Consider the following 112856-nt stretch of genomic DNA (forward strand, 5'->3'; position numbering starts at 1 on the left):
CCCCGCGCTGGGCGGCGTGCTGGTGGCCTGGGGCGGCAAGGGGGTGGCCTACGGCGTGGCGGTCGGCGTGTCGCTGATCGCGCTGGGCTGCCTGGCGGCGCTGCGTGTCTCCGAGCCGGTGCATACGGGCCCGGCGGCGCCGATCTTCAAGAGCATCGCCGAGGGCGGCCGCTTCGTGCTGGGCAACCGGATCATGGTCGGGGCGATGGCGCTGGACATGTTCTCGGTGCTGCTCGGCGGGGTGGTGGCGATGCTGCCGGCGTTCCTGCACGAGATTCTCCACCACGGCCCGGAAGGCCTGGGCGTGCTGCGCGCGGCGCCGGCGCTGGGCTCGGTGTGCGTGGGCCTGTGGCTGGCGCGTCGCCCGTTGCAGCGCAATGCAGGGCGCGTGCTGTTGTTCGCGGTGGCCGGTTTCGGGCTGTGCGTGATCGGGTTCGGGTTGTCGTCGAATTTCTGGTTGTCGGCGGCGATCCTGCTGTTCTACGGTGCCTTCGATGGTGTCTCGGTGGTCGTGCGTTCGACGATTCTGCAGTTGGCGACGCCGGAGGAGATGCGCGGGCGGGTGTCGTCGATCAATGGCATTTTCATCAGTTCGTCCAATGAGCTGGGCGCGTTCTATGCGGGCACGATGGCGAAGCTGCTGGGGCTGGTCCCGGCGGTGGTGCTGGGGGCTTTGCGGTGTTGAGCGTGGCCGGCATCACGGCGTGGAAGAATCCGACGCTGCGGCGGTTGAATCTGCGCGATCTGCATTGAGGATTTGGCCAAAAAAAACCCGGCCGAAGCCGGGTTTTTCGTAGAACAGCACAATCAACAGCGCGATCAGTCGCCCTGCTGCTTCTGCAGGTGCTCCCAACGCTCCTGCGCATCGATCGTGCGCTCAGCGGTCAAACGGGCTTCCAGACGATCCAGACCGATCTCTTCGCCGGTATCCACGCAGAAACCGTAGTCACCGTCTTCCAGACGCTTCAGCGTGCTGTTGATCTTGCCGATCAGCTTGCGGTAACGATCACGGGTACGCAGTTCCAGCGAGTTCTCGGTCTCACGGGTGGCGCGCTCGGCCTCATCGCCGATATCACGCACTTCTTCCTGCAGATTCGCGATGGTCTGCTTGGATTCCTCGACCAGATCATTGCGCCAGTGCTGCAGGCGCTGGCGGAAGTACTCCAGCTGCAGCGGGCTCATGTATTCCTCTTCCGCGCTCGGCTTGTAACCGTCGGGCAGGATCGGACGACCGGTGGCTTCGTCAGTCTTGTATTCCACCACCTTCACCTTGGTGCGCGGGGCCGGGGCGGCCGAACGCGCTGCCACGGCAACGGCGACCTTGCCGACCGGGCGGGACACGGGCTTGGGGGCGGACTCGGACTTGGCGGGGGTTTTTGCAGGCGATTTCGAAACGGGCACGGGATTCTTGTTTTGCGGGGCCTTGGAGGCGGGGGTGGCTGCGACCGGCGCCGGCGCGGAGGCCGGAGGGGTGACAGGTTTGGCCGCGCTCTTGGCCGGGACAGACTTGGCCGGGGCCGGCGATGCCGGCTTCGGTGCGGACTTCACTACGGGTGCTGCAACCGGCTTGGCGGCCGGCTTGGATGCCACGGGCTTGCTGGCGGTCTTGCTGGCCTTCACCGGCGTGGCCGGTGCCTGCTTGACCGCGGTCTTCTTCGCCGGTGCCGGCTTGGATGCCGGTTTGGCGGCAGCAGGCGTCACGGTCTTCTCGGCCGCCGTCTTGCTGGCAGCGGTTTTCTTGATGGGCGCCTTGCTTACCGGCTTGCCCGCCGCGCGCTTGGCGGGCGTGGCAACCGGCTTGGCGACCGTCGACTTCTTGGCAACGACCTTCTTGGCGACGGTCTTCCTGGCCACCACCGTCTTGGCAGCAGGCTTCTTGGCGACCGCCTTCTTGACGGCTTTGGCGGGCGACTTGCTGGCCGCCTTCTTGACGGGTGCCGTCCTGGCAGCCGGTTGTTTGGATGCAGGCTTGCCCGCCGGCTTGGCGGCCGGCTTCTTGGCAACGGACTTGGCCGCCAACTTCTTTACAACAGGCTTGGCGGTTTTCTTGGCGGCCTTGACGGCCTTCTTTGCAGTTTTTTTAGCAGCCACGAAACGCTCTTCCTTGGATTCCCCGGGGCCCGGGAAAGCGGGCCTTTATAGCCTACCCGACCAGCAGCAGCAACCACACCGCCTACTCCGTTCAGCCCCGGAGTCGCAAGGCGTGCGACCGGTCCACCTGGCTGGCGGGCCGACGTGCGCAGTTCGGTACCTGACCCGGCGACACCGCCGGGGCGGCCCGTCGCGCGCGTGGGTGCGGACGGGTCCAACGCCCCATCCTGCGACAAATGCGGCCTTCATGCCAACTGGAATAAGATTGGGGGGTGATCTCACGCCTGCTCATCGCCCTGCTGCGCTTCTACAAGCGCTTCATCAGCCCGCTGCTGGGGCCGCGTTGCCGCTTCATGCCCAGCTGTTCTGAATACGCCATGCAAGCCATCGCCACCCATGGCCCCGCGCGCGGCAGCTGGCTGGCCGCGCGCCGGCTGGGCCGCTGCAATCCCTTCCACCCCGGCGGTATCGACGAGGTGCCGCCGCGCGCCGCGCACGACGCCGCCTGCCGCTGCACAGGAAAACACTGAATGTCCTCCACGCTCATCGTCAACGCCCGCCTGGTCAACGAAGGCACCATCACCCAGGGCGACCTGCGCATCGAAGATGGCCGCATCGCGCAGATCGGCCCCGGCCTGGACGCCCGTCCGGGCGAAACCGTGGTCGATGCCGCCGGCCGCTGGCTGCTGCCCGGCATGATCGACGACCAGGTCCATTTCCGTGAGCCCGGCCTGACCCACAAGGGCGACATCGCGACCGAATCGGCCGCGGCCGTCGCCGGGGGCCTGACCAGCTTCATGGACATGCCCAACACCAACCCGCCCACGCTCAATGCCGAGATCCTGCAGGCCAAGTACGATGCCGCCGCCGGCCGTGCACGCGCCAACTACGGGTTCTACATGGGCGCCAGCAACGACAACCTGGCCCACATCCAGGCGCTGGACCCCAAGACGGCGCCGGGCATCAAGGTCTTCATGGGTGCCTCCACCGGCAACATGCTGGTGGACAACCCGGAAACGCTCGATGCGATCTTCCGCGATGCGCCCACGCCGATCATCACGCACTGCGAAGACACGCCGATGATCGACGCCAAGGCCAAGGAGTACGCCGAGAAGTACGGTGATGCCCTCAGTGCCGAGCAGCACCCGGACATCCGCTCGCGCGAGGCCTGCCTGAAGTCCTCCGAGCTGGCCGTGTCGTTGGCGAAGAAGCACGGCACCCGCCTGCACGTGCTGCACATCTCCACCGCCGATGAGCTGGCCCTGTTCGAACGTGGCCCGCTGATCCGCGCCGATGGCAGCCGCAAGCAGATCACCGCCGAAACCTGCATCCATTTCCTGCGCTTTGACCGCAGCGATTACGCGCGCCTGGGCAACCTGATCAAGTGCAACCCGGCGATCAAGGAAGCCAGCGACCGCGAGGCGCTGACCCGCGCCGTGGCCGATGACGTGATCGACGTGCTCGCCACCGATCATGCGCCGCACACCTGGGAAGAGAAGCAGAAGCCCTACGCACAGGCGCCGTCCGGCCTGCCGCTGGTGCAGTACGCGCTCGTGGCCGCGCTGGAGCTGGTGCACGAAGGCAAGCTGGAGATCACCCAGGTCGTGCAGAAGTTCGCGCATGCCCCGGCGCAGCTGTTCGACGTCAGCCAGCGCGGTTACCTGCGCGAGGGCTACTTCGCCGATCTGGTGCTGGTCGAAGACGTGCCCTTCACCGTCAAGCGTGAAGACGTGCTCTCCAAGTGCGGCTGGTCGCCCTTCGAGGGCACCACCTTCCGCTCGCGCATCGCCTCGACCTGGGTCAACGGGCAGTTGGCATGGGATGGCGAGAAGCTGGTGGGCTCGCCGAATGGCCAGCGCATGAGCTTCGACCGCTGATGCGGGCACGGTTGCTGAGTGCGGCCCTGGCGGCCGCCGGCGTCGCGGCGATCGGCAGTCTGCTGCCCTCGCCCGTCATGGCCCAGGCCGAGGCGCGCGTGGTGTTCCCGGCCAGTGCCTCGCAGGGCGCGATGGTGATCGGCAAGGTGCCGGCCGGCAGCGTCGTGCAGTACGGCGGCCGCACCCTGCGCGTGAGCGGGTACGGCAGCGTGGTGTTCGGCATCGGCCGCGATGAGAAGGGCCCGCTGCAGGTGCAGGTGAAGCGCCCGGACGGCGGCAGCGAGACGGTCAGCATTGCGGTCACCCCGCGTGACTGGCCGACCGAGCGGGTCAACGGCGTGCCGCCGAAAACGGTCAATCCACCCCCGGCGATCGCCGAGCGGATCAAGCGTGAGCAGGCCCAGGTCACCGCCGCGCGTGCCCGCGATGACAACCGCGCCGACTTCGCGCAGGCCTTCATCTGGCCGGTCCAGGGCCGGATCAGCGGCCGCTTCGGCAATGCGCGCGTCTACAACGGGCAACCCGGCTCAGGCCATTCGGGCATGGACATCGCGGTGCCGACCGGCACCCCGGTGAAGGCACCGGCGGCGGGGGTGGTCACCTTCGCCGGTCCCGACCTGTATCTGACCGGTGGCACGCTGCTGCTCGATCACGGCTTCGGGATCAGCTCGAACTTCCTGCACCTGTCGCGTATCGACGTGAAGGTCGGCGACCGCGTTGAACAGGGTCAGGTGATTGCCGCCGTGGGCGCGACCGGCCGCGCGACCGGGCCGCACCTGCATTGGGGCATGAACTGGTTCGATACCCGCATCGATCCGCTGCTGGTGCTGGAACGGAAGTAACGCTGTGGTAGGTGCCGATCCTGGTCGGCACGGTCGCACAGAGCGTGCGGACCAAGGTCCGCACCCACCAGAAACAGTCAGCCGCGCGCCCCCCACCAGGCCAGCCACAGCGTACGCATCGGCGTGGCCTGGTACTGGCGGTCCTGCGCCCAGGTCTTCTGCCGGGCGCGCGCCAGGGCGGCGTACAGACGGCGCGGGCGCGGGCCTGCGACCCGGGCTGGCCACTTCGCCAGCAGCTGCTGCGCCCACCGGCGTGGCGCGGCGCTGTCGTCCTCGGCCAGCAGCGAACGCGGAATGGCAGCGACGCCACTCTCGTGCAGGCGCTGGGCCAGGGTCTGCACCAGCACCGGCGTGGCGACATCGCCACGCGCCGGCGTCTGGAACATCACCGCTTCCACCGCGGCCACTGCGGCCGCATAGGCCTGCAACGACCGCAGCGCCTGGGCCGGATCAACCGGTACCGCGCGCGCTTCGATCAGGTCCGGCAGGGTATCTGCCAGCTGCGCCCACGGCGCGCGGACCGGCTCGAGCACCCGGCCCAGCGGATGGCGCGAGCGCTGCACGGACCAGCTGCGCAGTTCCTCGCCCCACCACGCCAGCTTGGCGTCGGAGGGCATCGGGTCGCCGGCGGTATTGAGGATGTCGTCGAACTCCTGCAGCAGCGAGAACCACGCCACCACCAGGGTGCGCTGGCGCTCGGGAACGAAGCGTTCGGCCACCTGCCACTCGGGCCAGCGGGTCCGCCACTTGTCCAGGAAACTGTCCAGGGCGCTGGAAGTACTCACGATGTATTCCTTGAAAGGCTAGAGCGTGCGCGGAAGCGGCCACGCCTTGGCATGTTGCAGGTGTTCGGGCAGTGCGACGAGGGTGTCGGCACCCCACGCCAGCGGATCGTCGGCGTCCAGCCGGTAGCCCCACAACGCGGCGACCGAGGCCATGCCGGCGGCGTTGGCGGCGACGATGTCGCGCTCGTCATCGCCCACATAGACACAGGTGCCCGGGGCGATGCCCATGCGTTCGGCGGCGACCAGCAGCGGCAGCGGATGCGGCTTGCGCTGGGCCAGGGTATCGCCGCCGATCAGCACCTTGCAGCGCTGTTCCCAGCCCAGCTGCGGCACGATCAGCCGGGCCAGGTATTCGGGCTTGTTGGTGACGATGCCCCAGGCACAGCCGGCCGCATCAAGCGCCTCGAGCATGCCGGCGATGCCGTCGAACAACACGGCGTGCTGGCCGATCAGGCCTTCGTAGCGCTCCAGGAACTCCGGCACCAGCGCATCGCGCTCGACCTGCCCCAGCGCGGGGAACGCCACCGAGACCATCGCACGCGAGCCTTTGGAGACCACCGGGCGCAGCGCGTCCAGGGTGATCGGCGCGCGCCCGCGGGCGGCCAGCATCGCATTGGCGGTGGCCAGCATGTCCGGCGCGCTGTCCAGCAGGGTGCCGTCCAGATCGAACAGCACCGCCGGCGGGAAACCGGCCTCAGACACGTGCGACGTCGTCCGGCTTGACCGCGTGGGCCAGGTAATTGATGTCGGTGCGCGTGCTCAGGCGGGCACGGTTGCGCCACGGCTCATAGGCCATGCCGCTGACATCGCGCAGGTTGAAATCGGCCTCGCGCAGCCACTTGCCCAGCTCGGCCGGCTTGATGAAATCCTGGTAGTGGTGCGTGCCCTTGGGCAGCAACCGCGCCACGTACTCGGCGCCGACAATCGCCACGGCGAACGCGGCCGGGGTGCGGTTGACGGTGGAGAGGAACAGCTGGCCGCCGGGCTTGAGCAGGCGGTGGCAGGCGGCGATGATCGCGCCCGGGTCCGGCACGTGCTCGAGCATTTCCATACAGGTGACCACGTCGAAGCTGCCCGGCTGTTCGGCGGCCAGGTCTTCAGCGGCCTGCACGCGGTAGTCGACGGTAACGCCGGTCTCCAACCCGTGCAGGCGTGCGACCTTGACCAGCTCCGGGGCCAGGTCGATCGCGGTCACGTCCGCGCCTTCCTTGGCCAGCGCTTCGCTGAGCAGGCCGCCGCCGCAGCCGATATCGAGCACGCGGGCGCCGCGCAGGGTCACGCGCCGGGCGACGTACTGCAGGCGCACCGGGTTCAGGGCATGCAGCGGCTTCTGCGGGCCGTCGACGTCCCACCAGCGGTTGGCGAGGGCGGCGAACTTGTCCAGTTCGGCCTGATCGAAATTGGTGGACGCATGGGGGGTGTTCATGGGGATCCTTGGTGCATCAAGCACGGATGTGTCGGATACGCTCGCGCCACTGGCGCGCGTTGGCGACGATCGCCGCGGTGTCCATGCCGACCAGTTCGCGCTGGACCAGCTTGGGCTGGCCGGCGATCCAGACATCGCTGACCTGATGGCGGCCGGCGGCATACACAAGCTGCGAGAGCACATGGTGCAGCGGTTGGGTTTCCAGTGCGGACAGGTCCACGCAGACCAGATCGGCCTGCTTGCCGACTTCGATCGAGCCGATGCGGTCACCGAAGCCCAGCGCGCGGGCGCCGCCAAGCGTGGCCGCACGCAGCGTGGTGGCCGCGTCCAGCGCGGTCGCGTCATTGGCGACGGCCTTGGCCAGGATCGCCGCAGTGCGGTTCTCGCTGAACATGTCCAGGTCGTTGTTGCTGGCGCAGCCGTCGGTGCCGATCGCCAGGTTCACGCCAGCACGCTGCAGCGCGCAGGCCGGGCAGAAGCCGGAGGCCAGCTTGAGATTGGATTCCGGGCAGTGCACCACGCTCACGCCGCGCTCGGCGCACAGGTGGATTTCGGCCTCTGTCAGCTGGGTCATGTGCACGGCGATCAGGCGGTCGTTGACCAGGCCCAGCCGGTCCAGGCGCGCCAGCGGGCGCTGGCCGTGCAGCTTGAGCGAGTCGCTGATTTCCTGCGCGGTTTCATGCGTGTGCAGGTGCACCTGCATGTCCAGTTGGTCGGACAGCATGCGCACGCGTTCGAAATTGGCGTCGTTGACGGTATACGGCGCGTGCGGCGCGAACGAGGTGCCGATCAGCGGATCGTTGCGCCACTGGTCGTGCAGCTCGCCGGCCTTGGCGAAGTACTCGTCGTCGGTCTTGGCCCAAGCGGTCGGGAAATCGATGATCACCGCACCGACCAGCGCACGGAACCCGTGCTGCTTGTAGACGGCGGCCTGGACGTCGGAGAAGAAGTAGTTTTCGTTGGCGCAGGTGGTACCGCCGCGCAGCATCTCGGCGATCGCCAGGGTAGTGCCGTCGGCCACGAACTCCGGCCCGATCACCGCCGCTTCGACCGGCCAGATGTGCTGCTGCAGCCAGACCATCAGCGGCAGGTCGTCGGCAACGCCCCGCAGCAGGGTCATGGGATTGTGGGTGTGTGCGTTGACCAGACCCGGCATCAGCGCCGCCTCCGGGCGCGAGACGGTCTGCTTCGGCGCAAAGCGCTCGCGTGCTTCGGCACGCGGCAGGATCGCGATGATCTCGCTGCCACGCACGGCCACGGCATGGTCTTCCAGCACCACCGCATGCGGTTCGATCGGGACCACGTAACCGGCTTCGATCAGCAGGTCACAGGTTTCGGGAATGCGGGCGGTGTCGGTCATGCGGACTCACTTTGCTGGAGAAACAGGTCAGCCTGCGGCAGGGCCTACCTCGAACCTTCAGAAGACCGGCCCCTACTGGACGGCTACCGCGATGCTTCTGGAGGACTGGCCCCTGAGTCAGGGGCGGCCGCGAAGCGGCGGGGTATGGGTGCTGGTGAGTCGGGGCCCACGATCCGCAGCGCGGATCGTGGGAGCGCCAGCGCGAATGCGCTGCCGCGTACCCGGATTACTTGCCTGCGCGTGCGGAGTATTCGCCCGAACGGGTGTCGACCTTGATGATTTCATCCTGGTTGACGAACAGCGGCACGCGGACCACCGCGCCGGTTTCCAGGGTGGCCGGCTTGCCGCCGCCGCCCGAGGTGTCGCCGCGGACGCCCGGATCGGTCTCGGTGATCTTCAGCTCGACGAAGTTCGGCGGCTGGACGAAGATCGGCTCGCCGTTCCACAGGGTGACGATGCAGGACTCTTCGCCCTTCAGCCACTTCTCCGCGCCGCCCATGCCGGCCTTGGTGGCCTGGACCTGCTCGAAGGATTCCGGGTCCATGAAGTGCCAGAACTCGCCGTCGCTGTACATGAAGTCCATGTTGGTATCCACGACGTCGGCCTTCTCCACGTCATCGGTCGCCTTCATGGTCATTTCCACCACGCGGCCGGACTTGATGAAGCGGTACTTCATGCGGGTGAAGGCCTGGCCCTTGCCCGGCTTGACGTATTCGGTCTCGGTGATGACCGCTGGTTCATTGTTGACCAGGATCTTCATCCCGTTCTTGACGTCGTTCATGCCAACAGTGGCCATGCTGAAACTCCTGAATGGGCAAACGCCGCGCAGGCGCGGCGAGCCGGATAGAATGGGAAATCCCACCGACACCGGTGGGGTGACTCGATATTTCTGACCCACATGATAACCGCAGGCCCCCATTCCATGCAGCTTTCCGCCACGCCCCTGGCCGCCCCCGTCCGCTGGCAGCAACGGTGGCGCGAGGCGATCCGCGACCCGCGCGAGCTGCTGCGGCAGCTGGGGCTGGATCCGGTGGCGCTGGGGGTCTCGGATGAGGCGGCCGGCCAGTTCGCGGTGCGCGTACCGCAGGGCTTCGCGGCCCGGATGCGCCACGGCGACCGCCATGACCCCCTGCTGCGCCAGGTTCTGCCGATCACCGACGAGCTGAAGGTCGTGCCCGGCTTCAGCCTGGATGCGGTCGGCGACGGTGCGGCCAAGAAGGCCACCGGGGTCATCCAGAAGTACCGCGGCCGTGCCCTGCTGGTCACCACCGGCAGCTGCGCGATCAACTGCCGCTACTGCTTCCGCCGCCATTTCGACTACGGCACCGAAAACGCCGCCCGCGAGGGCTGGCGCGATGCGGTGGACGCGATCGCCCAGGACCCGGACATCGATGAGGTCATCCTGTCCGGGGGCGATCCGCTGTCGCTGGCCACGCACAAGCTGGTCGAGCTGACCGCGGCGCTGAAGCAGATTCCGCACCTGCGCCGGCTGCGCATCCACAGCCGCCTGCCGGTGGTCCTGCCCGAACGCGTGGATGACGAACTGGTGCAGTGGATCGCCTCGCTGCCGTGGCCGGTGGCGTTCGTGATCCATGCCAACCATGCCAACGAGTTCGATGCGTCGGTGGATGCCGCGATGGCGCGCCTGCGCGCGGCCGGTGCCACCCTGCTCAACCAGGCGGTGCTGTTGCGCGGGGTGAACGATTCGATCCAGGCGCTGCAGGCACTGAGCGAGCGCAGCTTCGCCGCCGGCGTGCTGCCCTATTACCTCTACCAGGTGGACCGGGTCGAGGGCGTGGCCCATTTCGAAGTGGCCGACGACACCGCCAAGGACCTGCATGCGCAACTCACCGCGCGCCTGTCCGGCTACCTGGTGCCCAAGCTGGTCCGCGAGATCTCCGGCGACAGCAGCAAGCGCCCGGTCTGATCAGCTGCCCGATTCGAGCAGCTGCACCACATCGGTCGCGCTGACCGGATGGCTGAGCCAGTAACCCTGGGCCAGGTCGCAACCGCGCTGGGCCAGCAGGTCGAACTGCACTTCCTGCTCGATGCCCTCGGCCACCACGGTGATCCCCAGGGCATGGGCCATGGCGATGATGGCCGTGGTCAGGGCCAGGTCGTCCGCATCGCGCTGCATGTCGGCCACGAAACTCTTGTCGATCTTGACCCCGTCCACCGGCACCTGGCGCAGGTGGCTCAGGCCGGAGAAACCGGTCCCGAAATCGTCCAGCCACACCTTCACGCCGGTCCGGTGCAGCTTGTCCAGCAGGGCGGCGGCCAGCATTTCATCGCCGATCACCGCCGTTTCGGTCAGCTCCAGGTGCAGCCGCGAGGCCGGCAGGCCGGTGTCGCGCAGGCAGTCGGCGACCAGCGTGGGCAGTTCGCCGCCGCGCAACTGCCGCGGGGAGACGTTGACCGAAACGAACAGCCCTTCCCCATCGCCCCCGACCGGCCACTGCACCGCCTCGGTGCAGGCCGCGCGCAGCACCTTGGGGCCGATCACTTCGATCAGCCCGCTCTGCTCGGCCACTTCGATGAAGACCGACGGCGGGATCGTGCCCAGGGTCGGGTGCTGCCAGCGCAGCAGCACTTCCACGCCGACCATGCGGCGGTCGCGGGTGCGGAAGATCGGCTGGTAGGCCAGCCGCAGCTCGCCCCGTTCCCAGGCACCGCGCAGCTCCTGCTCCATGTGCACGCGGCGCTCGACCGCATGGTCCATTGCCCGGCTGTAGTAGCGGTAGCAGTTCTTGCCGGCCATCTTGGCCTGGTACATCGCGATGTCGCCGTTCTTGAGCAGCGTGGTGGCGTCGGCAGCGTCATCGGGGAACAGGGTCACGCCGATCGAGGAGCCCAGGAACAGCTCCCGGCCCTGCACCACCAGCGGCTTGCCCAGTTCGCGCACCAGGATCTCGGCCAGTTCGCGGGCGCCGGCGGCGACATCGCCCTCGCCGATCAGGATCACGAATTCATCGCCGCCAAAGCGCGCCAACAGCGCCTCGTCCCCACCGGCCTGGGCCACCGCCGCGCTGATGCGCTGGGCGAACTGCAGCAGCGCCTCGTCGCCGGCCTCGTGGCCGAGCGTATCGTTGACGCGCTTGAAGTCGTCCATGTCCGCGAACAGCAGGCCCAGCCGGTGGCCGGAGGCCCGCGCGGCCATCAACCGGTGGTCCAGCGCCTCGCGGAATGCCAGCCGGTTGGTCAGCCCGGTCAGGGCATCGGTATAGGCCATGTGCCGCACTTCGCGGTCGTGCCGGGCGATCGCCTGGCTCATCCGACCGAATGCACGCATCAGCTCACCGACTTCATCCTGGCGCCGGATCTCCGGCATCTGCAGGGTGTAGTCACCGGCCTCGATCTGGCGCGCCGCCCCGGCCAGCCAGCGGATCGGCGTCACCAGGGTGCGCTGCACGTAGATGATCACTACCGCACCAATCCCGACCAGCAGCCCGAGCATCAGCAGCAGCCAGCCCAGGTGGCGCTTGCCGACCTGCTGCAGGCGGTCGCCCAGGGTCTGGTTGGCCTGCTGCTCCATGGCCTGCACATCGTCCAGCGCCATGCCCACGCGCACTCCGCCGATCCGCTGGTTGCCGATCATGATCGGCATCGCGTTGTCGAGCACCTTGGGCGACTGCTGGACCACCAGCTCGCGCGCGCCGGCGGCACCGGCGGCGAGCGGGTCGGTCATCGGCTGGCCGAACTCCAGCACGTCCACCGTGCCGTCGTGGATCAGCCGGCCGTTCTCGTCGAACACCAGCACATAGCGCACCACCTGCTGCCGGGAGGTGTTGCGCACCAGCGCCCCGACCTGCTCCAGGTCGTTGTAGTACAGCGGGTTGGCCAGCGCATCGGACAACTCGCGGGCCAGTGCTTCACCACGGCTGCGCACACTGCGGTCGAACAGGTCATGGATGACCGTGCCGCTGAGATGCTGCACCTCGTCCTGCATCGTCGCCTGGCGCCCCAGCACCACGGCCACGATCGCCACCACGACCAGCATCGCGCCGCCCATCGCCAGCACGAAGCGGGCCTGCATTCCCGAACCCAAGCGACTCATTCCACTTCCATCCGCACGCGCGTCAAGCCTTGTTTCAATTCATCCAGCCGGTGCTGCATCTGCGCATCCACCCGGTGGAACCCGGAAGTACCAAAAAATGTCTTCAATGCCGGCTGCGCCTGGGGATCGGATGCGGCATCCAGCAGCACCTGCTGCAGCCGGTCGCGCACCTTCGGATCCAGCCCTTCGCGCACCATCTCCACCGCACGCGGATACGGTTCGGTGCGATGGATGACCCGGAAATCACGCAGGAAGTTGGCCGGAATGCGCTTGCCATCAGACCAGTCCACGCTGCTCACCGCACCGGCATCCACCAGGCCCTTGTGCACGAAGGTGGCGATGTTCGCTTCCGACCGTGCGAAGACGTAACCGACGGTGTCCGGGGCGGCGACATCGCCCAGCGAGGAGAGAATCTCCGGTGTCTCGCCGTGCTGCAACAGGGTCATCACCGGCACCAGATAGGCGCTGGTGGAGGCCGTGTTCTGCAGGGCCAGGGTGTGCCCGCGTAGTGCTTCCAGCGTCTGGATGGGGCTGTCGCGGCGCACGAAGAACACGGTGCGGTACTCGCGCACGCCGCTGCGTTCGGTCAGCAGCAAGGGCCTGGCACCGCTGCGCAGCCCCAATGCGACGGCGGTGCCGGAGGTCTCGGTCACCCAGTCCACGCGGCCGCGGCGCAGGTAGCTGCCCATCTGCTGGGTATCGCGCGCCATCAGGATCCGGCCTTCGGTGATGCCGACGTCGTGCAGGCGCGGAATCACGTAATCAAGCAGGGGCTGCAGCTGCGCATAGTGTGACCTGGGGTCGTCGCTGATCCGTCCCAGCACCAGGACATGGGCGGGTCCGGCAAACGCCGGACCGGTCATCGCGGCGATGGCCAGACACAGCAGCACGCTCTGCAGCAGCCTTCGCAGTCCCGACAAGCCCATCACTCCCCCCAAGGAATCGAGACAGACTACCCGAAAAAATGAGAACTGCGTCAGCTTACAGAGGCTTGTTGGTCGCCAATCGCGCCATGCGCTGTGCGTCGGACAGGATGCCGCGCAGCAGGCGCACTTCCTGTTCACTCAGCTCGGTGCGCAGGAACAGGCGGCGCAGCTTGCGCATCGCCGATTCAGGCGCACGGCCCTTGTGGAAGTCGATCTCATCCAGGGTGTCGCCAAGCTGGCCGAACAGGCCTTCGACCTGCGCATGGCTGGCCGGGGCTTCGCCGAAGCCGGGCTCGGCCGGCGCGGCGACCGGCGCATCGGCTGCGCCCAGGATCGCCATGCGCACTTCGTAGGCCAGGACCTGGACGGCGGCCGCCAGGTTCAAGGAGCTGAACTCAGGGTTGGACGGGATATGGACGGCGGCATGGCACAGCTGCAGCTCTTCGTTGGTCAGGCCGGTGCGCTCGCGGCCGAACACGAAGGCCACTTCGGCCGGTTCGACAGCCTTGGCCAACACGCGCTGGGCGGCCACGGCCGGCAGCAGTTCTTCCAGCTGGACCCGGCGCGAGCGGGCGGTACAGCCCAGCACGAAGCGGCAGTCGGCCACGGCCTCGGCCAGGGTCGCCACCACCGGGGCATCGCCCAGGACATCCTCGGCCCCGGCCGAGCGGCGGAAGGCCTCTTCATCCAGCGGTTTCTCGGGCGCGACCAGGACCAGGCGGCCCAGCCCCATGGTTTTCATGGCCCGTGCGGCCGCCCCCATGTTTCCGGGGTGCTGGGTGCCGACCAGGACGAAGCGGATGCGGGCGGGAGCGGTTTCTACGGACATGAACGGGCCAAATGCGAGCAGGACAGCGACAAATGGTAAACTGTGCGACCGGCCTCTGCGCCGGGACCGCTCTTTTCCCCCGCCAAACCCCTACTCTGCCTTTACGGGAGCTTTTCGCCATGCAGAAACCCGCCGTCACCGTCATGGTCAAGGCCGCCCGCCTCGCCGGCAACGTCCTGTTGCGCAACATCAACAAGCTCGAGGCGTTGAACGTCGTGCAGAAGGGCCGCATGGACTATGCCAGTGAAGTCGATGCAGATGCGGAAAAGGTCATCGTCAAGGAACTCAAGCGCGCCTATCCCGAGTACGGGATCATGGGTGAGGAAGGTGGCGTGCAGTCGGTCAACCGTTACATGTGGGTCATCGATCCGCTGGACGGCACCAGCAACTACCTGCGCGGCTTCCCGCATTACTGCGTCTCCATCGCCCTGGTCGAGAACGGTGAGCCGATCGACGCGGTGATCTTCGATCCCCTCCGCAATGAGCTGTTCACCGCCAGCCGGGGTGCCGGCGCGGTGTTCAATGACCGCCGTATCCGCATTGCCGAACGCAAGGATCTGGGCGGCGCGATGATCCATACCGGTTTTGCGCCGCGTGAGCGCCAGCGCACGAGTGCACAGCTGAAGGCCGTCGATGCGCTGCTGGTGCAGGCAGAAGATGTGCGCCGCACAGGTTCGGCGGCGCTGGATCTGGCCTATGTCGCCTGTGGCCGTGCCGATGCGTATTTCGAGGCCGGCGTGAAGGCGTGGGATATCGCCGCCGGTGTGCTGCTGGTCCGCGAAGCCGGTGGCCGCGTATGCGACTTCAAGGGCGCCACGCCGGCCCGCATGGACAGCCGTGGTCCGGAAACCCAGCAGATCGTTGCCGGCAATGTGAAGATCAGCGATGCGCTGCAGAAGGTGCTGGTCAATACGGGCTACGCGGCGGAGTTCGACGCGAAGTTCTGATCGGGCTGGTTCTGGTCTGCATGACGACGGCGCCTTCGGGCGCCGTTGTTGTGTGTGGGAACAAAAACGCCCGGCGAAAGCCGGGCGTTCTGGTCAGCGCATCGCGGTGCGGATCACACCACGGTGTTGTTGGCAGCGCGCAGGGCGGCGATGCGCTCGTCCAGCGGGGGGTGGCTCATGAACAGCTTCCTGGCGGCGCCGCCAGCGATGCCGAAGGCGGCGATCTGGGTCGGCAGGGTGCTCTGGCCGTGGTTGACCTTGAGGCGCTCCAGGGCGGCGATCATCTTCTGGCGGCCGGCCAGGTGCGCGCCACCGGCGTCGGCGCGGAACTCGCGGTGACGGGAGAACCACATGGAGATCATGGTGGCGAACAGGCCGAACACCATTTCCAGGACGAACACGATGATGTAGTAGGCGAAGCCGCGGCCGCCGCCTTCGCGGTTGCCGGACAGGGCGCTGTCGATGAAGCCACCGACGATGCGGGCCAGGACGATCACGAAGGTATTGAGCACGCCCTGCAGCAAGGCCATGGTGACCATGTCGCCGTTGGCGACGTGGGCGATTTCATGGCCGAGCACGGCTTCGGCTTCGTCTTCGCTCATGTTGTGCAGCAGGCCGGTGGAAACCGCGACCAGCGCCTTGTTGCGGTTGGCGCCGGTGGCGAAGGCGTTGATCTCCGGACCGTCGTAAACGGCCACTTCGGGCATGCCGATGCCGGCTTCACGGGCCTGGCGCTCGACCGTGGCCAGCAGCCAGCGTTCGGTCTGGTTGCGCGGCTCGGTGATCACCACCGCGCCGGTGGAGCGCTTGGCCATGAACTTGGAGAGCAGCAGGGAAATGAACGAGCCACCGAAGCCGAAGATCGCTGCAAAGATCAGCAGGCCGCTCATCTGGTTGGGATTGACGCCCGCCACCGACATCACGATGCCGGCCAGGATCAGCACCGCAAAGTTGGTCAGAAGGAAGAGAGCAATGCGACTGAACATGGGAAAAGGACGCTCGTTGGAGGTTGATGACTGCAAATCTGCGGGGACTTCAGCTTGAATTCAAGTCGCAAACTGACCGACGATTCATAGTCCATGTCCGATTCCTCCTATTGCGGGCGCTTCGCGCCCTCGCCCACCGGCCCGCTGCACCCCGGCTCGTTGCTGGCGGCGCTGGGCAGCTGGCTGCTCGCGCGCCATGCCGGCGGCCGCTGGCTGGTGCGGGTGGAGGATGTCGATCCTCCTCGAACGGTGCCCGGTGCAGTGAACGGCCAACTGGCCGTGCTGGCCGCCTTCGGGCTGTGCAGTGACGGGCCGATCGTCCACCAGAGCCAGCGCGGCGCGCTGTACCGGGCGGCGCTGGACCGGCTGCTGCGCGAGGGCAAGGCGTTCGCCTGCCATTGCAGCCGCAGCGAGCTGGCCGCGCAGGGCGGCATCCATCACCACTGCGTGGCCCGCGCCGCGCGCGCGCAGCCGGCGGTGAGGCTGCGGGTACCGCCCGGCAGCGTGGTGGGGTTCGAGGACGGCCTGCAGGGCCGGATCGTGCAGGACGTGCACGCCGAGGTCGGCGACTTCGTGCTGCGCCGGGCCGACGGTTACTGGGCGTATCAGCTGGCGGTGGTGGTCGACGATGGCGCGCAGCACGTGACCGACGTGGTCCGGGGAGCGGACCTGCTCGATTCCACCCCACGCCAGATCCTGTTGCAGCAGGCGCTGGGCTTGCCGACCCCGCGCTACCTGCACCTGCCGCTGCTGCTGGGTCCCGATGGCCGCAAGCTCTCCAAGTCCGAGGCCGCTCTGCCGATCGACCCTGCCGACCCGCTGCCGGCCCTGCGCCGGGCCTGGGCGCAGCTCGGCCAGGACCCGGCGATCGGCGCGGGTGTCGAGGACGTTTCCAGTTGGCTGCACCAGGCGGCGGCCTGCTTCGATCCGGTGCGATTGCCACCGGGCGACATCCCCATGCGGCAAGCGGCTGACGGGGCTGCCCCTTTTGCTCGCTGATGTTGCAGAATCCTGTTCCCCCTTGTTGGCCCTGCCTTTCGGAGTAGCTGCTCATGACATCTCGCGTCGCACTGGTCACCGGTGGTACCGGCGGTATCGGCACTGCCATCTGCCAACGCCTGGCCGACCAGGGCCATCGGGTCGCCACCAACTACCGTGACGAAGCCAAGGCCAAGGCCTGGCGCGAGAAGATGCTGGCCCGCGGCTGCGATGTGGCGATCTTTCCGGGCGATGTATCCGAGCCGGACACGGCCGAAAGCATGGTGCAGGCCGTCGAAGCGGCGCTGGGCCCGGTCGAGATCCTGATCAACAACGCCGGCATCACCCGCGACACCACGTTCCATCGCATGCGTGCGGACCAGTGGCACGACGTCATCAACACCAACCTCAACTCGGTGTTCAACGTCACCCGCCCGGTGATCGAGGGGATGCGCCGCCGCGGCTGGGGCCGGGTCATCCAGATCAGCTCGATCAACGGCCTGAAGGGCCAGTACGGCCAGGCCAACTACGCGGCGGCCAAGGCCGGCATGCACGGTTTCACCATTTCCCTGGCCCGTGAGAACGCGGGTTTCGGGATCACCGTGAACACCATCTCTCCGGGCTACGTGGCAACGGACATGGTGATGGCCGTGCCGGACGAAGTGCGCGCCAAGATCATCGCCGACATTCCCACCGGCCGCCTCGGCAAGCCGGAGGAAATCGCTTACGCGGTGGCGTTCCTGGTCAACGAGGAGGCCTCCTGGATCACCGGCTCCAACCTGGACATCAACGGTGGCCACCACATGGGGTGGTAAGGGCGGCGATGCACCGAGGGCGCGCGGACCGGGCGGGATGTGCGGGCCAACGGCGGGCGAAGGGCCAAATTGCTGCACCCTATGCTGCGCAACATAAATGCGGGCCCTTGCTACTTATGGCGGTTGCATAGGCTGCTGCACTGCGCCATGCTGCGCGCCTACTGTGATGAGTGACTGCTTCATGGCTGCGACCCGCATTATCAAGAAGTATCCGAACCGCCGGCTCTACGACACGGAAATCTCCAGCTACATCACCATAGAGGATGTGCGCCAGCTGATCCTGGATGGTGAGGACTTCGAGGTGCGCGATGCCAAGAGCGGTGATGACCTGACCCGCTCGGTGCTGCTGCAGATCATCGCCGACCAGGAACAGGACGGCGAACCGATGCTGTCCACCCAGCTGCTCAGCCAGCTGATCCGCTTCTATGGCGATTCGCTGCAGGGCTTCATGGGCAATTACCTGGAGCGCAGCATGCAGGTCTTCCTGGACCAGCAGCAGCAGTTCCGCCAGCAGATGGGCAATCTGCTGGGCCAGACCCCGTGGGCGATGATGAACCAGCTGACCGAGCGCAACATGGAGATGTGGCAGGACTTCCAGCGCAACATGGGCACCGGCTTCGGCGGCCGCCCGGGCGGCACCGGAACCGGTACCGGTACCGGCACGGGAACCGGCAAGAAGCCGGAAACCCCGGCGCCCGGCGCAGGCAAGACCCGCCGCTGAGACCGGTTCCGCTGCAGAAAAGAAAAAGGCGCAGCCTCCGGGCCGCGCCTTTTCTCGTTCCGGGGCCAGGCGTCACTGTCGACGCCCCTGTGCCCGATGCCCTCAGCGCTTGGGCTTGGCGCAACCGGTGCAGACGCGCTCGACCTTGTAGCCCTTGGCGCGCAGCTTCTCCACGACCCCATCGCTGCCCAGCAGATGCAGCGTGCCGACCACCACCAGCGTGCCCCCCTGCCCGGCCTGCAGGTGCTGCTGCAGCTTCGGCACCCAGGCATCATTGCGGTCGGTGTTGATGCGCTTGTACAGCTGCGGGTACTGGCCGCGCATCTCGGTGGCCATCGAGGTCCACAGCAGCTTGTCGTCGCCGCGGCGCCAGGCATCGTGCAGCTTGCGCCCCATTTCATCGCCCTTGCCGGCCTGCTCCAGGGCTTCGGCCACCATCTGCTGCTGTTCCTTGGCCGACATGCCCGACAGCACCGCGATCTGCGTGTCGATATCCTCCAGCCCGGCAGTCGCCTTGCCCGCGCTGGCGGCCCGTGTCATGAAATGCCGGTCCAGCCCCAGCGCCGGGTCCAGGCCCATCTTGGTGAACTGGCTCAGGGTGATGGTCAGGCCGACGAACCACGGTTTCATGCCCTGCAACTGGGCCAGCGGCAGCTTGTTTTCCTGCGCATAGGCCTGCAGCCGGGTCCAGGTGGCCGCATCGAGGTCGCGTTTGAGTTCCGAGCCATCGGTGCGCATCGCCGCCTGCACCATCTTCTGCGCCAGTTCGGGCGACTCCATGTCCTGCGGCGAGAGTTCGAACACCACCCGCTGCGAGGCGGCGAAGGCCTGGTCGACATCCGCCGACAGCGGGTAGTCCGTGGGCTGCAGCAGATGGAACGAACCCAGCAGGTACACGCGGCTGTCGCCCGGACCGGTGACCTTCCACAGCAGTGGAACCGGCGGGCTGGCCTTGGCGGTTGCGGGTGCACGCGGCGCGACCGGGCGCGCGTCGGCGCTGACCGTGCCGGCCAACAGGCCCGCAGCAATCAGCAACGGGGACAACAGACGCGACAACATCGACATGTTCAAGCCTCTCCTTCGGGGGCGTGGTACGCCTGCTCACCGGCGTCCACGCGCAGGTCCAGGCGGTTTTCAGGGGGCGTCAGCGGACAGGTGGCAAAGGCCGTGAACGCGCACGGCGGGTTGTAGGCCTGGTTGAAATCGATCACCACGCGGCCCTGGTCATCCGGCGCAGGCAGATCCAGATAACGGCCGGCCGGATAACTGCCGTGACCACTGGTACGGTCACCGAAGATCACGAACAGCGCGCGGCCCGGCTCGCCTATGGCTTCCAGCCGCCAGGTGCGGCCGTCGCGCTCGAACTCCAGGGCGCCCGCATTGGGCATGTTCGTGGTCAGGCCGGTGATGTCCACCATCGGCAGCGTCTTGCCGGCCGGGTGCGGTACGAAGCGCGCCGTGACGCGCCACGACGCGCCGCCCGGCCAGTACGTCAAGCCGGTGAAGTTCATCCGCGAAGGCGCCTCGGCATGCTTGACCCGCAGCGCGAACCGCTCGCCGCGATGGATCAGGCTGAGTCGGCCCTTGCCGTCGTCGAAGGCGATGACGGTCGGGGTCGGATCGCGATCGCTGAAGAAGCGGATGCGGCCAGTGACCGGCTTGCCATCCACCTGCATCGCCACCCCACGCTCGGGCGTGAACCAGACGGCGTCACCCTCGCGCGCGACCATGCCCAGCTTGTCCGGGCCGACCGCCAGGCGGATGCCGCTGCCCGGGCCGCGACCGATGTAATGCGCTTTGTATTCCAGCCAATGCAGGCCGACCAGGCTGGTCCAGCCGTCGGCGGCATGCAGTTCCTCGTAGCGCTGTTGGCGCCACTGCTGCTGTTCGGCCTCGAAGGCCGGATCGATCGCCACCTTCGCAGGGGCATCCACCGCTTTCTCGCCACACCCCGCCACGCTCACTGCCAGCAGCACTACGGCCGCCCACACTCCCCAGTGCTTGTTCATGACCGTCCTCTCAACGTCCGCGCAGGAACCAGCGGTCGATTTCCGCCAGCGAAAAACGGGCCCAGGTCGGCCGGCCGTGATTGCACTGACCCGAGCGTTCGGTGATTTCCATGTCGCGAAGCAGGCCGTTCATTTCCGGCACGGTCAGGCGCCGGTTCGCGCGCACCGCGCCATGGCAGGCCATGGTCGACAGCAGTTCGTCGCGGGCGCTGGCGATGCGACGGCTCTGGCCATGCTCGCGCAGGTCGGTCAGCACATCGCGCAGCAGCGCCTCCGGCTCGGCATTGGCCAGCAGGGCGGGAATGCTGCGCACGTGCAGCGAGCCGGGGCCGGCGCGGGTGATTTCAAAGCCCAGCGAGGTCAAGGTCTCCGCTTCGCGTTCGGCGGTATCGGCGTCGCGCTCGCCGACCGCCAGAGTGATCGGCACCAACAGCGGCTGCGCATGCAGGCCCATGCCGTCGTGTGCGGTTTTCAGGCGCTCGTAGCCGATGCGTTCGTGCGCGGCATGCATGTCCACCACGATCAGGCCTTCGGCGTTCTCGGCGAGAATGTAGATGCCATGCAGCTGCGCGATCGCATAGCCCAGCGGGGGTACGCCACTGTCGGCCGCCGTGACCGGCAAACCACTTTCGGTTGGCATCGGCGGCAGGCTGCCGCCGGCGGCGTTGCCACCGGGCGCGCCATACAGCGCCGCATAGGCGGAAGGGGCATCGGCCACGCGCAGGCCCAGTGGCGATTGCTGCGGGCGCCAGTCGCCGCCCATGCCACCCCCACCGCCACCACCGGCTGCACTGCCGGCGAGTGCATAGCCACCACTGCCTGATGACGGCAGACCGTAGGCCGGCGCCGCGGTCGCGGCACTCTCCGTGGCGTGCACCTGCGTGCCGGCGGCGGTCATGCCGGCGCGCGTTTCCGCCAGCGCTTCCTTGAGCGTGCGGTACACAAAATCGTGGATCAGGCGCGAATCGCGGAAGCGCACTTCATGCTTGGCCGGATGCACGTTGACGTCGACACGGGTCGGGTCCAGCTCCAGGAACAGCACATACGCCGGCTGGCGACCATGGAACAGCACGTCGCCGTAGGCCATCTTCACCGCGTGGGCGACGCTGCGGTCACGCACCGAGCGGCCGTTGACGTACAGGTACTGCTGATCGGTGCTGGCCCGCGAGTAATGGGGCTGCGCGATCCAGCCGTGCAAGCGCAGGCCGGCACCGCTGTGGTCCACGCGCAGCGCCTGGTTGGCGAAGTCTTCGCCGAGTGTTTCGCCCAGGCGCGCGTCCGAGTACAGATCGCCGGGCTTGTAGCGGCGCGAAGGTTTCCCGTTGTGCGACACGCGCAACTCGACATCCGGCCGCGCCAGCGCGAGCGAGCGCAGCCACTCTTCGATATGGCCCAGCTCGGTGCGCTCGGCGCGCAGGAACTTGCGGCGGGCCGGCACGTTGTAGAACAGCTCGCGCACTTCCACGGTGGTGCCCGGCGCATGCGCGCGCGGGGTCACCTCGCCAAGCCGGCCGCCTTCGATCTGCAACGCCGAGCCGTGCTCGTCGATGGCACGGCGCGAGCTCAGGGTGAAGCGGCTGACCGAGGCGATCGACGGCAACGCTTCGCCGCGGAAGCCGAGCGTGGCCACCGACTCCAGATCATCCAGGCTGGCGATCTTGCTGGTCGCATGGCGCGACACCGCCAGCGGCAGCTCTTCCGGCGCAATGCCACCGCCGTCATCGCGGATGCGGATCAGCCGCACGCCGCCCTCTTCCAGGTCGATATCAACCCGCGTGGCGCCGGCATCCAGCGCGTTCTCGACCAGTTCCTTGACCACGGACGCGGGCCGCTCGACCACTTCGCCAGCGGCGATCTGGTTGATCAGGATCTCGGGAAGCTGGCGGATGCTCATGCGCACCTCCGGCTGACGGAGGTGAGGGGCGCAGCGGCGAGGGGGATTCGGGAAACAGACGTCATCCCGTGATGATAGCGTGCGCCGGGCGGTGGCTGGCGGGCTTACTTGCTGCCGCCCGCCACGGTACCGGCGGCGTCGATCTCGGCCTGGGCGCGCGCAGCGTACAGGGTGCCCGGCGGCGGCTGGCGGCTGAAGAAGGTATGCACGCCATCAAGCACGGCCCCGGCGATCTGGCGCTGGTAGGCCGGATCGATCAGGCGGCGCTCTTCATCCGGGTTGGAGATGAACGCGGTTTCGACCAGCATCGCCGGCATGTCCGAGGTGCGCAGCACTGCGAAGTTCGCCCGTTCGATGTTGGGCTTGTGGTTCTTGCCGATCCGCTTCAGGCCGCCCAGCACATGCCCGGCAGCGTCTTCGGAGGCCTTCATGTAACCGCTCTGGGCCAGATCCAGCAGCACGTTGGCCAGGGTGCCTTCGGTCTGCTGCAGGCGTACGCCACCGACCAGATCGGCGGCGTTTTCCTTGTCGGCCAGCCAGCGCGCACGCTGCGAGGACGCGCCCTTGGTCGAGAGCACGTAGACCGACGAACCAGTGGCCGCGCGGTTCTCGGCGGCATCGGCGTGGATCGAGATGAACATGTCGGCCTTGGCGGCGCGCGCCTTCTGCGCGCGCATCGGCAGCGGGATGAACACGTCGCTGTCGCGGGTCAGGTAAGCCTTCAGGCCGGGCGTTGCGTTGACCTGGCGGGCCAGTTCACGCGCCACTGCCAGGGTGATGTCTTTTTCGCGCTTGCCGGTCGGGCCGACCGCGCCGGGATCCTGGCCGCCGTGGCCCGGGTCGATCGCGATCACCAGCGGGCGCATGCCGGCACGCATCTTCACCCGCGAGGCGTCGCTGGGCATGGCCGGACGCGGGTTCTCCTGCGGCGTCACCGGGGTCGGCGTCGGCGCCGGGGTGGGCACCGGCGCACTGGCGACCACGGCCGTGGTCGACTGACCGGCGAGGATGGCGGCCGGTGAAGCGCTGTTGCTGGCGGCATTGGCGGTGCCGGCAGCGGCCACGTTGACGGTGGTGGCGGTGGTCGCCGCCGGGCCCGGCGCCGGTGCCGAGGTGGCGACGGTGGCGCTGGCCTGCTGACGTACCGAGGCGGTCAGCAAGGCGGTGGCGCGCGCGGCGTCGCTGCGCGCCTGTGCGGATTGGGCAGCGGCCTGCGCGGGGGTCGGAGCGGCTGCGGCCGGCGTGGAAGCCGCTGGCGCAGGCGTCGGCGTCGGCGTCGGCGCAGCAGCAGGTGTCGGGGTCGGGCTCGACGCGCTGGCCACGCGGGTGGACGTCGGCGCATCGCCCGGCCACTCGATCACCAGCCGCGATTGATCCCCCTGCTTGATCATCTGCGGGCGGAACGGCGCGACCGATTCGGCCAGGTCGAACACCACGCGGAACGTGCCCGGCACCGGCTGCCCGGTTCGGACCGCCGTGACCACACCCTTGGGCGCCGGCAGTTTGAGGTTGCGGATCGCGCTGGAGTCCGGGAAATCGACCACCAGGCGGTTCGGACCGGCCAGGGACAGGGTCTTGTAACCCCCGCTGCCGGCCAGCGAAATCTCCGCACGGGTACCGGTCGCACCGGTCTCCACGGCCACCTGGCGGACTTCGCCCGCCCACGACAGCGCGCTCGCCAGACAGAGTCCGACGGCAGTGCAGATGGCGGTGAGTGATTTCCCCATTGGCATGGGTCTGGATTCAATCACCGCGCTGAATGAAATGCAACTCCTTTTCCCTTAATAATCCGTAACCTGCCGGTGGTTCCTAGTGTCAGCCGACAGAAAGGGCCTGCAAGTCGCCCCCCTGGGGGAGCCGTTCGAGCCATTCGCGACCGGCAGGACTGGTCGCCGTGAGCCGGGCGCGCCGCCCCTGGCCATGGATCTCCAGTGCGACTTCCAGATCGGTCGGCGGCAGCGCACCGGCGCCGCGCTCGGGCCATTCGACCAGCCACAGCGAGGCGCTGCCCTCGTCCAGCCCCAGGAAATCCAGCTCCTGCGCATTGCCGATCCGGTACAGGTCCAGATGCCAGGCCTCGTGCCCGTCGGCCAGCGGGTAGCGTTCCACCAGGGTGTAGGTCGGGCTGCGGATCGCGCCCTGCACGCCCAGCGCGCGCAGCAGGGCGCGGGCCAGGGTCGACTTGCCGGCCCCCAGGTCGCCCTGCAGCTGCATCACCGCCTGCGACGGCCGGGTCGCGGCCAGCCATTGCCCGAGCAGGTCGGTGTCCTGGGTCTGCGCGAGGAAAAACTCGATCATGTTCAAACGTCCGGATTGACCAGCCGGCGCAGCGGCGCCAGCAGATCGGTGGGAAGCAGGCCCCGCTGGCCGTCACTGGCGGCGGCATCGCCGGCCAGGCTGTGCAGCAATGCGCCGGTACTGGCCGCATCGAACGCGCCCAGGCCCTGCGCACGCAGGGCGGCAATGATGCCGGTGAGCAGGTCGCCCATGCCACCCACGGCCATGCCGGGGTTGCCGGCGGCGATCACCCGCGGCACCGAGTCGGGCGCGGCGACCACGCTGCCGGCGCCCTTGAGCACCACCACCGCGTGGAACCGGTCGGCCAGCGCTCTGGCGGCAGTGAAGCGGTCCGCCTGCACCTGCGCCGTGCTCAACCCAAGCAGGCGCGCGGCCTCGCCCGGGTGCGGGGTCAGGATCGCATCACCGGGCGGCTGCGGTGCCTTGGCCAACAGGTTCAGGGCATCGGCATCGATCACCAGCGGCTTGCCGCTGGCCAGCACCTGCCGCCAGAGTTCGTGGGCCCAGTCGTCCTGGCCCAGGCCCGGGCCGATCGCGATCACCCCGGCGCGTGGCAGCAACGCCTGCAGGTCCTGCGCGTCCTGGACGGCATGCACCATGGCTTCGGGCAGCCGCGCCAGCAGCGGTGCGACATGCGCTGCCCGGGTCGCTACGCTCACCAGCCCTGCGCCCGCGCGCAATGCCGATTCACTGGCCAGCATCACCGCGCCGCCGCTGCCGAGATTGCCGCCCACGCACAGCACGTGGCCGGATTCGCCCTTGTGGGTGTTGGCGCGGCGCGCCGGCAGTTGCGCGCGCAGGCGTGGTTGCTGCCAGCACTCGGCGCTGTGCTGCACGCCCTGGTCGGCGCCGGCGGGCAGTTCCAGCGCGGCCAGCCGGCGCCCGCCGACATGCTCCAGCGCCGCGCCGGTATACAGCCCCTGGTGACGCACGATGAACTGCAGCGTGACCGTGGCGCGGATGGCGACGCCCGGTATGTTACCGGTCTGCGCATCCACGCCGCTGGGCACGTCCAGCGACAGTACCGGCAGGCCCGAGGCAGTGATCGCGTTGATCAGATCGGCCGCCCCACCGGCTGGCGCGCGGTTCAGGCCGATGCCGAACAGCGCGTCCACGAGCAGGTCCACCGGCGGCAGGCCGCCATCGAAATGCGCTACCGCACCGCCGGCGGCGATGAACGCCTGCTCGGCCTGCTGCGACAACGTCGTGGCCGGGGCATCGGTCGCCAGCCGCAGCACCGTCACCTGGCGGCCGGCTGCACGGGCAAGACCGGCCAGCACATAGCCATCGCCGCCGTTGTTGCCGGCCCCCACCACCACGCCGATGCGCTGCGCCTGTGGCCAGCGCTCCAGCAGGCAGTGCCAGGCCGCCAAGCCGGCCTGTTGCATCAGCGAGGCTCCCCCATCGCCCAGCAGGGCGCTGGCCTGCGCATCCAGGCGGCGCGCGGCGGTGATATCGAACAGTTCAGCAAGCTCGGGCATGCCGGGATTCTATACTTGTCGCCCAGGCGCAGCCTTGCCGCGCCCTTCCCAGGCTCCGTTTCCGCCCAGGCCATGTCCGCCGTCCCCCTCCCCGCCCCCGTCCACCTGGCCCGCGCCGCCGACCGCATCCGTGCGATCGCGCGCGTGCATGGCTTCCAGCGCTGCGGCGTGTCCGGGATCGATCTGCGCGAGGACGAAGCCCACCTGGCCGACTGGCTGGGCAAGGGCCTGTACGGCACGATGGAGTGGATGGCGCGGCACGGCACCCTGCGCGCGCGGCCGGATGAACTGCTGCCGGGCACGGTGCGGGTGATCTCGGTCGGCATGGATTACGGCCACAAGGATGACGCCGAAGCCTGGAACACCCTGCATGATGGCGACCGCGCCTACGTAGCGCGCTACGCCTTGGGCCGCGATTACCACAAGCTGATGCGCAACCGGCTGCAGAAGTTCGCCGACAGCATCGCCGCCGAGATCGGTCCCTTCGGCTACCGCGTGTTCGTCGATTCGGCCCCGGTGCTGGAGCGCGCCCTCGCGCGCAATGCCGGGCTGGGCTGGATTGGCAAGCACACCTGCCTGATCGACAAGCAGGGCGGTTCGTGGTTCTTCATCGGTGAGATCTACATCGACCTGCCGCTGCCGGTGGATACACCCGCGAGCGCGCACTGCGGCACCTGCACGCGCTGCATCGATGTCTGCCCGACCCAGGCGATCATCGCCCCGCACCGCCTGGATGCACGCCGCTGCATTTCCTATCTCACCATCGAACATGACGGTGCGATTCCCGAGGAGATGCGCACCGCAATGGGCAACCGCATCTACGGCTGCGACGACTGCCAGCTGGTCTGCCCCTGGAACAAGTTCGCCAAGCGCACCGACGAGCCGGATTTCCGCGCGCGCAATGACCTGGACACCGCCTCGCTTGCCCAGCTGTTCGCCTGGGAAGAAGACGAGTTCCTGCGCCGCACCGAAGGCAGCCCGATCCGCCGCAGCGGGCATGAACGCTGGCTGCGCAACATCGCCGTGGCGCTGGGCAATGCGCCGACCCATGCCGAGACCCTGGCCGCGCTGCAGGCACGGCGCGAGCACCCTTCGGCGATCGTGCGCGAGCATGTGGCCTGGGCCCTGCAGCAGCACGCCGACCGCGCCACCGCGGGATGAAGCATCGCCGCCGACGTGCGACCATGGCCCCCCGTTCGTACCGTTTGGCCTGATGCCCCCCATGGACCGCAGCGCGCAGATTCTCACGCCCAGCCAGCTCAACATCCTGGCCCGCGACCTGCTGGAAGGCGCGTTCCCGCTGATCTGGGTGGAAGCCGAACTGGGCAGCGTTACCCGCCCGGCCTCAGGCCATATGTATTTCACGCTGAAGGACGCGCGCTCGCAGATCCGCGCGGCGTTGTTCAAGCCCAAGAGCCAGTGGCTGAAGTTCGTGCCGCGCGAAGGCATGCGCGTGCTCGCGCGGGGCCGGTTGACCCTGTACGAAGCCCGCGGCGAGTACCAGATGGTGCTCGACCACATGGAAGAAGCCGGCGAAGGCGCCCTGCGCCGCGCCTTCGAGCAGCTCAAGGCGCGGCTGGAGGCCGAGGGCCTGTTCGCGCCCGAGCGCAAGCGGCCGATGCCGGCCCATGTGCGCCGCCTGGCGGTGATCACCTCGCCCACCGGCGCGGCGGTGCGTGACGTGCTGAGCGTGCTGGAACGGCGTTTCCCGATGCTTGAGGTCGACCTGCTGCCCAGCCTCGTGCAGGGCGACAGCGCCGCCGCGCAGTTGACCTCGCTGCTGCGTTCGGCCGATGCCAGCGGCCGTTACGATGTGATCCTGCTGACCCGCGGCGGCGGCTCGATGGAGGATCTGTGGGCGTTCAACGACGAGCAGCTGACCCGCGCGATTGCCGCCAGCCAGACACCGGTGGTCTCTGCGGTGGGTCACGAAACCGACTTCAGCCTCGCCGATTTCGCCGCCGACCTGCGTGCGCCCACGCCCTCGGTCGCGGCCGAACTACTGGTACCCGACCAGCGCGACCTGCTGCTGCGCGTGCGCCGCCTGGATGCGCGCCTGGCACAGCTGCAGCGGCACAGCCTCGGGCAAGCGATGCAGCGCGCGGACCGCGCCCTGCTGCGCCTCAACGCACAGAGCCCTCAATCACGCCTGCAGCTGTTGCAGCGCCGCCAGCAGGATGTCGCGCGCCGCCTGCACGCAGCGTGGACGACACAGCATCAGGGCCGCCTGGCCCATCTGCGCCACGCCGCGGCTGTACTGCGCAGCGGTCACCCGCAGCGCCGGCTGGATGCCCTGCGTGAGCGCCTGCAACGGCTGCTGCCGCGTGCGGACAGTGCAATCGGCCGCCAGCTGCAGCGCGACAACCTGCGCCTGCGCGCGCTCGCCCGTTCGATGGAAGCGGTCAGCCCGCTGGCCACGGTCGCGCGGGGTTACGCCATCCTGACCCGCGAGGACGATGGCAGCCTGGTGCGTTCGCCGCTACAGGTGCGCCCCGGCGATACGCTCAAGGCACGCGTGCAGGACGGCGTGATCGAGGTAACGGTCAACGAACCGGCGCGCTGACCCAGCGCGCCCACGCCACGCCGTTCGCCTTCAACGCCCCGCGCTTTCGCAGAACTTCTGCCGGTATTGCATCGCCTTGGGCATCAACGCCTGCAGGTTCTGAATGCGCGTGCCCGGGTTGGGATGCGTGGACGCGAATTCCGAGGTCGACTGCCCGCCACTGGCCTGCCCCATCCGCTCCCACAGCGGAATCGCTTCCTGCGGGTCGAAGCACGCTGCGGCGGCCAGCATCAGGCCCACTTCATCGGCCTGGGTTTCATGGCTGCGCGCATAGGGCAACAGGTAGCCGTAGCCCATCGCCGACATCATCATCTGCTGCTGTTGCGGGTCCATGCCGCTGGCGGCGCCAGCCATCTGCCCGATCTGGGTCATCTTCTGCTGGGCCATGCGCTGGGCCCCATGGCGCAGCAAGGCATGCGCGATCTCATGCCCCATCACCACCGCCATCGCATCCACCGTACGCGCGACCGGAATCAACCCCGTATAGACCGCCATCTTGCCGCCCGGCAGGCAGAACGCATTGGCCTGGTCGGACGGAATCACGTTGACCTCCCATTCGAAGTCACGCGCGAAGTGCGCAGGCTTCAGCCCATGTTCCTCGGCGAGCGCGGTTTCCACCACGTCGACCTTGGCGATCAAGCGCTGGGCGATCGCCTGGATCTCGCGCGACTGTGGCGCATTGGGATCCAACGGCCGCTCCTGGGCCAGGATTTCCTGGTAGGCCTGCAGGCCGAGCGCCTTCTCTTGGCTTGCATCGAGCGAGCTGTCGATCAACACGCTTTCGCCGGTGTACGGATCCACCGCACGGTTGGAGAACCAGTAGAACGCGGCATAGCCGGCGAAGGCCAGCAGTACCCACCAGCGGATGTTGCCGAACAGGCCCGGCCGCCGGGCGCGGCCCTGCTGCTGACCGCCGAATGGATCGTTGCGCATGCGCTTGCTTCCTGAGATGGCCGCGGCACCCTGCCCGACACTGCGCCAATCCTAGAACGCGCGGTGGGTGGCAGGGTGAAAATCCGGCCCGGCGCGCCGCTGGTCAGATGCCGCGGACCAGGCGGAAGCCGATCCGGGCGCTGGTGGTGTCCGAGTCCTGCGACTGCCGCCACGCCGCGCGGGTCTGTACCGGTGCGTTGGCCCAGTTGCCGCCACGGATCACGCGCTGCCGGCAGCCGGGGTTGAACCAGGCCACGCCATCGGCAGGTGCCCGCCGGTAACTGGCATGCCAGCAGTCGGCCACCCACTCGCTCAGGTTGCCGGCGATGTCGTGCAGGCCCCAGGGGTTGGGATCGAAGCTGCCCACCGGCGCCGGGCCCCAGTATCCATCGCCGTAGCCGACGAAGGCGTTGTACCAGTGCCGGCCGGAGGGTGAGACATCCTCGGCGCCGGTGAAATTGCCGGCACGCGCGGGCGGCGTGCCCGCATCGCCCCACGGGTAGCGGCCACTGCTGCCGGCGCGCAGCGCGTATTCGAATTCGGCCTCGCTGGGCAGCCGGTACGAGCGTCCGGTCTGTTCGGACAGCCAGGTCGCGTAATTCTCGGCATCGCGCACGCTGACGTGCATCACCGGCAGGTTGGCGATCGCCTCGGCGCCGTTGTAATCGGACTGCCAGTCCACGCCGCTGCGGCGGACGAAGTTGCCGCTGCGCTCGTCGTACACGATCGAATGCCCGCGCCGCGTGGCACGTGGGCGGGCCTTGGTGGCCTGCACGTAGCGGCGGAAATCGGCGACCGTCACTTCGGTGATCGACATCGCAAAGCCGCGCTCGAACCGCACGTAATGCGAGGGTTTCTCGGCATCGGTCGCGCCCAGTTCGTTCTCGGCGGCGCCCATCTGGAATCCGCCATGCGGCACCACGATCATCTGGGGCCCGCGGCCACCATCGCGCAGAGCATCGCTGAACACCTGCCGCGGCCGGAAGCTGCCGTAATGGGTGACCAGTTCGATGCGCTCGCGCAGCTGGCCCACGACCGGATCGCCGGGCAATGCGATGCGCAGGGCGTCTTCCAGTTTCTGCCGCGCCGGCTTGAGACCCTGCGGCGTGGCCAGATCACGCAGGCCCTCGTTGCGCAGCCGCGCCAGCGTGTCAGAGCGGATGTTCTCGATGCGCTCGAAGGCATCGGCGATGGTGATCGAAGAGTCGCGCACCTTGGCCGCTTCGGCCAGCCACGTTCCCGCGGTCGCAAAGTCAGCGGCCCGCGCGGCCGTTTCCGCACGCCGGATCAGTGCGCTCTCTGCGGCCGCCAGCCCCTGCCGGGCACGCGGATTGTCCGCATCCAGCGCCAGCGCCTCGCGGAAATTGGGGATGGCGCCATCGCCGTCTTCGCCGATGCGATCGGCACGCAGATCCTCTTCACCGGCGCGGTTGTAGGCCACCACGCGCTGGGCGATCTCCACCCGCGACTGCAGCTCACGTACCTTGGCATCGTCGGGCGCCAGGGTCAGCAGGACCAGGGCCATCTCGCTGGCCTGGGCCAGCGCCTCACGCTGCTTGAGCGGGCGGTCCAACAAGGCGGACGCTTCCTGCAGCAGACGCTGACGGGCGCGTTTCAGGCCGGCCTGGGCCACCCTGTCCTTGGGATCGCGCTGCAGCAGCGCCAGCCAGATCGGAATCGCATCCTCGGCGCTGCGGTACAGCCGGTCTTCCTCGAAGGCGCGCGCGGCGTCACGGCGTGCCTGCGCGACTTCGCCGTCGACGAGGGTGACCGCAGGTGGCTGCCAGCGCTCCACCGTCTCGGCCGCATCCTCGCCACCGATGGTGACCTGCGCCACCGGTGCGCTGGGCGTGGGCCGCGGCGCAGCGGGCGTGGCCGCTGGGGTTGCCGGGGCGGGCGCAGGCGCGGGCGAACAGGCGGCCAGCACCCCCAGCAGTGCGGTGAACAGCAGCGGCAATGTGCCTGGCGGTCGCAAATGGGGGTCCTTGGGGCATGGCATCGTCTTGCAGTGCCTGCACCCTGCCGCACGCCGTGTGCCCCGGGTGCAGTCGCGTTCCAGGCGGCATGCCGCAGGTGCGGACAGGCGATCATCATAATCGCCACCGTCGCAGGCGGCGACCGCTGGCGGCCCGGGCGTTCATCGCACTGCGCAGGCATGCCGGCCGTGGCACGGGGTTAGGCTATCCTCCCCGACCTGAGCACCCCTTTGCAGTACATGGAATCCCACGTGGCTTACTGGATCAAAACCCCGGCGGAACTGGACGAGCGCTTCCGCCAGCGCCCCACCCGCATCGGCCTGGACACGGAGTTCATCCGCGAGCGCACCTACTGGCCGCAACTGGCCCTGGTACAGATGGCGGTCGGCGATGAAATCCTGCTGATCGACCCGCTGATCCCCGGCATGAACGAGGCCCTGGCCCCGTGGCTGACGGATACCTCGATCCTCAAGATCATGCACAGCGCCAGCGAAGACCTGGTCACCTTCAAGGTCGCCTGCGGCGTGCTGCCACGCCCGCTCTTCGACACCCAGATCGGCGCTGCGCTGGCCGGCATCGGCGGCGGCATGGGGTACCAGAAGCTGGTCACCGCGGTCACCGGCGTCACCCTGGCCAAGGGCGAGACCCGTTCGGACTGGATGCGCCGCCCGCTCTCGGAGGCACAGCTGGAGTACGCCGCCGACGACGTGGAGTACCTGTTCCAGATCCACGACACCATCGACGCACGCCTGGAAGAACTCGGCCGCCGCCAGTGGCTGCAGGACGATGCCGAGCGCCTGCTCGCCAGTGTGGAACACGATGAAGAGCGCTGGCCGCATGTGGCGATGCGCTCGGCGCAGTTCATGGATACCCCGGCACAGCTGCGCCTGCTGCGCCTGCTGCGCTGGCGCGACGTGCAGGCCCGTGCCAGCGACAAGCCGCGCAGCTGGGTGCTCGACAACGAACTGGCTGCCGTGCTGGCACGCACGCCGCCGGCCGATGTGGATGCGCTGTCCAAACTGATGGAAGGCTTCCCCAAGGCCCCGCGCAAACTCGCCGCGCAGGTCTGGCAGGCGCTGATCACCCCGCTTGCCGATGAAGCCGAAGCCCCGCTGGCGCTGCCGGCCACCGATGCCAACAAGCAGGCCCTCAAGCGGCTGCAGGATGCGGTCAGCGCGCGCAGCGCCGAACTCGGCCTGCCCGACGGCGTACTGGCCTCGCGCAAGCACCTGGAAAGCTACATTGAACGCCGCCAATGGCCCACGGCGCTGGCCGGCTGGCGCCAGGCGCAGCTGGAGCCGATCCTGGCCCCCCTGCTGCCACCTGCCTGAAACGACAACGCCCCGCATCTGCGGGGCGTTGTCTCTTGGATCCGACGCACCGGTGCCGCAGCAGCGCAGCACCGGCGACGTGGGTCTTACCAGTTCATGTTGAGCGACACACCCACGGTGCGCGGTTCGTTGTAGACCGCGGCCATGTAGTTCTCGATCACACCCTTGAGGTTCTTCTCATTGGTGATGTTGCGCGCGAACAGCGCCACTTCCCAGGCACCGTAGTTGGCCGAGTAGCCCAGCTTCAGGCCGCCTTCGAAGCTGCCCTTGGAGTTGAACTCGGCCGAGTCGTACAGCACGAAGCTGGTGTAACCCTGCTTGTTCCAGTCGGTGGAGACGAAGAACACATCGGCGTCATTGACCGGCATGTCGTAACGCGCGGCCAGGTTGATGTTGTACTTCGGTGCATTCGGCAGCGGGTTGCCGTTGATCTGCGCGAAGGTGTTGGCACCAACCTTGATGGTCGGGTCATTCACGGTGCACACCACGGCGCCGTTCAGGGCGCAGACCTGCGCGTACACGCGGTCGTCCTGGATCTTGCTGTGCAGCAGGCTGACGCCGGCGCTCAGGGCCAGGTTCGGGATCGGGCGCAGCTCCATGTCCGCTTCCAGACCGTAGGCCTTGGCCTTGTCGGCATTGAACAGCACGCCGTTGCCGTCCGAATCGTTGCCGTTGAGCTGGATGTCGTTGACCACATAGGTGAACGCAGCCGCGTTCACGCGCAGGCGGTTGTCCCACAGGCTGCTCTTGATGCCCGCTTCCCAGGACAGGATGGTTTCCGAGTTCGCCGTGGTGAAGTCGGCATTGAACACGGCCGAACGGCCCTGGATGGTCGGGCCGCGGAAGCCGCGGGCCACGCGCGCGTACACGCTCAGCTGCGGGTTGAACGCATACATCGCGCTCAAGTCCCAGCTCGGCGTGGTGTCGGACATCTCCACGTAGGTGCGGCCCTTGTAGGTCACGGCACCGGCGGCGGTATCGGCGGTCTTGAGCAGGCGGGTCTTCTTCTCGTCCTTGGTCTGGCGCAGGCCGGCGGTCAGGGTGAACTTGTCGGTCACGTCATAGCTGACCTGGCCGAAGCCGGCCCAGGAGGTGTTGACGTTGCGCAGGCGCACCCAGTTGTTCGGGTTGCGCGCGTTGCCCTGCAGGAACCAGGCGCGCTGGTAGAAATCGGTGGTGTCGCGACCGTCGAAGTAGAACGCGCCGACCTGCCACTTCAGGCGGTTGTCGTCGGCGTTGGCCAGGCGGAACTCCTGGGTCCACTGGTCCAGATCGCGGATCTGGCCCATCGACTGGCCGTAACCGTTCGGCACGCCGTTGACCGGGTAGTTCACGGCCGCGCCGCCGTCGGTGTCACCGCGGCTGTAGCCGGAGGTGGTTTCGTAGGCGGTGATCGAGGTCAGCGAGACGTTGCCGAAATCGTAGATGGCCTTCACCGAGCCGCCGTAGGTCTTGTAGGCCTGCGGGTTGTTGTCGGCTTCGTCGTAGGCGACCTGGTCGCGCGGCACGTCGGTCTTGTTGGAGCCCTTGGTCAGCGCGCTGCGCAGGAACAGGGTCGAGGTGCCGTCATAGTCGCGTGCGTGGGCCGAGGCCAGCAGCGAGAAGTTCTCGGTCGGCTGCAGCAGCAGCTGCGCGCGCACGTTGCGGTCGTCGAAGCCGCCCATGGCGTTCTTCTTCGGCGAGACCGTGCCATCGGCGCTGGGGCCGCGGTAGGTGTTGTCGACGTAATCATCGCGGTGCTGGTACAGCGCCGACACGCGGAACGAGGCGATATCGTTGATCGGGCCACCGAAGCCGCCGTCGATCGCCACGCTGCCGTAGGTACCGTAGCTGGCCTGCACGCGGCCGCTGTAGTCCTGGCTCGGCTTGATGGTGTCGAACTTGACGATGCCGGCGGTGGTGTTGCGGCCGAACAGCGTGCCCTGCGGGCCGCGCAGCACTTCGATCTGGTCCACGTCATAGACCGGGTTGGACTTCAGCACCACGTGCTCGAGCACCACGTCGTCCTGGATGATCGAGACCGGCTGCGACGCACCCAGGTAGAAGTCGATGTTGCCCAGGCCGCGGATGTAGAAGCGCGGGAAGATGCGGCCGGTGGTGGTTTCAGCGTAGAAGCTGGGCACCTTGCCCGACAGCGCCAGCAGGGTGTCGTCGCCGCCGGCGGTGTAGTCGCGGATCTTCTCGCCCTGCACCACACCGACCGAGACCGGCACTTCCTGCAGGTTGCGCTCGCGGTGGTCGGCGGTGACGGTGATGGTGTCCAGCGAGGTCGCGCTGGCCGACTGCGCGTCCTGCGCCGAGGCGGCAGCGGACAGCATCAGCGCAGCCGAGGCGCAGGCCAGCGCCAGGGCGTGGCGGCGCGGCAGCAGGGCGGCCGGCAGGGAACGGGAAAGAAGACGCGTCGACACAGGGGCGTGGCGTAGAGCGGGCATGCAGAGGTCTCTGGTAGTACAGATCGGGGCAGCCGGCGAGATGGCCGGGCACCATAGGAAATCGACACCGCTGTGGAGACAGCGATGCGGCACGGTATTGGCTGGATGTTGCAGATTGGTGTCAGGGCGTTCTGGGCGACGGCTGTCCGGCCCCCCTGGTCCACTGGCTATGCGGCCGCGTTTTCTGGCGCGGATTATGCCCGGCCCACGCGCGCGCCGGAAGGGCAGCGTTCGGGTTTGGACGCCTACCGGGCCATCGGCCACATGTCGCCCGGCACTTGTCGCCCTGGCGGCGGCGAACACTGAACCGGTCATCCATGAGCAGACCACTCGCTGGAGGATGCCCTGCACGCGGCCACCGCCGGGATGGCGCAGTGGCTGGAGCAGGACGACCGGTTGAGCCTGTCCGAGACAGCGCAGGTGCTGGGTAGTTCGGTCAGCTTCGTGGTGGCCAACCTGGCCGGGCGCAGCGTCGGCGTGGCGGCCAAGCTGGACAAAGCGCTGCTGCGGCAGGTCGAACGGGCACCTGGCAGGACACACGGCGCCGGCCCGTGACCCGGACCAGGCACCCCTTGGCAGGCAACGCCGGTCGGCGCTAGACTAGGCCCATCGCGAGGTACGGCCGAGGTCGGGTACGCCACGCAGTTGCACCACCCGTGGGGCCATAGCTCAGCTGGGAGAGCGCGTCGTTCGCATCGACGAGGTCAGGAGTTCGATCCTCCTTGGCTCCACCACTATTCAAGACAACGCCCCGGAAACCAGGTTTCCGGGGCGTTGTTGTTTCTGCAGGTTGCGCGGGTTGCTTACGCGCCCTCGGGATTGTCCTTGCGCTCCGGCCGGCGCGTGCCTGCATCGTGGATCGCCTGATCGGTCTGCGCCGGCCGCTGCTTGGCGGTTTCGTCCTGCTTGCGGTCCTGCTGGCTCTCTTCGATGCCTTCCTGCTTGCCTTGTTCGCTGGGCTTGGTGTCTGCCATGGTTCTACTCACTGATGCGGGCACCGGGACGGCGCCTTCAAGGGCAGACTAACCAGCCGATCGTGATGCACGAATCACGATCGACACGGCCTCGCACACGTCGCGCTCACGCGCGATACGCCGGTCAATCCAGCTTGACCACCAGCTTGCCGAAGTTGCGCCCCTTGAGCAGCCCGAAGAATGCCTCCGGCGCGTTCTCCAGGCCCTCCACGATGTCTTCGCGATACTGCACGCGGCCGTCCTTCAACCACTGTCCCATCTCGCGCAGGAACGCCGGGAAGAAGGCGTGCAGGTCGGACTGGATGAAGCCGCGCACGGTCAGGCGCTGGCGCAGCACCTGGCTCATGAAACCCGGCAGCCGGTCCGGCCCGGGCAGCACCGCGCCGCGTGCGTTGTAGGTGGCGATGGTGCCGCACACGGGAATGCGCGCGAAATCGTTGAGCAGCGGCGCGACCGCATCGAACACATGCCCGCCGACGTTCTCGAAGTAGACATCGATGCCGTCGGGCACCGCCGCGCGCAACTGCGCGGCGAAATCGTCGGCGCGGTGATCCAGCGCCACATCAAAGCCCAGTGTTTCCAGGTACGCGCGCTTCTGCTCGCCACCGGCAATGCCGACCGTGCGCGCCCCCTGCAGCTTGGCGATCTGCCCCACGGTTGCGCCCACCGGGCCACTGGCAGCCGCCACCACGAGCGTTTCGCCCGGCTGCGGCTTGCCGATTTCCTGCAGGCCCACGTACGCCGTGAATCCGGGCATGCCGTACACACCCAGTGCAGTGCTGATCGGCAGGTCGTTGTCCTCGAGCTTGCGGCTGAGCTGATCGCCATGGATGACCGCGTGCGTCTGCCAGTTGCCCGGGGCCAACACATGCTCGCCGATGGCGAAACCGGGATGGCTGGAGGCGAGCACTTCAGCAACGGTGCGCCCTTCCATCACCGCATCCAGCGCAACCGGTGCGGCGTAGGACGGCCCCTCCTCCATGCGACCACGCATGTAGGGATCCAGCGACAGATAGCGATTGCGCAGCAGCACCTCCCCCGGGCCAGGCGCGGGCACCGGCACGTGCTCGATACGGAAGTTGGATGAGACGGGAGCACCGTTCGGGCGAGAGGCGAGCACGATGCGGGTGTTGGTAAGTGCGTTCATCAGCGGATCGCTCCAGGGAGACGGAAAAGGAAACCCGACAGTACGCCGTCCGGGCACGTGCGAGCGGGGGGTAAAACAGCGTTCCATCGGTGCAGGACGATGCGGCTGTGCAATCACCTTGTGCGACAGGGACCGACCATCCCGATGGCGCCACAGCATTCCATCCGTACGCTGCACCGCGCATGCGTTGCCCGCGCCGCCGGCCAGGGCGCATGATCGCGTCATGAACGTTCCCGCTTCCCGCCGACGCCGCTACCTGCTGCCGGGGTTGATGTCCGCCACCACTGTGTTCGGCCTGGCATGCTGGGCAATCCTGGCGACCGAGCCCGGTTGCCTGGCCGCGCAAGGCCACTGGTCGTCCGGTGCAGGCAAGTGCCACACGCGCCTGTGCCTGCTGCAGGGCGACTGCGGCGAGATGGCTTCACCCATCGTGGCATGCAACAAGGTGCAGGTCGGCGACAGCCGTGGCCGCGTGTACTTCCACCTGGGCAATCCCCTGCCCGGTGCAGGGGCCAACGCGGAGTGGCCCGCAGGCAAAGCCGACAACGGCATGATCCGCGCACGCTTCGAGGATGACCGCCTGGTCAGCCTGGCCTGCCCGGTCACGCCGTAGGGCGTGCGCGCCTCCATTGCAGCGGGCTCATGCCCATCTCGATCCGGAACATGTAGTTGAACGCCGACGCCGAGGCATAGCCCAGCTCGTGCGCGATTACCGTGGGCGAACGCCCCTGCGCCAGCCACTCGATGGCGCGCAGCAGGCGCAGCCGCAACCGCCACTCACGCAGGCGCATGCCGGTCTCGCGTTCAAAGTGGCGCGCCAGGGTACGCGGCGATGCACCCAGCAAGGGCGCCCAGTCCTCCACGCTGCGGGTGTCGGCAGGTTGCTCGTACAGCGCCTGGCACCAGCGCTGCAGGCGCGCATCCTGCGGCCAGGGCAGGTGCCGGGTGTGCTGCCGCTGGCGCGGCAACTGCGCAGTGATCAGGGTACACAACGTGGCGTAGTAGGTGCGGTCGTGATCGGGCACGGTGCGATCGAGTTCAATGATCAGTTCGCGCAGCAGCGGTGACACATCGAGTACCGCGCAATGCGTGGGCATACCCAGTTCCGGCCCATCGGCCACGTAAAGATTGCGGAACGCCGAGGTGTTCAACGCGCCCGTGTGATGGAGCGTGCCGGTCGGCACCCACAGCGCCTGCTGCGGGGTGATCACGTGACGTGCCTGCCCGGCGCTGGCCTGCAGCACACCCGTGCTGGCATGGACCAGCTGGTTCCAGCCGTGCACGTGCGGCGGGAAGCGCTCGCCGGCCTCCAGTCGCTGGCTGCGCGCCACCACCGGCCAGGGCAGACGCCGCAGCGGCGGCACCGCGACTTCGCGCCAACCCGCCGCAGTGGGTTCAGCCATGGCCATGTGACGTCTCATCGACAGGATGGGTCATTCTATCGAAAGACGCGATCACCTCCGTCCACGACGATGGGCCCTCCCCGCTGCCCTCCCTACCCATGTCCCTCACGATCCCGCCTCCTCGCCACGCCTGGCAGGTCATCACGGCCGGCATCTGCGCGCTGGTACTCACGGTTGGCCTGGCGCGCTTTGCCTACACCCCGCTGCTGCCGGTGATGCGGCTCGACGCCGGGCTCACGGCCGCCGGCGGCGGCTGGCTGGCCACGTTCAACTATCTGGGCTACCTGGCCGGCACCGTGCTGGTCGCCCGGGTCGGCGACATGCAACTGAAATTCCGCTTCTACCGCATCGGACTGGTCCTGGCAGTGGTATCCACCGGCCTGATGGGCACCACCACGGACATGGCCATCTGGGGCGTGCTGCGCTTCGTGGCCGGCCTGTCCAGCACCGCCGGCCTGCTGCTCGCCTCCGGGCTGGTGCTCAACTGGCTGCTTGCCCATCAGCGCCGCCCACAGCTCGGCCTGCACTTCGCCGGCCTCGGGGTGGGGATCGCGGTCTCGGGCCTGGCGGCTGCAGCGATGGCCGATCAACTGGCGTCCTCCCGGCAGTGGATCGCCTTGGGCGCCCTGGCGGTGGTGTTCCTGATCCCGGCCTGGGCATGGATGCCGCCGCCGGCAGCGATCTCCAGCGCGACGGGTGCCAACGCTCCCCCGCCACCCGGGCGGCGCTGGCGCTGGCTGCTGATCGCCTCGTACTTCTGCGCGGGGGTCGGCTTCGTGGTCAGCGCGACCTTCATCGTCGCCATCCTGGTGCAGACCCCTGCCTTCGCCGGCCGCGGCAGTTGGGTGTGGGTGCTGGTCGGCCTCACCGCCATCCCCTCGACGTTTGCCTGGGACCGGCTGTCTAACCGGCTCGGCCTGATCCGCGCATTGATGCTCGCGTATGCGTTGCAGGCCACGTCCTTCGTATTGCCCTTGCTGGATGGCGGGCTGTGGGCCGGCGCGGCCAGCGCGGTGCTGTTCGGCCTGACCTTCGCCGGCATCGTCAGCCTGACCCTGACCGTGGTCGGTCGCCACTACCCGCACAATCCTGCCAAGGCGATGGCGACGTTGACGCTGAGTTACGGCGTCGCCCAGATCATCGCCCCCGCGATCGCCGGCACGCTGGCGCGCGACAGCGGCAGCTACCAGGGCGCATTGGTGCTGGCAGCGATCATGATGGTGATCGGCATCGTGCTGTTGTGGTGCATGCCCAACAACGCACGATCCGCCCCGGGCTGATCAACTGCACCGGCGCAACGCATCCGCCTGAACCGACGTTCATGCGCTTCGGTGATGTGCTCGAGCCCGCTGGATCAAGCACTTGGATGTGGGCGGACAAGGGTTTGGAAACAAATGTGAAATTTTTTTCGCGAAACGCTTGCCGAACCCCTCATACCTCCGTATTATTCGCGTCCTCGCCAGCGGCAACGCAGCGATGAAGTGGCCGGGTAGCTCAGTTGGTAGAGCAGGGGATTGAAAATCCCCGTGTCGGCGGTTCGATTCCGTCCCCGGCCACCACAATTTCAGATGACCTGCAGAAATGCAGGTCATTTTTTTTGTCTGGCGTTCGACCAGGCCACATCGCGCATCGTTCAATGAAGGCGCGTCTGCACATGGTTCGTGCGCATTGCAGAGCGGGCAAAGCGACCAGGGATGATGTCCTGCGTGACGCAATGGCATGCCTTGCCGTTCTTCGCCACGCGCTGGCATGCTCACCTGGCGGACAGGGTCGTCTGCGGCCACGCTTGTTCGCACCTCATGGCCGCGCACACAGGGAGAAGTGAATGTCGAACGGCATCGACGTGCTGCAGGCGCAGGTCGCGCAGCTGAAACGCAGTCAACGAAGACTCACGCTGGGCTACGCGGGGTTCGGCTTACTGGCCGGGGCGGCGTTGATGATGGGGGCGACGTCGCAGCGCAGCGCCAGCTTCGACGTCATCGATGCCCAGCGCATCAACATCAAGGAACCTGATGGGACGTTGCGACTGGCGATCTCCAATCGCACGCTCTTTCCCGGGGTGCTCATCCACAACAAAGAGCAACCGCATCCGCGCCCGATGGCAGGCATGCTGTTCTTCAACGATGAAGGCACGGAAAACGGCGGGCTGATCTACAACGGCTCGCTCGACAAGAACGGCAAGCCCTCCAGCGGCATGAGCCTGACCTTTGATCGCTATCAGCAGGACCAGCAGATGCAGTTGCTGGGCGTGGACGAAGCAGGGACACATTCGGCAGGGCTGACCTTCAATGACGTTGCCGACGGCCTGGACCGTCCGTTCTTCTCCAAGCGGGACGAAGCACTTCATCGGAATGGCGTTCCTGCGATCACCGAGCGCGTGTTCCTTGGCAAATCAGATGCGCGCGATGCCATGCTGACCCTGCGCGATGGTCAAGGAAAGCCGCGGCTCGAGCTGGTGGTCACGCCCGCGGGAGACGCCAAGGTGCGCTTCCTGGACGAGAACGGCAACGCCACGCGGGAACTCTCCGCTGACAGTCGGTAGCGCGGGTGCCGCACGCTGCCACGCGCACGCCAGCGACGTGAGACGGCCACTGCATGACGGAATATTCACAATTTCCGTCCTGCCTGTGCCTAAGCTCGCTGCGTCTTGTGTGGAGTGTCGACAATGCGCAGCCGCTATCTGATCAGTGCCCTGCTCGCCCTCGCCGCCACCGGGTCGGCCTGGGCGGCCGCGCCGGTGACCTCGGTGGAGGCGCTGGACATGGACCGCTACGCCGGCCAGTGGCATGAGATCGCGCACCTGCCGGTATCGTTCCAGAAGAAGTGCGTCGGCGATATCACCGCCACCTACAGCCTGCGCGCGGATGGCCGGATCAGTGTGCACAACGCATGCCGCCAGGCCGATGGCGATCGCGTCGCCGCCGATGGCGTGGCACGGCCCGTCGAGGGTCACCCTGGCAGGCTGCAGGTGCGCTTCGTGCCGGACTGGCTCTCCTGGGTCCCGCTGGTCTGGGCCGACTACTGGGTGATCGCCCTGGATCCGGGCTACCAGTGGGCGGTGGTCGGCGAGCCGGACCGCAGATACCTGTGGATCCTCTCGCGTTCGCCGAGCATGGACACCGCCCTGTTCGAGCAGCTCAAGGCGCGCGCCGAGGCGATGGGCTATGACCTGGCCCCGTTGCGGGTGATGGCGCCGCTGGACTGACCTGGCGCGCCGGCCACGCGCCGCGCCGCCGCCCGGCCGTGCTCCCCAGACTAAAAGCACGTGGCCCGGTCATCCCGGTGCCCTACCCTTGCCCCCTGCTCCCCTGGAGCAGCACGGACACCATACGCCGTAGTATGCTCATACCCATGCAGTATCCGCCCGAGGATTGCGCCATGTCCCACCGCTTCCGTTCCGCCCTGCCCATCGGCCTGATCGCCGTCGCCTGCCTGGCCCTTGCCGCCTGCAACAAGACGGTCAAACGCGTCTCCGAGCCGGCCGCCAGCGTGCAGGAACTGACGGTGCGTGCCGATGGCAGCTGGACGGTCGCGCTGCGCCTGCAGAACTTCAGCTCCATGCCCATGACCTTCGACAACGTGTCCCTGCAGCTCAGGGTGAGCGATCAGGACGCCGGTGCGCTGCAGCTGCAGCCGGCGCTGTCGATTGGTGGCGTGTCGGCCGACGTGGTCAACGTCGACCTCAAGCCGAGCTCGGGCGCGCGCCTGGTGATGGCCGACGCGCTGGCCGGCAACCGTACCCTGGCCTATTCGCTGAAGGGCTCGGTAAGCGCGACCCCGCAGGAAAAGAAGCAACGCACCTTCGAGATTGACAGCCGCAGCACGCTCAACCAGGCCCCTGGCCTGCCCGGCGTCCTGCGCTGACCGGCGGGCTGTCCGCCACCCTTCGCCACTGATCGAGACCGTCCCCGATGAGCAGCTACACCGCCCCGCTTTCCGATATCCGTTTCGCCCTGCATGACGTGCTCAAGGTCGAGCCGCTGTTCGCGCGCCTCGGCCTGGCCGATGCCACCGCCGATGTGGTGGATGCCGTACTGGAAGAAGCCGGCCGTTTCAGTGCCAGCGTGCTGGCGCCGTTGAACAGCGTGGGCGATGAGATCGGCTGTGTACTGGACCAGAGCACCGGCGAGGTCACCACCCCGCCTGGCTTCAAGCAGGCGTACACGCAGTTTGTCGAGGGCGGCTGGACCGGCCTGACCGCTGCGCCGGAGCTGGGTGGCCAGGGTCTGCCGCACACGCTGGGCGTGCCGCTCAACGAAATGATCAATGCCGCCAACCTGGCGTGGGGCAACTTCCCGCTGCTCTCCCATGGCGCCATCGAGGCGCTCAAGCAGCACGGTGAGGCGTGGCAGCAGGAGGCCTTCCTCAAGCCGCTGATCGAAGGCCGCTGGACCGGCACCATGTGCCTGACCGAACCGCATTGCGGCACCGACCTGGGCCTGCTCAAGACCAAGGCCGAACCCAACGCGGACGGCAGCTACGCCATCACCGGCACCAAGATCTTCATCACCGCCGGCGAGCACGACCTGACCGACAACATCGTCCACCTGGTGCTGGCCAAGCTGCCGGATGCACCGGCCGGCGCCAAGGGCATCTCGCTGTTCGTCACCCCGAAGTTCAAGGTGGACCGCGAGGGCAAGATGGGCGAGCGCAATGCGCTGCGCTGCGGCTCGATCGAGCACAAGATGGGCATCAAGGGTTCGGTCACGTGCGTGATGAATTTCGACGGCGCCGAAGGGTATCTGGTGGGCCAGCCGCACAAGGGCCTGCAGGCGATGTTCACCATGATGAACACCGCACGCCTGGGCGTTGGCCTGCAGGGCATCGGCCTGTCCGAACGCGCCTACCAGAACGCCCTGACGTACGCCCGCGAGCGCCTGCAGTCACGTTCGCTGAGCGGCCCGAAAAACCCGGAAAAGCCGGCCGACCCGATCCTGGTCCACCCGGATGTGCGGCGCATGCTGCTGACCATCAAATCGCTGGTGGAAGGCAGCCGCCTGCTGGCCCTGCACGCGGCCACCCTGATCGACGTCGCCCACCATGCGCAGGATGCCGGCGAACGCGAACGCGCCGACACCCTGGTGAGCTTCCTCACCCCGATCTCCAAGGCCTGCCAGACCGAATGGGGCATCGAGAACACCTACAACGCGCTGCAGTGCTTCGGTGGCCACGGCTATATCCGCGAGCACGGCATGGAGCAGCTGGCACGCGATGCCCGCATCACCACGCTGTATGAAGGCACCACCGGCATCCAGGCACTGGACCTGATCGGTCGCAAGACCGCCTCCAGCCAGGGCGCCGGCCTGAAACTGATGCTGGCTGAGATCGAGGCCTTCGCCAAGGCCAATGAAGGCAACCCGGCGCTGGCCGAGTTCATCGCCCCGCTGCGCGCCAAGGCGGACGAATGGGGCAAGCTGACCCTGGCGACGCTGCAGCGCGCGGCCACCAACCCGGACGAACTGGGCGCGGCCAGCTTCGATTACCTGTTCTATTCGGGCTATGTGGTGCTGGCCTACTGGTGGGCACGCAGCGTCGCTGCCGCCGATGCCTCCGCGCAGAGCGCTGCGTTCAAGCAGGCCAAGCGCGAGACCGCCCGCTTCTACTTCGCCCGCGTGCTGCCGCGCACGCTCAGCCACGCCGCCGCGATCCAGGCCGGCGCCGAACCGCTGATGGCGATGACCGACGCGCATTTCGGCGAAGGTTGATCGGTCGCCAGACCACCGACGCCTGATCGTCGGTAGGTGCCGACCGCCAGTCGGAGCACCGATACCTGATCGTCGGTAGGTGCCGACCGTTGGTCGGCACCCCGATACACGTTCTGGAGAAAAGCCCCCTTGATGTTCAAGGGGGCGCGCCAACGGCGCGGGGATAAGGTGGAATGCCCGGGGCCGAATCGTTACCAAATTGGTAGGCGCTTGCCGCCTATACCCATTTGGTAACGATTCGGGTATAAGCTGTTTTCCCGATGGAGACAGACACTACACGCTTGGGTCTGATCGATACCGGAGCCTCGTCCGCCCCGGTCGCCGAGGTATCGCCGATCGTTACGCTGCATCGGCCCGGCTCGGTACGGTTATTGGCCCTGGACGCCCACGGGCGCGTGCTCGACTGGATCAATTGGCAGGACGCGTCCTGCCTCTACGCACGCGGTGCGGTCGCCTGGACCCTCGGTGACCCCTGCCTGCACATCCGTGGCGGCATCTGCCGCACCACCGGCCTGCAGAGCGGCCTGGACCTGCACCCGATCATCGCCGCCCGCGGGCATGCCCGTTCCCGTGCGATCGACCCCACCCCGAATCTCTCCAATCCGGCCCTGTTCGCGCGCGATGCGCATCTGTGCCTGTACTGCGGGCAACAGTTCAACCGCCCGCAACTGACCCGCGACCACGTCATGCCGATCTCCAAGGGCGGCCTGGACGTGTGGGAGAACGTGGTCAGTGCGTGCTTCCACTGCAACTCGCGCAAGAGCAACCGGACCCCGCAGCAGGCCGGCATGCCGCTGCTGGCCGTGCCTTACCGGCCGAGCTGGATCGAACACATGATCCTGTCCAACCGCAACATCCTGGCCGACCAGATGGCGTTCCTGAAGGCGCAGCTGCCCAAGCGGTCCAAGCTCTGCGCCTGAGTGCGCTGCGACGTTCTGTCGCAGCTGCCGTCACCGTTTACTCACTGAAAAGGCGGTTTGCTTGCCCCACCCCCATTTGGGGGGGAAAATAGGCGCTCAGAAGAAGCGCGATAAACATGATCGACTCCGCCCGCTATCCCCGCCTTGCGCGCATCCAGTCACCGGATGACCTGCGCAGGTTCGATGAATCAGAACTGCCCGCGATCGCGGATGAACTGCGTGCCTACCTGATTGAGTCGGTAGGCAAGAGCGGCGGCCATTTCGGCGCCGGCCTGGGCGTGATCGAACTGACCGTCGCCCTGCACTACCTCTATCAGACGCCCGTGGATCAGCTGGTCTGGGACGTGGGCCACCAGACCTACCCGCACAAGATCCTGACCGGCCGCCGCGACGAGATCCACACGGTCAAGCAGAAGGACGGCGTCGCGCCGTTCCCCAAGCGCGAGGAAAGCGAGTACGACACCTTCGGCGTCGGCCATTCCTCGACCTCGATCTCCGCGGCGCTGGGCATGGCGATCGCACGCCAGGCCGAAGGCGATGACCGCAAGGTCGTGGCCGTGATCGGCGATGGCGCGATGACCGCCGGCATGGCTTACGAGGCCCTCAACCACGCCGGCGGCATGGAGCAGGAACCGAACCTGCTGGTGATCCTCAACGACAACAACATGTCGATCTCCGAGGCCGTCGGCGGGCTGACCAAGATGCTCGGCCGGGCCACCGGCAGCCGCACGCTCAACGCGCTGCGCGAAGGCGGCAAGAAGATCCTCGGCGACAAGAAGCACAACCCGACCGCGCGCTTCGTCAAGCGCTGGGAAGAACACTGGAAGGGCATGTTCGTGCCGTCCACGTTCTTCGAGGAAATGGGCTTCCATTACACCGGGCCGATCGACGGCCACGACGTGCCGGCGCTGGTCGCCACGCTGAAAACGCTCAAGAGCCTGAAAGGCCTGAAGCTGCTGCACGTGATGACCACCAAGGGCAAGGGTTACGAGCGCGCCGAAGGTGACCAGATCGGTTACCACGCGGTTGGCCCGTTCGATCCGGACAAGGGCCTGGTCGCCAAGGGCGGGGCCAAGAAGCCCACCTATACCGACGTCTTCAGCGACTGGCTGTGCGATGCCGCCGCAGCCGAACCGAAGCTGATGGGCATCACCCCGGCGATGCGCGAGGGCTCTGGCCTGGTGCGTTTCAGCAAGGAATACCCGGACCGCTACTTCGATGTGGCCATCGCCGAACAGCACGCCGTGACCCTGGCGGCGGGCATGGCCACCCAGGGCGCCAAGCCGGTGGTGGCGATCTACTCGACCTTCCTGCAGCGCGCCTACGACCAGCTGGTCCACGACGTGGCCGTGCAGGAGCTGGATGTGCTGTTCGCGATCGACCGCGCCGGTGTGGTCGGCCCGGATGGCGCGACCCATGCCGGCAACCTGGACCTGAGCTTCCTGCGCTGCGTTCCGCACATGGTGGTCATGGCCCCCTCCGATGAGGCCGAGTGCCGCCAGATGCTGACCACCGGCCTGCGTCATGTCGGCCCGGCAGCGGTGCGCTACCCGCGCGGCAGCGGCACCGGCGTTGCGGCCGGCACCGACCTGTCCACGCTGGAAATCGGCAAGGCCGAGTTGCGCCTGCCGGGCAGCCGCATCGCCCTGCTCGCCTTCGGCAGCACCGTGACCGCCGCCGAACAGGTGGGCCGCGAGCTGGGCCTGACCGTGGTCAACATGCGCTTCATCAAACCGCTGGACCGTGCCCTGCTGCTGGACCTTGCGCAGCGCCACGAAGGCTTCGTCACCATCGAAGACAACGTGGTCGCCGGCGGTGCCGGCTCCGGCGTGGCCGAGCTGCTCAACGCCGAGAACGTGCTCAAGCCGTTCCTGCACCTGGGCCTGCCGGACAGCTTCCAGCACCATGCCAGCCGCGAAGACCTGCTGGCCGAAGCCGGCATCGATGCCGCCGGCATCCGCCAGGCCGTGCTCAAGCGCTGGCCAATGCTGGTCAACAGCGGCCAGGCGCTAAGCGCAGCGGGCTGACGCACTGTCGGCCACCGTCGGGTGGGCTCGCCGCAGAAACACCGAGGCCGCGTCTGATCGACGCGGCCTCGTTCGTTTCAGCCTGCATCACGCACCCTGGGGCTGTGCAGCGGCCCTCAGTAAATCTGGAACTGCGCCCGGCAGCCGCCGTCCACCCAGACCCCGGTACGGTCCCAACCCCAGGTACGGCCTTCGATACAGGCGTTGCGCGAGGTCTGGCGGATCAGCCGCGCCTCGCGGCGCACATTGGCCACGCAGCGCTGACGGCGATGGTCATTGGAATCGCAGGTCAGGATCTGGCCCCGGCCACTGTTGCCGCCGCCGTTGTGCCCCCAGCCACCGCCGCCATTCCAGCGGCCGCCGCGGCCACCTTCGGCGATGAACTCGGCCCGGCAACCCTGCGTCACCCATACGCCGTTGCGGGCCTGGCCCCAGGTCTGCCCTTCCACGCAGGGCGAGCCGGAGATCTGCCGCACCAGACGGGCACGGCCCGGCAAGGCGCATTGCTGCGTGCGGTTCTTGATCGACTCGCAACGCACCGGGCCGCCGCTGTAACCATCGTCGTAGTAGCGGTCGTAGTTTTGCGCCTGGGCGGCACCGGCCAGCGCCATCAGGGCCGGCACCACGGCCCAGCGCAATCGTCTGGCTGCCTGGGAAGGGCGGTTGTTGGACATGGGGGACCTCGATGCTGTGTGGGGAGGCGCACAGGATCGGTGATCGTCCGGCCGGGCGACATAGGCCAGAAGTCGCTGATTTCATGCCCTATTTAGGTACCCGACGCGAGGCTGACTGGGCCGACCGAAGCCGGTCACATCCGTTCTGGTGGCTGCTTCACGGCCGCTCAGCCGTAGCGCACGGCGTCCACGTAGGTTTCCAGCACCTGCACCCGGACGGCGCTGCTGTTGCCGGTTTCGGCAAAATGCTCGCGCGCCAAGGCATCGGCGAAGTCAAAGGCGGTGGCACCGTTGCGGAATGCGATCGGTGCGGATTTGGCCGGATGCACGACGTGCCAGCGGCGTTCGATATGTTGCAGTTTGATCACCATGCGGATCGTTCCTTTGCGGCATGCCTGGGCGAGAAGCTCACGACGGGAGGGATCCATCCCTCAGCAGGAACGATAGAGCAGGCCGCAGCCTACGGGTATCGGATTAGTCTGATTTTGCTCAACTATCGGTACCAAGGAACCGGAAAGGTTCGGCCGGCTGGAATCGGGGCAGCGCGTCGCCGGCGAACACATTGCGCTGGTCCGGCCCCAGGTCGAGTTTCAGCACCGGCGCACCGCGCGAGAAATCGGCCTTGTTGAGATCCACCCAGAAGGTATTGGGGGTCATCGCCGATTCGAAGAAATACAGCTTGCGCTTGTGATCGGCGACGGTTCGCCAGCGGGTGGAAGAAATGTTCGGCTCCCCCGGCGTGGTGATTCCATAGGGCACGGACACATTGCGGATCACACTGAACACGCTCGCCAGTGCCACCACCGGATCTTCGCTTTTCGGAATGGCGTTGATGTAGAACTTCGCGCGTGCGAACCGATCGGCCGAGCGGTTGGTGCCGGGCAGCATCACGGTGCCGCCAATTTCCTGCCAATACGCGTTCAGCGCCAACTGCTGGTCGAACACGGGCGAGTTGGTCATCACCTGGTAAGCGCGATCGTGATGGATCACCTGCCTGCCGTTGATGTATTCGACGATGGCGCTGTCGCCGCTGGCGTCGGACAAGGACAGGTGCAGCGTGGCCAGTCGCGGTTCGCCCGGCACCTTGTCGGTCACGATGGAAAACGGCTCGCGTTCCAGCGCGGCAACGGCCTCGGCAACGGTGGCGAAATTGTCGAGCGCGTACTGCGCCCACAACGAAATCGCCAACCCGGGCTTGCTGCCACGCTGCTGTGGGTACTCCGATTCGGCCAACCACAGCAGATTGGCTGACAGTCCCGCTTCGTTGAGGCCGTCGGTGGTGGAGATGTCGTAGCCGGTGGCGACGACGCTGCCGTAGCGCGACGTCCAGCGGATCGAGCGCGGCCCGGCCTGGCCATCGCGGCTGATGCCTTTGGGCAACACCCATAGATTGGTGGCGACATCGCTTTTCCAATCCATCGAGCGGGCGGTGATCACGTCCTGGTTGTCGCCCAGGTACACCACGCGCGTGCAGGCATCGGCCTGGGCGCAGACACAGGTGAGTGCCGCAGCAAGCGCAATGTGACGCATCGAAAACAGCAGTTTCATGGGGTGCCTCCTGGCCGTGGCGCTGACAAGCTGGCGTCGAACCTGATACAGGCGATACCCACGCAGACTCGTCGCAAGCATCCTGCTTCAACGCATCATCGCTTCCACGGCGCTGGTCATGCACTACAAAGCAGCATCGGCGGAACCGTTCTGCGTCATATCAGCCCACGCCAAGTGATGGAGGAGTGAACCCGGCATCCTGCACGTGGCATCGACGGACCCAGCGCGAGACTGCCGGCGACCTCAAGCGCCCATGGAGGGTCCATGTCCATTCGAGCCGCCCTGCTTGCCCTGCTCGCCGCCCTCACCGCCTGCGCCCATCCTGCACCGCCACCCTCACCCACTGCGGGCGTACCGGGCGCAGACCGCGATGCGCACGGGTGCATCGGCTCGGCAGGCTACCGCTGGTGCGAACGCACACAGCAGTGTGAGCGTCCCTGGGAGCTGGCGAAGGCCAAGGGGCTGGAGAATACCGCCGAGGTCATCACCGCCTACTGCGCTGAGCCGCCGGCCGGGCCGGCGAAACGCTGATCCCACACGGGATCAGCCGTCCTTGTTCTTGCCGCCGAAATCGAGCGGCTTGTTGTCGCCGCCGCCTCCGTCATTGAACCGGATGTTCAACTCATTGCAGCGGCTTTCACGGCGGGCGACCTGCGCCGGCAGGTCCTTCACCTGCGGCGAATCCTCGCACTGCGGGCGCGAGGCGACATCGTCATAGGTGGCGCACCCGGACAGGCCAGACAGGGCCAGGCCGGACGTCACCATCACACCGAACAGCGAATGTACGCGCATCGAACCGGCACCTGAAAGGGGGACCTGTCCGTTGTCCCACGACGCCTCTGCCCGATCACCTGCCATTGGTCATGCCGGGGTCGCTGCCAGCACCGGCCGCGGATCCACCGGCAGCACCACCAGGAACCGCGCGCCACCACCGGGGGCGCTGTCCACGGCGATGGTGCCGGCATGCCGCAGCACGATCTCACGCGCGAGATGCAGGCCCAGCCCACTGCCGCTGCCGCTGGGCCGCAACCGATGGAACGGCTCGAACACGGACAGCCGCTCGGCCTCGGGCACACCAGGGCCTTCATCGCTGACCGACAGGCTGCCGTCATCGTGCAGCGCCACCGCGATCATGCCGCGGCCACCGCCGTGCGCGATGGCGTTCTGCAGGAGGCTGGCGATGACACGGTGCAGTGCATGTGGATCGCCGCGGACCCAGATCGGCTGGTCGGGGGCGTCCACCGAGAAGCCGTAACCGGCATCCACGACCAGCGGCGCCACGTCGGCGGCTACCTCGCGGGTCAGTGCGGAGAGGTCGATGCGCTGCGACTGGCTGCCGTGGCGGTCCAGCCGCTGCAGATCCAGCAGCTGCTCGGCGATGTTGCTCAGGCGGCTCAGGTCCAGCTGCAGGCGCGAGCGTGCCTCGCCGGGCGGCAGATCGGCCAGCCGCGTGGCCAGGATCGCGATCGGCATGCGCAGCTCATGCGCTGCGCCGGCGAGGAAGCGGTCCTGGGCGTCGTAGCTTTCACCGATGCGGCGCACGGCCGCGTTGAACGCATCCACCAGCGGGTAGATCTCCAGCGGTACCGCACGCGTATCCAGGCCGCTGCCACGCTCGTTGACCTGGATCGCGGCCGCCTGCGCTGCCACGCGGTTGACCCCGCGCAGCGCGCGGTGGATCACCCACGGCGCCACCACCAGCGTGATCACCAGCACCGGCAATGCGATCCAGCCCCCCAGATAGCGGAAGATCAACAGCAGCTGCCGCACGATGCTGCGTTCGGGAATGCCGCCCACCGCCACGTGCAATCGCCCTTCGGGCCGATCCACGACGACCACGCGCACGGCAAGCGCATCGGCATTGATGCGGGTGCGGATATCGGTCTGCTCGATGTGATCCAGCCGCGCGACCAACGGGCGGTACTGCACGGGCACCTCGCCATGCACCAGCCGCCGGCCGCGTTCGTCGGCGGCGGCGAACCAGAACGTGGCCGGCGGGCGCGGCACGGCCAGGGCGACCTTGGGTGGATCCGCCTCCAGCCCCTGAGCGCCAACGGAGATCGCCGATGCGATCTGGTCACTGGTCTTCCAGTCGATGTAGGCCGAGCGACGGTCGCCGTAGGTCAACACCATCGCACTCAACGCCAGCGCGATGGTCGCCGCCTGGATCAGGCACACCTTCCAGACCAGGTTGAAGACCAGGGAATCGGGTTTGAGCAGTCTCACGGCGTGTCCTTGAGCAGGTATCCGATGCCGCGCATGACATGGATCTCCACGCCGGCATCGGCTTCCAGCAGCGCCTTGCGCAGCTTGGAGACATGCGCATCCAGCGCGTTGGACTGGATCGCATCGTCAAAGCCGTACACGGCCTCCAGCAACGAAGCGCGGCCCACCGTGCGCCCCTGGCGCAGCGCCAGCGCTTCGAGCACCAGCAGCTGCCGCCGCGGCAATGCCAGCAGCACATCGCAAACGCGTGCCTCGCGCGCCACGAAATCGAACTGCAGCCGGCCCAGTGACAACACCGGCAGGGTGATCTGCGAGGGGCGCCGGGAGATCGCGCGGATCCGTGCGAGCAGTTCTTCCACGGCGAAGGGCTTGGTCAGGTAATCATCGGCACCGACATCCAGCCCGGTGACCCGGTCGGCCACCGAAGCGCGCGCGGTCAGCATGATCACCGGCAGGTTCGGCACCCGCTCACGGGCGACCTGGACGAAACTGGCGCCATCGCCATCGGGGAGCTGGCGGTCCAGCAGGAGGATCTGATGTACGCCGGCCTTGAGCGCTTCATCGGCCTGGGCCATCGAGCCGACCATGTCGACCACCATGCCATGGCGCGCCAGGCTGACCTGGATCGCGCTGGCCATTTCCGGATCATCTTCCAGGAGAAGAAGGCGCATGGGAGCGGTGCCTGCGGGGTACGAAGGAGGCGATGGTACCGCGCACGCCGACGTAACGTTCCGACAATGTAGGGCGCCCACCATGAGGCTCCGGTTGTTCCCCTTCGGCAGGTCCATGCACGTCCGTTTCCGCTTTTCGCGTCCTTCTTCCGCTCTGCTTGGCCTGGCCCTGGGCACTGCGTTGACCGCCACCGGCGCCCAGGCCGCCGATGCCCCCGAAGCGGGCAGGAAAGGAAGCGTCGGCATCGCCGTTGTCGCCCTCAAGGCCCCGTACGCCGGCTATGACACCGATCGTCTGGCCGCCCCGATCGTCAGCTGGGAAGGCCGCTCGTTCTTCTTCCGCGGTGGCAGCGTGGGCTATCGCCTCCACCAGACCGCGCAGTCCGAACTGGCACTCACCGCCTCGCCGTACGTGATGCGATTCAAACGCCGCGACAGTCATGACCCGCAACTGCGCCAGCTGGACAACCGCAGCCTGTCCGGGATGCTGGGCGTGTCCTGGCGCCACCAGGCCGACTGGGGCGTGCTGCAGGCCAACGCGCAGGCCGAAGTGACCGGGCACGGGGGCGGCTTCTCCGCCGATGCCCGATACGCCTACCCGGTTCCCGCCGGCCGCGTGACCTTCATGCCTGCGGTGGGGGTGACCTACACCAGCGCCGATCTCAACGACTACTACTTCGGCGTGAGCCAACGCGAAGCGGCCCGCAGTGGCCTGGCGCATTACTCGGCCGGCAGCGGCGTGTCGCCGTACATGGACATCGCCGCGGTGATGCCGTTGGGACCGCGCTGGACCGCGACCGCATCGATCCGTCGCACGTCGCTGGCCGATGCCGTGCGCGACAGCCCGATGACCCGTGGCGATCACATGGACACCGCCGCCCTCTCCCTCAGTTACGGATTCTGATCATGCGTCAGGGAATCGTACGTCGTGTCGCGGATCTGGCCTTGCAGATCGAACCGGACCGCGCTGCCGTTCTTGAATGGATTCTGCATTCCCCCCTGCCCGCGCTCGACGGGCAGACCACGTTCGAACTGGCCTGCCAAGGCCAGGGCGAACGCGTCGTCACGCTGCTGGACACCCTGCTGCGGCAGGGCGGTCCGGCGCTGCCACGCGGCTGAACCCACGTTTTTCCCCCACCGGTGTCCTGGAGGCGCGAATGCACAACGCAACCGATACCCTGCTGCTGCGAGCAGCCAATGACGACCTGGCCGCGCATGCGATCGTGGCCAATCTCCACCGCGCGATCCAGCAGCGCATGGACCGTGACAGCCAGGGCCATGGCCGGTTCTCGCGTGCCTACATCGCCGAGCTGTTCGATATCGGGCGCACCATCAGTGCGCAGTGCCGGCCGCACCACGTCGACAGCGACTGGATCACCGCACGGCGTGCGTGGCTCGATGCGGTCCTGCGCGACCATCCGCTGGACCGTGGTGATGCGCAGCTGACCGCCGCACGGCATGCCGCCGATGGCTTCCTGCTCCGCGCCTGCGTGCTCGGCTGTGACGCCACGCCGGACGCGGCGACCGAGCGCGTGCGTGATGCCCTCATCGCCATGACCCGGCCGGCGCGCTGAGCGACATCGCACACCGCCCTGCGGGCGGGTGTCGCCGACACCTGCACATGACCGCCGAAATCACCGTGCTACATTCCGGCCAAGGGGCAGGCTGACTGCGCCTGATGCCGGTATCGGCCGGCCTGGAGCGTGCGCATGCGGTGTTCGGCCCTGCTGGTTTCCCTGCTGTTCTCCGGTGCGGTGCACGCGCAGCAGGACGCGCCGCCGGACCTGGCCTTCGATCGCCCCGGCATCGGCTTTGCCGCTTCGACCCTGCCACGCGGTGGCGTGGCGCTCGAGGCGGGGCTGCCCGGTTTCAGCCGCGACCGCGACGACGCGGGCGTGCTGAGCACGCAGTACAGTGCCGACATCAACCTTCGTATCGGATTGGCCAGCCATGTGGAACTGCAGGCCTTCACCTCGCCCTGGAACCAGCTGCGCGTGGCACCGCGCAATGCCCCCGCCGAGCGCAGCAGCGGTGCCGGTGATGTGGGCGTCGGCCTGAAGTTCGCCCTGCCCCTGCCCTCGGACACGCACGCCGTGGCGCTGTTGGCCAGCACCACCTTCGCCACCGGCTCGCGCGACTTCAGCGAAGGCGCCACGCAGTACGCGCTGGGTGCGAGCTACGAGTACGCGTTCAACGATCACTGGACCGGCGCGCTGTACGCCAATGTCACCCGCGGTGGCAGCGAGGACAGCGTGACCTGGGCACCCAGCCTGAGCTTTGCCGCCACCGATACCATCAGCACCTATCTGGAGGCCGGCTTCACCGATACCGACGGTGAGCCTTCGACCGGAATAGCGGGGGCTGGCATCACCTGGATGGTGACCCCGACAGTCCAGCTGGATGCCTCGTTCGACGTGGGCCTGGATGAGGACAGCCCGGACACGCAGGCCGGGCTGGGGGTATCGGTGTATTTCCAGTGAGCTGCGTGTGCTGGAACGAGAGCCACCAATGAAAAGGCCTGCGCGAAACCGCGCAGGCCTTCGTTCCTGACCGTTGGCGCAGGCGCGCGCCGGGTCAGGTGACCTTCTTGGCGACGGTCATGCCCAGTACGAACAGCACGACGGCGATGATGATGCCCGCCCAGAAGAGGAACTTGGCAATGCCGATGGCGGCGCCACCGATGCCCGCAAAACCGAGGGCGCCGGCGATCAGGCCGATGACAGCAAAAATGATGGCCCACTTGATCATGATGATCCTTTCCCCGAATCGGGTTGAATGACAGGACTCCACGGTAGCCACTGGGCTGTCTCACCTTCGTGAACGCGTCGGCTGAACGGTGTGAAGTCAGGGGCGGGCCATGAGCTGCATGTTCATCGGCTGATACCGCAGGCCGGAGGATTCGGCCGCCTCGCCTGCGCACGCAAAGCCATAGCGCTCATACGCCGGCACCGACGACAGCGAAGCGCTGACACTCAGCACGTCCACGCGTGCGTGATCGATCATGGCGGCCATCAGCGCCTTGCCGATGCCCTGCTGCTGAGCGGCAGGGTCCACGAACAACATCGCCACGTGGCGGCCCTCCTTGAGCTCGGCCACACCGACGATACGGTCCTGCTGTTCGAACACCAGCATGAGGTTGTCGTGCGACATCCGCGTACGGAATCCTTCCACCGAAGCGATGCGGGAAAACGTCTCGATACCAACTGGGGTCAGTGAATCGGCCACCGATCCCATGAAGGCCGCCATGCAGATGCGGCTGGCCTGTTCCAGATCCGCCGCTACCAAGGTGCGCACCGCCATCTTTTTCTCTTTCCTCGTCCATGGGGTTGAGCAGTCACTCTACCCCGATGGCCCCTACCCGCCCATCCTTCGTCGCATGCGCGGGGCAGGCGAGGAATCCTCATCCGGCACATCGGGCAGGGGCGAGCGCTCGGCGGTACTGCTGCCCCGGCCCAATCGCCAGCCCCGAACACCCGCGTGCGCATGCTTGGCCCCTGCGCATCGCCCTGCGCGCCACGATCATCTCCAGATGATCCAGCGCCGGATGCTGGCCGGCGGCATTGGGCGCCGTGGGCACGCGCCTCAGGCGATACGCCTGTCGATCAGAACGTGTGTTCCGGGCCGGGGAACGTGCCTGCCCCCACCTCTGCCGCGAACTCACGCGCCGCCTTCTGCAGCAGCCCGTGCATGTCTGCGTACTGCTTCACGAAGCGCGGCAGCTTGCCGGTGCGCAGCCCGGCCATGTCCTGCCAGACCAGCACCTGTGCATCGCACTCGCTGCCCGCCCCGATGCCGACGGTGGGGATCTTCAGCGCCGCGGTGATCTGGGCGGCAACCGCGCCGGGCACCATCTCCATCAGCACGGCGAACGCACCTGCCGCCTCCAGCGCACGCGCCTCCTCGATCAGGCGGGCGCCATCGTCGCCCCGCCCCTGCACGCGGAAGCCACCCAGCTGATGCTCCGACTGCGGCGTGAAGCCAATGTGCGCCATCACCGGAATGCCACAGCTGACCAGTTTGCGCACCTGGGGCACCATCTCGATGCCGCCCTCCAGCTTGACCGCATGCGCCCCGCCTTCCTTCATGAAACGCACGGCGGTATGGAAGCACTGCTCCGGCGAGGCCTGGTAGGAACCGAACGGCAGATCGGCGATCACCAGCGGCCGTCGCGTGCAGCGGCTCACCGCGCGCACCAGCGGCATCAGCTCATCGACCGTGACCGGCAGCAGCGAGTCGTTGCCGAACACGTTGTTGGACGCCGAATCGCCGATCAGCAGCACCGGAATGCCGGCGTCTTCGAAGATCGCCGCGGTATACATGTCGTAGGCGGTGAGCATCGCCCACTTCTCGCCGCGCTCCTTCATCTGCTGCAGATGCGGGATACGCATGCGCGGGGCCGGGACCGGGGCACTGCCCGGGGTCGCGTAGGGATGGAGCTGTTCGGTCATGCGAAGGATCCTGGTGGGGGAACAACGTGGGGTCAGAGTGTGCCGGTTCCGCTCAGCAAGAGCACCGCGATCAGGATCATCGCGGCGCCCGAGATGCGGCCGACCACGCGTGATGCACGCGGGCGGGTACGCAGCACGGCACCGGCGCCATACCCCACGGCCAGATAGACCGCCGCGCAGCTGACCAGATGCACCATGCCCAGCGCGAGGATCTGCACAGGCATCGCCCATGCCGCGCTGGCGGAAATGAACTGGGGCAGCAGCGCCAGGAACAGCAACAGCACCTTGGGATTGAGCCCGCTCACGCAGGCGCCCTTGACCGCCCAGTGGCGCCAGCCCGCCACGGCCTGCCCCGCTTCGGCGGCGGCGACCGGCGGATGGCGCAGCAGCCCGATGCCCAGCCACAGCAGATACAGCGCGCCCAGGACGGTCAGTACGTGCAGCGCGACCGGTGCCTGGGCGAACAGCGCGCCGACGCCCGCAGCGACCAGCCCGATCGCCAGCAGGTGACCGGACAACAACCCGGCCACCGCCGGCACTACCGCGCGCCCGCGCAGGCCGGCAGCGATCGCGTGCGCCCAATCCGCGCCGGGGGTGAGCACGAAGAGGATCGAGACCGCCCAGAAGGCGGCAATGACGCTGGGTTGCATGGGGGTCCAAAGGGCGGTCTTGCCGCGATCCGTGTGCCAGACAGAAGAATATTCCCGCTCCTTTGGAATGTGCTTCCAAATACTTGCCCGGCACGGCCACTCAGGAGGAAACTCTCGCGCATGGACATCACCGACCAGCGGATTCTTGCCGAGCTGCAGAAAGACGGCCGCCTCACCGTGACCGAACTGGCCGAGCGCATCGGCCTGAGCGTCTCGCCCTGCCACCGTCGCGTGCGGGCGCTGGAACAGTCCGGCGCGATCCGGGGCTACCGCGCCGAGCTCGATCCCGCCGCGCTGGGCCTGAAGTTCTCGGCGCTGGTGTTCATCACCCTGCGCGACGGCGACCGCCACGCCGTGGACGCTTTCGAGCAGGCCGTCGCCGAGGTGCCCCAGGTGCTGCAGGCGCAGCGCCTGTTCGGCGATCCGGACTACCTGCTGCACGTCATCACCCGCGACCTGGCCGCGTTCCGGCAGCTTTACGACGAACACCTTTCCGCCTTGCCCGGCGTGCAGCGGCTGACCTCGACCCTGGTGATGAAGGACGTGGTGATCGACCGGCCATTGCCGTTGCACGGGCATTGAGGTAGCCGCACTGAAGCGTCCCCCGCGCGGTGGCTCAGCGCTCGCCGAGGAAGCTTCTGACCTCGGTCCACAACGCGACACGGCGCGGCTGCAGGTGCAGCCAATGGTTGCCCCCGGAAATCTTGACGTCGCGTTTGTCGCTGGCACCGCGCAGTGCATCGAAGAGACGTCGCGCGTCCTCATCGGTGGTGACGTGATCCCATTCGCCGCGCACGATCAGCACGGGAATCTGGATCAGCGCACTGTCAATCAGGGACTGTCCGCCCCATGACGCGGTGACATCGGCTGATGGGCCATTCGGAATGCGTACCGACGGGGGTGTTCGTTGTGATGCCGTTGCGTCGCTGGCCAGGTAAGCCGCACACCATCGATCCAGTTCGGCCTCATCGACCGGCGTGGGCAGATCCTCAGGCATGCCGGTACGTTGGCGGGGCCGCTGCGCTGCTTCGTCAATCAATGCCCAGGTCTCGGTGGGACTCCCCATCGGAGTGCCATCGCGGGGCACGAGCGGGCCGAACAGCACCAGCCGCGACACCCTGTCGGGGTACTGGATCACCGCGCGCTGCGCGGGCAAGGTGCCCCAGGAGTGTGCGATCAGATGGATGCGGGCCTCTGGCCTGACCCTGCGGATGTACTGCAGCGCCACACCGATCTGTTCGGCAGCCGCGTCGTATCGACCGAAGGGTGAGCCAGCGTTCGTCTCCGCGGAAAATGCCCTTGGCCGCTGCGCGTCGCCGTAGCCGGCGAAATCCAGTGCCCAGGCATCAAATCCGGCCTGCTGCAGATCATCCATCCAGGACACACCCTGCATCCTCCACCCCACCGCCAACGCACTGGGAAACGTGGCGCCGTGCACGTACAGGACCACATCACCGTCCGCGGGCTGGCGATGGAGGGCAAGCTTGAGCGATTCGCCAGCATGCTGCCATGGCAACGTGTATGACTGGGTAGGAGGCAACCGGGATGGACCTCGCCCGCCAACGGGAAACACACTCGCACCCAAGGCGAGTCCAGGAAGTTTCAGCATCGCTCTGCGCTTCATGGGATCAGTCATGTGAAGATGCGCGCAGTATCCTGCGCGCCCCGCCCTCAACGCTTCGGCGAGTATCGAACCATGACCACCCTGCCCCCTATCGCCCGGATTGCGAGCCTGATCGGTGATCCGGCACGTGCGCGGATGCTCTCGGCCCTGATGGATGGCCGCAGCAGAACCGCTGGCGAACTGGCACGGGAAGCGACGATCGCACCACAGACGGCCAGCAGTCATCTCGCGAAACTGGTCGAAGGCGACTTGCTTGTCATCGAGAAACAGGGGCGACATCGGTATCACCGATTGGCCAGCGCCGAGGTGGCGCATGCGCTGGAAGCGATGCTCGTCGTGTCGGCTGCGACCCAGCCCCGCCATCGGGTGGGGCCTGCGGACACCGGGCTTCGGCGCGCGCGTGTCTGCTACGACCACATGGCCGGTGAGATCGCCGTACAGCTGACCGAGCACTGGCTTCAGCGGGGCTGGTTCGTCATCAACGGCGACACGTGGCAGCTGACCGCATCGGGCCGCGAGGGCCTTCAGGCGATGGGGGTTGTCCTTCCCGCCGGGCAACGAAGGCCAACGTTACGCGGCTGCATGGACTGGAGCGAACGCCGTTGTCACATGGCAGGCCAACTCGGCATGGCCCTGCTGCAGGTGATGCTGGCGCAGGACCTTGTGAGGCAGCGACCAGGATCGCGCGTGTTGAATCTCACCGCTCACGGCGAGCGTGAGTTGGCCCGCTGGCTCAGGTAACGCGTGAAACGCCGCAGGTACCGAGCAGCCAAAAAGAAAAAAGGCCTGCGCATCGCTGCACAAGCCTTTGATCGAATCACCAACATTGGTCGGGACGGCCGGATTTGAACCGACGACCCTCTGCCCCCCAGGCAGATGCGCTACCAGGCTGCGCTACGCCCCGATGATGCTGGCAATGTCCCCGCCTCTCAGCGGGCCGACGAGTATAACGGGTTTGCGTGAAAAATGGTTCAGCGGCGCAGCAATTGAAGCACTTCTTCCAGTTCCATCCGCGTCTGCTTGATGATCTGGTTGCTCAGCGCCGATTCCTCGCGCGCATCGGCGCCTTCCAGGCGCAGGCGCGCGCCGCCGATGGTGTAGCCCTGCTCGTAGAGCAGGCCGCGGATCTGGCGGACCATCAGCACGTCGTGGCGCTGGTAGTAGCGGCGGTTGCCGCGGCGCTTGGCCGGCTCCAGGCTGGGGAACTCGGTTTCCCAGTAGCGCAGCACGTGCGGCTTGACGTCGCACAGTTCGCTGACCTCACCGATGGTGAAGTAGCGCTTGGCCGGTATCGGCGGAAGTTCTCGGTTACTGCCCGGATCCAGCATATGCCTCTACCCTTTCCTTGAGCTTCTGGCCCGGACGGAAGGTGACCACCGTACGGGCGGAAATCGGAATTTCCTCACCGGTCTTGGGGTTGCGACCCGGGCGCTGGTTCTTGCGCCGCAGGTCGAAATTCCCGAAGCCGGACAGCTTCACCTGACGTCCCTGTTCCAATGCTTCACGCAGCACATCGAAGAACGCGTCGACAAATTCCTTGGCTTCGCGCTTGTTCAGACCGACTTCGTCGAACAGCTTCTCGGCCATCTCCGCCTTGGTCAATGCCATTGCCTGCTATCCCCCATGCTTCCCGCTCAACCGCGGATCCGGGCGTGATGTTCACGCTCCATGGCAGAGACCGCCTCGGCCACCACCGCATCCACGTCGCGGTCCGTCAGAGTGCGCGACTTGTCCTGCAAAATCAAGCCCATAGCGAGACTCTTGAAGCCCGGCTCGACCCCCTGGCCGACGTACCGGTCGAACAGCGTGACCTCGCGCAGCAGCGGGCCGGCAGCCCGGCGCAGGGTGGCTTCCAGGTCGGCCCAGGCGGCGGCCTCGGGCACCAGGAAGGCCAGGTCGCGGCGCATCGACGGGAAGCGCGACAGCTCGGTGGCGCGCGGCAGGGCGCGGGCGGCCAGCGGGGCCAGGTCGAGTTCGAAGGCGACCACGTCCACGTCGATATCCATGGCCTTGGCCAGGCGCGGGTGGATCTGGCCGATCCAGCCCAGGCTCACGCCGTCACGGTAGACCTCGGCCGAGCGTGCCGGGTGGCCGTACGGACGCTGCGAGGGCCTGAACTCGAGCTCGGCGCCGCTGGCAGCGGCCAGCGATTCCAGGTCGCCCTTGAGGTCATGGAAGTCGACCTTGCGGGTCGGCAGGCCCCATTGCTGGGTGTCGGCATCGCCACAGATCGCGGCAGCCACGCGCTGGGTTTCCAGCGGCGCGGGCTGGCCCTCGCCAGCCTGCTGGTGAAACACGCGCCCCAGTTCGAACAGGCGCACGCGGCCCAGCTGGCGGGCGGCGTTGCGGCCCAGGGTGGCGACCAGGCCCGGCAGCAGCGACGGGCGCATCACCGCCAGTTCGGCCGACAGCGGGTTGGCCAGCGCGACCAGCCCCTCGCTCAGCTGCCACTGTGCGAGCAGCGCGGCATCGACGAAGGCGTAATTGATGGTTTCCTGCAGGTCACGGGCCACCAGCTGGCGGCGCACGCTCAGGTCGTCCAGGCGGGTCTCGGTCGGCATGGCGATGCGCGAGGCGCCGCCCGGCAGCGTGGTCGGAATCTGCTCGTACCCGTGGATGCGGGCCAGCTCTTCGATCAGGTCTTCTTCGATGGCGATATCGAAACGGCGGCTCGGCGCGGTGACCTGCCAGCCATCGGCGGTCGCGGTCACGTCCATGCCCAGCGCACGCAGGATGCGCTCCACATCGGCATCGGCGATCTGGATGCCCAGCACGCGCGCGATACGGGCGCGGCGCAGGCCGATGGTGGCGGTCGCCGGCAGATCGGCGTCGCGCACGGCCTCGGTGACCGGCGCCGGCGTGCCGCCAGCCAGGTCCAGGATCAGGCGCGTGGCGTACTCGATCGCCGCGCGCGGCAGCACCGGGTCGACGCCACGCTCGAAGCGGTGGCCGGCATCGGTGTGCAGGCCCAGCTTGCGGCCACGGCCCATGATCGCGGCGGGCGCGAAGTGCGCGGCCTCCAGGAACACGTTGGTGGTGTCGTCGGTGACGCGCGTATCGAAGCCGCCCATCAGGCCGGCCAGCGCGATCGGGCGGTCGGCATCGGTGACCAGCAGGAAGCTGTCGTCCAGCGCGGCGTCGCGACCATCGAGCAGCTTCAGGGTCTCACCGGCACGCGAACGACGCACGCCGATGCTGCCCTGCAGGGTGCCCAGATCGAAGGCATGCATCGGCTGGCCGAGTTCCAGCATGACGTACTGGGTGACGTCCACCAGCAGCGACACCGGGCGCACGCCACTGCGGCGCAGGCGCTCGGCCATCCACAGCGGGGTCGCGGCATGGGCGTTGACGCCCTCGATCACGCGACCAACGTAACGCGGCGCTTCGGCGCCAGCGTCCAGCTGGATGGACAGTTCACGCGTGCCCACGGCGGCCACCGGCGCAGCGTCGAACGGCACCACTTCACTGGCGCACGCAGCGGCCACGTCGAAGGCGATGCCGCGGATGCTGAAGCAGTCGGCGCGGTTCGGGGTCAGCTTGATCTCGATGCTGGCGTCGGGCAGGCCGAGGTACTCGACCAGGGTCTGGCCAACGGGGGCATCGTCGGGCAGTTCGAACAGGCCGGACGCATCGGTGTCCAGGCCCAGCTCCTTGGCCGAGCACAGCATGCCGTTGGATTCCACGCCGCGCAGCTTGGCCGGCTTGATCTTCAGCTCGCCGATCTGCGCGCCTACCATTGCCAGCGGTGCGACCAGGCCCGGGCGCGCGTTCGGCGCACCGCACACGATCTGCAGGTGCTCGCCCTGCCCCGCATCGACCTGGCAGATCTGCAGGCGGTCGGCTTCGGGATGGCGTTCGGCGGAAATGATCTTCGCCACGACCACATGCTGCAGGCCATCGCCCAGCGCATCGACCTCTTCCACTTCCAGACCGATCGCGGTCAGCACCGCGCTGAGTTCATCGCGCGAGACGGTGGTCGGGACGTGGCTGCGCAGCCAGTTTTCAGAGAATTTCATGGTGTCACCCTGGTGGACCCGGCGCAGGCGCCTGGGCGGTGATGAATGGTGGTGCGACGTAGCGCCGGGGGCTGCCCGGCGGTTCCGCTGTTACGCGAACTGCTTCAGGAACCGCACGTCGTTTTCGAAGAACGCGCGCAGGTCGTTGACGCCGTAACGCAGCATCGCAAAGCGCTCCACGCCCAGGCCGAAGGCGAAGCCGGTGTAGCGCTCCGGATCGATGCCGACGCTGCGCAGCACGTTCGGGTGGACCATGCCGCAGCCAAGCACTTCCAGCCAGCGGGTGCTGCCGTCAGGCTGCTGCCAGGCGATGTCCACTTCCGCGCCGGGTTCCACGAAGGGGAAGTAGCTGGGACGGAAACGCATCTCGAAATCGCGCTCGAAGAACGCGCGCACGAACTCGGACAGCGTGCCCTTCAGATCGGCGAACGTGGAGTGCTCGTCGACCAGCAGGCCTTCGACCTGGTGGAACATCGGCGAATGGGTCTGGTCGCTGTCGCTGCGGTACACCTTGCCGGCCGCGATCATGCGCAGCGGCGGAGCGTGCTCGCCCATGTAGCGCACCTGCACACCGGAGGTATGCGTGCGCAGCAGGCGGCCATCGCCGAAATAGAAAGTGTCGTGCATAGCGCGCGCCGGGTGGTGCGGCGGGAAGTTCAGCGCTTCGAAGTTGTGCCAGTCATCTTCGATTTCCGGGCCTTCGGAGAGCTCGTAACCCAGGCGGCCGAAGATCTCGGTGATGCGCTCCAGGGTACGGGTGACCGGGTGCAGGCCACCGCGCTCTTCGCGACGGCCCGGCAGGGTGATGTCGATCGCTTCGGCGGCCAGGCGCGCGTCCAGCGCAGCGTCTTCCAGCACGGTCTTGCGATCACCCAGCGCGCTGGTCAGCGCGTCACGGGCACGGTTGATGGCTTCGCCGGCGGCTTTGCGCTCATCGGCCGGCAGGCCACCGAGCTGCTTGAGCTGGGCGGTGATGCTGCCGTTCTTGCCCAGCAGGGCCACGCGCAGGGCTTCCAGCGCGTCGGGGCTCTGGGCAGCGGCCACGTCGGCCAGTGCCTGCGTGGTCAGGGATTGGATGTCACTCATGGATAGCCGGAGCCTCGCGTCGGTATGCCATCGCGATGCGCGTCGGGCCGACCCCCGTCGCCAGCGCTGTCGATCGATGGCACCGGGAGGGCCACCGCCAACACAAAAAAGAATGGGGAAGGACTTGCGCCCTTCCCCATGCATTTGTCTTACCCACAGCCGTTGCGCGTGAACGGCAACGGCAGGGGAATGGACTTATGCCGCCAGTGCGCCCTTGGCCTTTTCGGCCAGTGCAGCAAAACCAGCTGCGTCGTGCACGGCGATGTCAGCCAGGACCTTACGGTCCAGGGTGATGCCGGACTTGAGCAGGCCGTTCATGAAACGGCTGTAGCTCAGGCCGTTGATACGGGCAGCCGCGTTGATGCGGGTGATCCACAGCGAACGGAAATTGCGCTTCTTCTGCTTACGGCCGATGTAGGCGTACTGCTGTGCCTTGATCACGGCCTGCTTGGCAACGCGGAAGACCTTGCGGCGAGCGTTGTAGTAACCCTTCGCCAGGGTCAGAATTTTCTTGTGGCGGCGACGCGCCTGTACGCCACGCTTTACTCGTGCCATGGGTCAGTCCTCAGAGGTAGGGAAGCATACGGTTCAAACGGCCTGCGTCTTCTGCACGAACATGGTTCGTCTGACGCAGATTGCGCTTCCGCTTGGTCGACTTCTTCGTGAGGATGTGGCTGCGGTTGGCGTGGCCAGCCTTGAACTTGCCGGAGGCGGTCTTGCGGAAACGCTTGGCCGCCGCCCGGTTGGTCTTGATCTTGGGCATTGCTATGTCCTTGATGATGTTTTGTCACTGACCAGGGCGGTGGCATTGCCACACTTTCCGTCCGTGCCCTTGCCTGCTTGTAAGCCCGGGATCCCCGATGGGAACCAGGCCGGTCCTGTTTGCCGTTGGAACAGCGTGCCTTTGTGGGGCGGGAAACCGTTCAAAACAGCACCCCCGCAAAACGGGGCCGCCCATTATGCCCGTGTATACGGACAGTTGCAAACGCTTGATTGGGCGGGTGTTTACCGCGGCGCGGCCGAACCTGAACGGAACGGGCGCGAGCCCGGGCGTGACGCCAGGCCGCGCGCGGGAAACGACAGAAGGCGCCGATGGGCGCCCGCTGCGTGGTGCACGAAGAGGTGCGGCCGGAGCCGGGCAGCCGACCAACGGTCGGCTCTACCTCCCGCCGGTTCGGGCAAGGCCCGATGGCCGGTTACTTCTTCTTCGGCGCGATCATCATCACCATCTGCCGGCCTTCAAGGCGCGGACGGGACTCGATCACGATGTCTTCGCCCAGATCACCTTCGATCCGGCTGGCCATCTCGCGACCCAGTTCCTGATGGCTCATTTCACGGCCACGGAAGCGGATGTTGACCTTGATCTTGTCGCCCTCTTCCAGGAACCCGCGCATCTTGCGCAGCTTGATCTGGTAATCACCTTCATCGGTGACCGGGCGGAACTTCACTTCCTTGATCTCGACCTGCTTGGTCTTCTTCTTGGCCTCGTTGGCCTTCTTCTGCGCTTCGAACTTGAACTTGCCGAAGTCCATGATCTTGCACACCGGCGGATCAGCCTGCGGCTGAATCTCGACCAGGTCCAGACCTTCGTCTTCGGCCATCGACAGCGCTTCGTCACGCGTCAACACACCAATCATTTCTCCGTCGCTGCCGATCACGCGGACGCGCGGCACCCGGATTTCCTGATTCTTGCGGTTCTGTTTGTTGTCAGGGGTACTGATATTGCAATCTCCCAGAGGAATCAAACCGGCCCATCGCGGAGCATCCGCAGGGCCGGGACTTTCTTACACGGACTGTTCTGCCTGCAACCGCTCGATGAAGGCCTGGACGGACATGCTGCCCAGATCTTCGCCAGAGCGCGTACGCACGGCCACGGCGCCGTTTTCCTTCTCACGGTCGCCAACCACCAGCAGGTACGGGACCCGCTGCAGCGTATGCTCGCGAATCTTATATCCGATCTTCTCGTTGCGCAAATCGGCGTTCACGCGGAACCCTTGATCTGCAAGGGTTTTCCTGACTTCACTGACGTATTCAGCCTGAGCGTCGGTGATATTGGCCACCACCACCTGGGTCGGGGCCAGCCAGGCCGGGAACTGGCCGGCATGGTGCTCGATCAGGATGCCCAGGAAACGCTCCATGGACCCGACGATCGCGCGGTGCAGCATGACCGGATGCTTCTTCTGGCTGTTTTCGTCCACATACTCGGCGCCAAGGCGGCCAGGCATCATGAAATCGACCTGCATCGTGCCCAGCTGCCAGGTACGGCCGATGGCATCCTTGAGGTGGTACTCGATCTTCGGGCCGTAGAAGGCGCCCTCGCCCGGCAGCTCCTGCCATTCCACCCCGCAGCTGGACAGGGCCGAGCGCAATGCGCCCTCCGCCTTGTCCCACGTGCTGTCATCGCCCAGGCGCGATTCGGGCCGCAGCGCGATCTTGACCTGGATCTCCTCGAAGCCGAAGTGCTGGTACACCGCCAGCGCCTGCTGGTGGAACGCGGTCACTTCCGCCTCGACCTGGTCTTCGGTGCAGAACACGTGGCCGTCGTCCTGGGTAAAGCCACGCACGCGCAGGATGCCGTGCAGCGCGCCGGAGGGCTCGTTGCGGTGGCAGGCACCAAACTCACCGTAGCGGATCGGCAGATCGCGGTAGCTGTGCAGCCCCTGGTTGAACACCTGCACGTGGCCCGGGCAGTTCATCGGCTTGAGCGCGTAGGTACGCTTCTCCGACTCGGTGAAGAACATCGCGTCCTGGTAGTTGTCCCAATGGCCGGACTTCTGCCACAGCGACACGTCCAGGATCTGCGGGCAGCGCACTTCGCCGTAGCCGGTATTGCGATACACCTTGCGCATGTACTGCTCGACCACCTGCCACAGCGCCCAGCCCTTCGGGTGCCAGAACACAAGGCCCGGGGCCTCTTCCTGCAGGTGGAACAGGTCCTGCTGCTTGCCGATGCGACGGTGGTCGCGCATCTCCGCCTCTTCGATGCGCTTGATGTACGCATCGAGCTGCTTCTTGTCGGCCCAGGCGGTGCCGTAGACGCGCTGCAGCTGCTCGTTCTGCGCGTCGCCGCGCCAATAGGCGCCGGAAATGCGGGTCAGCTTGAAGGCCTTCAGGAAGCGCGTGTTGGGCACGTGCGGGCCGCGGCACATGTCCACGTATTCCTGGTGGTAGTACATGCCCATCGCCTGGATGTCCGGCGACATGTCCTCGATCAGGCGCAGCTTGTAGTCCTCGCCACGGGCCTTGAAGATCTCGATGACCTCGGCACGCGGAGTGACCTTCTTGATCACGTCGTAGTCCTGCGCGATCAGCTCGCCCATGCGCTTTTCGATGGCGGCCATGTCTTCGGGCGTGAACGGACGCTCGGAGTAGATGTCGTAGTAGAAGCCTTCGGCGATGACCGGGCCGATCACCATCTTGACGTCCGGGTACAGCTGCTTGACCGCATGGCCGACCAGATGGGCGGCGGAGTGGCGGATGATCTCCACGCCCTCCTCGTCCTTGGCGGTGATGATGCGCAGGCTGGCATCGTGGTCGATGACGTCACTGGCATCGACCAGCACGCCATCCACCGAACCGGCGATGGTGGCCTTGGCCAGGCCGGCGCCGATCGACTGGGCGACGTCCATGACACTGACGGGATGTTCGAATTCACGGCGGCTGCCGTCGGGGAGCGTGATCGCGATCATGAGAGTGCTTTGGTCTGGTGGCCCGCAGGGGGCCTGGAGAATCCGGGGGCGAGGCAATAAAAAAGCGCCACGAAGGCGCCTGCGTCAGGGGCCGTCGGGGGCGTTCAGCGGTGGGCGGTGGTAGTGCTCATGTCACACGCTAGACCGGCGCAGGGCGCGGGCCACCTTGTTGCCTCGATAGAGATGCCCTGATCTTAAACCAATCTGCCGATGAATGCGCCGCCGCGCGCCGGCATGCCCCTGCCCAGGCGCCTGAATGTGTACGTGTGGCGCCCATAAACGGCAATGATTACCATGCGCGGGTTACTGTCCTGACCAGGACAGGGTTGCCGATTGGATTCCCCCATGCCCTGCCCCGCTTCCTTCCCGGCCTGCCGCGCCCTGCCGCGCGCGCTGGCGGCCACCCGATGATCACGGTCGCCCTGACCTCGCTTGGCTTCTGCAGCCTGGCGCTGGCCGGCTCGGCGTTCTCGGCGCTGGCGCTGTATGCCGCCTCGCCGCACTGCCGCTGGCCGCGCCTGCGCCGGGCCGGTCGCCTGGGTCGGCAGATCAGCCTGGTCGCCGCGGTGGCGGCGCTCTGGCTGTGGATCGCCAATCTGGGCATCGCCACCGGCGTGGTGGTGATGCTGTGCAGCTGGATGCTGGTGGCGATCGCGCTGCCCCTGCTCGCCGCCTGGCACCGCCCGGCGCAGGTGACACGCTGATGTGGGCACGGGCCGGCGCCGGCGTCCTGGCGGGGTTCTTCGTGGCCGCCGCGGCGACCGGGCTGATCGCCTGGCTGCCACCGGGGCCGTGGCAGAACGCGCTGGTACCCAGCCTGATCGCGTTCATCCCGCTGTGGATGCTGGCTGCGATCTGGGCCTTCAGCTTCCGCACCGGGCTGCGGGCGTGGGCCGTGATGAGTGCCACCGCCGTGGCCGGGTTCGGCCTGCTGTGGCTGCTGCGCCTGACCGGCGCGGTGCAATGAGAGCGATGCGATGAAGTTCAGTTCCCAGACCCTGCGTACCTTCACCACCGTGCACACGTGGGTCGGCCTGGTCGCCGGCTTCGCGCTGTTCGTCGCGTTCTACGCCGGCGCGCTGACCCTGTTCCACCACGACCTGCCGCTGTGGCAGACCCCGCATGCGGTGGACACACCGGCCGCGAGCCTGGACGACGCGCAACGCCTGCTCGATGGCGTGCTCGAACGCCACCCGGCCGCGCGCGCCCACGTCGGCATGACCTTCCCCGGTGGCGATCACCCGCAGCCGATCGCGTATTGGCAGGATGCCAAGGGCACCTGGCTGTACGCGTGGCTGGACCATTACGACGGCAGTGTCACGCCGCCGCAGACCGGGCTGGCGGAGCTGGTCAACGAACTGCATTACAGCCTCGGCCTGCCGGTCGCGGGCACCTACCTGATGGGCATCGTCAGCCTGCTGTATGGCGTGGCCCTGCTCAGCGGGCTGGTCATCCACCTGCCCAGACTGCTGGGCGATCTGTTCGCGCTGCGCCCGGGCCGCAACCTCAAGCAGATGTGGCAGGACGCGCACAACGTGATCGGCGTACTCAGCCTGCCCTTCCACCTGATGTTCGCGGTGACCGGCGCACTGCTCTGCCTGGTCTTCCTGCAGATGGCGGCGCTCAATCCGCTGATCTTCGACGGCAAGCTGCTGCAGGCGGTGCCGGCAGCGATGGACACCGCGCCGATACGCGAGCCCAGCGGCCAGCCAGGCGATGACACCAACCTGCGCATGCTGCATGCCCGCGCCATCGAGGTGGCCCGGGCGCAGGGCGTGGCTGATTTCGAGCCGGCCTTCCTCAAGCTCGCCCATGCCGGCGATGCCAACGCCACGATCGAGATCACCGGCGAATCCGGCGGCACCCTGGGGCCGCTCGGCGCGGTCGGCCTGGATGCGGCCAGCGGCCGCCTGCTGAGCAGCCAGTTGCCTGGCCAGCGCGATGCCAACCACGCCACCCTGAGTGCCGCCTATGCGCTGCATTTCGGTGAATTCGGCAATGGCGTGGTGGTGTGGCTGTACTTCCTGCTCGGCCTGGGCGGCGCCTTCCTGTTCTACTCCGGCAACCTGCTGTGGATCGAATCGCGGCGCAAGCGACGCCAGGTCGAACAAGGCCGCGCGCAGATCAACATGGCCCGCGCGACAGTGGGGGTATGCATCGGGTTGTGCGTGGCGATCTCGGCCAGCTTCGTCGGCGCACAGATCCTGGAGCAGGTCGCGCCGCAGGCGGTGGACCACGGCATCCGCTGGATCTGTTTCGTCACCTGGGGCGTCTGCGCCCTGTGGGCGGCGCTGCGTCGCCCCGACCAGGCGGCCCGTGAGCTGCTGTGGGCGGCCGCGATCAGCACCGCGCTGGTAGCGGTAATGCATGGCGCCCTGACCGGCTTCTGGCCATGGGCGAGCGCGGCACGGGGCTACTGGCCGCTGTTCTGGGTGGACGCGGTGGCGCTGGCACTGGCCTTTGGTTTTGCCACCCTGGCGCGTGCGAGCCTGCGCCGGGCACGCCATGGTGATCCGAACAGCGTCTGGAGTGCACCGCGCTGATCGCCTCGAAGGCTTGCGGCGGCGGGCCTTCAGAATTCTTCAGCCGGGTTTCCAGCACTTCAGATCGCCCCATGGCGTAGTCGGCCCTCATCTCGAGGAGCCTTGCCCATGCACCCCTGTCGCCCCCGTTTTTCCGCCGCGCTGATCTTCGCCCTGGCGGTGGCCCTGCCACCGACCGCACTGGCCGGGCCCACCCAGTTGGACGCAGCCCGGATCACCGCGCTGGAGTCGGCGATCGCCAGCCAGGACATCAAGCAGGTCACCAGCATCGTGCTGCTGGTGGACGGCCAGGTGGCGTACGAGGGCTACTTCAACGGCGGCACGGCGGATACCCTCAACGACGTGCGCTCGGCCAGCAAGAGTGTCACCGCGATGCTGGTCGGCGCGGCGATCGGCGACGGCTCCCTGCCCGGCGTGCAGGCCCGCGTGTACGACTACTTCCCGGCGTTCACGGCCCACCATCCGATCGACCCGCGACTGCGCGCCACCACCGTGGAAGACCTGCTCACCATGAGCACGCTGTGGGAATGTGATGACGAAAACGCGTTCTCGGCCGGCCACGAGGAACGCATGTACGTGACCGAGCACTGGCTGGACTTCGTGCTGTCGCTGCCGGTCAAGGGCTTCGCACCGTGGATGACGCGCCCGGAAGACAGCCCGCACGGTCGCGCGCATGCCTACTGCACGGCCAATTCCTTCGTGCTCGGCGCGGTGCTGGAACAGGCCACCAAGCAGCCCTTGGCCGACTACGCCGCGCAGGCGCTGGAACGACCGCTGGGGATCACGACGAGCAGATGGAACCGCTCCCCGGAAGGCATCGGCATGGGCGGCGGCGGGACGCGCTACCGCAGCCGGGACCTCGCGCGGCTGGGCGAGCTGGTGCTCGCCGAGGGGCGCTGGCAGGGCAAGCAGCTGATCCCGGCCCGCTATGTCCGCGCGATGGTCAGCGCCCAGGCCACCACCGGTGATGGCAGCGACTACGGCTATCAGTGGTGGGGGCTGAAGCTTCCGGTCGATGGGCACCAGACCACGGTCTGGTCGATGTCCGGCAACGGCGGCAACTACGTGTTCGTGATGCCCGGCAAGAAGCTGGTCGCGGTGATCACCAGCCAGGCTTACAACCGCAGCTACGCCCACCCGCAGTCGCGCCGCATCCTTACCGAGTTCCTGCTGCCCGCGCTGCGCTGAGGCCATCGAGGTCTGTTGGCCGCCATGGGGCGGCCAACACCCGGGCGCGCTGGGCGGATACGTCTGTCTCGATCGTGTCGAGCAGTTCCTGCCAGCCGGCCGCACCGCGCAGCGGCGCAAACAAAGGGGTGGCGCGCAACCATGCCGCATCGCGGAAGCCGGCGTTCACCGCGTGATGCAGGGCCACCAGCGCAGCGGCCTCATCGCCCTGGGCCTGCAGCAACATCGCACGCTCCAGCGCGGTGTCGGACCAGCCATCATCGCCTTGCCCTTCCAGCATCTGCAGGCGCTCGGCGATCCAGGTCGGGGCAGGCGCCGGATCGCCATAGAGGCCGGCCAGGGTCTGCCCCATCGACTGCTGCGGGCGCAATGCCCGGCTCTGCTCGAAGGCTTCAGCGGCGCCCTTCCGATTCCCGCTCAACAGCAGCATCTCGCCCTGCAGGCGCAGCAACTGCGGATGTGGCGTCCCGCGAGCCAGTGCCTGATCCAGCGCCTGCTGTGCTTTGGCCGACTCCCCCATTGCCAACAGGCTGTGCGGCCAGGCGATGTTGGCGAACACATTGTCCGGATAGAGCTGGAAGTTGTGCGCGTGCCGGCGAGCGGCCGCATCGGTGAACCCCAACAGCTCAAGCTCGCGTGCGAGCTGCACGTCGCGGAACCGAACCCGCTCGGGCGCGCGCAGCGACAGGTTGTCCTGCAGGGCCTGCGCGAGGTCGCCTTTTTCCTGCTGCAGATAGGCCAGCGATGCGCGCGTGCGCTCGTCACCCGGGTCGCGCCGCAGTGCCTGCCGGTAGTCCGCCATGGCGCGCGACATCGCACCAAGGCAGTCGTGGGCATAGCCGCGTGCGGCCCAGCCGGCGGCATCTTCCGGCGCCTTGAGCACCAGCTGGCTGCTCAACACCAGCGCCTCCTGCGCACGCTCGCGCGCGCCGTTGAACAGACAGGCATCGGCCGCCAGCGCCCGGGCGAGTCCACGCCGTGCGATAAGCGATTCAGGGTCGATCTGCAGCGCCTGGCGGTACAACGCGATCGCCCGTTCGTTGTTGCTGGCCTGGCCGATACCCGCGTAATAGGCGGCGCGCTGCAGCACCGCCTCCGCTGGCGACGCCGGTGCGCTGGCGGGACGTACGAAAGTAAACACGACGGCAGCAGCGGCGACCGTTACCCCAGCCAGCCAGACCCACCGTGCGGGTGCGCGCGCGCCCGGTGCGACCGGAGTGCCCTCCGTGCTGGCGCTGGCAACGGCATCACGCATCACCGGCTGCGGCGAGGCGCACAACTGGTAGCCACGGCCACGGACCGAGCGGATGTAGCGCGGCCGGCGACCGTCATCGCCCAGCGCCTGCCGGAGCAGCTTCACCCGCTGGCTGATCGCATCCTCGCCGACCACCGCCGGTGCCCAGACCTGATCGGCGAGCGTGTCGAAATCGACGACGGCGTTGCCGTGGGCCAGCAGGCAGTCCAGCAGCCGCCAACTCAACCCGGCGACCGGCAATACCTGATCCCCTCGCCGCACCTGCTGGGCAGGGCGGTCGATGTGCAGATCCAGCAGGCGGACAGTCTCCATGGCGGCAAGCATAGGGCACGCCGCGTGCGTGGCGGCGGCGTTCGGCGCGCTTACTTCGCAGGTTCCCGGAACGGCGCCACCATGGCCTTGAGCAGGCTACCCTGCGCGTCGTCACCGGTCAGCTCCCACATGAAGACGCCGCGCAGACCGCTGTCCTTGGCGAAGCTGGCGCGCAGACCGATCGAGGTAGGATCCTCATAGCTGACGAAGACCTTCCCGGTGGCGTTGTACAACCACGGCGTCTGCGCGACCGGGTGCCAGTGCCGCTCCCAGCCGGGCTGGCCGAGCATGCTGGCCTGGATCTGCGCCCAGTCGCCGGCCGGATGCGGCGCGCTGTAGCGCTGGTAGAGGCCCTGGTTGGCATCGCCCTCCAGCTGGAACCCACGGCCGTAGAACGGCACACCCAGCACCAGCTTGTCTTTCGGCACACCGTGCTGCTCGTAGTAGGCCACCGCGCGGGCCACGCTGTTCCAGCGTTTCAGTTCCGGCGCCAGCGGATCTTCTGGTACCTCATGCAGCGGCGCGTTGAAGGTGGACACCGCCGAGAAGCCGGTGCCCATGTCGTAGCTCATCAGGTTGATGAAATCGAGCGCGCGGCCGAGCTCCTTGAGTTCATAGCTGCGGGCCGGATCATACGGGCCATCGGTCTGCACGCGGCCGGCGGGCAGCGCAGCGGTGACCAGCCGGTGCTGGCCGTCTTTCTTGTCCAGCGCATCGAGCTGGCGGCGGAACTCGCGCACCAGCAGGGTCATGTTGCGGCGATCTTCCGGGCGGTCGGTGATCTCGGTCGGGCCGCCATATACCGGGAACTCCCAGTCGATGTCCACGCCATCGAAGCTGCCGCGATGGCGCTCGAAGAACATCGCCACGCAGGAGGCCACGAAGCGTTCGCGGCTTTCCGCGGTCAGCGCCGCATCGGAGAACCCGCCCGCGTTCCAGCCGCCGATCGAGATCAGGGTGTGCAGCGTCGGATGCGCACGCTTGAGCGCGGCCAGTGCCCTGAAATGTGCATCGGCCTGCGGCGCGACCGCGCATTGACCTTGGTCGATGGTGGCGAACGCATAGAACAGATGGGTGAGCGTATCGGCCGGAATGGTCTCCACCGGGTAGCGGTCCGCCGAACCCCCCGGGTAGTACGCGCCGATCACCTTGGGCAACGACTCCGTGGCGGAGGCGGCCTGCGGCATCACGCTGGCGATCAGAACGGCCAGGACAGCGACGGTTGGACGGAACATGGGATCTCCCGGGGCGAAGGCGAAGCCACGTTAGCAGCGTGCTGTGGTGCGCGGGCGCTTTGCGCGGTGATGTCCTGCGAATCCGTCCAGCGGACACTGACGGCTGACCCACGCAGGCCTGGCGGCTGTCCTCAGGCCGTGCGGCAACACCCGGTACGCGCCACGCACGCGTCACTCGAAGTCGCCGCCCGCAGCGGACGACCGCGCGGTCTGTCCCGCTCTGCCGCGCCGCCCACCCGCGCCGCCCGCATGTATGCCTGCATGCGTGCATGCCTGCATGCCTGACGGCGACAGGTGTTCACCCCCGCCTTGCGTCATCGGTTTTACAGTTCAGCGATAGTGACTGCCTGCTGCGTGACACCGATGACCGACCTGCATATCGACCGATTGGACCACCTGGTCCTGACCGTGGCGGATGTCGCCGCGACCTGTGAGTTCTACCACCGCGTGCTGGGCATGGAGGTGGATACCTTTGGCGAGGGGCGCAAGGCGCTGCGCTTCGGCCTGCAGAAGATCAACCTGCATGCGCACGGCAACGAATTCGACCCCAAGGCCGAACGGCCGACACCGGGCTCAGCGGACCTGTGCCTGATCACCTACGCGACCATGGACGAGATCCTGGCGCACCTGCAGGCGCAGGGCGTGACCGTCGAAGAAGGACCGGTCCAGCGGACGGGTGCCACCGGACCGATCCTGTCAGTGTATTTCCGCGATCCGGACCGGAATCTGATCGAGGTATCGCGCTATCTGGCGTAATGCGCCCCCACCCAACGGCAGCCATGCGTGGCATGGCATGGCACTCCACCGCGAACCGGCGCTGTTGGTTGGACATGCGGGCACAAAAAAAGCGGGCCGAAGCCCGCTTTTTTTTGTCTGCGAAAGCGTGAGGACCAACGGTCCTCACCTACCGTCCGATCGGCGTGGGCCGATCACTCGGCGGCAGCGGCGCCTTCGCCTTCTTCGACGGCCTTCATCGACAGGCGGATACGGCCCTGCTTGTCGACTTCCAGCACCTTGACCTTGACCACATCGCCTTCCTTCAGCACGTCGCCGACCTTCTCGACGCGGTCGCTGGAGATCTGCGACACGTGGACCAGACCGTCCTTGCCCGGCAGGATCGTGACGAACGCACCGAAGTCCATGATCTTGGCGACCTTGCCTTCGTAGATGCGGCCCGGCTCGACGTCCGAGGTGATCTGCTCGATGCGGGCCTTGGCAGCCTGCGCAGCGATGGCGTTGACCGAGGCGATGACGATGGTGCCGTCATCCTGGATGTCGATCTGGGTGCCGGTTTCCTTGGTGATGGCCTGGATGGTGGAACCACCCTTGCCGATCACTTCGCGGATCTTGTCCGGGTGGATCTTGATGGTCAGCAGGCGCGGCGCGTAGTCCGACAGCTCTTCGCGCGGGGCGGTCAGGCCGTGGGCCATTTCACCCAGGATGTGCAGACGGCCAGCCTTGGCCTGCTGCAGTGCCTGCTTCATGATCTCTTCGGTGATGCCTTCGATCTTGATGTCCATCTGCAGGGCGGAGATGCCCTCAGCAGTACCGGCCACCTTGAAGTCCATGTCGCCCAGGTGATCTTCGTCACCCAGGATGTCGGACAGGACGACGAAGCGATCGCCTTCCTTGACCAGACCCATGGCGATACCGGCCACCGGCGACTTGACCGGCACGCCGGCGTCCATCAGGGCCAGCGAGGAACCGCAGACCGAGGCCATCGACGAGGAGCCGTTGGATTCGGTGATTTCCGACACCACGCGGATGGTGTACGGGAAGGCTTCCAGCGACGGCATCACTGCCAGCACGCCGCGCTTGGCGAGGCGGCCGTGGCCGATTTCGCGACGCTTCGGGCCCATCATGCGGCCGGTCTCACCCACCGAGTAGGGGGGGAAGTTGTAATGGAAGAGGAAGTTTTCCTTGTACTCACCGGCAACGGCATCGATGACCTGGCCATCACGGGCGGTGCCCAGGGTGATGGTCACGATGGCCTGCGTTTCACCGCGGGTGAACAGCGAGGAACCGTGGGTACGCGGCAGGATGCCGGTCTTCACCGAGATCGGGCGGACGGTGTCCAGCGCACGGCCGTCGATGCGGACCTTGGTGTCGAGCACCGAGTTGCGCATGGTGCTGTATTCCAGCTCGCCGAATTCCTTCGACAGCTCGGCCGGGTTCCAGCCATCAGCGGCCACACGGCCTGCCAGCGACTCGGTCACGTCCTTCTTGATCGCCGAGATGGCGTCACGGCGCTGCAGCTTGTCGCGCACCTGGAAGGCTTCGCCCAGGCGCGGGCCGATGGCTTCCTGCAGGGCGCTGATCAGCGCGGTGTTCTTGGCCGGGGCTTCCCAGGTCGACGGCTTGGTGCCGGCTTCCACGGTCAGCTCGTTGATCGCGTTGATGACCTTCTGCATTTCGCGATGACCGAAGGTCACGGCGCCCAGCATCACGTCTTCGGACAGCAGCGCGGCTTCGGATTCCACCATCAGCACGGCGTTGGCGGTACCGGCGACAACCAGTTCCAGCTCCGAATCCTTCAGTTCGGTCACGGTCGGGTTGAGGATGTACTCACCGTTCTTGTAACCCACCTTGGCGGCGGCGATCGGACCCTTGAACGGGGTGCCGGCCAGCGACAGCGCGGCCGAGGCGCCGATCAGGGCAGCGATGTCACCATCGATGTCCGGGTTCAGCGACATCACCGTGGCGATGATCTGAACTTCGTTCTTGTAGTCTTCCGGGAACAGCGGACGGATCGGGCGATCGATCAGGCGCGAAATCAGCGTCTCTTTTTCGGTCGCGCGGCCTTCGCGCTTGAAGAAACCGCCCGGGATACGGCCACCGGCGTAGAACTTCTCCTGATAGTCGCAGGTCAGGGGGAAGAAGTCCTGGCCCTCACGCGCGCTCTTGGCGGCAACGGCGGAGACCAGCAGCACGGTGTCGTCGAACTTGACGATGACGGCACCGCCGGCCTGACGGGCGATTTCGCCGGTTTCAAGCGTGACGGTGTGCTTGCCGTACTGGAAGGTTTTGGTGATTTTTGCCACGGGGGTTTCCTTGGATGATGCTTTCTTCAATGGACCGCGGGCGACCCTTGCCGCCGACGGGTGACCGGTTGTCCGGCCCAGGCGTTTATTGCGGTACTACCAAAACAAAACCGCGGCGCATTCCTGCGCCGCGGTGGGGGTTCGTGCTTAGCGACGCAGGCCGAGCTTTTCGATCAGGGCCTTGTAACGCGGAGCGTCTTTCTTCTTCAGGTAGTCGAGCAGGCTGCGGCGACGGTTGACCATCTGCAGCAGACCACGACGGCTGTGGTGATCCTTCTTGTGGGTCTTGAAGTGGCCGGTCAGCAGTTCGATGCGGGCGGTCAGCAGGGCGACCTGGACTTCCGGGGAGCCGGTGTCAGCCGCGCTGCGCTTGTTTTCTTCAATGACCTTCTGGGTGTCGATCGACATATCAGTTTTCTCTTGGATGCGTGGCCCGCAGAAACGTCCGGTTGACGTACCGCGCGACTCGCCGTTAACGAAAGGATGAACCCGCAGAACGCGGGAAGCCTGAAAAGGCCGCGAAATTGTAACGTCAGCGGCCGTCCGGGACAAGGACCGGGGTGGTGCCCGGCCGGGGCCGGTCAGAGGTTGAACAGGCGCTGCGGGGCCAGCAGACCGGTCTCGTCGACCTGCCCCAGGCCCTGGATCGCCTCGCCCGGCCCGAACACGACCACCCCACCCTGCGGCCAGCCGCCATCGCGGATGCGCTGGCCCACGCGGAAGCGAGGGGTCTGCTCCTCGTTCAGCGTGATCCGGGGGTAATGCGCCAGACCCGCGTCCAGCGGCAGCAGCAGGGCCTCCATGCCGGCCTCATCGCCCTGCTCGGCCAGGCCGCGCAGGGTCTCCAGGGTGACCATCGGCGCCTCACGGAAGGGATCCACCCACAGCCGGCGCAGGCCGGCGATATGGGCGCCGCAGCCCAGGGTCTCGCCCAGATCGCGGGCCAGGCTGCGGATGTAAGTGCCTGAACCGCAGGTCACCCGCAGCGACAGACGGGTCGGCTGCTGGTCCAGCACCTCCAGGGCGTGGACCTCCACGTCGCGTTCGGGGGCCTCGATGGCCTCACCGCGGCGCGCCTTCAGATACAGCGGCTCGCCGCCCTGCTTGAGCGCGGAGTAGATCGGCGCGCGCTGGCGGATGGGGCCGCGCAGCGGTGCCAGCGCCGCCTCCAGTTCGGCCGCGCTGATGGCCGGCACCGGCCGCTCGCGCAGTACCGCACCATCGGAATCATCGGTATCGGTGGTCTGGCCCAGCACCACCTCGGCGTCATAGGCCTTGGCCGAGCCCAGCAGCAGACCGGCGATCTTGGTGGCTTCACCAAAGCACAGTGGCAGCAGGCCGGTCGCCAGCGGATCCAGGCTGCCGGTGTGGCCGCCCTTCTCGGCGCGGTACAGACGGCGTGCCACCTGCAAGGCTGCGTTGGAGCTCATGCCGGTCGGCTTGTCGAGCAGCAGGATGCCATCCAGGCGACGGAACGAAATTCGGGGTGCCATGCATTCAATTCAAATCGGCGCCGTGTGGCGCTGCCGGTCAATCCGGCCTCCGGCGGAGCGGTCGCACTGCGACAGGCCCCGCCCCATAAGACAACAGCCCTTGCGGGCTGTTGGTCCATCAGGCGTTCTTTTCGCCTTCGTCGGCAGCATCGTCGCCACCGTCGTCATCGCCCTGCCGGCTCTTCTCTGCCGCCAGCGTATCGGGCAGATCGCGCAGGATGTTGTCGATGCGCTCGCCGCGATCCACCGAATCATCGTAGTGGAAGTGCAGTTCGGGCACATGGCGCAGCTTCATCGCACGCGCCAGCTCCATGCGCAGGCCCCAGGCCAGTTCCTTCAGGCCCTTCATCGCTTCCACCGAACGTTCGGGCATCAGCGCCGTGACGAAGATCTTGGCATGTGCCATGTCACGGGTGATTTCCACGTCGGAGACGCTCACCGAAGGCAGGCCGTGTTCACGCACTGCGTTGTGCACGAGTGTTCCCAGTTCACGGCGGATCTGGGCGGAAACACGGTCGGTTCGATGGAAGGTCTTTGGCACGGTAGGCGGACTCGTCTTGAAGGGTGATGCGAAAGCGAAAAAGCCGGACCGCGTGATGCGGTCCGGCCTGGAACATTACAGGGTGCGCGGCACTTCGATACGCTCGAAGCACTCGATCTGGTCACCCGGCTTGACGTCGTTGTAAGCCTTCACGCCGATACCGCATTCGGTACCGTTGCGGACTTCCTCGACGTTCTCCTTGAAGCGACGCAGCGATTCCAGCTCGCCTTCGAACACCACGACGCTGTCGCGCAGGACGCGGATCGGCTTGCTGCGCTTCACCGTACCTTCGATGATCATGCAGCCTGCGACGGCACCGAACTTCGAGCTGCGGAACACATCGCGGACCTGGGCGATACCGATGATCTCTTCGCGGATTTCCACGCCGAGCAGACCGGAGGCCACCTGCTTCACCTGATCGATCACGTCATAGATGATCGAGAAGTAACGCAGGTCCACACCGTTGGACTCGATGATGCGACGCGCGGAGGCGTCGGCACGCACGTTGAAGCCGATGACGGTGGCCTTGGAGGCAACCGCCGAGTTGGCGTCCGATTCGGTGATGCCGCCCACGCCGGAGTGGATCACGTTGATGCGGATGTCGTCGTTGGACAGCGCGACCAGTGCCTGGCTCAGCGCCTGCACCGAACCCTGCACGTCGGCCTTGATCACCAGGTTCAGCACCTGCTGGCCATCGCCCTTGCCCAGGGTCGCCATGATGTCTTCCATGCGGCTGCCAGCGGACTGCACCAGGCGCGATTCACGGCGCTTGGTTTCGCGCTGCTGCGCGACGTCCTTGGCCAGACGCTCGTCTTCGACCACGACGAAGTCATCGCCGGCATCCGGCACGCCGGACAGACCCAGCACCTGCACCGGAATCGACGGGCCAGCCTGGTCGGGCTGTGCGCCGGTTTCGTCGAACAGGGCGCGCACGCGGCCGTACTGGATACCGCAGACCAGGTAATCGCCCTTCTTCAGCGAACCCTGCTGCACCAGCACGGTGGCGATCGGGCCGCGGCCCTTATCCAGCGAGGACTCGATGACCACGCCGCTGGCGCGGCCGTCGGCCACGGCCTTCAGCTCCAGCAGTTCGGCCTGGATCGAGATCGCGTCCAGCAGGTCGTCGATGCCCAGGCCAGCCTTGGCCGAGATCTCGACCATCTGGGTATCGCCACCGAAGTCTTCGGACACGACCTGCTCGGTGAGCAGCTCGTTCTTGACGCGCATCGGATCGGCGCCGGACTTGTCGATCTTGTTGATCGCCACGATCAGCGGCACACCCGCCGAACGGGCGTGCTGGATGGCTTCCTTGGTCTGCGGCATGACGCCGTCATCGGCCGCCACCACCAGCACCACGATGTCGGTCAGCTTGGCACCGCGGGCACGCATGGACGTAAACGCCGCGTGGCCCGGGGTATCCAGGAAGCTGATCACGCCCTTCGGCGTTTCAACGTGGTACGCACCGATGTGCTGGGTGATGCCACCGGCTTCGCCCGTGGCGACCTTGGTGCGGCGGATGTAATCCAGCAGCGAGGTCTTGCCGTGATCGACGTGGCCCATGATGGTGACCACCGGCGGACGTGCCACCGGCTCGCCCTGGTTGCCACCGGCCAGCGCCAGCAGCGCGTCTTCGGCGTCGTTGGTGTTGGCACGGATCACGTTGTGGCCGAGTTCTTCGGTCACCAGCGCGGCGGTGTCGTGGTCGATGGTCTGGGTGATGGTCGCCATGACGCCCATCTTGAACAGCGCCTTGACCACATCGCCGCCCTTGACGGCCAGCTTCTGGGCCAGATCGGCGACGGTGATGGTGTCGCCGATGGTGACGTCACGCACGATCGGAGCGACCGGACGTTCGAAGCCATGGGCACCACCGCCACTGCGCGACTGGTTGCTGTCACGGCGGCTGCCGTGCTGCACGCGCCCGGTCGGACGACCGCGCGAGTTGCTGTTGTTGCCGCGGCGGGCACGATCGGCAGCCGACAGATGCAGCTGACCGGCAAAGCGGTTGCCACCATCGTCGTCGCGCTTGGCGCCCGGACGGTTGTTGTTGTTCGAGTTGCGATCGTCCGAACGCGGCGCCGGACGGGCAGCCGACGGTGCCGCCGGGCGCGCATTGCGCGCCGGTGCATCGGCAGCAGCCGGCTTGGCGGCAACCGGGGCCGGGGCCGGCGGTGCGTTCTTGGCCGCTTCGGCAGCGGCTTCAGCCGCCTTGCGCTCGGCTTCGGCACGTTCCTTGGCGTCGATTTCTTCCTGACGCTTGCGGGCGATCTCTTCATCGCGCGCACGGTCCTTCTCGGCCAGTGCGCGCTGCTCGTCCAGATTGCGCTGGCGGGATTCCTCCAGCTTGCGCAGGATGTCGGCGCGCTCCTCATCCGCGGTCATCGGCTTGCCGCTGGCGTCCTTCATGTAGGTACGCTTCTGACGCACTTCCACGTTGACGGTGGTCTTGCTGCGGCCGGCACTGACGGTCACTTCCTGCAACTTGCGACGGTTCAGGGTGATCTTCTTGGCGGCTTCGTCGGTGCTCTCGACGGGCTGCTCGGTCTTGCCGTGCGAGCGACGAAGGAAGCCCAGGAGCTTCACCTTCTCGGTACTGGTCACGACCTGGTCGGGACCGCTGAACTTCATGCCGGCTTCGGCAAGTTGTACGAGCAGTTTATCGACCGGGGTATTGACCAGTTCGGCAAGCTTGCGGATGGTGGTTTGCTGCGACATTCGGATCCTATGATCTGGTTGGCGCTCCCTCGAAACGTGCGAAGGCAGCGCGGAGTCTAAGCCCTGAGCGGGTCAGGGCACTGTTCATCGCTGGCTCATTCGCCGCGCTCCAGGCGGGCGATCTCCTCGGCTCGGGCGGCAAGGATCAGGGCGGCGGCGCGCTCCTGGTCCATGTCCTCGATGCCGAACTCGAGGATCTCGTCGGCGGCCAGGTCCGACAGGTCCTCACTGGTACGCACGCCGTGACCGGCCAGGGCGTAGGCGGTTGCCTCGTCCATGCCTTCCAGGGCGAGCAGGTCTTCCGACGGCGAGCCGTCCTCCAGACCTTCTTCCACCGCCAGCGCTTCGTTGAGCAGCGCATCGCGGGCACGGGCACGCAGCTCTTCGACGATGTCTTCGTCGAAGCCTTCCACGGCCAGCAGTTCGCCGACCGGGACGTAGGCGATTTCTTCCACGGTGTTGAAGCCTTCGGTCACCAGGATGGCGGCGATTTCTTCATCCACTTCCAGCTTGTCCATGAACAGCTGGCGGGCAACGCCCTGCTCTGCCTCGGACTTGGCGGTCACCTGGTCCTGGGTCATCACATTGAGCTGCCAACCGGTCAGGCGGCTGGCAAGACGGACGTTCTGGCCGCCCTTGCCGATCGCCTGGGCCAGGCGCTCTTCCGCCACGGCCAGGTCCATCGAGTGCTTTTCTTCATCGACGATGATCGACTGCACTTCCGCCGGCGCCATCGCATTGATGACGAAGTTGGCGGGGTTCTCGTTCCACAGCACGATGTCCACGCGCTCGCCGTTGAGCTCGTTGGACACGGCCTGCACGCGCGAACCGCGCATGCCGATGCAGGCACCGATCGGATCGGTACGCGAATCATGGGCCAGCACGGCGATCTTGGCGCGGTCGCCCGGATCACGTGCGCAGGCCTTGATCTCGACCAGGCCCTGGCCGACTTCCGGCACTTCGAGCTTGAACAGTTCGATCATGAATTCCGGGGCGGCACGGCTGATGAACAGCTGCGGGCCACGCGGTTCCGAACGGACTTCGGCCAGGTAACCGCGCACGCGGTCGCCAGCGCGCAGCACGTCGCGCGGAATGCCCTTGTCCTTCGGGATGAAGGCCTCGGCGTTGCCGCCCAGGTCCACATAGATGTTGCCGCGCTCGGCGCGCTTGACCACACCGGTGACCAGTTCGCCAACGCGATCCTTCCACGCATCGACCACCTGCTGACGCTCGGCCTCGCGCACGCGCTGGACGATCACCTGCTTGGCGGCCTGTGCGGCGATACGGCCGAAGTCCGGGTTTTCGATCTGCTCTTCGATGAAATCGCCGACTTCCACGCCGTCGGCTTCATCGATGGCGTCCATCAGACGGATCTGGCGGTCCGGAGACTCCATGACCACGTCATCGGCCACCACTTCCCAGCGGCGGAAAGTTTCGTAGTTGCCGTCCTTGTGGTCGATCGACACACGGGCCAGCACTTCTTCTTCCGGGTAACGCTTTTTGGCAGCCGAAGCCAACGCTGCCTCGATGGCATCGAAGATGACTTCGCGCGGGACGCCTTTTTCGTTGGCGACCGCATCCACTACCAGCAAAAGTTCCTTGCTCATTGGCTCACTCCGCGCGCGGCTTTTTGGCCGCCGGCTCGTTGGATGGTTTCTTGTTCGCCTTGCCACCCTGTTTGGGTGCCGGGCCAGTCGGTTTGGTCGGAGCCAGGCCGAGGGCGGCCCAGTCCGGCATGATGCGTGCCTTGTCGATGTTTTCGATGTCGGCGGTGAACGGAGCATTGTCGACCTTGAAGGTCACCGTGCCCTGTTCGATATCCACGGCGAGAATCTCGCCCTGCAGACGGCGGCGGCCGTCCTGCGGCAGGCTGAGCGTCACCTTGGCCGATTCGCCGATGGCGCGCTGGAACTGCTCACCGGTGAACAGCGGGCGGTCCACGCCCGGCGAAGACACTTCCAGCGTGTAGTTCGCCGTGATCGGGTCTTCGACGTCCAGCTGGGCGGACACTTCGCGGCTGACGCGCTCGCAGTCGTCGATGTTGACGATGCGCTCGGGCTGTTCGGCCAGCGGCACGTCGATGTACAGGCGCAGCGTGGCACCACCCGGGGCGGTCAGATATTCCACGCCCAGCAGCTCGAGACCCAGCGACTGAACGGTGGGGGCGAGCAGATTCGCGATTTCGGTTGCCTTGTCGCTCACAGTCGGCCTTGATTCGTTGAAAAGAAATACGGTCTGGTCCATGGCTTGGACCACCTTCCGGAAACAACAAAGGGCCCGTTGGGCCCCTGTCCGGTACAACTCCGGTCATGCTGGATTCCGGTGCAGATGCGCACGTGGTGCGAGTCTGCGAGCCCAGCGTTCCGGGGGGTCACGGCGGCCTGGGTACAGGTTGCCGTTCCTGGAAGCCGGTCGCGGGGCCTGTTCATATCCCTTGAGGGGATAGGAATAGACAGTCCGCTAAGCCACTGATGATAGCCGTTGCACCGCGCTGGTGCAATGGTTGGGGTGGCCTCTGGCGTCCCTGTTCGAAAAGCTGAACAGCCAAGCGGCTGTGTAACCCTCGTCGTGGGCAGCGGCGCGGGCAGGTCCGAAGAAGGCGCCGTGACCCAACGAAAAAAGCGACCTCGTTGCCGAGATCGCCTTTTCGTCTACTGCATCTGCACTGCAGATTTTCTGTGGTAGCGGGGGCAGGATTTGAACCTGCGACCTTCGGGTTATGAGCCCGACGAGCTGCCAGACTGCTCCACCCCGCAGCAGAAGCGGAATTGTAAGGGAGTTTTCATTCCCGTGCAACCCCATGTTGAAACGAATACCTCGCACCGAGGAACGGCAGCCGGGGAACGGTTTCCCCTCTCGCCCAGGAACGGCAGCCGACCAACGGTCGGCTCTACCGGGACTGGAACGAAAAAAGCGACACCGTTTCCGGTATCGCTTGATTCGTCCACTGCCTCCGGTTTGCACCGGAGCTATATGGTAGCGGGGGCAGGATTTGAACCTGCGACCTTCGGGTTATGAGCCCGACGAGCTGCCAGACTGCTCCACCCCGCAGCAGAAGCGGATGAGTCGTGTACCAACCAACGGTTGGTACCTACCGCAACGATGTTCTGGCGAAACCGCTGCATCAACAACTCAGGAGATGAATATTACACGAGTTGCGCACGTTTGTATCGTTTTTTACGAAATTTGTGCAAATGCCTGCTGGCACCACACCATGATCGGGTTCCACGCCACGCCCAGGGCCAGCAGCGCCAGCGCGTTCACGCCCAGCACCACACCCAGCACGCGGTCGTTGTTGGCCGGCAGCGGCTCGCCCACCGGCTCATCGAAGTACATGACCTTGATGACGCGCAGGTAGTAGAAGCAGCCGATCACGGCGCAGATCACGCCGACCATGGCCAGCCACAGCATGTCGCCCTGGATCGCCGCGCCGAGGACGGCCAGCTTGGTCCAGAAGCCCAGGAACGGCGGGATGCCTGCCAGCGACGCCATGATGCACAGCACCAGGCCGGCCATCCACGGGTTGCGGGCATTGAGGCCCTTGAAGTCTTCGATCTTCTCCGCTTCAAAGCCGTTGCGCGACAGCGCGATGATCGCGCCAAACGCGGCCGTGGACATGATCGCGTAGCTCAGGGCGTAGAACAGCGCCGCCGAGTAGCCACGCTCGCCACCACCGGCCATGCCCATCAGCAGGAAGCCGATGTGCGAGACGGTCGAGAAGGCCAGCATGCGCTTGAGGTTGGTCTGCGCGATCGCCATCAGGTTGCCGATCACCAGCGACAGTGCGGCCAGCCCACCGATCAGGTACTTCCACTCGTCGGCCAGCGGGCCCACGCCCATCTCCAGCAGGCGGTAGGCCATGCCGAACGCGGCCAGCTTCGGGGCCGAGCTGATGAACAGCGCGACCGGTGCCGGGGCACCCTGGTACACGTCGGGCAGCCACATGTGGAACGGGGCGGCACCCAGCTTGAAGGCCACGCCGGCGATCATGAACACCGCGCCGGTCAGCAGCAGCATCTTCTCTTCGGTGTGCGGAATGGCAGCGTTGATCGCATCCAGATGCAGCGAGCCGGTGGCGCCGTAGATCAGCGACATGCCGTACAGCAGCAGGCCCGAGGCCAGCGAACCGAGCACGATGTACTTCATCGCCGCTTCCGAGGCCAGGCCGTTTTCACGGTTGCTGGCGACCAGTGCGTAGGAGCACAGCGCCAGCAGTTCCAGGCCCAGGTAGACCATCAGCAGGCTGCCGGCCGAGACCAGGATCATCATGCCTGCAGTGGCGAACAGGATCAGCACCGGGATCTCGCCCTGGTAGAGCTTGCGCTCGCGCAGGTAGCTCCAGCCGTAGATCAGGGTCAGGCCGCTGCACAGCACGATCACGGTCTTCATCACGTCGGCCGCGTTGTCGCGGACGAACATGCCGTGGAAGACCTCGCCCTGCCCGCCCACTCCGGTGGCGAGCATGATGAACACGACCGCCAGCGCAGCGATCGAGAACAGGTGGGTCCAGATCTTGTTCTTCTCACTGATGAAAAGATCAAGCATCAACAGGGCGAACGCACTGCCGACCAGCACCAGCTCGGGAGCGAGCGGCGGGAGGTCAGCGGCGGTCAGTGGCAACAGCGGCGAGGTGGTCATCATCAAATCCTGGAATCAATACTCTCGACGGCCCGATTACAGCAGCTTGCTGGATGCGATCTGCATCGCCAGCTTCGCGATCGAGGGCTCCATCAGGTCGGTCAGCGGCTTGGGGTACAGGCCCAGGGCAAGGGTGCCCACGGCGAATACACCCAACACCAGCCACTCGCGACCGTTGATGTCCTTCAGTTCGGCGACATGGGCGTTGGCCACTTCACCGAAGAACACGCGCTTGTACAGCCACAGCGTATACGCCGCGGTGATCACCAGGGTGCTCGCCGCGCCGAGTGCCAGCCACGGATTGCGCTGGAAGCTGGCCATGATGATCATGAATTCACCGACGAAGCCGCTGGTACCCGGCAGGCCGGCATTGGCCATGAAGAACAGCATGGCGAAGGTGGCGAACCAGGGCATCACGTTGACCACGCCGCCGTAATCGGCGATGCGGCGGCTGTGCATGCGGTCGTACAGGACGCCGACGCAGGAGAACATCGCGCCGGACACGAAGCCGTGCGAGACCATCTGCACCATCGCGCCCTGCAGGCCCAGACGGGCGGCATCCGGGTTGCCGGCGTCGCGCACCAGCCACATGGCGATGAAGGTACCCAGGGTCACAAAGCCCATGTGCGCGATCGACGAATAGGCGATCAGCTTCTTCATGTCGTCCTGCACCAGGGCGACCAGGCCAACGTAGATCACCGCCACCAGCGACAGCGCGATCACCAGCCAGGCCCACTCATGCGAGGCGTCCGGCACGATCGGCAGGTTGAAGCGCAGGAAGCCGTAGCCACCGATCTTCAGGGCGATGGCGGCCAGGATCACCGAACCGGCGGTCGGCGCTTCCACGTGGGCGTCCGGCAGCCAGGTGTGGACCGGGAACATCGGCACCTTGACCGCGAAGGCGATCAGGAAGGCGAAGAAGATCCACGTCTGTTCCTTGCCCGACAGCTGCAGCTGGTACAGGTCGGCCAGCTGGAAGCTGCCGCCCTTCAGGTACAGGTAGATCAGGGCTACCAGCATCAGCACCGAGCCGAGGAAGGTGTACAGGAAGAACTTGAGCGCGGCGTAGATGCGGCGCGGGCCGCCCCAGACACCGATGATCAGGAACATCGGGATCAGCATCGCTTCGAAGAACACGTAGAACAGCATCGCGTCCGTCGCCGAGAAGATACCGACGGTGACACCCTCCAGGATCAGGAAGGCGGCCACGTACTGGTTCACGCGCTTGTCGATCGCGCTCCAGGCACCGATCAGGGCCAGCACCGAGACCAGCGTGGTCAGCAGGATCAGCGCGATCGCGATGCCGTCGACGCCGAGGTTGTAGCCGATGTCGTAGGCGGGGATCCAGGCGCGGGTCTCGACGAACTGCAGTGCGTCGATTCCCCTGTCATAGCCGCTGAGCAGCGACAGGCTGGCCACGAAGGTCAGCACCGCGACGCCCAGGGACGCCCACCGGGCGGTTTGGGCATCCCGGATGGCAAGGATCAATGCACCGCCGATGATCGGCAGCCAGATGAGAACACTAAGTAGGGGCCAGTTCGACACGTCTTCTTATTCCGTACAGGTCATCAACGCAGGTAATGCATCAGGACGCCCAGAAGGGCAATCAGGCCGATGATCATCGCGAAGGCGTAGTGATAGAGGAAACCGGATTGGGTGCGACGCAGCAGGTTGGCCGCCAGATCGATCAGGCGCGCCGAACCGTTGACCACCACACCATCGACCACATTCGTGTCGATCGCGCGCGAAACCTTGCCGAGCTTGATACCGCCGCCGGCGAAACCGCCGATCCAGAGCTTGTCGAAGCCGTACTTGTTCTCCAGCACCGACACGATCGGCGCGAAGGTCTTGCGGGCCTTGCCGGCCAGTTCCGGCTTCCACAGGTAGAACAGCGCCGCCAGCAGGAAGCCGACCACCGTCAGGATGAAGGCCGGGGCCATCATGCCGTGGATCGCGAAGGCCACCGGGCCGTGGAATTCTTCGGCCAGCGCACCAATGGTGTTGCGCGCCGGGTCGTAGAAATCAACGATGCCGGTGAAGAACGAGTGCACCTGGCCCGGGATGGTGGTGTCGGCGTGGTGGCCGGCCCAGTCAGTGCCATACAGCATCGGACCGATGCTGAAGAAACCGATGACCATCGAGGGAATCGCCAGCAGGATCAGCGGCAGCGTCACCACCCACGGGGTTTCGTGCGGCTCATGCGCGCCATGGCCGTGGCCATGATCGTCATGATGCGCGTCGCCATGGTGGGCGTCGGCTGCGTGCGCGTCTGCGGCGTGATGATCGTCATGGCCATGGCCGTGATCGTCATGCGCATCGCGGAAGCGTTCCTTGCCATGGAAGGTCAGGAACAGCAGGCGGAAGCTGTAGAAGCTGGTGACGACCACGCCACCCAGCACCGCCCAGTACCCGTAGGTCGCCACCCAGCTCGAGGAGACATGCGCGTGGTGCTGCGCGGCCTCGATGATGGTGTCCTTGGAGTAGAAGCCGGAGAAGAACGGGGTGCCGACCAGGGCCAGCGTACCGATCCACATGGTGATGAAGGTGATCGGCATGTACTTGCGCAGGCCGCCCATCTTGCGCATGTCCTGCTCGTGGTGCATGGCGATGATCACCGAGCCCGCGCCGAGGAACAGCAGCGCCTTGAAGAAGGCATGGGTCATCAGGTGGAACACGGCCGCCGAGTAGGCCGACACACCCAGGGCGACGGTCATGTAGCCCAGCTGGGACAGCGTGGAGTACGCGACGACGCGCTTGATGTCGTTCTGCACGATGCCGATCAGGCCGGTGAAGAACGCGGTGGTGGCACCGATGAACAGCACGAAGTTCAGCGCGGTCTGGGACAGCTCGAACAGCGGCGACATGCGGGTAACCATGAAGATGCCCGCGGTGACCATGGTCGCGGCGTGGATCAGGGCCGAGATCGGGGTCGGGCCTTCCATCGAGTCCGGCAGCCAGACGTGCAGCGGCACCTGGGCCGACTTGCCCATCGCACCGATAAACAGGCAGATGCAGATCACGGTGGCGACCGACCAGATCACCGGCTCGCTCATCACCGGAATGGAGGTGCCGAACAGGTTGATCGTGCCCGACCAGATCTGGATCAGCGCATCCGGGTGGCCCAGCACCTGCGCATTGGCGAACACGGTGGCGTAATCGAGGGTGCCGAACACCCACAACACGCCGGCGATGCCGAGGATGAAGCCGAAGTCACCGACACGGTTGACCAGGAAGGCCTTCATGTTGGCGAAGATGGCGGTCGGGCGCTTGAACCAGAAGCCGATCAGCAGGTACGAGACCAGGCCCACCGCTTCCCAGCCGAAGAACAGCTGCAGGAAGTTGTTGCTCATCACCAGGGTGAGCATCGAGAAGGTGAACAGCGAGATGTAGCTGAAGAACCGCTGGTAGCCCGGGTCGTCCTGCATGTAGCCGATGGTGTACACGTGCACCAGGAAGGACACGAAGGTCACCACGACCATCATCATCGCGGTGAGCTTGTCGACCATGAAGCCGACGTGCGCCGAGTACTGGCCCACTTCGAAGAACGTATAGATGTTCTGGTTGAACGGCTGGGCGCCGCCCCACAGCAGCATGTACAGCACATAGCTGGACAGCACGCAGCTGACCGCCACGCCGAGGATGGTGACCGCCTGCGCGCCAGCGCGACCGACCTGACGACCGAACAGGCCGGCGATGATGCTGCCGAACAGCGGTGCGAGCACCACTGCGATCAACAGACTCTTGGAGAGAGTGATTTCCATCTACGGATCAGCCCTTCAGCGAATCGACTTCGCCGACATTGATGGTGCGGCGAGTACGGAACAGGGTTACCAGGATCGCGAGGCCGATGGCGGCCTCGGCCGCGGCCACGGTCAGGATGAAGAAGACGAACAGCTGTCCGGCCGTATCACCCATCTCACGCGAGAACCCGACGAAATTGATGTTGACCGACAGCAGCATCAACTCGATGGACATCAGCAGCACGATGATGTTCTTGCGGTTGAGGAAGATGCCGGCAAGGCTGATGCAGAACAGCACCGCGCCGAGCGCCAGAATGTGGCCAAGCGTGATCATGGCTGCGCCTCCTCGTTGCTGGACGGCTTGATGTTGGTGTGCACGACCGGCTTCTCCGCGTCCATCTTGACCACGCGCAGGCGGTCGCTGCCCTTGACCATGGTCTGCTCGGACGGGTTCTGGGTCTTCAGGCCGGTGCGGCGACGCAGGGTCAGCATCACGGCGGCAACCACGGCCACGGTCAGGATGACGGCGGCGAACTCGAACGGCAGCAGGTATTCGGTGAACAGGCTGCGGGCCAGCCAGGTGATGTTGGAGGTGTCGGCAGCCAGCGCGGCAGCGTTGTCGGCCGGGAACGGATTGACCGCCCTGCCCTTCACGCCGATCAGCACCAGCATCTGCACCAGCATCGTGACCGCCACCACCAGGCCGAGCGGCAGGTAACGCACCCAGCCCTCACGCAGGTTGGAGGGATCGATGTCCAGCATCATCACCACGAACAGGAACAGCACCATGACCGCGCCGACGTAGACCAGCACCAGGGCCACGCCCAGGAACTCGGCGCCGACCAGGATCCAGATGCAGGCCACGGAGAAGAAGGTCAGGATCAGGCACAACACGGCATAGACCGGATTGCGCACGCTGATCACCGCCGCGGCGGAAATGCCCGCCACGATGGAGAAGACCCAGAAACTGATATTTACCCAATCCATCATTCGACCTCAGCGGAAAGCGGCATCGGCGGCGCGACGCTCGGCGATCTCGGCTTCAAGCCGATCACCGATGGCCAGCAGCTGCGGCTTGGTAACGATGTTCTCGCCACGGTTCTCGAAGTGGTACTCGAGAATGTGGGTCTCGACGATCGAGTCCACCGGGCAGCTTTCTTCGCAGAAGCCGCAGAAGATGCACTTGAACAGATCGATGTCGTAACGGGTGGTACGGCGGGTGCCGTCCTCGCGCTTGGCCGAATCGATGGTGATCGCCAGCGCCGGGCACACCGCTTCGCACAATTTGCATGCGATGCAGCGTTCCTCGCCGTTGGGGTAGCGGCGAAGCGCATGCAGGCCGCGGAAACGCGGCGACTGCGGGAACTTCTCCATCGGGTACATCAGCGTGTACTTGGGCTTGAAGGCGTACTTCAGGGTCAGCCACAGACCACCGAGCAGCTCAAGGAGCAGCAGGCTTTTGAAGTAATGGGTAATTCGGTTCATCGCTTAGACGCCCTTCTGGATCACGCCGTAAAACACCATCAACGCCGTCACTGCAATCCAGAAGATGGTGAGCGGGATGAAGACCTTCCAGCCCAGACGCATGATCTGGTCGTAACGGAAGCGCGGGAAGCTGGCACGGAACCAGATGTAGGAGCTGGCGAAGAAGAAGACCTTCAGCAGCAGCCACGGCCAGCCGCCCACCCAGATCCACTCAACCCACGGCGCAATGGCCTGGTTGCTGAGCTGGATGTCGAACCAACCTTGGAACGGGCTCAGCCAACCACCGAGGAAGAAGATCGAGATCAGGAAGCTGATCAGGATCATGTTGGCGTATTCGGCCAGGAAGAACAGCGCGAAGGCACCACCGGAGTACTCGACCATGTGGCCGGCCACGATTTCCGATTCACCTTCCACGACGTCGAACGGCGCGCGGTTGGTTTCGGCAACGCCGGACACCCAGTACACGATGAACAGCGGGAACAGCGGCAGCAGGAACCAGTCGAACAGACCGGAGTTGCCCGCCTGCGCCATCACGATGTTGCTCAGGTTGAGGCTGCCCGAAGCGATCATCACGCCGACCAGGGCAAAGCCCATCGCGATTTCGTAGCTGATCATCTGCGCCGAGGCGCGCATGGCGCCCAGGAACGCGTACTTCGAGTTGGAGGCCCAACCGGCCAGGATGATGCCGTACACGCCCAGCGAGGTCATCGCCAGCAGGTACAGCAGGCCGGCGTTGGCGTTGGAGAGCACGATCCGGGCGTCGAAGGGAATCACCGACCAGGCCGCGAAGGCCGGGCCCAGGGTGATCAGCGGCGCAAGGATGAACATCGCCTTGTGCGAGCTGCTCGGCTGGATGATTTCCTTGAACAGCAGTTTGAAGACGTCGGCGAAGGCCTGGAAGATGCCCATGCCGACATACATCGGGCCATGACGCACGTGCATCCAGCCGATCAGCTTGCGCTCCCAGACCACGTAGAAGGCCACCGAGATGATCACCGGCATGGCGATCACCAGGATCTTCAGGATGATCCAGAGCAGCGCGCCGATGTCGCCCAGTGACAGCAGCCACTGGTGCAGCGGATCGACCGCGTTCAACAGCAATTCGTTCATGCAGCCACCACCGTTACGCGTGCGGCACCCAGCGGTGCGGTTGCACCGTGGCCCGATTCAATCCAGACCGACCCAGCGGCAACGCGGGCGTCGACCACCACCGGCAAGGTGGCACGGCCGGCATCGGTGCCGACCTTGGCCATCTGGCCTTCCACCAACTGCAGGCGGGCAGCGTCGTCGGCGTTGAGCACGATGCGCGGGGCGTTGTTGAGCGGATGCGACTGCAGCGCCTGGGCACGACGGACCACCGCATCGGTGCGGTAGATCGCGGCGGTCGAGGTCACTTCCAGGCCCTCGCCCGCCACCGGCGTGGCCGCCGAAGACGACACGTTGACGCTGACCGCGGCCAGGCTGGCGCGCAGGCCGGCCAGATCGGTGAACTCGAAACCGGCCAGCGACAGTTCGCCGCCCAGTGCACGCAGCACGCGCCAGCCTTCACGCGCCTCGCCCGGCAGCTTGCCGCCGGCACGCGCCGACTGCTCGCGACCATCGAGGTTGGTCAAGGTGGCATCCACTTCCGGCAGCGCGCCGATCGGCAGGATCACGTCGGCCACATCGCGGGTCGAGGCACAGGCGAACTGGCTGAAGGCCACCACCTGGGCACCGGCCAGTGCCTTGCGGGCAGCGGCGGCGTCGGCGAAGTCCAGGCCCGGCTCGATGCCGTAGATGGCGTACGCCTTGCGCGGCTGCGCCAGCATGGCGTTGACGTCCTTGCCGGCCGGCAGCACGCCGGCGCGGGTCAGGCCCACGGCATTGGCGCCCTGCGGGATGCGGCACAGCTTGGCACCGGTCGCAGCGGCGAAATCACGCGCGGCGGCGCGGATCGCGGCAGCCTGCGGGTGGTTTTCGGCGATGCCACCGACGATCAGCACGGCATTGCTGGCGCCCTTGACCGCGTCGCGCAGGTCGGCATTGCCGAGCGCGTCGATGAAGGCCGACGGGGCAACGATCTGCTTGCTGGCCAGCTTGAACGCGAAATCGAAGTCCACCGGGTTGACGGCATGGATCTTCGCGTTGCGCGTGGTCTGTGCCTTGCGCAGCCGGGCATGCAGCAGCGGCAGCTCGTGGCGGATGTTGCTGCCGAGCACGACGATGCTGTCCGCGCCTTCGATCTCGGCCAGCGGCAGGCCGAAGACTTCGGCGGTGGCGGCGTCGGAGAAGTCGCGGTTGTTGATGCGGTGATCGATGTTGGTGGTGCCCAGGCCGGTGGCGAGGCGGGCCAGCAGCGCGCCCTCCTCGTTCGAGGCCGACGGGTGCACCAGCACGCCGAGGTCGTCGCCCTGGTTCGCGGCGAAGATTTCCTTGGCGGCGGCCAGGCCTTCAGCCCAGCTCACTTCCTTCCACTCGCCGTTGACCTTGCGCAGCGGCTTGACCGCACGGTCATCGCTGTACAGGCCCTGGTGCGAATAGCGGTCGCGATCGGACAGCCAGCATTCGTTGACGGCTTCGTTGTCGCGCGGCACTGCGCGCAGCACTTCGCCGCGACGCACGTGCAGGAACAGGTTCGAGCCCATCGCGTCGTGGTAACCCAGCGACTCGCGTGCAGTCAGTTCCCACGGGCGGGCGCGGAACTGGAACACCTTGTTGGTCAGCGCGCCGACCGGGCAGACATCGACGACGTTGCCGGACAGCTCGGTGGTCAGCGGCTTGCCGTCGTAGGTGCCGATCTGCAGGTTTTCACCGCGGTACATGCCACCCAGCTCATAGGTACCGGCAACGTCGGCAGTGAAGCGGACGCAGCGGGTGCACTGGATGCAGCGGGTCATTTCGGTGGCCACCAGCGGACCGATGTCCTCGTCGGGCACCACGCGCTTGCGCTCGTTGAAGCGGCTGACCGAACGGCCATAGCCCAGCGAAACGTCCTGCAGCTCGCACTCGCCGCCCTGATCGCAGATCGGGCAGTCCAGCGGATGGTTGATCAGCAGGAATTCCATCACCGAGCGCTGGAACTTCAGCGCCTTTTCACTGCGGGTGGCGACCTTCATGCCATCCATAACCGGCGTGGCGCAGGCCGGTGCCGGCTTGGGCGACTTTTCCACGTCGACCAGGCACATGCGGCAGTTGGCGGCGATCGGCAGCTTCTCGTGGTAGCAGAAGCGCGGGATCGGAATGCCGGCCTTGTCGGCGGCCTGGATGATCATCGAGCCCTTGGGCACGACCAGGGACTGGCCGTCGATTTCGACGGTCACGTGATCCGGTGGCACGCTCGGGTTTACGGGTTGCGCGCTCATGCGGCGGCTGCCTCCACCTTCTTGCCGTCAACCATCGAATGACCGTTGACGATGTAGTACTCGAATTCGTCCCAGAACTGGCGCAGGAAGCCCTGGATGGGCCATGCCGCCGCTTCACCGAACGCACAGATGGTGTGACCTTCGATCTGGCCGGCCACCGTCTTCAACTGATGCAGGTCTTCCATCGTGGCCTTGCCGGCGACGATGCGCTCCAGCACGCGGTGCATCCAGCCGGTGCCTTCACGGCACGGGGTGCACTGCCCACAGGATTCCTTGTGGAAGAACTGGCTGATGCGGCAGGCGAACTTGACGCAGCAGACGCTGTCGTCCAGCACCACGATGGCGCCCGACCCCAGACCGGTGCCCAGGGCACGCAGGGTGTCGTAGTCCATCTGCAGGCCCTTGAGCTCTTCAGCCTTCAGCACCGGCATCGAGACGCCGCCCGGGACCGCGCCCTTGAGCGTGCGGCCCGGCTTCAGACCACCGGCCATTTCCAGCAGGTCGTCGAAGGTGGTGCCCAGCGGCACTTCGAAGTTGCCGCCCTTCTGCACGCAGCCGGAGACCGAGAAGATCTTCGGGCCGCCGTTCTTGGTCAGGCTCAGGCCCTGGAACCACTCCGGACCGTTGCGGATGATCGCCGGCACCGAGGCATAGGTCTCGGTGTTGTTGATCGTCGACGGCTTGCCGTACAGGCCGAAGTTGGCCGGGAACGGCGGCTTGTAGCGCGGCTGGCCTTTCTTGCCTTCCAGCGATTCCATCAGCGCGGTTTCTTCGCCGCAGATGTACGCGCCGGCGCCCAGCGCACCGTAGATGTCGATGTCCACGCCGCTGCCGAGGATGTCCTTGCCCAGCCAGCCGTTCGCGTACGCGTCGGCCAGGGCCTGCTCGAAGTTCTCGAACGGCTCGTGGTGGAACTCGCCACGCAGGTAGTTGTAGCCCACGGTCGAGCCGGTGGCGTAGCAGGCGATCGCCATGCCTTCCACCACCGAATGCGGGTTGTAACGCAGGATGTCGCGGTCCTTGCAGGTACCCGGCTCGGATTCATCCGAGTTGCACAGGATGTACTTCTGCATCGTGCCCTTGGGCATGAAGGACCACTTCAGGCCGGTCGGGAAGCCCGCGCCGCCACGGCCGCGCAGGTTGGACTGCTTGACCATCTCGATGACCTGCTCCGGCGAGATCTTCTCTTCGAGGATCTTGCGCAGGGCGGCGTAACCGCCGGTCTTGAGGTAGTTTTCATACGACCACGGAGTGTCGTAATGCAGGGTGGTGTAGACCACCTGGTGCGGCAACGGTGCGGGACCGACCGGACCACTGGGTGCGTGATGATGTGCCATGTCTTACTCCAACCCGTCCAGCAGCTCGTCGACTTTCTCGACGGTCAGGCGCTCGTGGTAATGGCCGTTGATGACCATCATCGGCGCACCGGCGCAACCGGCCAGGCATTCTTCTTCGCGCTTGAGGTAGATGCGGCCATCGGCGGTGGACTGACCGGTCTTGCAACCGAGCTTCTTCTCGGCGTGCGCGACCAGGTCTTCGGCGCCGTTCAACCAGCAGCTGATGTTGGTGCAGAAGGCGACGTTGTGGCGGCCGACCTTCTCCAGTTCGAACATCGAGTAGAAGCTGGCGACCTCGTAGGCCCACACCGGCGGCAGGTCCAGGTACTTGGCGACGCCGGCGATCAGCTCGTCGGTCAGCCAGCCCGCATTCTGTTCCTGTGCGGCGTGCAGGCCCTGCAGGACAGCCGAGCGCTTGCGATCCGGCGGGAACTTGGCCAGCCAGTGATCGATGTGCGCACGGGTCTTGTCACTCAAGACCACCATCGGGTCGACGTCGCGCGCCGCCTCGAAATTACCTGTCGCCTTCATCGGCCGACCTCAGCGAATACGAAATCGTTAAAAACCAGAACCTGCAGCGCCGGCAGAAGCCGGCGGGTGTCAGGCATCGTGCAAGCGGATGCGATCACCGGTCCACCTCACCGAACACCAGGTCGTAGGTGCCGATCATGGCCACCACGTCGGCGAGCATGTGCCCGCGCACGACCGAGTCGATCGAGGACAGATGGGCGAAGCCCGGCGCGCGCAGGTGCACGCGGAACGGCTTGTTGGCGCCATCGGACATCAGGTAGCAGCCGAACTCGCCCTTGGGTGCTTCGACGGCGGCGTAGGTTTCGCCGGCCGGGACGCAGTAGCCTTCACTGAACAGCTTGAAGTGATGGATCAGCGCTTCCATGTCGTCCTTCATGTCTTCGCGGCTGGGCGGCGCGACCTTGAAGTTCTTGACCATGACCGGACCCGGGTTGGCCTTCAGCCAGGTGACGCACTGCTTGATGATGCGGTTGGATTCGCGCATCTCGGCCACGCGGCACAGGTAACGGTCGTAGCAGTCACCTTCCTTGCCGAGCGGGATGTCGAACTCGACCGCGTCGTACTTGGCATACGGCTGCTTCTTGCGCAGATCCCAGGCGATGCCCGAGCCACGCAGCATCACGCCGGTCATGCCCCAGGCATGGGCCAGCTCCGGGGTGACCACGCCGATGCCGACCGTACGCTGCTTCCAGATACGGTTGTCGGTCAGCAGGGTTTCGTATTCGTCCACGCGCTTGGGGAACTCGACGGTGAAGTTCTCCAGGAAGTCCAGCAGCGAACCTTCGCGCGAGGCGTTGAGGTTCTTCAGGGCCTTGCCCTTGTGCCAGCGCGATTCCTTGTACTTGGGCATGTGGTCCGGCAGGTCACGGTAGACGCCGCCCGGACGGTAGTACGCTGCGTGCATGCGCGCGCCGGAGACCGCTTCGTAGCAGTCCATCAGCTCTTCGCGCTCACGGAAGGCGTACAGCATGACCGCCATCGCGCCCAGATCGAGCGCGTTGGAACCCAGCCACATCAGGTGGTTCAGGATGCGGGTGATTTCGTCGAACATGGTGCGGATGTACTGCGCACGCTCCGGCGCCTCGATCCCCATCAGGGTCTCGATCGCGCGCACGTAGGCGTGCTCGTTGCACATCATCGACACGTAATCCAGGCGATCCATGTAGCCGATCGACTGGTTGAACGGCTTGGACTCGGCCAGCTTTTCGGTACCACGGTGCAGCAGGCCCACGTGGGGGTCGGCACGCATGATGGTTTCGCCGTCCATTTCCAGGATCAAGCGCAGCACACCGTGCGCGGCCGGATGCTGCGGACCGAAGTTCATCGTGTAGTTGCGGATCTCCTGGCGCAGTTCGGCCGGGTTGCTCGCAAAGGCCTGGCTGGCCTGGGTGAATTCACTCACTTGCTTGCCTCCGACTGCGCGGATTCACCGGCAGCGGTCTGGAAACGGGCGTCGTCACGGATCACGCGCGGCACGCCGACACGCGGTTCGACCGAGGTCACCGGTTCATAGATGACGCGCTGTTTTTCTTCGTCGTAGCGCACTTCGACGTTGCCGATCAGCGGGAAATCCTTGCGGAACGGATGGCCGACGAAGCCATAGTCGGTCAGGATGCGGCGCAGGTCCGGGTGACCTTCGAAGATCACGCCGAACAGATCGAACGCTTCGCGCTCGAACCAGTTCAGGCCCGGCCAGATGTTGGTCAGCGAAGCGACCACCGGCAGTTCCTCGTTCGGCGCAAAGCAGCGGATGCGCATGGTGAGGTTGTGCTGGTAGGAACGCAGCTGGGCGACCACGGCAAACCGCTGCAGCGGGATCGGCTGCGGCTGGGCGCCATCGCTGGTTTCGCGGGTGGGGAATTCACCCCAGGCGAAACGGCCGACGGACTTGCCCTCGACGCCACGGCTGAAACCCTGGGACGACACATCGGCCGTATCCCATTCGTCGCTGCCATAACCGAGATAATCCAGGCCGCACAGGTCAACGGCCTGCTCGAAACCGAATTCGTCGCGCAGCGCCAGAGCGGTGGCATGCCAGTCAGCGGCGGGCACTTCCAGCGTCACTTCGCCGCGGGGTTCGACCACGAAGACCTGCGCACCTGCGAAACGTGCGGAAAGTCGGTCGATGAAGGAATGTGCTTGCTCTGCCATGGGGGCTTGGCGTGCTCTTGTCAGGAGGGATGTCAGCGGGCGATGGTCTGCGTACGCCAGATCTTCTTCTGCAACTGCAGGATCCCGTACACCAGCGCTTCGGCGGTAGGTGGGCAGCCGGGGACATAGATGTCCACCGGCACCACGCGGTCACAGCCACGCACTACTGCATAGGAGTAGTGGTAGTAGCCGCCACCGTTGGCGCAGCTGCCCATCGAGATGACCCACTTCGGGTCCGGCATCTGGTCATAGACCTTGCGCAGGGCCGGAGCCATCTTGTTGACCAGGGTGCCGGCCACGATCATCACGTCGGACTGACGCGGCGACGGGCGGAACACCACGCCGTAACGGTCAAGATCCAGGCGCGCCGCACCGGCGTGCATCATTTCCACTGCGCAGCAGGCCAGACCAAAGGTCATCGGCCACATCGAACCGGTACGCGCCCAATTCAACAGCGCATCGACGCTGGTGGTCACGTAGCCCTTTTCGAGCAGGGGGTTGTCGCCTTCGGGGCGCAGGATGTCATCGACCCGCCCTTCCGGGACCGGGTTGTTCATCAGGCCGTCGAGCGTCTGAATTACTCCCATTCCAGCGCTCCCTTCTTCCAGACGTAAATGAAACCGAGGAAAAGCATGCCCACGAAGAGGCCCATCGTGACCAGCGAACGTGCGCCCAGTTCCATGAAGACCTGGGTCCACGGCACGATGAAAATGATTTCCAGATCAAATACGATGAACTGAATCGCGATCAGGTAGTAGCGCACATCGAACTTCATGCGCGCGTCCTCGAAAGCCTCGAAGCCGCATTCGTACGGCGAGAGCTTTTTAAGATCAGGACGTCGGGGACCGAGGAATCGGCCAACCAGCATCAGCGCAACGCCGATACCGGTGGCAACGATCAGAAACAGCAGAGACGGCAAATATTCGGCCAGCACAGCGATTCTCTCTTGCCTCTGCCGCTGCGCCTGCAGGCGCTTTGGCATGGGGGAGTGGACGGATACCGCTACCTGGCGCTTTGCGCGCCAGACGAACCCGCTTACAAACAAATGGTGCCCAAGAGGGGACTCGAACCCCTACGACTCTCGTCGCTACCACCTCAAGGTAGTGCGTCTACCAATTCCGCCACCTGGGCTTACGATCGCACCGGTTGTTCTCCAGTGCGCCGCATATTGTAACCGTCTTCAGCGAGTCTGGGTGCCTTCCGAAGGCTTTTCTTCACCAGATTTCGGAGTTTCCGCCTGAGCCGGCACAGTGGCCGACGGAACAGGCTGCTGCGCCGGGGCTTCCGGGGCCTTGGGCACGGCCGGAAGCTCGCCTGCCGGTGCGGCCGGCGCAGTGGCGGCCGGCGCCGACATCAGGCCGAGGTCCTGCTGTGCTGCCGGGCGCGAGCCATGGCTGGCGTACCAGGCCATGAAGAGGCTGATGCCGAAGAACACCACGGCCAGCCACTTGGTCGACTTGGACAGGAAGTTGGACGCACCACGTGCGCCGAACACGGTACCCGAGGCGCCGGCACCGAAACCCGACCCTGCGGCCGCGCCGGAACCACGCTGCATCAGGATGAGCGCGATCATGGCCACTGCGACCAGCACGTAGACCACATTGAGGATCAACATCAGCATTTCGAATCCGTCCTCGGACATGTCGTGCCGGCGGTTGGGCCGACAACGTAACTAATTAGCGCCCCGCCGCCGCGGCAGCGATGGCAAGGAAGTCCGCGGCCACCAGCGAGGCGCCGCCCACCAGCCCACCATCGACATCGGGCTGTGCGAACAGTTCCGCGGCGTTGTCGGGCTTCACGCTGCCGCCATAGAGGATCGACAGTGAATCCGCAATTCTAGCATCGAGCTTGGCCACTTCGCCACGGATGAACGCGTGGACCTGCTGGGCCTGCTCCTTGGAGGCGGTCCGGCCGGTGCCGATGGCCCAGACCGGCTCATAGGCGACCACGGCCTGGGCGAACCCTGCGGCCCCGACCAGATCCAGCACCGGGGCCAGCTGGGCGGCGATGACCGCCTCGGTCTGGTTGGCTTCGCGCTGCTCGAGCGTCTCACCGACGCACAGGATCGGGGTCAGACCGGCATGCAGGGCGGCGGCGAACTTGCGGGCGACCAGTTCGCTGCTTTCAGCGTGGTACTGCCGGCGCTCGGAGTGACCGACCAGGCCGTAGCGGGCCCCGACTTCGGCCAGCATGGTGGCCGAGACTTCACCGGTGTAGGCGCCCTTTTCATTGCTGCTGACATCCTGGGAGCCGAACGCGACGGCGCGGCCTTCGAAGGCTTCGACCAGCTCGCCCAGATACGGCAGCGGCGGCAGGACCACGACGTCGACGCCCTGCAGCGGGAGGTCGGCAACCAGGTCACTGACCAGGTCGGTGGCGAATTGGCGGCTGCCGTGCAGCTTCCAGTTACCGGCGACGATCTTGCGGCGCATGGCGGGGGCTCCTTTGGGTATCAGCCGGCCATGATAACGGATGCAACGAAATGGCGTTGGTGGGAAAACGCTTACATTTCAATTGGATATTTATTTTCCGCTGGGGACGAAAAGCACGTGCAAGGGCGACAGCGGCGGCGGGGGCGCCCGGGCTGGGCGGGCGCAGGTGGGTTGGCGCGCATCGGAGTGCGGTGGAGCAAGCCGGCCAGCGACCGGCACGACCCGGAATGAAGAAGGCCGCCTTTCGGCGGCCTTCGTTCTTGCCCCGGCAGGATCGCTTACTTCAGCTTGATCTCGCGCAGGCGCTCTTCCAGGAAGCCGTGGGCGGTGATCGGCTCCGGGTAGCGGCTCGGGTTCTCCGGGGTGATGCAGGTCGGCAGCACGTCGATCAGGAAATCCGGGTTCGGGTGCAGGAAGAACGGCACCGAGTAGCGCGGCTGGCGCGCCTGTTCGCCCGGGGGATTGACCACGCGGTGGATCGTGGAGGGGTACACATGGTTGGTCAGGCGCTGCAGCATGTCGCCGATGTTGACCACGATGGTGTCCGCGTCGGAGGTGAACGGCACCCACTTGCCCTCGTGCGACTGCACTTCCAGGCCGGCCGCACTGGCGCCGACCAGCAGCGTGATGAAGTTGATGTCGCCATGGGCCCCGGCGCGCACGTTCGGGATGTTCTCCGCCGTGATCGGGGGGTAATGGATCGGGCGCAGGATCGAATTGCCGTTGTTGGTCTTGTCGGCGAAGAAATCCTCCGGCAGGCCAATGTGCAGCGCCAGCGCCGACAGGACGCGCGAGCCCAGCTTGTCCAGCGCCTGGTAGATCCCGTAGCCCCGCTCGCGGAAGCCCGGCACCTCGCTCGGCCACAGGTTCGGGGCCATCACCTCGCGGTACGGGGAGTCGTCCGGGATCTCCCGGCCGATGTGCCAGAACTCTTTCAGATCAAAGTGCTGCGAGCCCTTGGCGGTCTCCACGCCGAAGGCCGTGTAGCCGCGCGCGCCGCCACTGCCCGGCACGTGGTACTGGCGCTTGGTTTCTTCGGGCAGCGCGAAGAAGGCCTTGAAGACCTCGTAGGCGGCGTCGATGTCGGCCTGCGGGATGCCGTGGTTGCGGATGCCAGCAAAGCCCCATTCGCGGTAGGCCGCACCCAGCTCAGCCACGAACGCATCGCGGTCGGTGTCAAAACGGGTGATGTCGAGGGTGGGGATCTGGCTCACAGCGATTCCTGCTTGTTCATGGTGGTCGGTGGGCCAGCTGTGGCCCGGCTGAACATTGTGCCAGATCGGGCCAACCCCGCCACCGATACATTGATACAAACCGATACAATGCGCGCGCCCAGACGGCCAGAACGGGCCAACGGTGACGCTGACGCGCTGCCCCCTTTACTCCTTGCCCCGCCCGCCTGATGGATGCCCTGCCCTCCCCTCATCGCCGATGGCGTTGCGCCGGCTCACGCCGGCAGGGCCGACCCCGTGGCCGATGTGCACGCACGACCTCCCACCCACGGCACCGCACAGCGCATGGGATGCGCTGGCGCGATTCCGCAGGCAATGACGACGGCCGCCCGCGCCTGCCGCGGGCGCGTTTCCACACATGGACTGTCCACCGATGAACGCTCCACTGAAAATTCTCCATACCGAGGCTGCCAAGGGATTTGGCGGGCAGGAGATCTACATCTACCGCCACATGCTGGCCATGCGCGATCGCGGCCATGACGTCTCGCTGCTGTGCCAGCCCGGCGCGCGGCTGGGCGAGATGGCACGCGAAGCCGGCTTCACCGTGCACGCGCTCAGGATGGGCGGCCTGCTGCGCATGCTGCGCGGCATCTGGTCGGTCTCGCGCCTGGTACGTCGCCATGGCTATGACGTGGTCAACACCACCAGCCGCCGCGACAGCCTGATTGCCGCCGCCGGCGCCCGCCTGGGTGGCACGCCGCTGGTGGTGCGTTCGCGCCACCTGATGAGCCCGATCAACTCGCTGCTGACCTACACCGGCCTGCCCCACCGGGTGATGACCGTGAGCAGCTTCGTCAAGAAACTGATGGTCAGCCGCGGCATCGACGATGCGCGTGTGGGAATCGTCCCGCCGATCGCGGTGCCGCCGCAGTGGTCGCAGATCGCCAAGCGCGACCCGTGGCAGTGCCTGCAGGACACCCGCGCCGACGTGCGCGCCGAACTGGGCTTCAGCGACGAGCAGATCGTGGTCGGTTGTGTCGCAGTGCTGCGCGAACCCAAGGGCCACCTGGAGCTGCTCAAGGCGATGGCGCCACTTTGCCAGGCCAACCCGCGCGTGCAGCTGGTGATCGTCGGTGATGGCCAGCCGGTGATGGATCGCCTGATCGCCCTGCGCGAGCAGTTCGGCATCGCCGCGCAGGTGCACCTGCTGGGTTACCGCCAGGGCGCTTGCCGGTTGATGGCCGGCTTCGATATCTTCGCGCTGGCCACCCACAAGGAAGCGGCCGGCACGGTGTTCCTCGAGGCCGCCTACGTCGGCGTGCCGATCGTGGCCACGCGCGTGGGCGGCGTGCCGGAGATGGTGGTGGAAGGCAGCAATGCCCTGCTCGCGCCGCTGGGCGACCAGGCCGCGCTGACCAACGCACTGCGTACCCTGATCGAACAGCCCGACCGCCGCCAGCAGATGGGCCTGGCGGGCTGGGAATGGATGCGCAGCGCGCACCGCTTCACCCCGACCGGTCACACTGAAGCGACCGAACACTATTACCACCAGTGGTTGAAGGAACTGGGCCATGGCCAACGCTAGATCCGTCCCGGTGCTGATGCACCACCATGTCTCCCCGTCCCCGGGGATGATCACGGTCTCGCCGGAAAACTTCGAAAGCCAGATCGCCTGGCTGGCGGCCAATGGCTGGACCTCGCTGACGCTGGACCAGTACGCGGATTTCCTCGCGGGCAAGCCGACGCCGGCCAGGTCGATCGTGATCACCTTCGATGACGGTTACCTGGACAACTGGGTGTACGCGCATCCGATCCTGGCCAAGTACGGCATGCACGCGGTCGTGTTCGTGGTGACCGGCTGGATGGGCGAAGGCGATGTCCGCCCGCATGCGGGCCAGCCCGGCGCCACCCTGCCCGCGACACCGGACCATCGCGGCTGCGAGGAGGCGATCCTGCGCGACAACCGCCCGGACGATGTGATGATGCGCTGGAGCGAGGCGCGCGCGATGATCGCCGCCGGCACCTTCGAAGTACATTGCCATACGCACACGCACACCCGCTGGCTCAAGCAGGCGATCTCCCGCGAGCACAAGCGCCAGGGCATCGCCGGCGACCTGTCGGTGGCGCGCGATGTCCTGCAGCAGCAGCTGGGCGAGGTCTCGGACACTCTGTGCTGGCCGTACGGCGACTTCGACGAGGACTATGTGCAGATCGCGCGGGCGCACGGCTTCAAGTACCTGCATACCACCCATCCGTTCGGCCGCAACGTGGTCGGTGGCGATCCGGAACACATCTACCGCTTCGCGATCCGCAACCGGCCGGCGAGCTGGCTGCGCAAGCGCATCGCCTACAGTTACCACCCGCTGGTCGCGCCACTGTTCAACCGCTTCAAGGCGAAGAAAAAGAAGATGGTGCCGGGGCCGTAACGCGCTACCCCGCCGCAACGAAAACGCCCCGGTTTCCCGGGGCGTTTCCAGTTTCCGGCCGAGCTTACCGGCTCAGGCCGCGGCCGCCGCCTTCACCGCCGCCGAGAGGCTGTCCAGCGTGGACTGCATCAACTCGGCGCTGTCGGCCTCGACGGTGACACGCACCACCGGCTCGGTGCCCGAGGGCCGCAGGAACGCGCGGCCGCGCCCCTTCACTGCCTGCTGTGCAGCCAGCAGCGCAGCCTGCACGCTCTCGGCCTGTACGGTGGCCTTGGCAGCGCCCTGCAGGCGCACGTTGACGGTCTTCTGCGGCACCTTGTTGAGTACCGACAGCACCTGGCGCAGCGAGGTGCCGTCACGGCGCAGCACCTCCAGCACCTGCAGCGCACTGACGATCGCATCACCGGTGGTGGCGCGGTCCAGGCACAGCAGATGGCCGGACGCTTCGCCGCCGAGCACGCCGTTGTTTTCCACCAGCGCCTGATGCACGTACCGGTCACCGACGTTGCTGCGCTGGAACGGGATGTTCAGCCGTTCCAGTGCCTGCTCCAGGCCGAAGTTGGTCATCAACGTACCGACCACCGGGCCATGCAGGCGACCGCTGCGCTGCCAGGCCTGGGCCAGCACGAACAGCAGGTCATCGCCATCGACCGGATTGCCCTGGTCATCAGCCATCAGCACGCGATCGCCATCACCGTCGAAGGCGATGCCGAAATCAGCGCCGACTTTGCGCACTTTCGCGGCCAGATTGTCGATGTGCATCGAGCCGACGCCATCGTTGATGTTCAGCCCGTTGGGTGCATCACCGATGCTGACCACCTGCGCGCCCATCTCGCGGAACAGCAGCGGGGCAACGTGGTAGGTGGCACCGTGCGCGCAGTCGAGCACGATCTTCAGCCCACGCAGATCGAACCCGCGCGGCACGCTGGCCTTGCAGAATTCGATGTAGCGGCCGACCGCATCCCGCGCGCGCATGGCCTTGCCCAGCCGCTCGGACTCGACCGTGGTGAACGGCGCATCGAGCGCCGCTTCCAGGGCCAGCTCGGTGGCGTCATCGAGCTTTTCGCCATCGGCGGAGAAGAACTTGATGCCGTTGTCGTAATGCGGATTATGCGAGGCGCTGATGACGATGCCGGCATCCGCACCGAGGGTGCGGGTGAGGAAGGCCACCGCCGGCGTCGGCATGGGGCCCAGCAGCTGCACGTCCGCACCGGCCGCGACCAGCCCGGCCTCCAGCGCGGCTTCGAACATGTAGCCGGAGATGCGGGTGTCCTTGCCGATCACCACCACCGGGCGGTGCCCGTTGCGCTCGGTCAGCGCGCGCCCGAGCGCATTGCCCAGACGCAGCACGAAATCGGCGGAGATGACGCCCTCACCGACCTTGCCGCGGATGCCGTCGGTGCCGAAATACTTGCGCGACGCCATCAGGCCGCCGCGTCCGGTGCCGGCGCCGGCTGGCGTGCCAGCATGGCCAGGATTTCGGACAGGCGATCGCGCATCTCGCGGCGGTCGCAGATCTGGTCGATCGCGCCGTGCTCGAGCAGGAACTCCGAACGCTGGAACCCTTCCGGCAGCTTCTCGCGCACGGTCTGCTCGATCACGCGCGGGCCGGCGAAGCCGATCAGTGCCTGCGGCTCGGCGATGTTGATGTCGCCCAGCATCGCGAAGGAGGCCGACACGCCACCGGTGGTCGGGTGGGTCAGCACGGAGATGTACGGCAGGCCGGCATCGCGCAGGCGACCCAGCGCGGCCGAGGTCTTGGCCATCTGCATCAGCGAGAACAGGCCTTCCTGCATGCGCGCGCCGCCACTGGCGGAGAAGCACACATAAGGCGCACCGATCTCCAATGCCTTTTCCGCAGCCAGCGAGAAGCGCTCACCGACCACCGATCCCATCGAGCCGCCCATGAAGGCGAAATCGAACGCCGAGGCGACCAGCGGGCGGCCCTTCATCAGGCCCTGCATGGCGATCAGTGCGTCGTACTCGCCGGTGTTCTTCTGCGAGGCCTTGATGCGCTCGCTGTACTTCTTCTGGTCCTTGAACTTGAGCAGGTCCGTCGGCCCCAGGCGCGCACCGATCTCGGTGGTGCTGTCCGCATCGAACAGCGCGGCCAGGCGCGCACGCGCGCGGATGGCCATGTGGTGGCCACACTTGGGGCAGACTTCCAGGTTCTCTTCCAGCTCAGGACGGTAGAGCGCGCTGCCGCAGCTGCTGCACTTCTCCCACAGGCCCTCGGGGACGCTGCGCTTCTTGCTGGGGACGTTGTCGGTGCGGATGCCAGACGGCATCAACTTGCTGAGCCAACTCATGCGGGATGCTACTTCCGTTCAGGGCGGCCCGGGGGCCGCAAAGGCGGACAGTCTAGCTCACCGTTTCCATGCTCGGGCACCCCCCGGGGGTTGCCGGGGGGCTGACGTAAACCATTCTGGTACGTACGTTTGCGTGCTTCAGGCGGCGTCGAGAGCGCGTCGCAGCGGCGTGAGGAATGCCTGCGCGGTCCGTGCTGCGCCCGTGGCATCGGGCGCCTCGCCCAATGCGGCCACCAGCGCACTGCCCACCACCACGCCATCGGCCTCGACGGCCATGGCCGCCGCACTGGCCGCATCCTTGATCCCGAAGCCGGCCACCACCGGCACGCTGGAGCGGCTGCGCAGGTCGCGCAGGCGGGCACTGGCGGCGCTGCTGTCCAGCCGTTCGGATGCGCCGGTCACGCCGGCAAAGCTGACGTAGTAAAGGTACCCTTCGGCCATCGCGGACAAGGTATCCAGACGAGCGTCGGCCGTGGTCGGCGAGGCCAGCAGGATCAGCGCCAGACCGGCCGCGGTGAAGATCTCACGGGTTTCGGCGGCTTCTTCCGGCGGCAGGTCGACCAGCAGGATGCCGTCCACGCCCGCGGCGATCGCCGACTGCGCGAAGCGGGCCGTGCCATGGATCTCGATCGGGTTGAGATAGCCCATCAGCACCACCGGCGTGGTGACATCGTCCCGCCGGAAGGCTGCGACCGTTTCCAGCACGTAGCGCAGCCCCGCCCCGCGGCCCAGGGCGCGCTCGGAGCTGCGCTGGATGGTGGGGCCGTCGGCCATCGGGTCGGAGAACGGCACCCCCAGTTCGATGACGTCCGCACCGGCAGCCGCCAGGGCGTGCATCACCGGCACGGTGGCGTCCAGGCCAGGGTCACCAGCGGTGATGAAGGGAATCAGCGCCTTGCGACCTTCATCGCGCAGGCGGGCAAAACAGGCATCGATACGGTCCACGGACATCTCAGGCACATCCTTCAATCAGTTCAACGGCGCCACTGGCGCCCCAGTACAGCTTCGATATCACCCCGTCGAAGATCTCCAGCCGGATCGCCAGATCCGAACCAGGGTCCTGCCAGGTCAGGTATTCGCCCGTTTCCGGGTCATAGGCATGCGGTGCGCGCGTACTGCCCGGCGGCAAGCGCTTGAGCGCTTCATCCAGCGTCATGCCCAGGCGCAGCCCGAACGGCCCCGGCTGGGTGATGGCCTCGTAGGAGTCCTCGATCGGGGCCAGTTCAAAGCGCTGCACGTGATCGTCATCGACCATCATCGACACGCCCTCGGGCAGGTTGCCCCGCTCGTAGTACTCGCACGCACCGCTCGGCTCGCCCTCGCTCAGCCCGGCCGAATGCCAGGGGCCGTCGGCGGCGAGCTCGGTGAAGCGCTGCCCGATCAGCACATCGCCGGCATGATCCAGCGCGACCGAGACCACCGAAGGGGCGGCCTCGTCAGCCACGGTGGCCTCCGCCGCGGCAGGCGGCGCCGGCTCGTCCTCGATCGGGCGATTGGCGATGTCATCGTCATTGCTGGCCAGTTGCCGCGCCGGTGCGACCGCACCGACCGCTGCGGCAGGTGCCGGCAGCACCGGCGGATCCGGCGGGGTGCATCCGGTCAGGCCGACCACCATCAGCAGCGCACTTCCCTGGCGCAGCAGCGGATTCACAGCACCAGACCCTCGCGCGCAGCGATGGTGTGTACGTCCTTGTCGCCGCGGCCGGACAGGTTGCACAGCACCAGCTTGTCGCGCGGCAGTTCGCGGGCGATCTTGATCGCCTGCGCCACCGCATGGCTGGATTCCAGCGCCGCCAGGATGCCTTCGCTGTGCGCCAGCTGGTGGAACGCGGCCAGCGCTTCGTCATCGGTGATGCCCACGTACTCGGCGCGCCCGGCATCGGCCAGGAAGGCGTGCTCCGGGCCGACGCCCGGGTAGTCCAGGCCAGCCGAGACCGAATGGGTTTCGGTGATCTGGCCGTCGTCATCGCAGATCACATAGGTGCGGTTGCCATGCAGCACGCCCGGGCGGCCGGCCGCGATGGAGGCGGCATGACGGCCGGTCTCGATGCCATCGCCGGCCGCTTCGGCGCCGACGATGCGCACGTCGCGATCGTTGAGGAACGCGTGGAACAGGCCGATCGCATTGCTGCCGCCACCGACGCAGGCGGTGATCGCGTCGGGCAGGCGGCCGTAATCGGTGAGCATCTGAGCGCGCGCCTCGCGGCCAACGATCGCGTTGAAATCGCGCACCATGCGGGGGTACGGATCCGGGCCGGCCACGGTGCCGATGATGTAGAAGGTGCCGCGCACGTTGGTGACCCAGTCGCGCATCGCCTCGTTGAGCGCGTCCTTGAGGGTGGCCGAGCCGGAGGTGACCGGCACCACTGTCGCGCCGAGCAGTTTCATGCGGTAGACGTTGATCTTCTGCCGCTCGATGTCGGTGGCGCCCATGTAGACCACGCATTCCAGGCCCAGGCGTGCGGCCACGGTGGCACTGGCCACGCCATGCTGGCCTGCGCCGGTTTCGGCGATGATGCGCTTCTTGCCCATCCGCGCGGCGAGCAGCGCCTGGCCGATGGTGTTGTTGATCTTGTGCGCGCCGGTGTGGTTGAGGTCCTCGCGCTTGAGCAGGATCTGCGCACCGCCGACCTGCTGGCTCAGGCGCTCGGCATGGTAGATCGGGCTGGGACGGCCCACGTAGTGGGTCAGGTCCTTGTCATAGGCGGCGATGAAGGCCGGATCGCGACGTGCCTGGTCATAGGCGGCGGCCAGCTCCTGCAACGGCCCGATCAGGGTCTCGGCGACGAAACTCCCGCCATAGCGGCCGAAATGGCCGTTGGCATCGGGGTAGGCGTGGAAATCGACGATGGGGGACGTGGGGGAAGCGGACATAGCGCGACAGCCGGTGGAGACAGGCTGCCAATTTAACGCACCTGTCATGACAGGAATATCGATAATATCTGTCGCGACCTGTCAGGAAAACTCACATGACCGACGGACCGTTGCCCCCGCTCAATGCGCTGCGCAGCTTCGAGGCGGCCGCCCGCCTGGGCGGGGTCGGCCGGGCGGCCGACGCCTTGCATGTCACCCATGGCGCGATCAGCCGCCAGTTGCGTCTGCTCGAAGAGTACCTGGGCGTTGCGTTGTTCCAGCGGGAAGGCCGTGGGCTGCGCCTGACCCGCGCCGGCACGGACCTGCAGGCCGCCTGCGAAGGCGCCTTCGAACAGATCCGCGAGGCGGTCGTGGCGCTCAAGCGCCAACAGCGGCCCGAAGCGCTGGTGCTCGGCTGCAGTGGCAGCATCCTGGCGCGCTGGATGATTCCGCGCCTGCAGGCGCTGCAGAGCGCCCTGCCCCAGCTGCCGTTGCACTGGTCTGCGCAGGACGGCAGCTTCACCAGCGAACAGCAGGGTCTGGATGCGGTCCTGCTGCTGGCCCAGCCACCGTGGCCGCGTGGGTGGCAGGTGCGGGAACTGGCCCCCGAGCGGGTGGGCGTGGTGATCAGCCCCCACCACCCAGCGGGGGCACGGTTGCGCCATCAGCCGCCGGCAGCGTTGCTGGCCGAGCCCCTGCTGCACACCACCTCGCGCCCGCAGGCATGGCCGGCATGGGCGCTGTCGCACGGGTTGGACCCGGCGCAGTTGCAGCTGGGCAGCGGCTTCGAGCATTTGTACTACCTGCTGGAAGCGGCGGTCGCGGGCCTTGGCGTGGCGATCGCGCCGGAGCCGCTGGTCGCCGATGACCTGGCCGCAGGTCGGTTGCTGGCACCGTGGGGATTCGGCGCAACCGGCGGGTTCTGGGTTCTGGCGACGCCGGAGGGCGCGGCGGACCCCCGGGTGGATGCGCTGGCGGACTGGCTCACGGCGCAGCTGACGGGATGAGCGCGCCACGACCAACGGTCGTGGCCTACGCGTGGGGCCTGCGGATCAATCCGCTTCGTGGCAATCGGCGCGGCGCACTTCTTCCACGAACTTGCGCATCTTGTAGCCGTCCTTGATGCCCGGCTCGGACTCGATACCGCTGGAGACATCCACGCCCCATGGCAGGGTCGCCACGATCGCATCAAACACGTTGTCCGGGGTGATTCCCCCGGCCAGCAGGAACGGCCGGTGCAGACCGGTCGGCAGGCGGGTCCAGTCGAAGGCCACGCCGGTTCCGCCGCCGCCGCCGGGAGCGTGGCTGTCGAACAGGAATCCGGCCGCGCTGGGGTATCGCAGCTGCAGCTGACGGGCGTTGACCTCATCCTTGCCGCCCATCGCCACGGCCTTCAGGTAGGGCATGTTGAAGCTGCGGCAGAACGACTCGTCTTCGTCCCCGTGGAACTGCAGCAGGGTCGGCCGGACGGTACGCAGTACCTCGCGCACCTCTTCCTTGCTGTTGTCGCGGAACAAGGCCACCACATCCACCATCGGCGCGATCGCCTGGCGCATGGCGCGCGCTTCGGCCGGGGCGACCCGGCGCTTGCTCTCGCGGGCGAAGATGAAGCCGACCGCGTCCACGCCGAGCTCGCCGGCCAGGCGCACATCACCGGCACGGGTCATGCCGCAGAACTTAATACGGGTGCGGTAGAAGGAGCGGCTCATAAGGTGACCTCGGCAGGCAGCTGCCAGTTGTCGGGGTACAGGGGACC

Annotated in this window: 108 protein-coding genes, 6 tRNA genes and 2 pseudogenes (2 of these 116 running past the window's edge); 38 read left to right on the forward strand and 78 right to left on the reverse strand. The window is 66.7% G+C overall.

The genetic code is table 11. The annotated features are described in order from the left end of the window. Nucleotides 1-753 (forward strand): annotated as a pseudogene (locus BIZ42_RS03310) (MFS transporter) (it extends 500 nt beyond the left edge of the window). 66 nt (nt 754-819) lie between these two features. Here the strand turns inward: BIZ42_RS03310 and dksA are convergent. Beyond that, nucleotides 820-2091, reverse strand: coding sequence for an RNA polymerase-binding protein DksA (dksA, locus tag BIZ42_RS03315; RefSeq protein ID WP_070425544.1), 1272 nt, complete (start codon nt 2089-2091; stop codon nt 820-822). Between the two features lie 272 nt (nt 2092-2363). On the opposite strand from dksA, the gene yidD reads away from it, so the two are divergent. Genes yidD through BIZ42_RS03330 form a run of 3 tightly spaced genes read left to right on the forward strand, consistent with a single transcriptional unit; the run spans nt 2364 to nt 4810 of the window. Then, nucleotides 2364-2621: a membrane protein insertion efficiency factor YidD gene (gene yidD, locus BIZ42_RS03320; RefSeq protein ID WP_070425545.1), complete on the forward strand. Its 258-nt coding sequence runs from the start codon at nt 2364-2366 to the stop codon at nt 2619-2621. Next, nucleotides 2622-3968, forward strand: coding sequence for a dihydroorotase (locus tag BIZ42_RS03325; RefSeq protein WP_070425546.1), 1347 nt, complete (start codon nt 2622-2624; stop codon nt 3966-3968). It abuts the gene before it with no gap. Beyond that, nucleotides 3968-4810, forward strand: a complete 843-nt coding sequence (locus BIZ42_RS03330) for a M23 family metallopeptidase (RefSeq protein ID WP_070425547.1) — start codon at nt 3968-3970, stop codon at nt 4808-4810. The genes BIZ42_RS03325 and BIZ42_RS03330 overlap by 1 nt, the downstream gene beginning before the upstream one ends. Nucleotides 4811-4887: 77 nt before the next feature. On the opposite strand, the gene BIZ42_RS03335 is transcribed toward BIZ42_RS03330, so the two are convergent. The 5 genes from BIZ42_RS03335 to efp all read right to left on the reverse strand — a co-directional run bounded on the left by BIZ42_RS03335 (nt 4888) and on the right by efp (nt 9177). After that, nucleotides 4888-5595, reverse strand: coding sequence for a squalene/phytoene synthase family protein (locus BIZ42_RS03335; RefSeq protein ID WP_070425548.1), 708 nt, complete (start codon nt 5593-5595; stop codon nt 4888-4890). 18 nt (nt 5596-5613) lie between these two features. Beyond that, complete coding sequence (locus tag BIZ42_RS03340) at nt 5614-6297, reverse strand: phosphoglycolate phosphatase (protein WP_070425549.1); 684 nt, start codon at nt 6295-6297, stop codon at nt 5614-5616. Continuing rightward, nucleotides 6290-7021 carry a bifunctional 2-polyprenyl-6-hydroxyphenol methylase/3-demethylubiquinol 3-O-methyltransferase UbiG gene (ubiG, locus tag BIZ42_RS03345; protein ID WP_070425550.1) on the reverse strand — a complete coding sequence of 244 codons (732 nt, stop codon included), beginning with the start codon at nt 7019-7021 and terminating at the stop codon, nt 6290-6292. Before ubiG ends, BIZ42_RS03340 begins: the two co-directional genes overlap by 8 nt. A gap of 16 nt (nt 7022-7037) precedes the next feature. Further along, entirely contained in the window at nt 7038-8381 is a 1344-nt protein-coding gene (locus tag BIZ42_RS03350) for a TRZ/ATZ family hydrolase (RefSeq protein WP_070425551.1), read from the reverse strand. A 226-nt stretch (nt 8382-8607) separates the two neighbouring features. Beyond that, a complete protein-coding gene (gene efp / locus BIZ42_RS03355) occupies nt 8608-9177 on the reverse strand; it encodes an elongation factor P (protein ID WP_019182820.1) in 570 nt (189 codons plus the stop codon). Nucleotides 9178-9303: 126 nt separating this feature from the next. Here efp and epmB point away from each other — a divergent pair, with 126 nt between their 5' ends. Further along, nucleotides 9304-10308, forward strand: coding sequence for an EF-P beta-lysylation protein EpmB (gene epmB, locus BIZ42_RS03360; RefSeq protein WP_019182819.1), 1005 nt, complete (start codon nt 9304-9306; stop codon nt 10306-10308). On the opposite strand, the gene BIZ42_RS03365 is transcribed toward epmB, so the two are convergent. The 3 genes from BIZ42_RS03365 to BIZ42_RS03375 are packed head-to-tail and all read right to left on the reverse strand — an operon-like array spanning nt 10309 to nt 14190. After that, nucleotides 10309-12435 (reverse strand): EAL domain-containing protein, encoded by a 2127-nt coding sequence (locus BIZ42_RS03365; RefSeq protein ID WP_070425552.1) that lies wholly within the window; start codon nt 12433-12435, stop codon nt 10309-10311. Then, nucleotides 12432-13364: a phosphate/phosphite/phosphonate ABC transporter substrate-binding protein gene (locus tag BIZ42_RS03370; protein ID WP_156785683.1), complete on the reverse strand. Its 933-nt coding sequence runs from the start codon at nt 13362-13364 to the stop codon at nt 12432-12434. Before BIZ42_RS03370 ends, BIZ42_RS03365 begins: the two co-directional genes overlap by 4 nt. A 52-nt stretch (nt 13365-13416) precedes the next feature. Then, nucleotides 13417-14190, reverse strand: coding sequence for an RNA methyltransferase (locus tag BIZ42_RS03375; protein ID WP_070425553.1), 774 nt, complete (start codon nt 14188-14190; stop codon nt 13417-13419). Nucleotides 14191-14309: 119 nt separating this feature from the next. Here BIZ42_RS03375 and BIZ42_RS03380 point away from each other — a divergent pair, with 119 nt between their 5' ends. Continuing rightward, nucleotides 14310-15137, forward strand: a complete 828-nt coding sequence (locus BIZ42_RS03380; RefSeq protein ID WP_019182815.1) for an inositol monophosphatase family protein — start codon at nt 14310-14312, stop codon at nt 15135-15137. Nucleotides 15138-15250: 113 nt separating this feature from the next. Here BIZ42_RS03380 and htpX read toward each other — a convergent pair whose 3' ends face one another. Continuing rightward, nucleotides 15251-16123, reverse strand: a complete 873-nt coding sequence (gene htpX, locus BIZ42_RS03385) for a protease HtpX (RefSeq protein ID WP_019182814.1) — start codon at nt 16121-16123, stop codon at nt 15251-15253. 93 nt (nt 16124-16216) lie between these two features. On the opposite strand from htpX, the pseudogene gluQRS reads away from it, so the two are divergent. The 3 genes and pseudogenes from gluQRS to phaR form a co-directional block, all read left to right on the forward strand. Further along, nucleotides 16217-17119 (forward strand): annotated as a pseudogene (gene gluQRS / locus BIZ42_RS03390) (tRNA glutamyl-Q(34) synthetase GluQRS); the annotation flags it as partial. Nucleotides 17120-17175: 56 nt separating this feature from the next. Beyond that, the gene (gene phbB / locus BIZ42_RS03395; protein WP_019182812.1) at nt 17176-17916 is read left to right on the forward strand and encodes an acetoacetyl-CoA reductase; all 741 of its coding nucleotides are present in this window, start codon (nt 17176-17178) and stop codon (nt 17914-17916) included. Nucleotides 17917-18097: 181 nt separating this feature from the next. Beyond that, a complete protein-coding gene (gene phaR / locus BIZ42_RS03400) occupies nt 18098-18637 on the forward strand; it encodes a polyhydroxyalkanoate synthesis repressor PhaR (RefSeq protein WP_019182811.1) in 540 nt (179 codons plus the stop codon). A 102-nt stretch (nt 18638-18739) separates the two neighbouring features. Here phaR and BIZ42_RS03405 read toward each other — a convergent pair whose 3' ends face one another. The 6 genes from BIZ42_RS03405 to BIZ42_RS03430 form a co-directional block, all read right to left on the reverse strand. Continuing rightward, entirely contained in the window at nt 18740-19702 is a 963-nt protein-coding gene (locus tag BIZ42_RS03405; protein ID WP_070425555.1) for a TraB/GumN family protein, read from the reverse strand. Nucleotides 19703-19704: 2 nt separating this feature from the next. After that, nucleotides 19705-20646, reverse strand: a complete 942-nt coding sequence (locus BIZ42_RS03410; protein ID WP_070425556.1) for a DUF1684 domain-containing protein — start codon at nt 20644-20646, stop codon at nt 19705-19707. 10 nt (nt 20647-20656) lie between these two features. Then, nucleotides 20657-22540 (reverse strand): DNA mismatch repair endonuclease MutL, encoded by a 1884-nt coding sequence (gene mutL / locus BIZ42_RS03415; RefSeq protein WP_070425557.1) that lies wholly within the window; start codon nt 22538-22540, stop codon nt 20657-20659. A 104-nt stretch (nt 22541-22644) separates the two neighbouring features. Beyond that, nucleotides 22645-24267: an N-acetylmuramoyl-L-alanine amidase gene (locus tag BIZ42_RS03420; RefSeq protein WP_156785797.1), complete on the reverse strand. Its 1623-nt coding sequence runs from the start codon at nt 24265-24267 to the stop codon at nt 22645-22647. A gap of 88 nt (nt 24268-24355) precedes the next feature. Then, nucleotides 24356-24838, reverse strand: coding sequence for a tRNA (adenosine(37)-N6)-threonylcarbamoyltransferase complex ATPase subunit type 1 TsaE (tsaE, locus tag BIZ42_RS03425; protein ID WP_070425559.1), 483 nt, complete (start codon nt 24836-24838; stop codon nt 24356-24358). Nucleotides 24839-24840: 2 nt separating this feature from the next. Continuing rightward, on the reverse strand, nt 24841-26319 hold the full coding sequence (locus BIZ42_RS03430; protein WP_070425560.1) for a bifunctional ADP-dependent NAD(P)H-hydrate dehydratase/NAD(P)H-hydrate epimerase: 1479 nt from the start codon (nt 26317-26319) through the stop codon (nt 24841-24843). A gap of 72 nt (nt 26320-26391) precedes the next feature. On the opposite strand from BIZ42_RS03430, the gene queG reads away from it, so the two are divergent. After that, nucleotides 26392-27480 (forward strand): tRNA epoxyqueuosine(34) reductase QueG, encoded by a 1089-nt coding sequence (gene queG, locus BIZ42_RS03435; protein WP_046273216.1) that lies wholly within the window; start codon nt 26392-26394, stop codon nt 27478-27480. Between the two features lie 61 nt (nt 27481-27541). After that, nucleotides 27542-28882 carry an exodeoxyribonuclease VII large subunit gene (xseA, locus tag BIZ42_RS03440; protein ID WP_156785684.1) on the forward strand — a complete coding sequence of 447 codons (1341 nt, stop codon included), beginning with the start codon at nt 27542-27544 and terminating at the stop codon, nt 28880-28882. A gap of 30 nt (nt 28883-28912) precedes the next feature. On the opposite strand, the gene BIZ42_RS03445 is transcribed toward xseA, so the two are convergent. Together BIZ42_RS03445 and BIZ42_RS03450 are read right to left on the reverse strand one after the other, a co-directional pair. Further along, nucleotides 28913-29815, reverse strand: a complete 903-nt coding sequence (locus BIZ42_RS03445) for a M48 family metallopeptidase (RefSeq protein ID WP_019182802.1) — start codon at nt 29813-29815, stop codon at nt 28913-28915. A 103-nt stretch (nt 29816-29918) separates the two neighbouring features. Beyond that, nucleotides 29919-31790 (reverse strand): formylglycine-generating enzyme family protein, encoded by a 1872-nt coding sequence (locus tag BIZ42_RS03450; RefSeq protein WP_237393554.1) that lies wholly within the window; start codon nt 31788-31790, stop codon nt 29919-29921. Nucleotides 31791-32042: 252 nt separating this feature from the next. Here BIZ42_RS03450 and rnd point away from each other — a divergent pair, with 252 nt between their 5' ends. Further along, on the forward strand, nt 32043-33122 hold the full coding sequence (gene rnd, locus BIZ42_RS03455) for a ribonuclease D (RefSeq protein ID WP_026069717.1): 1080 nt from the start codon (nt 32043-32045) through the stop codon (nt 33120-33122). A gap of 86 nt (nt 33123-33208) precedes the next feature. Here the strand turns inward: rnd and BIZ42_RS03460 are convergent, their stop codons facing one another. Then, nucleotides 33209-35554 (reverse strand): TonB-dependent receptor, encoded by a 2346-nt coding sequence (locus BIZ42_RS03460; protein WP_026069716.1) that lies wholly within the window; start codon nt 35552-35554, stop codon nt 33209-33211. 366 nt (nt 35555-35920) lie between these two features. Here BIZ42_RS03460 and BIZ42_RS03465 point away from each other — a divergent pair, with 366 nt between their 5' ends. Together BIZ42_RS03465 and BIZ42_RS03470 are read left to right on the forward strand one after the other, a co-directional pair. Then, nucleotides 35921-36109: a hypothetical protein gene (locus tag BIZ42_RS03465; RefSeq protein ID WP_070425562.1), complete on the forward strand. Its 189-nt coding sequence runs from the start codon at nt 35921-35923 to the stop codon at nt 36107-36109. A 103-nt stretch (nt 36110-36212) separates the two neighbouring features. Further along, nucleotides 36213-36288: transfer RNA gene (locus BIZ42_RS03470), tRNA-Ala, on the forward strand. Nucleotides 36289-36357: 69 nt separating this feature from the next. Here the strand turns inward: BIZ42_RS03470 and BIZ42_RS19675 are convergent. Together BIZ42_RS19675 and BIZ42_RS03475 are read right to left on the reverse strand one after the other, a co-directional pair. Beyond that, nucleotides 36358-36528, reverse strand: coding sequence for a hypothetical protein (locus BIZ42_RS19675; RefSeq protein ID WP_019182797.1), 171 nt, complete (start codon nt 36526-36528; stop codon nt 36358-36360). 124 nt (nt 36529-36652) lie between these two features. Further along, nucleotides 36653-37675 carry an NADP-dependent oxidoreductase gene (locus tag BIZ42_RS03475; RefSeq protein WP_070425563.1) on the reverse strand — a complete coding sequence of 341 codons (1023 nt, stop codon included), beginning with the start codon at nt 37673-37675 and terminating at the stop codon, nt 36653-36655. Between the two features lie 223 nt (nt 37676-37898). Between BIZ42_RS03475 and BIZ42_RS03480 the strand changes: the two genes are divergently transcribed. After that, the gene (locus BIZ42_RS03480; RefSeq protein WP_070425564.1) at nt 37899-38288 is read left to right on the forward strand and encodes a hypothetical protein; all 390 of its coding nucleotides are present in this window, start codon (nt 37899-37901) and stop codon (nt 38286-38288) included. Here the strand turns inward: BIZ42_RS03480 and BIZ42_RS03485 are convergent. Continuing rightward, a complete protein-coding gene (locus tag BIZ42_RS03485) occupies nt 38278-39084 on the reverse strand; it encodes a helix-turn-helix transcriptional regulator (RefSeq protein ID WP_070425565.1) in 807 nt (268 codons plus the stop codon). The genes BIZ42_RS03480 and BIZ42_RS03485 overlap by 11 nt on opposite strands. 92 nt (nt 39085-39176) lie before the next feature. On the opposite strand from BIZ42_RS03485, the gene BIZ42_RS03490 reads away from it, so the two are divergent. The 8 genes from BIZ42_RS03490 to dxs all read left to right on the forward strand — a co-directional run bounded on the left by BIZ42_RS03490 (nt 39177) and on the right by dxs (nt 47730). Next, a complete protein-coding gene (locus BIZ42_RS03490) occupies nt 39177-40358 on the forward strand; it encodes a YbfB/YjiJ family MFS transporter (protein WP_070425566.1) in 1182 nt (393 codons plus the stop codon). Nucleotides 40359-40561: 203 nt separating this feature from the next. Further along, nucleotides 40562-40637: transfer RNA gene (locus BIZ42_RS03495), tRNA-Phe, on the forward strand. Nucleotides 40638-40903: 266 nt separating this feature from the next. After that, on the forward strand, nt 40904-41620 hold the full coding sequence (locus BIZ42_RS03500; RefSeq protein ID WP_083279778.1) for a hypothetical protein: 717 nt from the start codon (nt 40904-40906) through the stop codon (nt 41618-41620). Nucleotides 41621-41743: 123 nt separating this feature from the next. Beyond that, on the forward strand, nt 41744-42283 hold the full coding sequence (locus BIZ42_RS03505) for a lipocalin family protein (protein ID WP_046273224.1): 540 nt from the start codon (nt 41744-41746) through the stop codon (nt 42281-42283). Between the two features lie 173 nt (nt 42284-42456). After that, nucleotides 42457-42942, forward strand: a complete 486-nt coding sequence (locus BIZ42_RS03510) for an LEA type 2 family protein (RefSeq protein WP_070427434.1) — start codon at nt 42457-42459, stop codon at nt 42940-42942. A gap of 47 nt (nt 42943-42989) precedes the next feature. After that, entirely contained in the window at nt 42990-44783 is a 1794-nt protein-coding gene (locus tag BIZ42_RS03515; protein ID WP_070425567.1) for an acyl-CoA dehydrogenase C-terminal domain-containing protein, read from the forward strand. Nucleotides 44784-45043: 260 nt separating this feature from the next. Continuing rightward, on the forward strand, nt 45044-45703 hold the full coding sequence (locus tag BIZ42_RS03520) for an HNH endonuclease (protein ID WP_019182787.1): 660 nt from the start codon (nt 45044-45046) through the stop codon (nt 45701-45703). A gap of 116 nt (nt 45704-45819) precedes the next feature. Then, entirely contained in the window at nt 45820-47730 is a 1911-nt protein-coding gene (dxs, locus tag BIZ42_RS03525) for a 1-deoxy-D-xylulose-5-phosphate synthase (protein ID WP_070425568.1), read from the forward strand. Between the two features lie 116 nt (nt 47731-47846). On the opposite strand, the gene BIZ42_RS03530 is transcribed toward dxs, so the two are convergent. From BIZ42_RS03530 to BIZ42_RS03540, 3 genes are all read right to left on the reverse strand, one after another. Further along, nucleotides 47847-48404 carry a DUF3011 domain-containing protein gene (locus tag BIZ42_RS03530; protein ID WP_046273229.1) on the reverse strand — a complete coding sequence of 186 codons (558 nt, stop codon included), beginning with the start codon at nt 48402-48404 and terminating at the stop codon, nt 47847-47849. A gap of 167 nt (nt 48405-48571) precedes the next feature. Continuing rightward, a complete protein-coding gene (locus BIZ42_RS03535; RefSeq protein ID WP_019182784.1) occupies nt 48572-48775 on the reverse strand; it encodes a hypothetical protein in 204 nt (67 codons plus the stop codon). Between the two features lie 118 nt (nt 48776-48893). After that, entirely contained in the window at nt 48894-49934 is a 1041-nt protein-coding gene (locus BIZ42_RS03540; RefSeq protein ID WP_070427435.1) for a linear amide C-N hydrolase, read from the reverse strand. Nucleotides 49935-50216: 282 nt separating this feature from the next. Between BIZ42_RS03540 and BIZ42_RS19225 the strand changes: the two genes are divergently transcribed. Next, nucleotides 50217-50483, forward strand: coding sequence for a peptidase (locus tag BIZ42_RS19225; protein ID WP_172838030.1), 267 nt, complete (start codon nt 50217-50219; stop codon nt 50481-50483). A 12-nt stretch (nt 50484-50495) separates the two neighbouring features. On the opposite strand, the gene BIZ42_RS03545 is transcribed toward BIZ42_RS19225, so the two are convergent. The 3 genes from BIZ42_RS03545 to BIZ42_RS03555 form a co-directional block, all read right to left on the reverse strand. Further along, a complete protein-coding gene (locus BIZ42_RS03545) occupies nt 50496-50744 on the reverse strand; it encodes a hypothetical protein (protein WP_070425569.1) in 249 nt (82 codons plus the stop codon). Between the two features lie 69 nt (nt 50745-50813). Next, nucleotides 50814-52178: a HAMP domain-containing sensor histidine kinase gene (locus tag BIZ42_RS03550; RefSeq protein ID WP_083279779.1), complete on the reverse strand. Its 1365-nt coding sequence runs from the start codon at nt 52176-52178 to the stop codon at nt 50814-50816. Continuing rightward, nucleotides 52175-52849: a response regulator transcription factor gene (locus BIZ42_RS03555; RefSeq protein WP_070425570.1), complete on the reverse strand. Its 675-nt coding sequence runs from the start codon at nt 52847-52849 to the stop codon at nt 52175-52177. Before BIZ42_RS03555 ends, BIZ42_RS03550 begins: the two co-directional genes overlap by 4 nt. A gap of 115 nt (nt 52850-52964) precedes the next feature. Here BIZ42_RS03555 and BIZ42_RS03560 point away from each other — a divergent pair, with 115 nt between their 5' ends. From BIZ42_RS03560 to BIZ42_RS03575, 4 genes are all read left to right on the forward strand, one after another. Next, the gene (locus BIZ42_RS03560) at nt 52965-53753 is read left to right on the forward strand and encodes a MipA/OmpV family protein (RefSeq protein ID WP_019182778.1); all 789 of its coding nucleotides are present in this window, start codon (nt 52965-52967) and stop codon (nt 53751-53753) included. A gap of 2 nt (nt 53754-53755) precedes the next feature. After that, nucleotides 53756-53968 (forward strand): hypothetical protein, encoded by a 213-nt coding sequence (locus BIZ42_RS03565; protein ID WP_070425571.1) that lies wholly within the window; start codon nt 53756-53758, stop codon nt 53966-53968. 38 nt (nt 53969-54006) lie between these two features. Further along, nucleotides 54007-54423, forward strand: coding sequence for a hypothetical protein (locus BIZ42_RS03570; RefSeq protein WP_070425572.1), 417 nt, complete (start codon nt 54007-54009; stop codon nt 54421-54423). A 135-nt stretch (nt 54424-54558) separates the two neighbouring features. Next, on the forward strand, nt 54559-55329 hold the full coding sequence (locus tag BIZ42_RS03575; protein WP_070425573.1) for a transporter: 771 nt from the start codon (nt 54559-54561) through the stop codon (nt 55327-55329). 94 nt (nt 55330-55423) lie between these two features. Here BIZ42_RS03575 and BIZ42_RS03580 read toward each other — a convergent pair whose 3' ends face one another. From BIZ42_RS03580 to BIZ42_RS03595, 4 genes are all read right to left on the reverse strand, one after another. Beyond that, the gene (locus BIZ42_RS03580) at nt 55424-55597 is read right to left on the reverse strand and encodes a DUF1328 family protein (protein WP_070425574.1); all 174 of its coding nucleotides are present in this window, start codon (nt 55595-55597) and stop codon (nt 55424-55426) included. A gap of 96 nt (nt 55598-55693) precedes the next feature. Continuing rightward, nucleotides 55694-56149 (reverse strand): GNAT family N-acetyltransferase, encoded by a 456-nt coding sequence (locus BIZ42_RS03585; RefSeq protein WP_019182773.1) that lies wholly within the window; start codon nt 56147-56149, stop codon nt 55694-55696. 302 nt (nt 56150-56451) lie between these two features. Beyond that, complete coding sequence (gene panB, locus BIZ42_RS03590) at nt 56452-57297, reverse strand: 3-methyl-2-oxobutanoate hydroxymethyltransferase (RefSeq protein WP_070425575.1); 846 nt, start codon at nt 57295-57297, stop codon at nt 56452-56454. A gap of 32 nt (nt 57298-57329) precedes the next feature. Continuing rightward, nucleotides 57330-57947, reverse strand: coding sequence for a LysE family translocator (locus BIZ42_RS03595; protein WP_019182770.1), 618 nt, complete (start codon nt 57945-57947; stop codon nt 57330-57332). 120 nt (nt 57948-58067) lie between these two features. On the opposite strand from BIZ42_RS03595, the gene BIZ42_RS03600 reads away from it, so the two are divergent. Next, nucleotides 58068-58529 (forward strand): Lrp/AsnC family transcriptional regulator, encoded by a 462-nt coding sequence (locus BIZ42_RS03600; RefSeq protein WP_070425576.1) that lies wholly within the window; start codon nt 58068-58070, stop codon nt 58527-58529. Between the two features lie 34 nt (nt 58530-58563). On the opposite strand, the gene BIZ42_RS03605 is transcribed toward BIZ42_RS03600, so the two are convergent. Then, the gene (locus BIZ42_RS03605) at nt 58564-59583 is read right to left on the reverse strand and encodes an alpha/beta fold hydrolase (RefSeq protein ID WP_083279780.1); all 1020 of its coding nucleotides are present in this window, start codon (nt 59581-59583) and stop codon (nt 58564-58566) included. Between the two features lie 60 nt (nt 59584-59643). Between BIZ42_RS03605 and BIZ42_RS03610 the strand changes: the two genes are divergently transcribed. Further along, nucleotides 59644-60312, forward strand: coding sequence for a winged helix-turn-helix domain-containing protein (locus tag BIZ42_RS03610; RefSeq protein ID WP_070425578.1), 669 nt, complete (start codon nt 59644-59646; stop codon nt 60310-60312). Between the two features lie 86 nt (nt 60313-60398). On the opposite strand, the gene BIZ42_RS03615 is transcribed toward BIZ42_RS03610, so the two are convergent. The 9 genes from BIZ42_RS03615 to thrS form a co-directional block, all read right to left on the reverse strand. Continuing rightward, nucleotides 60399-60475: transfer RNA gene (locus tag BIZ42_RS03615), tRNA-Pro, on the reverse strand. 67 nt (nt 60476-60542) lie between these two features. After that, on the reverse strand, nt 60543-60899 hold the full coding sequence (locus tag BIZ42_RS03620) for a MerR family transcriptional regulator (protein WP_019182707.1): 357 nt from the start codon (nt 60897-60899) through the stop codon (nt 60543-60545). Then, on the reverse strand, nt 60880-61179 hold the full coding sequence (locus BIZ42_RS03625; RefSeq protein ID WP_005410432.1) for an integration host factor subunit alpha: 300 nt from the start codon (nt 61177-61179) through the stop codon (nt 60880-60882). Before BIZ42_RS03625 ends, BIZ42_RS03620 begins: the two co-directional genes overlap by 20 nt. A gap of 26 nt (nt 61180-61205) precedes the next feature. Next, on the reverse strand, nt 61206-63587 hold the full coding sequence (gene pheT, locus BIZ42_RS03630) for a phenylalanine--tRNA ligase subunit beta (RefSeq protein WP_070425579.1): 2382 nt from the start codon (nt 63585-63587) through the stop codon (nt 61206-61208). 90 nt (nt 63588-63677) lie between these two features. After that, the gene (locus tag BIZ42_RS03635) at nt 63678-64673 is read right to left on the reverse strand and encodes a phenylalanine--tRNA ligase subunit alpha (protein WP_019182705.1); all 996 of its coding nucleotides are present in this window, start codon (nt 64671-64673) and stop codon (nt 63678-63680) included. A gap of 195 nt (nt 64674-64868) precedes the next feature. Continuing rightward, nucleotides 64869-65228 carry a 50S ribosomal protein L20 gene (gene rplT / locus BIZ42_RS03640; protein WP_017355264.1) on the reverse strand — a complete coding sequence of 120 codons (360 nt, stop codon included), beginning with the start codon at nt 65226-65228 and terminating at the stop codon, nt 64869-64871. 10 nt (nt 65229-65238) lie between these two features. Further along, nucleotides 65239-65436 (reverse strand): 50S ribosomal protein L35, encoded by a 198-nt coding sequence (rpmI, locus tag BIZ42_RS03645; RefSeq protein WP_017355265.1) that lies wholly within the window; start codon nt 65434-65436, stop codon nt 65239-65241. A 433-nt stretch (nt 65437-65869) separates the two neighbouring features. Continuing rightward, nucleotides 65870-66409, reverse strand: a complete 540-nt coding sequence (gene infC, locus BIZ42_RS03650; protein ID WP_172838068.1) for a translation initiation factor IF-3 — start codon at nt 66407-66409, stop codon at nt 65870-65872. Nucleotides 66410-66457: 48 nt separating this feature from the next. Next, the gene (gene thrS / locus BIZ42_RS03655; RefSeq protein WP_070425580.1) at nt 66458-68362 is read right to left on the reverse strand and encodes a threonine--tRNA ligase; all 1905 of its coding nucleotides are present in this window, start codon (nt 68360-68362) and stop codon (nt 66458-66460) included. 407 nt (nt 68363-68769) lie between these two features. On the opposite strand from thrS, the gene BIZ42_RS03660 reads away from it, so the two are divergent. The 4 genes from BIZ42_RS03660 (at nt 68770) to BIZ42_RS03675 (ending at nt 72093) form a co-directional block, all read left to right on the forward strand. Continuing rightward, nucleotides 68770-69066: a hypothetical protein gene (locus tag BIZ42_RS03660; RefSeq protein WP_019182702.1), complete on the forward strand. Its 297-nt coding sequence runs from the start codon at nt 68770-68772 to the stop codon at nt 69064-69066. Then, on the forward strand, nt 69066-69329 hold the full coding sequence (locus tag BIZ42_RS03665; protein WP_019182701.1) for a hypothetical protein: 264 nt from the start codon (nt 69066-69068) through the stop codon (nt 69327-69329). The genes BIZ42_RS03660 and BIZ42_RS03665 overlap by 1 nt, the downstream gene beginning before the upstream one ends. A 10-nt stretch (nt 69330-69339) precedes the next feature. Beyond that, complete coding sequence (locus BIZ42_RS03670; RefSeq protein WP_070425581.1) at nt 69340-70905, forward strand: PepSY-associated TM helix domain-containing protein; 1566 nt, start codon at nt 69340-69342, stop codon at nt 70903-70905. Between the two features lie 108 nt (nt 70906-71013). Beyond that, complete coding sequence (locus BIZ42_RS03675; protein ID WP_083279781.1) at nt 71014-72093, forward strand: serine hydrolase; 1080 nt, start codon at nt 71014-71016, stop codon at nt 72091-72093. Here BIZ42_RS03675 and BIZ42_RS03680 read toward each other — a convergent pair. Both BIZ42_RS03680 and BIZ42_RS03685 read right to left on the reverse strand, forming a co-directional pair. After that, entirely contained in the window at nt 72062-73660 is a 1599-nt protein-coding gene (locus tag BIZ42_RS03680; RefSeq protein ID WP_237393555.1) for a winged helix-turn-helix domain-containing protein, read from the reverse strand. The genes BIZ42_RS03675 and BIZ42_RS03680 overlap by 32 nt on opposite strands. A gap of 50 nt (nt 73661-73710) precedes the next feature. After that, nucleotides 73711-74895, reverse strand: coding sequence for a glycoside hydrolase family 18 protein (locus BIZ42_RS03685; RefSeq protein ID WP_070425583.1), 1185 nt, complete (start codon nt 74893-74895; stop codon nt 73711-73713). Nucleotides 74896-75267: 372 nt separating this feature from the next. On the opposite strand from BIZ42_RS03685, the gene BIZ42_RS03690 reads away from it, so the two are divergent. Beyond that, a complete protein-coding gene (locus BIZ42_RS03690) occupies nt 75268-75651 on the forward strand; it encodes a VOC family protein (RefSeq protein ID WP_216636719.1) in 384 nt (127 codons plus the stop codon). 173 nt (nt 75652-75824) lie between these two features. On the opposite strand, the gene pnp is transcribed toward BIZ42_RS03690, so the two are convergent. From pnp to BIZ42_RS03825, 27 genes are all read right to left on the reverse strand, one after another. Then, a complete protein-coding gene (gene pnp, locus BIZ42_RS03695; protein WP_019182695.1) occupies nt 75825-77936 on the reverse strand; it encodes a polyribonucleotide nucleotidyltransferase in 2112 nt (703 codons plus the stop codon). Between the two features lie 147 nt (nt 77937-78083). Further along, the gene (gene rpsO, locus BIZ42_RS03700) at nt 78084-78344 is read right to left on the reverse strand and encodes a 30S ribosomal protein S15 (RefSeq protein WP_019182694.1); all 261 of its coding nucleotides are present in this window, start codon (nt 78342-78344) and stop codon (nt 78084-78086) included. Between the two features lie 173 nt (nt 78345-78517). Then, complete coding sequence (gene truB, locus BIZ42_RS03705; protein WP_070425585.1) at nt 78518-79429, reverse strand: tRNA pseudouridine(55) synthase TruB; 912 nt, start codon at nt 79427-79429, stop codon at nt 78518-78520. A gap of 118 nt (nt 79430-79547) precedes the next feature. Then, a complete protein-coding gene (rbfA, locus tag BIZ42_RS03710) occupies nt 79548-79970 on the reverse strand; it encodes a 30S ribosome-binding factor RbfA (protein WP_019182692.1) in 423 nt (140 codons plus the stop codon). 75 nt (nt 79971-80045) lie between these two features. Then, complete coding sequence (infB, locus tag BIZ42_RS03715) at nt 80046-82685, reverse strand: translation initiation factor IF-2 (RefSeq protein WP_070425586.1); 2640 nt, start codon at nt 82683-82685, stop codon at nt 80046-80048. A 95-nt stretch (nt 82686-82780) separates the two neighbouring features. After that, the gene (nusA, locus tag BIZ42_RS03720; RefSeq protein ID WP_019182690.1) at nt 82781-84292 is read right to left on the reverse strand and encodes a transcription termination factor NusA; all 1512 of its coding nucleotides are present in this window, start codon (nt 84290-84292) and stop codon (nt 82781-82783) included. A 4-nt stretch (nt 84293-84296) separates the two neighbouring features. Continuing rightward, the gene (rimP, locus tag BIZ42_RS03725; RefSeq protein ID WP_019182689.1) at nt 84297-84887 is read right to left on the reverse strand and encodes a ribosome maturation factor RimP; all 591 of its coding nucleotides are present in this window, start codon (nt 84885-84887) and stop codon (nt 84297-84299) included. Nucleotides 84888-85364: 477 nt separating this feature from the next. Continuing rightward, nucleotides 85365-85441, reverse strand: a tRNA-Met gene (locus BIZ42_RS03730). Between the two features lie 218 nt (nt 85442-85659). Further along, a tRNA-Met gene (locus BIZ42_RS03735) sits at nt 85660-85736 on the reverse strand. Nucleotides 85737-85862: 126 nt separating this feature from the next. Next, the gene (gene nuoN, locus BIZ42_RS03740; RefSeq protein WP_070425587.1) at nt 85863-87323 is read right to left on the reverse strand and encodes an NADH-quinone oxidoreductase subunit NuoN; all 1461 of its coding nucleotides are present in this window, start codon (nt 87321-87323) and stop codon (nt 85863-85865) included. 36 nt (nt 87324-87359) lie between these two features. Continuing rightward, the gene (locus BIZ42_RS03745) at nt 87360-88868 is read right to left on the reverse strand and encodes an NADH-quinone oxidoreductase subunit M (protein ID WP_070425588.1); all 1509 of its coding nucleotides are present in this window, start codon (nt 88866-88868) and stop codon (nt 87360-87362) included. A 23-nt stretch (nt 88869-88891) separates the two neighbouring features. Continuing rightward, nucleotides 88892-91084 (reverse strand): NADH-quinone oxidoreductase subunit L, encoded by a 2193-nt coding sequence (gene nuoL / locus BIZ42_RS03750; protein WP_070425589.1) that lies wholly within the window; start codon nt 91082-91084, stop codon nt 88892-88894. 7 nt (nt 91085-91091) lie between these two features. Next, nucleotides 91092-91397 carry an NADH-quinone oxidoreductase subunit NuoK gene (nuoK, locus tag BIZ42_RS03755; protein ID WP_019182685.1) on the reverse strand — a complete coding sequence of 102 codons (306 nt, stop codon included), beginning with the start codon at nt 91395-91397 and terminating at the stop codon, nt 91092-91094. Next, on the reverse strand, nt 91394-92050 hold the full coding sequence (locus tag BIZ42_RS03760; protein WP_026069700.1) for an NADH-quinone oxidoreductase subunit J: 657 nt from the start codon (nt 92048-92050) through the stop codon (nt 91394-91396). The genes nuoK and BIZ42_RS03760 overlap by 4 nt, the downstream gene beginning before the upstream one ends. A 9-nt stretch (nt 92051-92059) precedes the next feature. Beyond that, nucleotides 92060-92548 carry an NADH-quinone oxidoreductase subunit NuoI gene (gene nuoI, locus BIZ42_RS03765; RefSeq protein ID WP_017355930.1) on the reverse strand — a complete coding sequence of 163 codons (489 nt, stop codon included), beginning with the start codon at nt 92546-92548 and terminating at the stop codon, nt 92060-92062. Nucleotides 92549-92551: 3 nt separating this feature from the next. Then, nucleotides 92552-93658: an NADH-quinone oxidoreductase subunit NuoH gene (gene nuoH, locus BIZ42_RS03770; protein ID WP_070425590.1), complete on the reverse strand. Its 1107-nt coding sequence runs from the start codon at nt 93656-93658 to the stop codon at nt 92552-92554. Then, nucleotides 93655-95889: an NADH-quinone oxidoreductase subunit NuoG gene (nuoG, locus tag BIZ42_RS03775; RefSeq protein ID WP_070425591.1), complete on the reverse strand. Its 2235-nt coding sequence runs from the start codon at nt 95887-95889 to the stop codon at nt 93655-93657. Before nuoG ends, nuoH begins: the two co-directional genes overlap by 4 nt. Continuing rightward, entirely contained in the window at nt 95886-97226 is a 1341-nt protein-coding gene (gene nuoF / locus BIZ42_RS03780; RefSeq protein ID WP_019182681.1) for an NADH-quinone oxidoreductase subunit NuoF, read from the reverse strand. Before nuoF ends, nuoG begins: the two co-directional genes overlap by 4 nt. A gap of 3 nt (nt 97227-97229) precedes the next feature. Further along, nucleotides 97230-97757 carry an NADH-quinone oxidoreductase subunit NuoE gene (gene nuoE, locus BIZ42_RS03785; protein WP_019182680.1) on the reverse strand — a complete coding sequence of 176 codons (528 nt, stop codon included), beginning with the start codon at nt 97755-97757 and terminating at the stop codon, nt 97230-97232. Between the two features lie 94 nt (nt 97758-97851). After that, nucleotides 97852-99159, reverse strand: a complete 1308-nt coding sequence (locus BIZ42_RS03790; RefSeq protein WP_046273237.1) for an NADH-quinone oxidoreductase subunit D — start codon at nt 99157-99159, stop codon at nt 97852-97854. After that, nucleotides 99156-99908, reverse strand: a complete 753-nt coding sequence (locus BIZ42_RS03795) for an NADH-quinone oxidoreductase subunit C (protein ID WP_019182678.1) — start codon at nt 99906-99908, stop codon at nt 99156-99158. Before BIZ42_RS03795 ends, BIZ42_RS03790 begins: the two co-directional genes overlap by 4 nt. A 32-nt stretch (nt 99909-99940) precedes the next feature. After that, a complete protein-coding gene (locus BIZ42_RS03800) occupies nt 99941-100495 on the reverse strand; it encodes an NADH-quinone oxidoreductase subunit B (protein WP_019182677.1) in 555 nt (184 codons plus the stop codon). After that, nucleotides 100486-100842, reverse strand: a complete 357-nt coding sequence (locus tag BIZ42_RS03805; RefSeq protein WP_026069699.1) for an NADH-quinone oxidoreductase subunit A — start codon at nt 100840-100842, stop codon at nt 100486-100488. The genes BIZ42_RS03800 and BIZ42_RS03805 overlap by 10 nt, the downstream gene beginning before the upstream one ends. A gap of 112 nt (nt 100843-100954) precedes the next feature. Then, nucleotides 100955-101039 (reverse strand) — tRNA-Leu (locus BIZ42_RS03810). Nucleotides 101040-101088: 49 nt separating this feature from the next. Further along, the gene (gene secG / locus BIZ42_RS03815; RefSeq protein ID WP_070427438.1) at nt 101089-101529 is read right to left on the reverse strand and encodes a preprotein translocase subunit SecG; all 441 of its coding nucleotides are present in this window, start codon (nt 101527-101529) and stop codon (nt 101089-101091) included. 55 nt (nt 101530-101584) lie between these two features. Beyond that, nucleotides 101585-102340: a triose-phosphate isomerase gene (gene tpiA, locus BIZ42_RS03820; RefSeq protein ID WP_046273238.1), complete on the reverse strand. Its 756-nt coding sequence runs from the start codon at nt 102338-102340 to the stop codon at nt 101585-101587. Nucleotides 102341-102618: 278 nt separating this feature from the next. Beyond that, nucleotides 102619-103554, reverse strand: a complete 936-nt coding sequence (locus tag BIZ42_RS03825) for a 2-oxoglutarate and iron-dependent oxygenase domain-containing protein (RefSeq protein ID WP_019182673.1) — start codon at nt 103552-103554, stop codon at nt 102619-102621. Nucleotides 103555-103945: 391 nt separating this feature from the next. Between BIZ42_RS03825 and BIZ42_RS03830 the strand changes: the two genes are divergently transcribed. Both BIZ42_RS03830 and BIZ42_RS03835 read left to right on the forward strand, forming a co-directional pair. Next, nucleotides 103946-105097 (forward strand): glycosyltransferase family 4 protein, encoded by a 1152-nt coding sequence (locus BIZ42_RS03830; protein ID WP_070425592.1) that lies wholly within the window; start codon nt 103946-103948, stop codon nt 105095-105097. Next, nucleotides 105084-105938 carry a polysaccharide deacetylase family protein gene (locus BIZ42_RS03835; RefSeq protein ID WP_070425593.1) on the forward strand — a complete coding sequence of 285 codons (855 nt, stop codon included), beginning with the start codon at nt 105084-105086 and terminating at the stop codon, nt 105936-105938. Before BIZ42_RS03830 ends, BIZ42_RS03835 begins: the two co-directional genes overlap by 14 nt. Nucleotides 105939-106010: 72 nt before the next feature. Here the strand turns inward: BIZ42_RS03835 and glmM are convergent, their stop codons facing one another. The 5 genes from glmM to trpB all read right to left on the reverse strand — a co-directional run bounded on the left by glmM (nt 106011) and on the right by trpB (nt 111121). Then, complete coding sequence (gene glmM / locus BIZ42_RS03840) at nt 106011-107363, reverse strand: phosphoglucosamine mutase (RefSeq protein ID WP_070425594.1); 1353 nt, start codon at nt 107361-107363, stop codon at nt 106011-106013. Beyond that, the gene (gene accD / locus BIZ42_RS03845; RefSeq protein WP_019182669.1) at nt 107363-108247 is read right to left on the reverse strand and encodes an acetyl-CoA carboxylase, carboxyltransferase subunit beta; all 885 of its coding nucleotides are present in this window, start codon (nt 108245-108247) and stop codon (nt 107363-107365) included. The genes glmM and accD overlap by 1 nt, the downstream gene beginning before the upstream one ends. Nucleotides 108248-108385: 138 nt before the next feature. Further along, entirely contained in the window at nt 108386-109198 is an 813-nt protein-coding gene (gene trpA / locus BIZ42_RS03850; RefSeq protein ID WP_070425595.1) for a tryptophan synthase subunit alpha, read from the reverse strand. A 1-nt stretch (nt 109199) separates the two neighbouring features. After that, the gene (locus BIZ42_RS03855; protein ID WP_070425596.1) at nt 109200-109898 is read right to left on the reverse strand and encodes a hypothetical protein; all 699 of its coding nucleotides are present in this window, start codon (nt 109896-109898) and stop codon (nt 109200-109202) included. Next, nucleotides 109895-111121 (reverse strand): tryptophan synthase subunit beta, encoded by a 1227-nt coding sequence (gene trpB, locus BIZ42_RS03860; protein ID WP_070425597.1) that lies wholly within the window; start codon nt 111119-111121, stop codon nt 109895-109897. The genes BIZ42_RS03855 and trpB overlap by 4 nt, the downstream gene beginning before the upstream one ends. 95 nt (nt 111122-111216) lie before the next feature. Here trpB and BIZ42_RS03865 point away from each other — a divergent pair, with 95 nt between their 5' ends. Further along, the gene (locus BIZ42_RS03865; protein WP_070425598.1) at nt 111217-112107 is read left to right on the forward strand and encodes a LysR family transcriptional regulator; all 891 of its coding nucleotides are present in this window, start codon (nt 111217-111219) and stop codon (nt 112105-112107) included. Nucleotides 112108-112152: 45 nt separating this feature from the next. Here the strand turns inward: BIZ42_RS03865 and BIZ42_RS03870 are convergent, their stop codons facing one another. Together BIZ42_RS03870 and truA are read right to left on the reverse strand one after the other, a co-directional pair. Beyond that, nucleotides 112153-112809, reverse strand: coding sequence for a phosphoribosylanthranilate isomerase (locus BIZ42_RS03870; RefSeq protein ID WP_019182664.1), 657 nt, complete (start codon nt 112807-112809; stop codon nt 112153-112155). Further along, nucleotides 112806-112856 carry the end of a tRNA pseudouridine(38-40) synthase TruA gene (truA, locus tag BIZ42_RS03875; protein WP_046273243.1) on the reverse strand. It continues 723 nt past the right edge of the window, so 51 of the gene's 774 nt are visible here — the last part of the coding sequence; its start codon lies off the right edge, out of view; it ends in the stop codon at nt 112806-112808. The genes BIZ42_RS03870 and truA overlap by 4 nt, the downstream gene beginning before the upstream one ends.

This window comes from Stenotrophomonas sp. LM091 (assembly GCF_001806305.1).
GTDB lineage: Bacteria > Pseudomonadota > Gammaproteobacteria > Xanthomonadales > Xanthomonadaceae > Stenotrophomonas > Stenotrophomonas bentonitica_A.

Coding starts and splice junctions, on each gene's coding strand:
- BIZ42_RS03870 (WP_019182664.1), bottom strand. CDS start 112,809: ATGAGCCGCTCCTTCTACCGCACCCGTATTAAGTTCTGCGGCATGACC.
- phbB (WP_019182812.1), top strand. CDS start 17,176: ATGACATCTCGCGTCGCACTGGTCACCGGTGGTACCGGCGGTATCGGC.
- ubiG (WP_070425550.1), bottom strand. CDS start 7,021: ATGAACACCCCCCATGCGTCCACCAATTTCGATCAGGCCGAACTGGAC.
- BIZ42_RS03660 (WP_019182702.1), top strand. CDS start 68,770: ATGATCACGGTCGCCCTGACCTCGCTTGGCTTCTGCAGCCTGGCGCTG.
- BIZ42_RS03620 (WP_019182707.1), bottom strand. CDS start 60,899: ATGCTGGATCCGGGCAGTAACCGAGAACTTCCGCCGATACCGGCCAAG.
- BIZ42_RS03760 (WP_026069700.1), bottom strand. CDS start 92,050: ATGGATTGGGTAAATATCAGTTTCTGGGTCTTCTCCATCGTGGCGGGC.
- efp (WP_019182820.1), bottom strand. CDS start 9,177: ATGGCCACTGTTGGCATGAACGACGTCAAGAACGGGATGAAGATCCTG.
- nuoH (WP_070425590.1), bottom strand. CDS start 93,658: ATGAACGAATTGCTGTTGAACGCGGTCGATCCGCTGCACCAGTGGCTG.
- BIZ42_RS03420 (WP_156785797.1), bottom strand. CDS start 24,267: ATGGGGAAATCACTCACCGCCATCTGCACTGCCGTCGGACTCTGTCTG.
- BIZ42_RS03405 (WP_070425555.1), bottom strand. CDS start 19,702: ATGTCGATGTTGTCGCGTCTGTTGTCCCCGTTGCTGATTGCTGCGGGC.
- pheT (WP_070425579.1), bottom strand. CDS start 63,587: ATGAAATTCTCTGAAAACTGGCTGCGCAGCCACGTCCCGACCACCGTC.
- infB (WP_070425586.1), bottom strand. CDS start 82,685: ATGTCGCAGCAAACCACCATCCGCAAGCTTGCCGAACTGGTCAATACC.
- BIZ42_RS03610 (WP_070425578.1), top strand. CDS start 59,644: ATGACCACCCTGCCCCCTATCGCCCGGATTGCGAGCCTGATCGGTGAT.
- BIZ42_RS03685 (WP_070425583.1), bottom strand. CDS start 74,895: ATGTTCCGTCCAACCGTCGCTGTCCTGGCCGTTCTGATCGCCAGCGTG.
- BIZ42_RS03325 (WP_070425546.1), top strand. CDS start 2,622: ATGTCCTCCACGCTCATCGTCAACGCCCGCCTGGTCAACGAAGGCACC.
- BIZ42_RS03520 (WP_019182787.1), top strand. CDS start 45,044: ATGGAGACAGACACTACACGCTTGGGTCTGATCGATACCGGAGCCTCG.
- BIZ42_RS03410 (WP_070425556.1), bottom strand. CDS start 20,646: ATGAACAAGCACTGGGGAGTGTGGGCGGCCGTAGTGCTGCTGGCAGTG.
- nuoN (WP_070425587.1), bottom strand. CDS start 87,323: ATGACCACCTCGCCGCTGTTGCCACTGACCGCCGCTGACCTCCCGCCG.
- BIZ42_RS19225 (WP_172838030.1), top strand. CDS start 50,217: ATGTCCATTCGAGCCGCCCTGCTTGCCCTGCTCGCCGCCCTCACCGCC.
- BIZ42_RS03380 (WP_019182815.1), top strand. CDS start 14,310: ATGCAGAAACCCGCCGTCACCGTCATGGTCAAGGCCGCCCGCCTCGCC.
- BIZ42_RS03605 (WP_083279780.1), bottom strand. CDS start 59,583: ATGACTGATCCCATGAAGCGCAGAGCGATGCTGAAACTTCCTGGACTC.
- xseA (WP_156785684.1), top strand. CDS start 27,542: ATGGACCGCAGCGCGCAGATTCTCACGCCCAGCCAGCTCAACATCCTG.
- tsaE (WP_070425559.1), bottom strand. CDS start 24,838: ATGATCGAGTTTTTCCTCGCGCAGACCCAGGACACCGACCTGCTCGGG.
- thrS (WP_070425580.1), bottom strand. CDS start 68,362: ATGATCGCGATCACGCTCCCCGACGGCAGCCGCCGTGAATTCGAACAT.
- BIZ42_RS03505 (WP_046273224.1), top strand. CDS start 41,744: ATGCGCAGCCGCTATCTGATCAGTGCCCTGCTCGCCCTCGCCGCCACC.
- rplT (WP_017355264.1), bottom strand. CDS start 65,228: ATGGCACGAGTAAAGCGTGGCGTACAGGCGCGTCGCCGCCACAAGAAA.
- epmB (WP_019182819.1), top strand. CDS start 9,304: ATGCAGCTTTCCGCCACGCCCCTGGCCGCCCCCGTCCGCTGGCAGCAA.
- BIZ42_RS03375 (WP_070425553.1), bottom strand. CDS start 14,190: ATGTCCGTAGAAACCGCTCCCGCCCGCATCCGCTTCGTCCTGGTCGGC.
- BIZ42_RS03445 (WP_019182802.1), bottom strand. CDS start 29,815: ATGCGCAACGATCCATTCGGCGGTCAGCAGCAGGGCCGCGCCCGGCGG.
- nuoE (WP_019182680.1), bottom strand. CDS start 97,757: ATGAAGGCGACAGGTAATTTCGAGGCGGCGCGCGACGTCGACCCGATG.
- nuoK (WP_019182685.1), bottom strand. CDS start 91,397: ATGATCACGCTTGGCCACATTCTGGCGCTCGGCGCGGTGCTGTTCTGC.
- nusA (WP_019182690.1), bottom strand. CDS start 84,292: ATGAGCAAGGAACTTTTGCTGGTAGTGGATGCGGTCGCCAACGAAAAA.
- BIZ42_RS03555 (WP_070425570.1), bottom strand. CDS start 52,849: ATGCGCCTTCTTCTCCTGGAAGATGATCCGGAAATGGCCAGCGCGATC.
- BIZ42_RS03475 (WP_070425563.1), bottom strand. CDS start 37,675: ATGAACGCACTTACCAACACCCGCATCGTGCTCGCCTCTCGCCCGAAC.
- accD (WP_019182669.1), bottom strand. CDS start 108,247: ATGAGTTGGCTCAGCAAGTTGATGCCGTCTGGCATCCGCACCGACAAC.
- trpA (WP_070425595.1), bottom strand. CDS start 109,198: ATGTCCGTGGACCGTATCGATGCCTGTTTTGCCCGCCTGCGCGATGAA.
- BIZ42_RS03480 (WP_070425564.1), top strand. CDS start 37,899: ATGAACGTTCCCGCTTCCCGCCGACGCCGCTACCTGCTGCCGGGGTTG.
- BIZ42_RS03570 (WP_070425572.1), top strand. CDS start 54,007: ATGCACAACGCAACCGATACCCTGCTGCTGCGAGCAGCCAATGACGAC.
- dxs (WP_070425568.1), top strand. CDS start 45,820: ATGATCGACTCCGCCCGCTATCCCCGCCTTGCGCGCATCCAGTCACCG.
- BIZ42_RS03430 (WP_070425560.1), bottom strand. CDS start 26,319: ATGCCCGAGCTTGCTGAACTGTTCGATATCACCGCCGCGCGCCGCCTG.
- BIZ42_RS03865 (WP_070425598.1), top strand. CDS start 111,217: ATGACCGACGGACCGTTGCCCCCGCTCAATGCGCTGCGCAGCTTCGAG.
- BIZ42_RS03625 (WP_005410432.1), bottom strand. CDS start 61,179: ATGGCATTGACCAAGGCGGAGATGGCCGAGAAGCTGTTCGACGAAGTC.
- BIZ42_RS03515 (WP_070425567.1), top strand. CDS start 42,990: ATGAGCAGCTACACCGCCCCGCTTTCCGATATCCGTTTCGCCCTGCAT.
- nuoF (WP_019182681.1), bottom strand. CDS start 97,226: ATGGCACATCATCACGCACCCAGTGGTCCGGTCGGTCCCGCACCGTTG.
- phaR (WP_019182811.1), top strand. CDS start 18,098: ATGGCTGCGACCCGCATTATCAAGAAGTATCCGAACCGCCGGCTCTAC.
- BIZ42_RS03500 (WP_083279778.1), top strand. CDS start 40,904: ATGTCGAACGGCATCGACGTGCTGCAGGCGCAGGTCGCGCAGCTGAAA.
- BIZ42_RS03835 (WP_070425593.1), top strand. CDS start 105,084: ATGGCCAACGCTAGATCCGTCCCGGTGCTGATGCACCACCATGTCTCC.
- BIZ42_RS03485 (WP_070425565.1), bottom strand. CDS start 39,084: ATGGCCATGGCTGAACCCACTGCGGCGGGTTGGCGCGAAGTCGCGGTG.
- BIZ42_RS19675 (WP_019182797.1), bottom strand. CDS start 36,528: ATGGCAGACACCAAGCCCAGCGAACAAGGCAAGCAGGAAGGCATCGAA.
- BIZ42_RS03830 (WP_070425592.1), top strand. CDS start 103,946: ATGAACGCTCCACTGAAAATTCTCCATACCGAGGCTGCCAAGGGATTT.
- panB (WP_070425575.1), bottom strand. CDS start 57,297: ATGACCGAACAGCTCCATCCCTACGCGACCCCGGGCAGTGCCCCGGTC.
- trpB (WP_070425597.1), bottom strand. CDS start 111,121: ATGTCCGCTTCCCCCACGTCCCCCATCGTCGATTTCCACGCCTACCCC.
- rpmI (WP_017355265.1), bottom strand. CDS start 65,436: ATGCCCAAGATCAAGACCAACCGGGCGGCGGCCAAGCGTTTCCGCAAG.
- htpX (WP_019182814.1), bottom strand. CDS start 16,123: ATGTTCAGTCGCATTGCTCTCTTCCTTCTGACCAACTTTGCGGTGCTG.
- BIZ42_RS03585 (WP_019182773.1), bottom strand. CDS start 56,149: ATGGCGGTGCGCACCTTGGTAGCGGCGGATCTGGAACAGGCCAGCCGC.
- BIZ42_RS03600 (WP_070425576.1), top strand. CDS start 58,068: ATGGACATCACCGACCAGCGGATTCTTGCCGAGCTGCAGAAAGACGGC.
- BIZ42_RS03350 (WP_070425551.1), bottom strand. CDS start 8,381: ATGACCGACACCGCCCGCATTCCCGAAACCTGTGACCTGCTGATCGAA.
- rpsO (WP_019182694.1), bottom strand. CDS start 78,344: ATGTCGATCGACACCCAGAAGGTCATTGAAGAAAACAAGCGCAGCGCG.
- BIZ42_RS03635 (WP_019182705.1), bottom strand. CDS start 64,673: ATGAGTGACATCCAATCCCTGACCACGCAGGCACTGGCCGACGTGGCC.
- BIZ42_RS03560 (WP_019182778.1), top strand. CDS start 52,965: ATGCACGTCCGTTTCCGCTTTTCGCGTCCTTCTTCCGCTCTGCTTGGC.
- truB (WP_070425585.1), bottom strand. CDS start 79,429: ATGGCACCCCGAATTTCGTTCCGTCGCCTGGATGGCATCCTGCTGCTC.
- BIZ42_RS03665 (WP_019182701.1), top strand. CDS start 69,066: ATGTGGGCACGGGCCGGCGCCGGCGTCCTGGCGGGGTTCTTCGTGGCC.
- BIZ42_RS03535 (WP_019182784.1), bottom strand. CDS start 48,775: ATGGTGATCAAACTGCAACATATCGAACGCCGCTGGCACGTCGTGCAT.
- nuoL (WP_070425589.1), bottom strand. CDS start 91,084: ATGGAAATCACTCTCTCCAAGAGTCTGTTGATCGCAGTGGTGCTCGCA.
- BIZ42_RS03540 (WP_070427435.1), bottom strand. CDS start 49,934: ATGCGTCACATTGCGCTTGCTGCGGCACTCACCTGTGTCTGCGCCCAG.
- BIZ42_RS03795 (WP_019182678.1), bottom strand. CDS start 99,908: ATGGCAGAGCAAGCACATTCCTTCATCGACCGACTTTCCGCACGTTTC.
- BIZ42_RS03575 (WP_070425573.1), top strand. CDS start 54,559: ATGCGGTGTTCGGCCCTGCTGGTTTCCCTGCTGTTCTCCGGTGCGGTG.
- mutL (WP_070425557.1), bottom strand. CDS start 22,540: ATGAGCATCCGCCAGCTTCCCGAGATCCTGATCAACCAGATCGCCGCT.
- BIZ42_RS03675 (WP_083279781.1), top strand. CDS start 71,014: ATGCACCCCTGTCGCCCCCGTTTTTCCGCCGCGCTGATCTTCGCCCTG.
- BIZ42_RS03365 (WP_070425552.1), bottom strand. CDS start 12,435: ATGAGTCGCTTGGGTTCGGGAATGCAGGCCCGCTTCGTGCTGGCGATG.
- tpiA (WP_046273238.1), bottom strand. CDS start 102,340: ATGCGCCGCAAGATCGTCGCCGGTAACTGGAAGCTGCACGGCAGCCGC.
- BIZ42_RS03545 (WP_070425569.1), bottom strand. CDS start 50,744: ATGCGCGTACATTCGCTGTTCGGTGTGATGGTGACGTCCGGCCTGGCC.
- BIZ42_RS03565 (WP_070425571.1), top strand. CDS start 53,756: ATGCGTCAGGGAATCGTACGTCGTGTCGCGGATCTGGCCTTGCAGATC.
- BIZ42_RS03460 (WP_026069716.1), bottom strand. CDS start 35,554: ATGCCCGCTCTACGCCACGCCCCTGTGTCGACGCGTCTTCTTTCCCGT.
- BIZ42_RS03465 (WP_070425562.1), top strand. CDS start 35,921: ATGGCGCAGTGGCTGGAGCAGGACGACCGGTTGAGCCTGTCCGAGACA.
- BIZ42_RS03330 (WP_070425547.1), top strand. CDS start 3,968: ATGCGGGCACGGTTGCTGAGTGCGGCCCTGGCGGCCGCCGGCGTCGCG.
- BIZ42_RS03510 (WP_070427434.1), top strand. CDS start 42,457: ATGTCCCACCGCTTCCGTTCCGCCCTGCCCATCGGCCTGATCGCCGTC.
- BIZ42_RS03680 (WP_237393555.1), bottom strand. CDS start 73,660: ATGGAGACTGTCCGCCTGCTGGATCTGCACATCGACCGCCCTGCCCAG.
- secG (WP_070427438.1), bottom strand. CDS start 101,529: ATGCTGATGTTGATCCTCAATGTGGTCTACGTGCTGGTCGCAGTGGCC.
- queG (WP_046273216.1), top strand. CDS start 26,392: ATGTCCGCCGTCCCCCTCCCCGCCCCCGTCCACCTGGCCCGCGCCGCC.
- BIZ42_RS03595 (WP_019182770.1), bottom strand. CDS start 57,947: ATGCAACCCAGCGTCATTGCCGCCTTCTGGGCGGTCTCGATCCTCTTC.
- glmM (WP_070425594.1), bottom strand. CDS start 107,363: ATGGCGTCGCGCAAGTATTTCGGCACCGACGGCATCCGCGGCAAGGTC.
- nuoI (WP_017355930.1), bottom strand. CDS start 92,548: ATGAACCGAATTACCCATTACTTCAAAAGCCTGCTGCTCCTTGAGCTG.
- nuoG (WP_070425591.1), bottom strand. CDS start 95,889: ATGAGCGCGCAACCCGTAAACCCGAGCGTGCCACCGGATCACGTGACC.
- BIZ42_RS03800 (WP_019182677.1), bottom strand. CDS start 100,495: ATGGGAGTAATTCAGACGCTCGACGGCCTGATGAACAACCCGGTCCCG.
- BIZ42_RS03490 (WP_070425566.1), top strand. CDS start 39,177: ATGTCCCTCACGATCCCGCCTCCTCGCCACGCCTGGCAGGTCATCACG.
- BIZ42_RS03580 (WP_070425574.1), bottom strand. CDS start 55,597: ATGATCAAGTGGGCCATCATTTTTGCTGTCATCGGCCTGATCGCCGGC.
- BIZ42_RS03670 (WP_070425581.1), top strand. CDS start 69,340: ATGAAGTTCAGTTCCCAGACCCTGCGTACCTTCACCACCGTGCACACG.
- BIZ42_RS03530 (WP_046273229.1), bottom strand. CDS start 48,404: ATGTCCAACAACCGCCCTTCCCAGGCAGCCAGACGATTGCGCTGGGCC.